We start from the raw sequence: 97,584 nt of genomic DNA, 5'->3' as shown, positions 1-97,584 counted from the left end.
TTTTGGCACGCTGTTGAGTTCTCAAGGAACGGTCGCTTCCTTTGTACTCACCCTCTCGGGCTTTCCTCCGGGCGCTTCCCTTCGGTCTTGCGTTTTCGACTCTATCAGACCTTTTCGATCCGATTTCCTCGGTGCTTTCCAGGTTCCCGCTTCCGCGTTTCCCTTTCCGGCGATTCCGACTTTATCAGAAGTTCTCGGCCGGTCTGACCGGCCACTCATTTCCGAGTTATCGGGAGGATGCTCCTTCGGGAGGTCTCGAGGGACTTCCCGGAAGCGAAGTAGAGCCTAGCGGCCGCCTCCGAACTTGTCCAGTTCTAGGCAACTGTTTAAATCTACCTCCCCACGCCTTCCGTGTCAACGGCTCTTGCGGGGCGAAGAGGAGACTAGCAGCTCACAGGGGCTGGATGCACATCACGCGGCGGTGGGTACGGAGGCGCTGCGCTCCCCCGCTTCGAGGTCGCCCGTTTCGCCGCCGCGCGCCGCGCGGCCGCCCAGGACGTACACGTACGTCAGGAATGCCAGCTCGGCCGTCACCCCCAGGCCGATGCGGGCCCACGTGGGCAGGCCGGAGGGGGTGACGAAGCCTTCGATGGCGCCGGAGACGAAGAGGACCAGGGCGAGACCGATGGCCATGGCGATCGCCGATCGTCCCTCTTCCGCGAGAGCGGTGCGCCTGGTGCGCGGTCCGGGGTCGACCAGCGTCCAGCCCAGGCGCAGGCCCGTCCCGGCGGCGACGAAGACCGCGGTCAGTTCGAGGAGGCCGTGCGGCAGGATCAGGCCCAGGAAGGTGTCGAGGCGGCCGGCCGAGGACATGAGGCCGAAACCGACGCCCAGGTTGAGCATGTTCTCGAAGAGGATGAAGAGGACCGGCAGTCCCAGGAAGACGCCCAGGACCAGGCACATCGCGGCTGCTTGGGCGTTGTTCGTCCACACCTGGGCGGCGAAGGAGGTCGCCGGGTGGCTGGAGTAGTAGGTCTCGTACTCGCCGCCTGGGCGGGTCAGCTCACGCAGCTGGCTGGGGGCCGCGATGGACGACTGCACATCCGGGTGGGTGCCGATCCACCAGCCCAGGAGGATCGCGACGGCTGTGGAGGCGAGTGCGGTGGGTACCCACCAGTGGCGTGCGCGGTAGACGGCGGCGGGGAAGCCCTGGCCCAGGAAGCGAGTGACGTCACGCCATGAAGCGCGGCGGGTTCCGGTGACGGCGCTACGCGCGCGTGCCACGAGTTGGCTCAGCCTTCCGGTCAGCTGTGGGTCCGGAGCGCTGGACTGGACGAGGGAGAGGTGGGTGGCGGTGCGCTGATAGAGGGCGACGAGTTCGTCGGCTTCGGCTCCATTGAGACGGCGCCGACGGCGAAGCAGAGCGTCGAGGCGATCCCATTCGGCACGGTGTATCGAGACGAAGACGTCCAGGTCCATCGGGTCTGCCTGCTCCTCGGCTGGTCGCCGGCTGCTTGTCGTGAATGCTCGTGGATGCTGTCAGCTTGTCGTACTGCGGCGCGATGCGCCCACAGCTTGGCAGACTTGCGGTCCACGGGGTGGGCCAGGGAAGGACGGCGGGCGTGAGTGAGCTGGTGACCGGCGAGGCGGTGGCCCTCGAGCTACAACCGGCGAAGCTGCCGAGCAGGGCGTTGGCGGTGTTGCTCGACCTGGCGGCTGCCATGGTCGGGTACATCCTGGTGACCGTGGTGCTGGTGGCGACGACGTCTTCTTTGGACGAGGCCGCGCAGATGGCGTTGTCGATCGCGGCGTTTCTGCTGGTGCTAGTCGGCGGGCCCATCGCGGTGGAGACGCTCAGTCATGGGCGTTCGCTGGGGAAGCTGGCGTTGGGGCTGCGGGTGGTGCGGGACGACGGTGGGCCGATCCGGTTCCGGCACGCGCTGGTGCGGGGTGCGATCGGTGTCGTCGAGATCCTGATGACGTTCGGGGTGGTGGCCTGCATCGCCTCGCTGATTTCGGCACGCGGGCGGCGGCTCGGAGACGTGTTCGCGGGCACCCTGGTCGTACGCGAGCGGATACCCGTCGGACGGACCGGTTTCGTGCCGCCTCCGCCTCCATGGCTCGCGGGCCGGTTCACCGGGCTGGATCTGTCGGCGGTTCCGGACGGACTGTGGCTTGCCGTCCGGCAGTACCTGACCCGTATGCAGCAGCTCGATCCGCAGGTCTCCGAGGGTATGGCGCAGCGGCTCGCCGACGACCTCGCGGTGTCGACGGGGACGCCGGCGCCGCAGGGGGTTCCTCCAGCCGCTTTCCTGGCGGCCGTGGTGCACGAACGGCAGTCCCGGGAGGCCCGCCAGGCGTTCGGTGCCGGTGCTTTCGCCCCGGTTCAGGACTGGACGCAACAACCCCGGACGGCGTCCCAGGCCCAGGTCCCCGTCGTCCCGTCCGCGCCCCCGGCTCACACCCCGCTCGCACCGTCGGCGGCGCCGGTGCCGCCGGCGGACGAGCCGGCTGCCGGCCGTCCGGCCACCGGATTCGCGCCACCGGCCTAGTAGGCCGCGGTGCTCAGTGCGGGCGCTCGGTCCGTGCGCGCGGCGTTCAGTCGAACCGCGATGGCGGTGACCGGAGGTCTTCCAGCTCGATCCCCGGCGCGGCCAGCACGACGTCGCCGGCGATGTGGACGGAGTGCTGTTCGCCGGTGTCCAGGGCTGTGACCTGGTATTCGTCCACGGTCAACGGGCCGTTGTCAGTGGCGTGTGCTTCGCTGTTCAGCAGAGCCCAGGACTGGTCCACGGTGCGGGGGGCGAGGACCGGATCCGTGAAGGCCACCAGGCGTACGCGGGTCGCGGTCGCAGAGGGGGTGAGGCGCAGGAGACGGGCGGTGGCGACGAGGAAGGCGGGGGACGTGCCGGTGAAGGCGTGGGCGCGCACATTGCCTTCGGTGGCATGGGTTCCGGTGGGGTCGGTGCGGACCCAGGTCACGCCGTCGAGGGCGGCGCCGCGCACCTGCCAGCCTCCCGCGTGAAGTTCGAGGCGTATGGGGCGGCCGAGGTCGTCCAGGGCGAGGTCGACCGAGCCGCGGTGGTCGCCCGCGGGGGTCGTCAGCTGAGAGACGTAGCGCCAGCCGGACGGGCCGGGGGCGCACTGGAAGTGCTCTTCTGCGAGGGGGGTGTGATCGTGCGGATCGTGGAGCGAATAGCGGCCGCGGGGCATGAGGGTCCTGGATCTTGACGGGCTGGTCGGGCCGCAGCGGCCAAAGGGGCAGGCCCCCGGCACGGGGGTGCGGGGGCCTGCCTCGGAGGCACTGCCGCTGAGGAGCGCGTCGGCCGCGCCGACGCGCTCGCCACGGGCTGAGCCGGGCTGCTCAGTAGCGGTAGTGGTCCGGCTTGTACGGGCCGTCGATCTCGACGCCGATGTACGTGGCCTGCTCCGGGCGCAGCTGGGTGAGCTTGACGCCGAGCGCGTCCAGGTGGAGGCGGGCGACCCTCTCGTCGAGGTGCTTGGGCAGCACGTAGACGCCGATCGGGTACTCGTCCGGCTTGGTGTACAGCTCGATCTGGGCCAGGGTCTGGTCCGCGAAGGAGTTGGACATCACGAACGACGGGTGGCCGGTGGCGTTGCCCAGGTTCAGCAGGCGGCCCTCGGACAGCACGATGATCTTCTTGCCGTCCGGGAAGGTCCAGGTGTGGACCTGCGGCTTGACCTCGTCCTTGACGATGCCGGGGATCTTGGCGAGGCCGGCCATGTCGATCTCGTTGTCGAAGTGACCGATGTTGCCGACGATCGCCTGGTGCTTCATCTTCGCCATGTCCGACGCAAGGATGATGTCCTTGTTGCCGGTGGTGGTGATGAAGATGTCGGCGGTCTCGACGACCTCGTCCAGGGTGGTGACCTGGTAGCCGTCCATCGCCGCCTGCAGGGCGCAGATCGGGTCGATCTCGGTGATGATCACGCGGGCGCCCTGGCCGCGCAGGGACTCGGCACAGCCCTTGCCCACGTCGCCGTAGCCGCACACGACGGCGGTCTTGCCGCCGATCAGGACGTCGGTGGCGCGGTTGATGCCGTCGACCAGAGAGTGGCGGCAGCCGTACTTGTTGTCGAACTTCGACTTGGTGACGGCGTCGTTGACGTTGATCGCCGGGAAGAGGAGGGAGCCCTCGCGCTGCATCTCGTACAGGCGGTGGACACCGGTGGTGGTCTCCTCGGTGACGCCACGGATCTCGGAGGCCAGCTGGGTCCACTTCTGGGGGTTCTCGCCCAGGGTGCGGTGGAGCAGCTGGAGGATGACGCTGTGCTCGTCGGACTCGGCGGTCTCCAGGGCGGGGACCTCGCCGGCCTTCTCGTACTCGACGCCCTTGTGGACGAGGAGCGTGGCGTCACCGCCGTCGTCGAGGATCATGTTCGGGCCGCCGGTGGGGCTGTCCGGCCAGGTCAGCGCCTGCTCGGTGCACCACCAGTACTCCTCCAGGGTCTCGCCCTTCCAGGCGAAGACCGGGATGCCCTGCGGGTTGTCGGGGGTGCCGTTCGGGCCGACGGCGATGGCGGCGGCCGCGTGGTCCTGGGTGGAGAAGATGTTGCAGGAGGCCCAGCGGACCTGCGCGCCCAGGGCGACCAGGGTCTCGATGAGGACGGCGGTCTGCACCGTCATGTGCAGGGATCCGGTGACGCGGGCGCCGGCCAGCGGCTGTGCCTCGGCGTACTCCTTGCGGATCGCCATCAGGCCGGGCATCTCGTGCTCGGCGAGGGTGATCTCCTTGCGGCCGAACTCGGCCAGCGAGAGATCGGCGACCTTGAAGTCCTGTCGGTTGTCGACAGTCGTCATTGCGAGCTGCTCCTCGGGATTGGGGCGAGGTGGGTACGGCTGGTCTGCGCGGCGGCGGACACAGGGATGCCCGAGAAGAGGACACTGGCATGCCCGCGTACGCGCAGCGCAGTCCGTCGGAGGCCCTCTCTCCCTCGGCCGGTCCATCGTGGGACCGCCCGACCGCCATCAGCAGCGACGTCTGGCTCCGTCCCAAGCTACACCGGCGGACCCGGTCGTCCCCAGTCCGCCTTCGCATGCTTCGAGCCGTACGAGAGGTGGATTCGAGGAGCGGCGGGAGGGCAGGAGGGGGCACCGGTGGTTGTGCGGAAGCAGTGGAACAGGAGCGGGTCCGGAGCCGGCAGGCCCGTGTGAACTGGGGTTTTGCCTCTTCGGGTCGGCCGCGGGCCCGTACGGCTCCGCACGTGGGGTTCGCGCGGAGCGTTCGCAGAGAGCCGCTATTCTCCGCGCCGCGGATGGGCCGCGTGGGAGGACGGGACATGCCGGGCAAAGGGCGCGGCAGGGGTCTGGGGATCGCGGCGCTCATGGTGGGGCTGCTGGGGTTGGTGCTGGGCCTCGGCGCCTACGGCTACGGGCGCAGCGCGTACGGCATCGGCACCCTGCCGAGCCACAGCATGACGCCCACGTACGAGCCGGGTGACCGGATCGTGTGGGAGCGGGTGGACGGGAGCGAGGTGCGGCGTGGTGACGTCGTGATGTTCTCGGCGCCGGACCGCTACCGGACCGCGGGCGTTTTCATGCAGCGGGTGATCGGGGTGGGCGGCGACCGCGTGGCCTGCTGCACCCTCGTGGGGAGCGACGAGCGGGTCACCGTGAACGGAAAACCGATTGATGAGCCCTACGTCAGCGGGGGCGATGCCGACGGTGTGCACCGGCCGTACGACGTGAAGGTGCCGCAGGGCCGGCTGTTCCTGCTGGGCGACCACCGGGCCGACTCGATGGACTCACGCTTCTTCGCCTCGGACCACGGCGGGACCGTGCCCGTGGCCGCCGTGCGCGGGCGGGTGACGGACGATCGTACGGTCCTGGCCCTGCTGGGTACGGCCCTGCTCGCCGGCGTGGTGATGGTCCTCATCGGCGTGGGGCTGGGGATCGGCGCCCTGGCGGTACGGCGGCGGAAGGCGCCGGTGCCGCCGGCGCCTTGGCCCATGGAGCCGACTCAGGTGTGAGGGCTCGCACCGTACGAAGTCCGCGGTTCGGGCTTCACTGGCCGGCCGCGTGCGGGTTCGGGCCGCCCGGGGTCGCCTCCGGGTCCGGGCCCTTGGCGGCCTCGGTCTCGCTGTAGATGTCCGGCTCCAGGTAGATGACCCTGGCGATGGGGACGGCGGCGCGGATACGGGCCTCGGCGGCGTTGATGGCCTTCGCGACCTCGGCGGCCGTGTCGTCGTGCTCGACGGCGATCTTGGCGGCGACCAGCAGTTCCTCGGGGCCGAGGTGCAGCGTGCGCATGTGGATGACGCCGGTGACCGTGTCGCCGTCGACGATCGCGGACTCGATCCTCTTGACCTCCTCGATGCCGGCGGCCTCGCCGAGCAGCAGCGACTTGGTCTCGGCGGCCAGGACGAGGGCGATGAGGACGAGCAGGACACCGATGCAGACGGTGCCGATGCCGTCCCAGACGCCGTCGCCGGTGAGCAGGGCCAGGCTGACTCCGCCGAGGGCGAGGACCAGACCGATGAGCGCGCCGAAGTCCTCCAGGAGGACGACCGGCAGCTCAGGCGCCTTGGCGCGGCGGATGAACTGCGACCAGGACAGCTTGCCGCGCAGTTCGTTCGACTCCTTGATGGCCGTGCGGAAGGAGAAGCCCTCCGCGATGACCGCGAAGAGGAGGACGCCGATCGGCCAGTACCAGTGCTCCAGTTCGTGCGGGTGGCGGATCTTCTCGTAGCCCTCGTAGATGGCGAACATGCCGCCGACGGAGAACAGGACGATCGAGACGAGGAAGGCGTAGATGTACCGCTCGCGGCCGTAGCCGAAGGGGTGCTGCGCAGTCGCCTCGCGCTGGGCCTTCTTGCCCCCGACGAGCAGCAGGAACTGGTTGCCGGAGTCGGCGAGCGAGTGGACGCCCTCGGCGAGCATCGAGGAGGAGCCGCTGAACGCGAACGCCACGAACTTCGATGCCGCGATCGCGAGGTTGGCGCCGAGTGCCGCCACGATCGCCCTGGTACCGCCTGACGCGCTCATGTTTCCGCGTTGTCCCTTCGCCTCTGGCGACAGTCGCCCTCGTACGTCCACGCCTTCCAGACGTGTGCCCGGCTTTGCCCGGCCTTTGCCGGTGGGTCATTCTTGCAGCCCGGCCGGGCACCGGCTCGTCAGGTATCCACAACCCCGGTCATACGATCACAGTGGCGCGGAAGAGGGTGCCCGTGCCCGAGATCTCCGCCTTCTCACCTGCCGGAACGAACACCGACTGACCAGGGCCCAGCTCGTGTTCGCCCGCCCGGACGGAACCCGCCGTGCAGAGCAGGATCTGCGGGGCGTCCCGGGTGACGTCGTGGGCGCTGCCGCCCTCGGGCAGGACGTACCGGGAGAGCCGGAACTCGTCGATCGGCGTCTCGTAGACCTCCTCGCCGTCCGGGGATGCCTCGGGGCGCAGCACGCCGGGGTCGCTCGCCTCGAAGCGGACGACCCGCAGGAGTTCGGGGACGTCGACGTGCTTGGGCGTCAGACCGCAGCGCAGGACGTTGTCGGAGGTGGCCATGATCTCGACGCCGAGACCGCTGAGGTAGGCGTGCGGGATCCCGGCGCCGAGGAACAGGGCCTCGCCGGGCTGCAGACGGACGTGGTTGAGCAGCATGGCCGCGATGACGCCGGGGTCGCCCGGGTAGTGGTGGGCGATGTCGGCATAGGGCGCGTAGTCGCCGCCGAGGCGCGTGCAGGCGGCGGTCGCCTCGGCCACCGTGTGGGTCACCTCATCCGGGTCGGCGGTGAGGATCGCGGTGAGGACCTCGCGCAGGGCCGCGTCCTCGGGGTGGGCGTGCAGGAGATCGACGTACGGCTTGAGGGAGCCGACGCCGAGGCCGTCGAGCAGGTCGGCGGCCCGGGCCGGGTCACGGAAGCCGCACAGGCCGTCGAACTCGGTGAGGGCGCAGATCAGTTCGGGCTTGTGGTTGGCGTCCTTGTAGTTGCGGTGCGGGGCGTCGATCGGGATGCCGCGGCGCTCCTCGTCGGCGTAACCCTCCTTGGCCTGCTCCAGGTTGGGATGCACCTGGAGAGAGAGGGGCGCGCCGGCGGCGAGGAGCTTGAGCAGGAAGGGCAGGTGGGGGCCGAACCTGGCCACCGCGCGGGCGCCGAGTTCCTGCTCCGGGTCGGCCTCGATGACCTCGACGAGCGTTCCGCGCCTGGCGCGCGAAGGGGCGCCCGGGTGGGCGCCCATCCACATCTCCGCCTGGGGTTCGCCCGTCGGCTCGACGCCGAGGAGGTGCGGGATGGCGGTGGGAGAACCCCAGGCGTAGGGGCGGATGGTGTTGTCGAGGCGGTCCATGAGTCCTCTGTGTCTCCGTGCGTACGCTGCTCAGCCGCCGCCGGGCCTGTCCCGGGGCGCTGTGACTGTTCCTGTACCGGTCGCTGTGCCGGTCCCGTACCGGTCGCTGTGCCGGTCGCGGGCGCGGGTTGTCCGGCCCGGGGCCAAGGTCAGGCCCTGGAAGCGAGCGCCAGGTAAACGGCGGCGAAATCAGTGACGGCGATCAGTTCCGCGAGGGTCTCCAGCTCGCCGCCCTCCTCGGGTTCGAGTTCGCTGATCGGCGTGTCATGGCTGAGGGCCACGTCGCGGGCGGTGGGGGCGGCGGTGAGGCCGCCGATCGGGCGGTCGCGGAGCAGCACTACGCGCGCGTGCAGCGCGGGAGGCTCCTCCACGCGGTCGCGGAAGAAGTCGTCCGGGTCGGCGCTGGCGGCGAGCGGGCCGGCCAGCAGGGCGCTGTGCGCGGCGAGCGCCTCCGGGAGTTCGGCGACGAGCGCGGGGCGGCCGGCGAGTTCGGCGAGGGCGGCGGCGAACCGGCGGCCCGCCGGGCCGGCCGAGATGCCCTCCGTCCAGACCACGGGAAGCGCGTCGGCCAGTTCCGCGGCGAGGGTCTTGGCCGGGTTGCTGTAGGTCGCGATGGCGGGGCCGCAGCGCTCCGCGATGTGGTCCAGGCGGCCGGCGACCTTCTCCAGGACGTCCGGCGGGGCGCTGAGCAGGCCGACGCGGTCCAGGAGCGTCAGGAGCGGGGTCAGCAGGGCCCAGAAGACGCCCGGGGAGGACGCGGCGAGCGGTTCCTCCTGGTCGTACGGCGCCGTCGCCATCGGCAGGAACATGCCGTGCGCGCCGGCGACGGCCTCGGCGAGCGGGGTGCCGGGCGGTGCCACGGCGACGACCGAGCAGCCACGGCGGTAGGCCTGGTCGGCGAGGAGGGACAGGCTGGGTTCGCTGCCGTCCGGGGTGGCGATCAGGAGCAGGTCGACGGAGCCGGCCCAGCCCGGGAGTTCCCAGCGCAGGGCGCCCGCGGCCGGGGCGACGCCGATCGGGGGCAGACGGACCACGGGGCTGCCGGCGCCGGCCAGTGTGCCGAGGAGGTCGGCGGTGTGGGTGGCGGCGGCGCCGGGGCCCGCGATCAGTACGGCGCGGGGGCGGCCGTCGGGCTTGAGGTCGCCGATACCGGCCTCGGTGGCGTGCCGGGCGGCGGTGCGAACGCGGGCGCCGGCCTCCGCCGCGCCGCGCAGCAGGCCTCGGCGGTCGGCCTCGGCGAGGCCCTCCGGGGTGTCGAGCAGCGATTCGTCCAGCATGAGCGGCAGCCTCTTCCGATCGCCGGGGTCCTGGGCGGGGGTGGGGCGCGAGGGGGTGCCTCGTCGCCTACGGGCGGAGTGTCACCGTTGCGAGTGGGTGAAGTGTCACCGTCGCGAGTGGCGGCCCCGCGTCTGCGAAGGGCGGGGCCGTGTCCCGTAGGAGTGGCAGCGCCTCGTCGTCAGGAGGTGAACGGCCTCGTCACTCCGGGCGGCGGGCCTCGTCCACGAGCAGGACCGGGATGCCGTCGCGGACGGGGTAGGCGAGGCCGCAGTCCTGGCCCGTGCAGATCAGCTCGGTGTCCTGCTCCTTCAGGGGGGCGTGACAGGCCGGGCAGGCGAGGATCTCCAGGAGGCCGGCTTCGAGCGGCATGGGGTGTCCCTTCGGAGGCGGGTACGGCTATGTGGATCTGCTGGTCAGCGTACCGCCGGTGGGGCCGGGCCGGTGGGTTCGGCCGGTTTCCCCTGCCCTCCGGGGGGCACGCCCCTGGCCCCTGGGTTCGCTGCCAACCCGCCATCCGGGCCCGTGAGCTGGAAAGCGAGGTGCGCGCCCGACTCGGTGAGCTGGAAAGCGAGGTGCGCGCCCGACTCGGTGAGCTGGAAAGCGAGGCAGGCCTCCGGCCGCTGGGCTGGAGCGCGGGCAGGCGCCCGGCCCGGTTGGCCCGGAAGCGCGGCGGACGGTTCGCTCGGTGGGCCGGGGCGGGCGACGGCAGGCGGCTCGACCGGTGGGGCGGGTCAGGCTCGGATGATCGCGAGGGCCTCGTCCCGGATCTTGGTCATCGTGGCCTCGTCCTTCGCCTCCGCGTTCAGCCGGAGGAGGGGCTCCGTGTTGGAGGGACGGACGTTGAACCACCAGTCGGCCGCGGCGACCGTGAGGCCGTCGAGGTCGTCGAGGGTGACATCGGTGCGCCCCTCGTACGCGGTGCGGATCGCGGTGAGGCGGGCGGCCTGGTCGGCGACCGTGGAGTTGATCTCGCCGGAGCCCGTGTAGCGGTCGTACTGGGCGACGAGGGAGGAGAGCGGGCCCTCCTGGCCGCCGAGGGAGGAGAGGACGTGGAGAGCGGCCAGCATGCCCGTGTCCGCGTTCCAGAAGTCCTTGAAGTAGTAGTGGGCGGAGTGCTCGCCGCCGAAGATCGCGCCGGTGCGGGCCATCTCGGCCTTGATGAAGGAGTGGCCGACGCGGGTGCGGACCGGGGTTCCGCCGTTCTCCCGCACCACCTCCGGAACCGTGCGGGACGTGATCAGGTTGTGGATGATCGCGCCCTTGCCGCCGTTGCGGGCCAGTTCGCGCGCGGCGACCAGGGCGGTGATCGCGGACGGGGAGACCGGGTCGCCGTGCTCGTCCACGACGAAGCAGCGGTCGGCGTCGCCGTCGAAGGCGATACCGAGGTCGGCGCCCTCCGCCGGGACCCGCTTCTGCAGGTCCACGAGGTTGGCCGGGTCGAGCGGGTTGGCCTCGTGGTTCGGGAAGGTGCCGTCCAGTTCGAAGTACATCGGGACGAGGGTCAGGGGCAGGCCGGCGAAGACCGTGGGGACCGTGTGGCCGCCCATGCCGTTGCCGGCGTCGACCACGACCTTCAGCGGGCGGATGGAGGCCAGGTCGACCAGGGAGCGCAGGTGCGCCGCGTAGTCCTCCAACGTCTCGCGGGCGGTGAGGGTTCCCGGCTCGGCGACCGGCTCGGGGGCGCCCGACTCCAGCCACTTCTCGGTCAGTTCGCGGATCTGCGCGAGGCCGGTGTCCTGGCCGACCGGCGCGGCGCCCGCGCGGCACAGCTTGATGCCGTTGTACTGGGCCGGGTTGTGGGAGGCCGTGAACATCGCGCCGGGCAGGTTCAGCGCGCCCGAGGCGTAGTACAGCTGGTCCGTGGAGCACAGGCCGATCTCGGTGACGTCCACGCCGCGGTTCGCCGCGCCGCGCGCGAAGGCCCGGGACAGGCCTGGGGACGAGGGCCGCATGTCATGACCGACGACGATCGCCGCCGCACCCGTCACCTCCGCGAAGGCGGCACCGAAGAGCCCGGCCAGCGCCTCGTCCCACTGGTCCGGCACCACTCCGCGTACGTCGTACGCCTTCACGATCTGCGACAGATCAGCAGCCACGGCCAACCCTCCTGAAAGTCCTATGGGTGCCCACAAACTACCCGCCGGAGGTGAGGGCAGGTGAGCGGACACCTGGTGGACGCACAAGGGTCTCCGAGCCGTGACCGAGGACAGGGCCGGGGTGAGGGGGGTGGCGTGCGGTGGCTCAGTTGTCCGGCGAGCGCAGGACCCGCAGGTGGCCGCGGCGGGCGACCTCCATGGGGTCCACCGTGCGGGTTCCGCCGCCGCCCGCCCCGGCCGCCCGCTCCTGGGGGCGGGCCGCCTCGCGCACGGCGTTGGCAAGCGCTTCCAGATCGTCTCCGCTGGGCCGCGCGGGAGCGGAACCGTCGAGGAGGCGGACGACCTCCCAGCCGCGCGGGGCGGTGAGGCGCTCGGAGTGCTCGGCGCACAGGTCGTAGCAGTGGGGTTCGGCGTAGGTGGCGAGCGGGCCGAGGACCGCGGTCGAGTCGGCGTAGACGTACGTCAGCGTCGCGACGGCGGGTCGGCCGCAGGCGGTGCGCGAACAGCGACGTACAGGGCTCACGACGTTGGACGGTACCGCACTCTTGAGCGGGCCGCGACGACTCTCCCCCAGGTCACTCCACTGTGTCGGACTGTGAAACACCCCACACGCCCCTTCCAACAGGCCGCACTGACCTGCCCGTTCGGGTTCGCGGCGAATCCGGGGCGGTACTGCGTCCGGTCATGAGTCGGCACAAACACTGTCAATTGCCTTGAGTTCGACGGTCTTGGAGGGTTACGGAAACGAGCCAGACCTTGGCCGGAATGGTCAACGTGTGACAGGGGATGTGCCGGTGACCGGTTGCCGCGTGGGGTCGGGCGGGCTGAGCGTGCGGGGACTACGCTTCACCAGTGATGGACAACCGTGTACCGCCCAGTGCCGCCGGCCCCGGGCCCCGTCGCCGTGATCGCCACGGGCGGGGCATGCGGGGGCCGATCGCACCGCCGCAGGTGCCGCTGGCGGCGAGCCGTGCCGAGGTGTTCGCGGATCTGGTGCAGGACTCCGTGGACCGCCTCGAGCGGCGGTGGCCGCAGCTCGCGGAAATCGATTTCGTCGTGCTGGAGGTGCCTCGGCCGGAGGGCCGGGGTGATCAGGCGGGGTGGGGGGACGACGCCGTGCCGCTCGGCGGAACCGTCCCCGCGCGTGACGGGCGGCGGGCGCGGGTGGTCGTGTACCGGCGGCCGGTGGAGATCCGGACCAAGGGGCGGGACGAGCGGGCCGCGCTGGTGCATGAGGTGGTTGTGGAGCAGGTGGCGGAGTTGCTGGGGCTCACGCCGGAGACGGTGGATCCCCGGTACGGGGAGGAGTAGGGCGCCGTGGTGCCGTGGCAGCGGCACGGCTGACCGCGCTGACGGCTCTGGTCGCCCCCACGACCGCGAGCGCAGCCGCGGAGGGCACGGTGCCACTCCCCGCAGCGACTGCGCACCCAGCGTCACCGCCGCGGCTGCCAGGGTGTGATCGCCGTTTCCCGGCGCGGTTACTTCTGCAACACCGACAGGTCCTCATCCGTGTTCGGCACCGCCACCGTTCCCCGGTCGTTCGGGAGGGTCTGGATGGTGAAGCCGGGGATGCCGGCCTCGGTGGCCGAGAGGGTGCGGGAGGCGTAGACCGGGCCGCCGGAGACGGATTCCACGGTCAGGGCGTAGGTGCCCGTCAGGCCGGACGGGCGCGGGGCGTCGATGTTCTGGGTGGTGCCGGACTTGATCGTGTACGACTTCGTCACCGCGGTGCCGCCCTCGCTGCCCGCCGAGGCCGTGACCTTGACCGTGGCGGTGGCGGTGGGCGCCGTGATCGCGAGGGTCGTGCCCTTGGCGCTGTTGTCGGCCGCGGTCGCGCGGGTACCGACGGGGGCCGTGGCCGGGATGTAGGCCGTCTCCTGCTTGTCGCCCTTGCCGCGGACGACACGCAGGGCCGCGACGACCGGGACGGCCTGGTCGGCGGAGGTGAGTATCAGGGAGCCCGCCTCGCCGCGGGTGACGTCGCCGAGGTCGGTCGCGGTGGTCATGCCGGACTTGACGTGCAGGGTCTCGTTCCCGGCCGGGGTGATGGGGCCGTCGGGCGAGGCCAGGCGGACCTTCAGGTCGGCGTCGTCGCCGCCGGGTGTGAAGGCGATCAGGCGGACGTCGGTGGCGTCCTTGGGGATGCCGGGCAGGACCAGGCTGCCGGCCGGGTCGGTGGCCGCGGCCAGCCAGTCGCCGCCGGTCTTGTCGTCCAGGGCCTGCACGGTCGCGCCGACCCGTCCGCTGCGCACGCTGACGTGCACGGTCAGGTCGCCCTGGTGCTCGTCGGTGAGCGTGGAGATCAGGATCGGCTCGCTCGTGTGCGGCTTGATCGTGAGGTTCTCCCCCAGTGGGGATTTGATCGCGCCGTCCTTGCCGTACAGCTCGATGTCGACGACGGCTGCGGAGTCGTCCGGGTTGGTCAGGTGCACGTAGTCGGTGCGGCCGGTGGCCGTACTGGCACCCGGGAACCAGAACTCGGTGTCGGCGGCCGTGCAGGTGACGCCCTGAAGGCCGCGGCCGGTGCCGGCGGCGACCTCGGTGGTCTCCTGGACGGTCCAGCCGGGCGCGAACTTCCCGTCAGCGGTGCCGATCAGGGCGGGCGCGTCCGCACCGGAGGTGTCGCCGGTGACCGGCGTGCCCGGCGCCTTCGGTGTGAGCACCGGCTGGTCCGCCTGCTTCTTGGCGTCCTTGCCCTTCTGGCTCTTCCGGGCGCCGCCCGTGCCGTCCGCCGACTGCTCGCCCGCCGCCTGGAGTTGGGCCTTGCCGCTGTTGGCGGCGCCCTTGGTGACGGGCGTGAACGAGGTGTACGACGTGTCGGCGATGTCCGAGATGCTCGGGGCCGGGCACAGCAGGCTGGTGCGTTCCACGGGCAGTTGGGCGGCCGCCTGGGGGGCGGACGCGCCGGACGCGGGCGGGGTGTCGAACGCGGCGAACGCGGTGACGGCGGCCAGCGCGGTGGTGCAGGCGATCAGGGACAGGGTGGTGCGGTTCACTGCTGGCTCCCGTCGGGGCGCTCGCTGCCGGTGCCGTGGGGGTGCTGGGCCGGGTCGTAACCCTGCTGGGCGGGGTCGTACGCCGGGTCGTAGCCCTGCTGATAGGCCGCCGGATCGTAGGGCGTCCCGTCGGCCGTGCCGCCGTAGGCGTAAGGGTCGTAGGGGGCCGCCTGGTACGGGTCGGGCGGGTATGTCTGCTGGTCGTGGCCGGGGGTCTGGTACTGCTCGCCGCCCTGGTACTGGTCGGCTCCGTAGCCGGTGTACCCGGTGTTCGCGTAGGTGCCCGGGTCCCACTCGTCGTAGGACTGCTGGTGGGGTACGGCGGCCGGGGCCTGCGCCGAGGGCGGCGGGGTGCCGGGCTGCTCCTCGGCGGCCGGTTCCTCGGCCTGGGCGCGCAGGCGGCGGGCGCGGCGGCCCTCGCCGGCGGTGGCCTGGGCGGGCAGCGGCTGCTCCTCGGGGAGGTCGTCGTCGACGTCTCGGCGGCGGCCGGGCAGGGCGAGGACGACCAGGACGACGGCGAGCGCGCCCTGCGCCCACAGCCAGGCGGTGTGGCCCATCGGGTCGTCGTGGACGACGTCCAGCCGGCCGCCGCCGGCGGGCAGCTGGAAGCCCTGGGCCCAGCCGTCGACGGTGGTACGGGTGAGCGTCCTGCCGTCGAGGGTGGCCGTCCAGCCGTCGGAGGCGCTGTCGGCCAGGCGCAGGACACGGCGCCCGGAGCCGGAGGGGATCGTCGTGTGGACCTCCACCGGTCCCGCGGTGATCGGCTGGGCCTTGCCCGAGCCGTCGGCAGCCACGATGGCGGCGCGGGAGACCTCCTGGTCGACGCGCCACAGGGCGCTGCCGTCCTGCTGGCTGAGCCGGCCCAGGCCGGGTGTGGCGTCGAGGACGCGGGTGATCTCGCGGGGTGCGCCCTTGTGGACGAGGACGTAGCGCACGGCGAACCCGCCGAGTTCATCGGCCTGGTCGGCGCCGGAGCCGGCGACGAGGTTGGCGACGACCTTGGCCAGGCGTGCGTTCTCGCCGTCGGCGGCGGCCAGTTCGGCGTCTCCCAGGCGGGCGCCCGCGTCGCGGACCAGCGTGTAGCGCACGCGCGCGGTGGAGTCGCTGTCGAGGACGAGGGTGCGCGCCTGGTCGCCACCGGTGGAGTCCTCGGCGACGAACGCGGGCACCTGGGCCGGGTCGCGGCGCTCCAGGGGGCTGTCGGCGCCGCCGATCATCCAGCCGGCGGCGACGAGCAGCGGGCCGGCGGCGGAGGCGAAGGCGATCAGGGCGGCGACGGGCTGGCGCCAGCCGAAGCTCTGCTCGGCCACGCGGGCGCGTGCGCCGTCGGCGCCGAGGGCGGCGGCGGCCAGCAGGGCGATGCCGTAGACGAGGGTGGCCGGGCCGGCCCAGGTCGACTGGTTGGACAGGACGGCGAAGACGAGGCCCAGCAGCGCTACGGCCCAGGCGGTGCGGATGCCCAGCTGCCGCTCGGAGCGCAGGAGCGCGCCGAGGGCGGCCAGCACGACGCCGATGAGCATCAGGCCGTGCACGGTGCCGGGGCCGCCGGGGCTGGCGCCGAGCAGATCCAGCGCGGAGGCGGTCGAGGGGCCGTACTCCAGGCCCGCTTCCTGGAAGAAGCCGGTCGGGAGCAGGGTCAGCGACCAGGGGGCGAGGACGAGCAGCGGGGTGCCGAGCTGGGCCAGGAAGCGCAGACCGTGGGCGGGGAGGTCACCGCGGCGCAGGACGAGCACGCCGAGGCCGAGGACGAGCGCGAGGGGCCAGACGATCGGCGTGAAGGCGGTGGTGAGGGTCAGCAACAGCGCGTACGCCCAGGTGGCGCGCCAGCTGCCGCGCGCGCCGGAGCGGTTCGCGAGGCCGCTCGCGGCGATGCCCGCGCGCGCGATGAGCGGGAGCAGCACGGCGAGGACGGCGGTGCCGATACGGCCGCCGGCCAGGGCGCCGGTGGTGGCGGGCAGGAAGGCGTAGGCGATGGCCGCCCACGCGCGCAGCAGCCGGGAGGTGACCAGCGGCCGGGAGGCGAAGTAGGCGGTGCATCCGGCGAGCGGTACCGAGCCGACCAGCAGGACGGTGACGGCGAGTCCGGTGGAGCCGAACAGGAGGGAGGCCAGGCCGGCGACGATCACGAGATAGGGCGGTGCGGAGGGGGTGCCGCCGGCGCCGACCGGGTGCCAGGCATCGAGGTAGCGGGACCACAGGTCGCCGGCGTCGGCCGGGGCGGGCAGCAGGGCGCCGCCCGCGAGTGCGCCGCCGCCGAGCAGGGCGCGGCAGGCGACGAGGGAGACCAGGAGCAGGACGAGGAAGAGCACCGGGCCGGGTTTGCGGGCGATCCGCTTGAGCCGGGCGAACTGCTCGACCTCCAGGAACTCGGCGTCGTCGCCGCCGGGCCCGGATTCCACGGCGCCGCCGTGCCGGCCGGCCGAGGAGGTGTCGGTGTCGGAGCCGCTGGTGAAGTTGCCCGCGAACTGCTCGACGGTGGCCCGGACGGTGGCGCCGGGCGGCGGGAAGAGGCGGCGCAGTTCGCCCTTGTCGGCCTGCGCGGGGCCGCGGTGGCGCCGGGCGGCGATGATCCGCTCGGGCCGCAGCAGGATGCTCAGCAGGCCGCGGATCTCGTCGACGGCCTGGCCGGGGACCTTGCCGACGAGGTAGGCGACGGTCCGCAGGAGGGTGCCGAGGACGAGCCGCAGCAGCACCCAGGGCAGGGTGGCGGTACGGGTGTTGGCGAGCAGGGTGTAGACGGCGCCGGCCTTGTCGACCTTGTGGGGGGAGGCGGTGGTGCGGCCCGCGCAGTCGACGGTGCGGCGCTCGCGGGAGGCGGCCTCGGCGTGCCGGACGACCGCCTCGGGGGCCACCAGGACGCGGTGGCCGGCCGTGTGGGCGCGCCAGCACAGGTCGACGTCGTCACGCATCAGGGGCAGCCGGCGGTCGAAGCCGCCGAGCCGCTCGAAGACGTCGCGGCGGATGAGCATGCCGGCGGTGGAGACGGACAGCACGGTGCGGACGTGGTCGTGCTGGCCCTGGTCCTGTTCGCGGCGGTCCAGGCCGGTCCAGCGGCGGCCGGAGTTGGCGATGGAGACGCCGACCTCCAGCAGCTGCCGGCGGTCGTACCAGCCGCGCAGCTTGGGGCCGACGACCGCCACGTCGTCGCGGCCGAGTTCGAGTTCGTTGTCGACGACCCGGAGCAGCTGGGCGAGGGCGTCGGGTTCGGGGGCGCAGTCGTCGTGCAGCAGCCACAGCCACTGGATGGGCTCGCCGTGCGGCAGTTCGGGCAGGTCGTAGGCGTCGTCGCGCCACGAGCGCGTGACCGGGTCCCAGCCGCTCGGGCGCTTGAGGTACGGCAGCTCCTCGGGGGTGAGGACCGGGGCGATGCGGCTCGCCTCCTCCACGGCCTGGCCGAAGCCGGTGCGGCGGGCGAGGTGCAGCACATTGCCGTCGCCGAGGGCGTCGGTGAGCAGCTGGGCGGAGTCGTCCGCGCTGCCGGTGTCGGCGGCGACCGCGTGCTGGACGGGGCGCTCCTGGCCGAGCAGGCCGGCGAGCGCGTGGGGCAGCCAGCGGGCACCGTCGTGGGAGACGAGGACCGCGGTCACCACATGACGCGGGAACTCGGGCGGGCGGGACGGGTCAAACACGGCGGTGGCAGCGTCGTGTTGTGCTGCTGCATGGCTGTGCACGGACATCGAGGTACGGGCCCCGGTTCGATGGACTGCGGTGGACGCCTCTGTCTCCTCGTGCGTCAAGGGGACAGCGGGGCGCCTCGGACGAGCGACCACACTATCGGCTGGCCATGACGACGGCCCGCCGCCTGTGGATAACCCACCGGTGACGGGCCGTTCGTGACGTTTTCGGATGTGTACGCATGTGCGCGTGCACGCGCGAGGGCGCGTGTTCTCAGATGGCGGCCTTCTTGAGTCTGCGGCGTTCGCGCTCGGACAGGCCGCCCCAGATGCCGAAGCGCTCGTCGTTGGCGAGGGCGTACTCGAGGCACTCGGAGCGGACCTCACAGGCGAGGCAGACCTTCTTCGCCTCTCTGGTGGAGCCGCCCTTCTCGGGGAAGAAGGACTCGGGGTCGGTCTGGGCGCACAGCGCGCGCTCCTGCCAGCCGAGTTCCTCGTCCGCGTCGTCGACCAGCAGTTGCTGCACCAGCTCGGTCATGTGCGCCCCTCGTCTGTCTTCAACGTCCCCGTGCGTAGCCGTTACCGATTTCGGCTGAACGACACGAGTGAAATTACAAGTGTGCTGCTCCGGGCGAGTCAAGCCGAGATCTGCTATTGGGCCCGTTATTCACTCTGCGGAACCAAGGCCGTGCGGAAAGTGTTCAAATCGCCATAAACCTTGACACACAAACGAGACCCGAGAGGCGACCGAATCCCGTACAGGTCTCTGTACGTAGGAGGACGCCCCCGTGTTCGATCGCGTTCCGCGAGGCTCGCGCGCTCGGATGTGCCCCATGTGTCCCGGCATCCCGGTGAACAAACCTTTCACCTGACAGATGAACCGGATGAGGTGAAACATGTCCCACATACCGGGCGCCGAGTTGACACTGCGAGTGTGAACCGGTGTCCTAGTGGGCATGCTCGCGAACTTGGCACTCACCTCGACCCGCACCGCCGGGTCCCATGGTGCCGCCCGCGCACGCTGTAGCTGTTGTCGCTGTTCCAGCTGTTGAGCCACGCTCGCTCCGGCTGTTCCCGAGTCCATCCCGACTCGGTCGCGTTTCCCTGTCGGTGATCCCTCATCCAGGGCATCCCGCCCGCCCGTGACCCGGGCGGACCGTACGCGTCACCCCAGCTCCGGCCCCCCACATCTCCCGCCGAGGACCACCGACCGATGAACAGCGACAACGACCTCCAGATCGCCGGCGACATCCTCGAAGTCCCGCACCTGCTCCAGCCGCCGCGCGAGCACCCGGCCACCGTCGCCGAGTTCGCGGGGCTCGCCCGCTCGATCGCCGCCGACCGCTCCCAGTGGGCGCACCTGGTCCGCTACGACGCCACCACCCGCTGGTACCACCGGCTGCGCACCGGCCCCGGCTACGAGGTGTGGTTGCTGTCCTGGGTGCCGGGACAGGGCAGCGGACCGCACGACCACGGCCGCTCCTCCGGTGTCCTCACCGTCCTGGAGGGCACCCTCACCGAGCGCACCGAGCGGGGCACGCGCGCGCTGGCGGCGGACGCACAGCGGGTGTTCGCGCCGGGGTACGTGCACGAGGTGGTGAACGACGCGCTCGAGCCGGCCGTGAGCCTGCACGTCTACTACCCGGGCCTGACCGAGATGCCGATGCACGCCTCACCGCACTGCGAGGCGCGCACCGAGCCGCGTGCGGTGTCGGCCTGACATCTTTCCCGCCTCCGACGCGCCGACTGCCTGACGCGTTGTCGTACCCGCCTGCGAGACTTGGCCCATGCGCATTGTGGTTCTGGCAGGCGGCATCGGTGGTGCCCGTTTCCTGCGCGGTCTGAAGCGGGCCGTGCCGGACGCGGACGTCACCGTGATCGGCAACACCGGCGACGACATCCACCTCTTCGGGCTGAAGGTCTGCCCGGACCTGGACACGGTGATGTACACGCTGGGCGGCGGCATCAACGAGGAGCAGGGCTGGGGGCGGACCGACGAGACCTTCCACCTCAAGGAGGAGCTGGCGGCCTACGGCGTGGGCCCGGACTGGTTCGGGCTCGGCGACCGGGACTTCGCCACGCACATCGTGCGGACGCAGATGCTGGGCGCCGGTTATCCGCTGAGCGCGGTCACCGAGGCTCTGTGCGACCGCTGGAAGCCGGGCGTGAAGCTGATCCCGATGACCGACGACCGCGTGGAGACGCATGTCGCGGTCGAGGCCGACCGTGAGCGCAAGGCCGTCCACTTCCAGGAGTACTGGGTGCGGCTGCGGGCCTCCGTACCCGCCGAGGCCGTGGTCCCGGTCGGCGCCGAGCAGGCCAAGCCCGCGCCGGGCGTCCTGGAGGCCATCGCCGAGGCCGACGTCATCCTCTTCCCGCCGTCCAACCCGGTCGTGTCCATCGGCACGATCCTCGCCGTGCCCGGCATCCGGGAGGCCATCGCGGACGCGGGCGTGCCCGTGGTCGGCCTGTCCCCCATCGTCGGGGACGCGCCCGTGCGCGGGATGGCCGACAAGGTGCTCGCCGCGGTCGGCGTGGAGTCCACGGCCGCCGCGGTCGCCGAGCACTACGGCTCCGGGCTGCTGGACGGCTGGCTGGTGGACACGGTGGACGCGGCCGTGGTCGATCGGGTCGAGGCGGACGGCATCCGCTGCCGGGCCGTACCGCTGATGATGACCGATGTGGACGCGGCCGCGCAGATGGCCCGGGAGGCACTGGCACTGGCCGAGGAGGTGCGGGAGGCGTGAGCGAGGAGCGCCCGGAGTACACGGTCCGGGCCCTGACGGGCATTCCGGAGGTGCAGCCGGGCGACGATCTCGCCAAGCTGATCGCCGCCGCCGGGCCCGGTCTGGCGGACGGAGACGTGCTGCTCGTCACCTCCAAGATCGTCTCCAAGGCCGAGGGCCGGATCGTGCGGGCGGCCGACCGGGAGGCGGCCATCGACGCCGAGACGGTCCGGGTCGTGGCCCGGCGCGGCCCGCTGCGCATCGTGGAGAACCGGCAGGGCCTGGTCATGGCCGCCGCGGGGGTCGACGCCTCCAACACCCCCGCCGGCACCGTGCTCCTGCTGCCTCGGGACCCGGACGCGTCCGCGCGCGCGATCCGCGCCGGCCTGCGCGACGCCCTCGGCGTCAACGTCGGTGTCGTCGTCACCGACACTTTCGGGCGTCCCTGGCGCGCGGGGCTCACGGACGTGGCGATCGGCGCCGCCGGGGTGCGCGTGCTGGACGATCTGCGCGGGAGCACGGACGCGTACGGCAATCCGCTCAGCGCGACCGTCGTGGCCACGGCGGACGAGCTGGCCGCCGCGGGTGACCTGGTCAAGGGCAAGGCGGCCGGGCTGCCGGTCGCCGTGGTGCGCGGACTGCCCCACGTGGTGGACGGCGGGGGTGACGGGGACGAGGGCGGTGAGGGCGCGCGGGCGCTGGTGCGCTCCGCGCGCGACGACATGTTCCGGCTCGGCACCTCCGAGGCGGTCCGGGAGGCCGTCGCCCAGCGGCGCACGGTACGGGCCTTCACCGATGAACCCGTGGACCCCGGCGCGGTACGGCGCGCGGTGGCGGCGGCGGTCACCGCGCCCGCCCCGCACCACACCACACCGTGGCGGTTCGTGCTTCTGGAGTCGGAGGAGTCCCGGACACGGCTGCTGGACGCGATGCGGGACGCCTGGATCGCCGACCTGCGCCGGGACGGCAGGAGCGAGGAGTCCATCACCAAGCGGGTCCGCCGCGGGGACGTCCTGCGCAACGCGCCCTACCTCGTCGTGCCGTGCCTCGTCATGGACGGCTCCCACCGTTACGGGGACGCGCGGCGGGACGGCGCCGAGCGGGAGATGTTCGTCGTCGCGATGGGCGCGGGCGTGCAGAACTTCCTGGTCGCGCTGGCCGGGGAGCGGCTGGGCTCGGCGTGGGTGTCGTCCACGATGTTCTGCCGGGACGTGGTGCGCGAGGTGCTCGGGCTGCCGGCGGAGTGGGACCCCATGGGCGCGGTGGCGGTCGGCCATCCGGCGGAGGAGCCGAGAACGCGGCCGGAGCGGGACGCGGGGGCGTTCGTCGAGGTGCGGTGAGTTCTGCGCGTGGGCGAGTTCGGCGCGTGGGCGCCGCGCGGGTTCCGCGCACTCGTTCCGCTACGACCGCCTAGTCTCGTAGGACAAGCCCCCGCACCCTAGGACCTCACCAGTGGCAGGACGTTTCGCCCCGCGTCCCACGCGTACGACCGTGCGCGGCGGGCAGGCCGGCGTACCCGCGGGGGCGGGCGCCGGGATACCGCGGCAGGCGACGGCACCGGTGCGGGTACGACGGTGGGTGCCGGACGGGCCGCTCGACCTCGGGCTGGTACTCGGGCCGCTCCGGCGCGGGCCCGGCGATCCGACGTTCCGGGCCACGGCGGACGGGTCCGTATGGCGGGCCACCCGTACCCCCGCCGGGCCGGGCACGCTGCGCGTGCGCGCGTACGACGGTGAGGTGCTCGGCGAGGCATGGGGGCCGGGTGCCGAGTGGCTGCTGGACCGGCTGCCCGAGTTGCTCGGCGCGGCCGACGACCCGGACGCGTTCGCGCCCCGGCACCGGGTGGTGGCGCTGGCGCGGCACCGCCGGCCGGGGTTGCGGCTGACGCGGACCGGGCTGGTTCTGGAGTCCTTGATCCCATCGGTGCTGGAGCAGAAGGTCACGGCCGATGAGGCGTACCGGGCGTGGCGGCTGCTCGTACGGAGGTTCGGGGAGCCGGCGCCGGGGCCCGCGGGGGTGAGTGAACGGCCGATGTGGGTGATGCCCGCGCCACGGACCTGGGCGTTGATCCCCTCCTGGGAGTGGCACCGGGCCGGGGTCGACGACAAGCGGGCCTCGACGATTCTGCGGGCCGTGCGGGTCGCTGCGCGGCTGGAGCAGGCCGTGGGGATGCCGGCGGCCGAGGCGCAGGCGCGGCTGGAGGTCGTGCCGGGGATCGGGCCGTGGACGTCGGCGGAGGTCGTGCAGCGCAGCCACGGGGCGCCGGATGCGGTGACGGTGGGGGATCTGCATCTGCCGGGGATCGTGGGGTGGGCGCTCGCGGGGGATCGTCATGCCGACGACGGGGTGATGCTTCGGTTGCTCGAGCCGTACGCCGGGCAGCGGCATCGGGCGGCTCGGCTGATTCTGCTGAGTGGGCATGTGCCGGCTCGGCGGGCGCCGAAGATGCCTCGGGTGGACATCGGGTTGCTGTGAGGCGCCCTGTGCCGGTGCCTTTCTTTCCCGACCGGCGCTTTCGTGGTTGCCCTGTGCCGTTCCCTGTCCTCGCCGACCCGCGCTTTCGTGGTTGACCTGTGCCGGTGCCTTCGGCTCCGCCGACTGTCTCGTGGTGCGCTGTGCTGTGGCTGAGCAGGGCGTCTGGCTGGGCCGTGCCGGTGGGGTGCCCTGCGCCGCGGGCGGCCGGGGGTCGGGTCGCTCACCGGCGCCGGTCGGGTGCCGCTGCGCCCACCCGTGCCGCCCCAGCGGCTCGACTGCCCGCAGCTGACCAGCTGGGCAGTTGGGCAGTTGGGGGGGACGGGTGCGCCGATTCGCGGGCAGCGGCACTGCCGCTCGGCTACTGGTCGGAGGAAAAGCGCACCGCGCCCGCCGGGATGCGGGCGTCGCACCACACCCGTACTCCCTCGCGCAGCTCGTTGTCGGCGCCCACGACCGCGCCGTCGCCGATCACCGTGCCGGTGAGGACGGAGCGTTCGCCGACGCGGGCGCGGGTGCCGATCAGGGAGTCGGTGATGACGGCGCCGGGTTCGATGACGGCACCGGGGAGGATGGTCGAGCCGAAGACGCGGGCGCCCTCCGCCACGAACGCGCCCTCGCCGACCACCGTGCCGCCCGTCAGCTTGGCGTCGGGAGAGACCGTCGCCGTGGGCAGGACGAGCCGGTCGCCGCAGCGGCCGGGGACGGCCGGGGAGGGGGCACGGCCGAGGACCAGGTCGGCCGAGCCGCGCACGAAGGCGGCCGGGGTGCCGAGGTCCAGCCAGTACGTGGAGTCGACCAGGCCCTGGAGGTGGGCGCCGGCGGCGAGGAGGCCGGGGAAGGTCTCCCGTTCCACGGACACCGGGCGCCCCGCCGGGATCGTGTCGATGACCGAGCGGCGGAAGACGTACGCCCCCGCGTTGATCTGGTCGGTGACGATCTCCGCAGGCGTCTGCGGCTTCTCCAGGAAGGCGAGGACGCGGCCGGTCCCGTCCGTCGGGACCAGGCCGTAGGCGCGCGGGTCGGTCACCTTGGTCAGGTGCAGGGAGATGTCCGCTCCCGTCGACTCGTGGGTGTCGACCAGGGCCCTGATGTCCAGGCCCGTCAGGATGTCGCCGTTGAAGATCAGCACCGGGTCGTCGGGACCGGAGTGCAGGCGGGAGGCCACGTTGCGGATGGCGCCGCCCGTGCCGAGGGGCTCGTCCTCGGTGACGTACTCGATGTGCAGGCCGAGGGCGGCGCCGTCGCCGAAGTAGGGCTCGAAGACCTCGGCGAGGTAGCTCGTCGCGAGGACGATGTGCTCGACGCCCGCCGCTCTCGCTCTCGCCAGCTGGTGCGTGAGGAACGGCACCCCGGCGGCCGGGACCATGGGCTTGGGAGTGTGCACCGTGAGCGGGCGCAGCCGGGTGCCTTTGCCGCCGACCAGGAGGATCGCTTCTGTCACCTGTCGTCTCTGCTTCCTGCCGGGACCGGCCGAACTACTCGTCACTACACGTTTCGGCCGGTCAGTGTATGCAGACCGTGCGACGACGCCCCGATGGCCGCGCGGTGTCCCGCGGGATCGGTGTGCGGATTCCCCCGGCCGGACCCGTCCGGCCCAGGCCGACCGCCGGCCATCCCCGTAGCCGCCCCCACCCGTTCCCCGACGGCGGTGAACGCGCTCCCCGGTCTCAGCGCCCCTGGTAGCGCGCCGCGTTGGAACGGGCCGTGCCGAGTTTGGCGTAGAGCGACTTGCCGGGGCACTCGGTGGCGTATCCGTCCCGATGGCCGGAGATCACATTCAGTCGCACGTTCTTCCCCTTGGGGTAGAGATTGCCACTACCCGACGTGAGATATGTCTTTCCGCGTGGATTGGCCCCATAGCCGATGTCCGGCCAGCCCATGCTCTTGACGTGGTAGCGGTGGATACCGCGGATGACGGAGGGGGCGGGAACACCCGCACTTGTCGCCCGAGCCCGTGTGGTGCACGAATGCCGCCTTGATCTTCTTCGTGCAGACGAACCCGCCGTCCGCGCGGTGACTCGTTCGCGCCCCAGCTCCGGCGCGTGATGATCCGCGGGCGCGGCCCGATGTACGGCTTGGCCCCCAACGGGCCCTTGAGCCGGGTGAGTTCCCGCTCGGGTGTGCCACCGGCCCAGCTCGGGGAATGAGCGCGAGGGCCGCGGCACAGGTGGCGCCGACCGAGGAAGCGACGAAGCGACGAGGCACCGATGGGGGAAGGGAGGAATCCACGCACGCCCATGATCTTGGACATAGTCACACAAATCTCCGCAACGGCGAACTGACGGGCCGTCGGGAAACGTTCCGCCGAACCGGTGGCCTCCGCGCTCGGTGCGCGCGCCCGCCCGCGCGTACCCTGTCCCGGGTGAACGCCACCGATCGCACCCCTGCCGACCTGCTGGCTTCCGCGCTCGCCGCGGACCCCGGCCGTCCTCTGGTGACCTTCTACGACGACGCCACGGGCGAACGCGTCGAACTGTCCGTGGCCACCTTCGCCAACTGGGTGGCCAAGACCGCCAACCTCCTTCAGGGTGACCTCTCCGCCGGCCCCGGTGACCGGGTCACGCTGCTGCTGCCCGCCCACTGGCAGACGGCGGTGTGGCTGCTGGCCTGTTCCTCGGTGGGCGCGATCGCGGACGTCGCCGGGGACCCGGCGGCGGCCGACGTGGTGGTCAGCGGGCCGGACTCGCTGGAGGCCGCGCGGGCTTGCCGTGGCGAGCGGGTCGCGCTGGCGCTGCGGCCGCTCGGCGGGCGGTTCCCGCAGCCGCCGGAGGGTTTCCTCGACTACGCCGTGGAAGTGCCGGGCCAGGGTGACCGGTTCACCCCGTTCGCACCGGTGGATCCGGAGGAACCGGCGCTCGTCGTGGCCGGCCGGGAGTTCAGCGGGGCCGAGGTCGTCGAGCTGGCCTCGGCGGGGGCGCCGTCGCTGGACTTGACCGGGCCGGGGTCCCGGATGCTGTCCGCTCTGCCGTACGACACGTGGGAGGGGCTCAGCGCGGGGCTGTACTCGCCGTTGGCCGCCGGGGGGTCCGTGGTGCTGTGCCGTCATCTCGGCCGGCTGGACGAGGAGGCTCTCGCCAAGCGGATCGAGAGCGAGAGGGTGACAGCGGTGCGGCGGTAGGGCCGCCCTCCGGGCGCGGTGCGTCGTGGCTGGTCGTGGCCACCCGGCGGAGCCGCGTATCGATACGGTCAGGTCGGCCGCGGTCCCCCACTCGGAGTAACACAAGGGGCCTTCGCCCACCTCCCCCGCCATCGTCGTAAGAGCAGCACGTGACGCTCGTACGCCATGAGGGGGTGCCCCGGCCGTGACCGACACCGCAGGCAAACCCCTCGGTCCCGGTCTCGGGGCCTCCGCCGCCGGGCAAGGGCTCGTACGGCGGCGTCGGCGGCGGTGGCTGAAAGGGTCGGCGCTGGGCGTCGCCGGACTTCTCGCCGTGGCCGCCGGGACCGGCTGGGCCGTCTACGCCAAGCTCAGTGCAAACATCACCACCGACGACGCGGCCGCCGCCGAGCTGGCCCGGTACGAGCGGGAGCGGCCCACCGCACTGGTGCGGGGCGCGCAGAACATCCTGCTGATCGGGTCCGACACGCGGGCCGGTGAGGGCAACAGCGAGTACGGGCGGGACCTGGGCAGTGAGCGGTCCGACACGACGATCCTGCTGCACCTGGCCGCCGACCGGCACAGCGCCACCGCGGTCTCACTGCCCAGGGACCTGATGGTGGACATCCCCGGCTGCCGGCGGGCGGACGGCAGCCGGAGCGAGCCGGTCTTCGCGATGTTCAACCACGCGTTCCAGGTGGGCGGTTCGGCGTGCACCATCCGTACCGTCGAGAGGCTGACGGACATCCGGGTCGACCATCACATGGTCGTCGACTTCAGCGGGTTCAAGGAGATGGTGGACTCCGTCGACGGGGTGCGGGTGTGCCTGAAGGAGCCCGTCGACGACAAGGCGGCCAAGGTGAAGCTGCCCGCGGGCAAGGTCACCCTCGACGGGGAGCAGGCGCTCGGTTACGTGCGGGCGCGCAAGTCGCTCGGCGACGGCAGCGACACCGAGCGGATGGAGCGGCAGCAGCTCTTCCTCGGCGCGTTCGTCGACAAGGTGCGGAGCAATGACGTCCTGCTGAACCCGGCGAAGCTGTATCCGGTGCTGGACGCGGCGACCTCCTCGCTGACCACCGATCCGGATCTGGCCAGTCTGCGCGGTTTGTACCAGTTGGTGCGCGGGCTGCGTGACATCCCCACCGAACGAGTGCAGTTCCTCACGGTGCCGAGGGAGTCGTACGTATACGACAGCAACCGTGACCAGCTCGTGGAGCCGGAGGCGGAGAAGCTGTTCGCGCGGCTGCGGATGGACCGGCCGGTGGCGGTGACCCCGGATCTTTCACAGGAGACTCCCAGGAAGAGCGGGGAGAAGGACGGCAAGAGCGACCCCTCCCCCGCCCCGACCTTCCGCGGAAAAACGGCCGCCGAGCACAGCTGCGAGTAAGACGATCATCAAGAAGACGAACTTTCGTTCAGAATATGAGGGGGATTGCCCAGTTGTAGGAAGGTCGAATTTGTCACCGGCGTCGCTCGACGCTGAACTGGGCGGATAGTGTGAGCGATCCGGTGCACCTGGCCGCGAGGTCCGTCCTGGGGCCGTGCACTGATTCACCGAGACCCGAGCGCCTGAAGGGGGAAGGCGCCGCGTGGCCCCGACGGAGGATTCGGACAACCGTGGACGCGCAAGGCCGTGGGCGGGCGGACAACATCGACCCCGCAGACCAGTGGGTACTCAATCCGAACACCGGCGAATACGAACTGCGACTGAGCCCTTCCCCAGCGCAGTCACCGGTCCCCGGTCCCCGGAGACCGGCTCAGGGCGGCGGCGGTGCGCCGCGCCGTCGTGACGACTCGGCGCCCGGCGGAACGCGTGAGACGCGCCGGGTACGTCCCGGCGACGTCCCCGCGCCGCGTACCCGGCGCCGGGGCGCCGAGCCGGAGGTGCCGCAGGGGCGGCGCGCGGCCCGGCGGCCGGTGAAGAAGACGTCGAAGGTGAAGAAGGCGCTGCTGTGGACCGGCGGGTCCATGGCCTTCGTGCTGGTCGCCGTGTCGGCCGCCGGATACCTGTACATAAGGCACCTGAACGGCAACATCACGTCCGTCTCCGACGACGGTGCGAGCACGGGCGGCTTCCGCAAGGACGAGGCGATCAACATCCTGCTGATCGGCACGGACAAGCGGACCGGCAAGGGCAACGAGGGCTACGGCGACGCGGGCAGCGTCGGGCACGCGGACACCAACATCCTGCTGCACGTCTCCAAGGACCGGTCCAACGCGACCGCGCTGAGCATCCCGCGTGACCTGATCGTCGACATCCCGGACTGCCCGACACAGCAGGAGGACGGCACCGAGAAGGTCATTCCGGGCTCGGAGGGCGCCCGTTTCAACACGAGCCTCGGGCAGGACGGCCGTACGCCGAGCTGCACCATGCGCACGGTGACCGAGCTGACCGGGATCAAGCCGGACGACTTCATGGTCGCCGACTTCAACGCGGTCAAGACGCTGACCGAGGCGGTGGGCGGTGTCGAGGTCTGCCTGGCCCACGACATCAACGACAAGGACTCGCACCTCAAGCTCTCCAAGGGCACGCACAACATCTCCGGGGAACAGGCGCTGGCGTTCGTGCGCACCCGGCACTCCGTCGGTTTCGGCGGGGACCTGAGCCGGATCGGGCTTCAGCAGCAGTTCCTGAGCGCGCTGATGCGCAAGCTGAAGGGGAACTCCACGCTCACCAGTCCGACGAAGATGCTGGACCTGGCGGAGGCCGGCACCAAGGCGCTGACCGTCGACGACAAGCTGGACAGCATCGGGAAGCTGAAGGACCTGGGGCTGGAGCTGGGCAAGCTCAATCCGAAGAACCTGACGTTCACGACGGTGCCGGTCGTCGACAACCCCGCGGAGAAGGTAAAGGCCACGGTCGTCCTCAACGAGACCAAGGCGCCCGCGGTCTTCGACGCCGTCAGGAACGACGTCTCCTTCACCGCGGTGAAGGAGAAGCAGAAGGCCGCGAAGGACGCCCAGGCCGCCCGGCTCAAGGGCAGCAAGGCGCCCGCCTCCGAGGTGCGGGTGCGCATCCTCAACGGGGGGGCCGTGGCGGGCAGCGCCCAGTCGGTGCTCAACTGGCTGCAGAACGACGAGGGTGTGACCAAGTCGGAGAACGCCGGAAACGCCCCGGCCGCACTGGCCAGGACCACGCTCGAGTACGCGCCCGACCAGGCGGACCAGGCACGCCGGCTGGCCGCCGTCATGGGGCTGTCCGGCTCCGCGCTGAAGCCCGGCAAGAGCGTGACCAACACCCAGGGCGTGCCGGCGATGACGCTGACCCTGGGCAAGGACTTCAAGGAGGCGGGCGTCTCCCTCACTCCCCCGGCGAAAGCACCCAAGGTCGACAAGTCGACGGCGGACAAGGTGCGGTGCGCCTCGTAGACACAGAGCGCCCGAAGGCACGGTCGCATTCACCGAACGAGTGCATTTCATATGAATGCGTATTCTGTGCGATGACCAGCGGATGGGGTGCGCCTCGTAGGTAACCCAATGGGCCCGTCATGCGTCTAACTGGACGCGGGACGGGCCCGTTGCATGGCGCAAGGGTGGGGAGGGCACGGAGTTGGCGCAGAGCGAGGTGCGCGGGGAGGCTCCTGCGGCCGAGGACACGATGTCGCTCACGCCGCAGGCCTCGGATGCGCCGGCGGGTTCCGGAGGGCGCGGCGGCCGGCGGCGGGCCGGCGGGACGAAGACCGACCGGCGCCGGCGCAGACGGCGCGCTCTGCGCTGGTCGGCGAGCGTGCTGGCGGTGGTGATACTCGGCACGGCCGGCGCCGGATACCTGTACTACCAGCACCTCAACGGCAACATCCAGAAGGGCAAGCGCAGCAGCGCCGACGACTCCAAGGCGCACCGGACCGAGCCGAACGCGGCCGGTCAGACACCGCTGAACATCCTTCTGATCGGTTCCGACAGCCGTAACTCCGACGAGAACGTGAAGCTCGGCGGCAGCAGGGACCACCGCGGCGACCCCCCGCTCGCGGACGTGCAGATGCTCATCCATCTCTCCGCGGACCGGCAGAGCGCGGCCATGGTCAGCATCCCGCGCGACACCCGGGTCGACATCCCCGAGTGCACGGACCCGGACACCGGCAAGGTCTACCCGGCGACCAACGACATCATCAACGTCAGCCTGGCCCGGGGCGGAGCCGGCTGCACGCTGGCCACCTGGGAGAACCTCACCGGGGTCTACATCGACCACTGGATGACGATCGACTTCTCGGGCGTGGTGCGGATGGGCAACGCCGTCGGCGGTGTCGACGTCTGCGTGCGGCAGAACGTCTGGGACCACCCGACGCCCAAGGTCCCCGGTGGCTCCGGCCTGAAGATGAGGGCGGGGACGCACAAGGTGAAGGGCGAGCAGGCCCTGCAGTGGCTGCGCACCCGGCACGCCTGGGGCAGCGACCTGATGCGGGCCCGCGCCCAGCACATGTACCTGAACTCGATGATGCGCACGCTCAGGAAGCAGAACGTGTTCACCGACACCGGGCGGCTGATGGACCTGGCGGAGGCGGCCACCAAGTCGCTGAAGGTCTCCGAGGAGATCGGCACGGTCAAGAAGCTCTACGACCTGGGCATGCAGCTGAAGTCGGTGCCGTCGGACCGCATCACGTCGCTGACCATGCCCAACGTGCCTGACCGGCTGGACGAGAACCACGTCGTACCGGACAAGGCCAACGCCGACAAGGTGTGGCAGATGCTCCAGGACGACGTGCCGTTCGACAAGAACGGCGAGAAGTCGGGGACGCGGGCGGCCGCGAGCAAGGAGCCGGCCAGGAAGCCCTCGCTCGACGCGAGCCGGCTCGGCGTGCTGGTGCAGAACGCCACCCGTAGCTCCACCGAGGCCCCGGTGTCGCAGCGGGCGCGGACGATCAGCGAGGCGCTCGTGCAGCAGGGCTACGGCAGGGCGGTCGCCGACACCTCGGGGGCGCTCTCCGAGGACAAGACGGTCGTGCGGTACCCGAGCGCGGACCTGGAGGGTGACGCCCAGGCGGTCGCCAGGACACTCGGCATCCCCATGAGCTCGGTGAAGAAGTCGACCGACGTGTCGGGGGTCACGGTCGTCGTCGGCGCGGACTGGCGCACCGGCACGTCCTACCCCAAGCAGTCCGCCCCGAAGGCCGGCGACCTGCCCGCGGGCAGCGACGCCGTCAACGGCTCGGACAACACGAAGTGCATGGACGTGTACGACGTCTACCGCTGGTAGCGGAGGCCGGCCGCCGGCAACGCTCGGGCCCCCTTCTCGACGGAGGAGGGGGCCCCTGTCGTTCACTCGGGGCTCCTTCGCGCAGGCGGAGGACCCGTGTGCTCAGGCGGCGTCCACGACCGCCGGCCGCCGGGAGGCGATGACCTTCTTCGCCAGGGACCTGGGGCTGGTCAGGAAGCCCCAGCCCCACGACATGTGCATGGTGGCCAGCGCCACCGGGATCTGCAGGCGGGCCTTGAGGGGCAGGCCCCTGCCCGCCGGGACGGAGCCCGCGACGATGGCCGCCAGGTAACCGCCGGGGATCACCAGACCCCACGGGGTCAGCGTCACACCCACCACGAGGCCCGCGGCCAGCGCGCACACCGCCGTCGGCGGGGCGAGGTAGCGCAGGTTGATGGAGCCCGAGTGGTACCGGGCGACGACATGCCGCCAGCGTCCGTAGTCCTTGTACTGCTTGGCCAGCGCCCGCACCGAGGGACGCGGGCGGTACGACACCTTCAGCTCCGGCGAGAACCAGATCAGGCCGCCCGCCTCGCGGATGCGGAAGTTCAGCTCCCAGTCCTGGGCGCGGATGAACTCCTCGTTGTAGCCGCCCTGTTGCTCCAGGGCCTCGCGGCGGAACACACCGAGGTAGACCGTCTCGGCGGGGGCGGCCTGGCCGCCGGTGTGGAAGGCCGCGTTACCGACGCCGATCTTCGAGGTCATCGCGGCGGCGACCGCGTGCTCCCAGTCGTTCTCGCCCTCGGCGTGCATGATGCCGCCGACGTTCTGCGCGCCGGTCTCCTCCAGGAGCCGCACGGCGGTGGCGATGTAGTTCGGGGAGAGCATGCCGTGGCCGTCGACGCGGACCACGATCGGATGCCGGGACGCCTTGATCGCCGCGTTCAGCGCGGCGGGCGTGCGGCCGGTCGGGTTGGGGACGGTGTGCACGCGGGAGTCTTCGGCGACCAGCTCGGCGGCGATCTCGTCCGTGCGGTCCGTGGACGGACCGAGGGCGATCACGACCTCCATCTCGCCGGCGTACTCCTGCGCGAGGATCGCTTGGACGGCCCCGCGCAGATGCCGCTCCTCGTTGAGGACGGGCATGATCACGGAAACAGCGGGGAGCCGCACGTCGGGCTTGGCGTTCATAGGACGCTCACGTTACCGCGAACGGGGGACACCGGTGCGCGCCGCCGGCGCCGGGACGCGGGCTGGAGATCGTATCGGCCTACTGTGCTCACGGATCCCACGTACGGCCTCGTCCGGAGGTGTCCTCCTTGTCCAGCCCGCCTCGGTCCCCCTCGCCCACCGCCGAAAGCGGGGGAGACATCCCCAGGCCACAGCGCCGTCCGCGGCCGCCCCGCCGGGTGCCGCGCCCGCCCGAGCGGCCTGTCAGGTCCGTCCGGCCGCCCAGACGTCCGCGCTGGGCCATGCGGGCGATCACCACGTTGTCCGTGGTGGTGCTCGCCTCCGCCGGCATCGGGCACGCCGTCGTCACCAGCCTGGACGCGGGCATCGCCCGGATCGACGCCTTCAAGGACATGAAGAACCGGCCCCGCGCCGGTCATGGCATGAACGTTCTGCTGGTCGGTACCGACAGCCGCGACAAGATCAGCCAGGAGGAGCGGCGCGCCTACCGGCTCGGCGGCCAGCCCTGCCACTGCACCGACACGATGATGATCGTGCACATCTCGGAGGACCGGGAGCGGGCCACCGTGGTGAGCCTGCCGCGCGACTCCTACGCCGACGCGCCCGCACACGTCGACCAGAACACCGGCCGGCGGCACGGCCCGCACCCGATCAAGCTCAACGCGGCCTATGCCGAGGGCGGCCCCCAGCTGACCATCCGTACGGTCGAGAGCATGACCCATGTGAAGATCGACCACTACCTGGAGGTCGACTTCACCAGCTTCATGCGGACGGTGGACGTGCTCGGCGGGGTGCAGGTCTGCACGCCGACGCCGCTGAAGGACTCGTACGCCGGGCTCGACCTCGCGCCCGGCACGCACACCCTCGGGGGCGGGCAGGCGCTGCAGTACGTGCGGGCCCGGCACCTCGACGGGGCGAGCGACCTGGGCCGGATGAAGCGGCAGCAGCGGTTCCTGGCCGCGCTGATCGAGAAGACCACCTCCTCCGGGGTGCTGCTGAACCCGATCAAGTTCCGGGACGTGACCCGGGCGGTGCTCGGCTCGGTCCGCGCCGACGAGGGCTTCGGCACCGACGAACTGCTCGACCTGGGCCGGGCGATGCGCAACTTCCACCCGTCCTCCTCGGAGTTCACCACTGTTCCCATCGGGCAGATGAACTACCAGGTCAAGGGCATCGGCTCGACCCTGAAGTGGGACCCGGCGAGGACGGACCAGCTCTTCCGGTCGCTGCGCGACGACAAGCCGCTCAGCGTGGACCGCCCGCGCCGCGGACCCACCGCGGCACCGGTGGACGCGGACCCGCGGCAGATCCGGGTCATGGTGGCGAACGGCACCGGCACCATCGGGCTCGCCAAGCGGGTCGACGCCGCGCTCGCGGCGACCGGCTTCGCCACCACCCACCGGCCGGTGACCGCGCCGGCCCACGTGAAGCGCACGGTGATCTCCTACGACACCCGGTGGGACCACTCCGCCCGCTCCCTGGCCGTGGCCCTGCCCGGCAGCGAGCTGCGCGCGGTGCCGGGCCAGGGGCCGCTGATGAAGGTGACCGTCGGTGCCGACTTCAAGGCGGTGCGCAAGGTGCGGTTCGAGAACCCCGGACAGCCGGAGCAGAGCGTGGTGCGGGGCAACGAGGTGGTGTGTTCCGGGAACGACTAGGTGTATCGAGCCGCAGCGTTGTTTACGCGGCTGATGGGTGGGCCGCCGAGTGCGGTGTGGCAGCGGTGGTGGTTGCAGGTGTGCAGCCGGGAAGGGGCGGGGCCGTGCGCCGGACGCGTCATGAGGCGCACTTCACCTGGTCCGCCGTCGTCTTCGGCACGGACGGGGCCGTCGCCGGGCCGGTGAGCGGTACGCCCGCGCCCTTGAAGTCGGCGCCGAGCCTGAGCACCATCGCGGGCAGCCCCTGTGCGTTGGTCTCGCTCTTGCCGGGCTTCAGGGCGGAGGCCGGGAGCCACATGAGGTCGGCCAGTTCGCGGGCCTGGGCGGCCTGGCCGGGCGCGTACTGCAGGGTCGTCTTCTTCTGGGACGCGCCGGCGTTGCCCAGCTGGCTGGACTTGGTCACGCCCTTCTCGGTCTGCAGCCAGGACAGCGTCGTCTGGGCGGAGCCGCCGGGCGCGCCCGCGTTGTAGAGGTCGACCCGGACGTCGCCGGGGGCGGAGCGGGCGCCCCTGAGCTTGGCGGCCTCCTGCGCCTTCTGCTTCTTCTTCACCTCGGTGAAGGAGACGTCGTCCTTGATCATGGAGAAGATCTGCTGCGCGGGCGCCTCGTCCTCGACGACGGTCTTGTGGATCCGGCCGTCGGCGGGGTTGTCCCGGACCGGCAGCGTGAGGAAGGAGATGTTCTTCGCCGGTACCTTCTTCAGCTCCATGGCCACGTCCTTGAGCGTGGTGATGTGGCCGATCCCCTTGTCCACGGTGAGTGCCCTGGTCGCCGTCTCCGCCAGGCCCACGAGCTTGCTGGGACTGGTCAGCGTGTCGTCGGACTTCATCTTGCGGAACAGGGACCCGAGGAACTGCTGCTGGACCTTGATGCGGTCCAGGTCGCCGAAGTTGCCCCAGCTGTACCGGGTGCGGACGAAGGCCAGGGCCTGCTCGCCCTCGATCTTCGACGGCCCCGCGGGCAGGTCCAGGTGCGACTTCTTGTCCTTCACGGCGTGTGTCAGGCAGACGTCGACGCCGCCGACGGCCGTGGTCAGCGTCTTCACGGCGTTGAAGTCGGCCATCATGAAGTGGTCGACCTGGAGTCCCTCGCCGAGCTTCGCCACCGTGCGGACCGTGCAGCCGGGGTCGCGGCCCAGCTGGCCGAGGCTGGTGTTGAACCGTATGCCCTGCGTACCGGGGATGGTCTTGAGCGAGCCGTCCGGCTGCTTGGTGAGGCAGGCGGGTATGTCGGTGATCAGGTCCCGGGGAATGCTGAGCGCGGTGGCATTCGTCCGGTCCTTCGAGACGTGCAACAGGATCGTGGTGTCCGCGTGGCCGACGCTGTTGGCATCGCCGTAGCCGGAGTCGCCCGTGCCCTGGCGCTTGTCGGTGCCGATCACCAGGATGTTGAACGCCTCGTCCTTGCTGAAGGAGTCACTGGTGGCGCCGGCGGTGTCGGTCGTGGTGATGTTGCCGTCGAGGTGTCTGAGGTAGAGGTAGACGCTGCTCGCGCCGGCGACCAGGACGAACGCCAGGGTGCCGCCGGTCCACAGCAGAATCCTTTTGCCCCGGGACTTCTTCCGCGCCTTGCGCTGGTTGCGCCCGGTGGCGCGGCGGCGGCCCGGCACCACGGGTTCCGGTGCCGGATCCCGAGCGGGCTCCGGCGCCGAACGGGGCCCGGGCACGGTGGGCCGCCCGGCGGAGGTGTCCGGCTGCCGCAGCTCGTACTCACCCGTGCGCGGATCGAGCACCCACTGGTCCGCGGGGTCGATGTCGTCACCACTGCCACGGCCCGGTGTGTCCACGCCTCTGCCCCCCGTCGGGGCCACCCGCCGAGTGCCCCGCCCCACTCTCCATCTGTCGGACGGCGAGCGGCCGCACGGCCACCCACCGGATCGCACACACTATCCGCACAGTCCTTCGGCAGGCGACCGCCGTGATACTTCCCACTCCCGTACAACCCCGTTGAACGGGCGGGGATTTGCTAGTCGTCGAAGCCCTCGGCCGCGCGCTTCTCGCGGAGTTCGCGGATCGCCCGGCGGCGGGCCAGGCGGTGGGTGCGGCGGATCTGGGCCTCCTGGTAGCGGCGGCGGTCGCGGTCGGCTTCCGGCACCACCGGCGGTACCCGGCGCGGCTTGCCGTCGGCGTCGACGGCCGCGAAGACCAGATAGGCCGAGCCGACCTGGGTGGCCGGGGCCGACTCGTTCCAGCGCTCGGCGAGGACCCGGACGCCGATCTCCATGGAGGTCCGGCCGGTCCAGTTCACCTGCGCCTTGACATGGACCAGGTCGCCGACGCGGACCGGCTCCAGGAACACCATCTCGTCCATGGACGCGGTGACGGCGGGACCGCCGGAGTGCCGGCCGGCCACCGCGCCCGCCGCGTCGTCGACGAGCTTCATGATCACACCGCCGTGCACCGTCCCCAGCAAGTTGGTGTCGTTGTGGGTCATGATGTGGCTGAGGGTGGTGCGCGAGGCGGACGTGGGCTTGCCCGGGATGCCGGGTTCCATGTCCGTGGCCTGGTCTGTCATGCCCTCCACCTTATGCCGAAGCGACATTCGCGGAATTTGTGTCAGCTTCGCAACAGCGCCGCTCTGATTTTCCGACATCCCTTGTAAGGCACACCGCGCCACACTGCACACTGGGGCGCATGAATGACTGGCCCCAGGGATGGTCCGACGACAACCGCGGCCCGCGCTACGGACGCGGCAGCGCCGGCGCGCGGCCGGAGGGTGCCCGCGTGATGCGTCAGGTGCGGCGCGGCCCGGGGGTGCCCCCGCCCGGGCAGGGCTCCGGGTACGGCGACCCCGGCCCGTCGGCACCGCCGTACGGGGCCGGTGTCCCGCAGCAGCCGTCGTACGTCGACGGCCAGGGGTACGACGAGGGCCCCGGCTACGACAGCGGCTACAACACGGGACAGGTCTACGGCGGCCCCGGCGGCCGCGGGCCGGGCGGACCGGAGGGTGCGCCCACCCGGGCGCCGCGCCCCGCGCCGAACTGGCGGCGCCGGATCAAGTGGACGGCGATCACGCTGGCGACCGTGCTGGTCGTCACATCCGTGGCGACGTACTTCTGGGCCGACTCCAAGCTGCGCCGCGAGGTCGACCTGTCGAAGGTCATCGACCGGCCGGAGGGCGGCGACGGCACGAACTACCTGATCGTCGGCTCGGACAGCCGTGAGGGCATGTCCAAGGACGACGAGAAGAACCTGCACACCGGAGGCGCCGAGGGCAAGCGCACCGACTCGATGATGATCCTGCACGTCGGCGACAACGGCGACACGCTGATCTCGCTGCCGCGCGACTCGGACGTGGTGGTCCCGTCGTACAAGGGCTCGACGTCCGGGAAGGTCTACCCGGCGCAGGGCCGGCACGCGAAGCTGAACGCGACCTACGCCGAGGACGGGCCGACGCTGCTGGTGCGCACGGTCGAGTACAACACCGGCCTGCACATCGACCACTACGTGGAGATCGGCTTCCAGGGCTTCGCGAGCATCGTGGACGCGGTGGGCGGTGTCGAGATCAACATCGACAAGGGCTTCAAGGACAAGTGGTCGGGCGCCGACTTCAAGGCCGGCAAGCAGACGCTGAACGGCCGGCAGGCCCTCGCCTTCGTCCGCACCCGGCACGCGTTCGCCGCCTCGGACCTGCAGCGCACCAAGAACCAGCAGAAGTTCCTGGCCGCCCTGGCCCACCAGGTGGCCACCCCGTCGACGGTCCTGAACCCCTTCAAGTTCTACCCGACCATGGGCGCGGGCCTGGACTCCCTGATCGTCGACAAGGACATGGGCCTGTGGGACCTGGGCTCGATGTTCTGGGCGATGAAGGGCGTCAGCGGCGGTGACGGCACGTCCATGAACATGCCGATCTCCGGTTCCGCGGGCGGCAACCTCGTCTGGGACAAGGCGAAGGTGAAGACCCTCGTGAACGAGCTGAACAACGACCAGAAGGTCACCGTCTCGGGCAACTAGCGGAGCCGAGCAGCGCCACATGGGGAAGGGCCAGCCGCCCTTCCCCATCGGCGTCCCCGCGCGCGAAGGCGACGCACAGCCGCTCGTACTCCCGCCGGATCCGGGCCACGGTCCGCGCGTCCTGAGCGGTGACGACCAGCCCGACGGTGGCCACCGCGCCGACTGCCCCGCCCCACCACTCCTCGACGGTCGTCCGGTGGTCCCAGGCCAGTTCAGCGGCCTCGGCGCCGGCGAAACCGGCCTCGGCGAGCAGCCCGGCCAGCCCCTCGGCGGTCCGGGTGAAGTCCTCGGCGGGGTCCAGCCGCGGCAGGTACGGCGGCGGCACCGCCCCGCCCGCCGCGCACGCGTTGCCGAGCAGGTCCTGCCCTGCCCCTCGGCGGGCGCCCCACAGGGTCAGGGCCAGCCGGCCTCCGGGACGCAGCACGCGCCGCAGTTCGGCGAGGGCGGCCCGCGGCCGGCCCACGTGGTTCAGTACGAAGTTGCCGACCACGGCGTCGAACTCACCGTTCCGGAAAGGCAGTTCGGGCAGTACGGCGGTCTCGGCGGCGACGCCGCGCCGGCCTGCCTCGGCCACCATCCCGGGGTCGGCGTCCACCGCCCGCACCGACGCGCCCCGCTCCCCCGCCGTGAGAGCCGCCGTACCGGTGCCGGTGCCGACGTCGAGCACCCGCGTCCCGGCCGAGACCCGGGCCGCGTCCAGCAGCGCGGGCACCGGGTACGCGCACAGCCGGCCGAAGCTCCCGGCGTACGCCTCGGCCCGGCCCGCCCACATCGACCGCTCGGCGGCGTCGAAGGCCACGGTCGCATCCGTCACGCTCATGGATCCCAGCCTGCCGTACAAAGGATCAAGGGCACCCGTGGGAGTGCCCTTGATCACGGTCGGGCCCCGTGGGTCAGATGCCGGCGCCCGCCATCGCCCGACAGGTGTCCGCGCAGCGGCGACACGCCTCGGCGCAGCGCATCATCTGCTGGTCGTCCGGCATGGACATACACGCCTCGGCGCACATGTCGCAGACCTTCGCGCAGAGCGTGCACATCTCCACGGACATCGGCGAGCGCCGCATCATCATGTCGGCGCACATCCGGGTGGTCTCGGAGCAGTCCATGAGCGCGCGCATGATCTGCATCTGCTCCGGGCCGCCCTTCTGCATGCAGGAGCTCATGGTCTCCTCGCACATGCTGTGGCAGCTCATGCAGGCCTCGATGCAGTCCTGCATCTGCTGCGTGAGGGCAGGCATCATTCGGGACTGGGTCATGGCTCCTCCTCGGAGGCGGGGACCCGGACCGGGTCCCGTGTGCTTCCGTCCTACGTCCCAGGGCGCCGTCCCGCATGTCGGCTTACGGCTTTCGGCGGCTGAACGGCCCCGCTCGCCAGCCGCTGCGCCGCCCGCTCCCCGCGCCGGCCCACGGGCTCGACTCCCCATGCCGCGGCCAGACCGGCCGGCGGCATGTCGATGCGGACCGACTCGTACGAACCGGCCGGGACGATGTACGTCTCGTGCCGGATGCCCACGCCGCCCTTGCTGCTCCGCACGCGGCGGTTGAACGCCGCCCACGCGGGGCGATGCTGCCCGCCCTGGTCGGAGGCGTGGGCGACACCCGCAGTCGGCGGACCGACCTCAGCCGCGCGGACAGAGTCCCGGCCGCGACCCGCCGTCTCGAATCCGCGGGGGCCGCAGCCGGGGTCCGGTCAGGCGGTGGCCAACGCGCACTGGCCTCGGTCGGCCTTCATCGGTCCGGCGGCGCTCGGACGGACCTCGAAGTCGAACATGGCGGTGGGTACGTACAACGAGCAGCAGGCGTTGGGGATGTCGACGATGCCGCTGATACGTCCCTCTATGGGGGAGGAGCCGAGCAGCAGGTAGGCCTGCTCTCCGCTGTAGCCGAACTTCTTGAAGTACTCGACGGCGTTGAGGCAGGCCCGGCGGTAGGCCAGTGTCGCGTCGAGATAGTAGTTCGTGTCCGTGTCGTGGTCGACGGAGATCCCGATGAAGGTGAGGAACTCCGTGTACCTCGGCTCGACGTTGCCCGGAATGAACACGGGGTTGGTGGAGATGCCATACGTCTCCATGCCGCCCTTGATCAGGTCGACGTGGAAGTCGATGTACCCGCCCATCTCGATGGCGCCGCAGAAGGTGATCTCTCCGTCGCCCTGACTGAAGTGCAGGTCGCCTCCGGACAGCTTCGCGTCCTTGACGTGAACGGGGTAGAAGACTCTCGATCCCCGGGTGAAGTTCTTGATGTCGTGGTTGCCTCCGTTCTCGCGCGCCGGCACCGTGCGTGCGCCTTCCGCGGCGATGCGCGTGGCGAGGTCTCCGGTGGCCGTGCCCGCGAGTGCGTTGGTGCTGTCCGGCGGTACGGCGAGGGGCGGGACCCGGTTCGGGTCGGTGTCGATCAGCGCCTGCTCGCGGGCGTTCCAACGGGCGAGCATCTCGGTGGACGGGGCGGTTCCGAACAGCCCGGGGTGGGTGATCCCGGTGAAGCGGATCCCGGGAAGGTGGCGGGAGACGGCCTGCTGTCCGTGGAAGTCCCAAACCGCTTTGTAGGCGTCCGGGAAGTAGTCGGTCAGGAAGCCTCCGCCGTTGGCCTTGGCGAAGATGCCGGTGTAGCCCCAGCCCTGTCCTGCCGCGTCCCCGGTCTGCTGCGGCACGGGGCCGAGGTCGAGGATGTCGACGACGAGCAGGTCGCCGGGTTCGGCGCCCTCCACGCCTATCGGTCCGCTGAGCATGTGCGGGATGGTCAGGTCGATGTCGCGTACGTCGTTGGAGGAGTCGTTGTTGCCGACCTGACAGTCGGTCCAGTCACGGCACTCCATGCGGAACTCCGCTCCTGGCTTCACCATGGCGGCGATGGGGACGTCCGGGTGCCACCTGTTGTGTCCGGGAACGTCCTGCTCTCGCATCGACTTGCTCTGGTCCACTCTGAATACGACTTCAGGCATGACAGCCTCTCACTCTTGATCCGGTCAGGACGTTGTGCCCGTACTTCCGGCCGATCCGGCCGGGGCCGGTCGCCGCGATTTCCTGGTGAGCGGCCACAGTGCCGCGAACACGACGACACCGAAGGCACCGAGGGCGATGGCGATCTCCGTGGTGTGCTTCCAGTAACCGGAGAGCAGAAGCGCCGCGGGAATGACACCCGTGACCCAGCCCTCGATCGCCGTCACCCAGCCCACATAGTCAGACAACTCCGTCTTCTTGAGACCGAGCAGCAGGAAGAACAGGAACCACAGGAAGGACCAGTAGAGCCAAATAACTCCGAACGGGTAGTCCTTGAAGAGGTGGAAGTTCGCGAATGAATACCCCAGGGCCACGATCGCCACGAAGAGGGAGTAGTAGCCGACGCCGCTGCTGTCGATCCCGGCGAGCAGCACAATTCCCACGTACAGGTAGGTGAATCCGAACAGGTAGATTCCTGATGCCGCCAGAATCTTCATGGAATCGTTGCCTGCCGTGAAGATGAGATAGGTCGGCGTCAACACCTGCAGTCCGCCCACGAAGAGGTTGAACACTGCTGCGGACCTGTCATCGACCTTCCTCAGCAGCAACAGCCCGTTCACGTAGAGCACCGCACCGACGAAGAGCAGTCCCACGTTTCCCACAGGGACACACCTCCCAATCCGCATGGGGGGGCGGAATCGCGTCGCGCCCGGGGGTCACCGACGAGCTGCCGAGGAGGCGGCTCGGCTCCCGGCCCGCGTCGCGTGATTCCGCGTTCCGCGCACCGCTACGGGAACGACGTCGTGTCCGATGCCGAAACCCGCATGAGACGCTCTGCCTTTTCGACCACCGCCCTCAGGGACGGGGCAGCCGCGAAAGCGCGGGGTGCGGGTGGTGTGGCACCCTCCTGTGTGGCGGCACTTCAGAGACTACCGCCGGGGCCTCACGCGCCTGTTCCTCCCGTACATGGAGGGCGGCGACCGCGTTCGGGGTCAGCGAAAGGCCGGGCGCCGAATACACACGTTTCGCAGCGCCTGCGCACACAGGGCAGTCATAAACTCGGGGCGCCGTCCCGATTTCCAACTTCACATCGAAGGGCCCACAGCGGCTGCATAGATATTCATAGGTTGCCATCAGCAGCCTCCGGATCCGGTGGACGCTGGCCAACCCGAGCGCGTGCGACGCACCCGGACAAGCGCACGCCCCACCATGTTTCCTTGTTTCAAGGAGACGTCTTGTAAAACGACGTGTCAAGTCCGGACGGACGAGCCTGCCCTTTCTCAGAACGACCCGATGGCGAGCCCTGCCGCTGCCGCCGAGAGACCCGCGGCGAGGCTCGAAGCGCCGTACAGCAGGGACTTTCCTACCTGCTTCGTCTCGCGCAGGTGGACCAACTCGTAACTGAATGTGGAGAACGTCGTATAGGCACCGCAGAAACCGACACCGGCAATGACCACGACCTGCTCCGGCAGTGCGTGCCGTGCGCCGAGGCCCACCAGCAGCCCCAGCACGAACGAGCCGGTCACGTTGATCAGCCAGGTGCCGCGCGGGAACGCGCCCGGGCTCCGGTACTGCACGTACTGGTCGAGTACGTAACGCGCAACTGCCCCGACGGCGGCCGCCGCACCGACGGCGAGCAGGGTGATCACCGTATCCACCAGCCGTACCGGCGGGCGCGCCCGCGCCGCGCGTCGAGCCGAATGCGCCGGGCCGATGTCAGCCTGCCGATGACCAGGCCCAGAACGGTGGCGGCCAAGCCGGCGAAGAGGCTCCCGAAAATATTCAACGCCGCGGCCGCGTAGTGGCCGTGGCCCAGCAGGCGATCGGTATCGACCATCCAGGTCGAGAAGGTGGTGAAGGCGCCGAGGAAGCCGACGGCGGCGAACGGCCGCACGTACCGGGTCGGCGGCCAGATCTCCAACACATACACGAGCAGCAGTGCCAGCACGAACGCCCCGGACACGTTGACGGCGAACGTCGCCCACGGGAACCCCACCCCCGGGGCGGGGAAGGCCAGCACCAGTGCATACCGGGCCGTCCCGCCCAGCAGACCGCCGAGCGCGACCGCCGCCAGGACGCCCCCGCGCAGACGTACGCGGAACGGCTCCCGAGCCACTGCCAAAAGCCTCATCGAATAGTCGCATCCCTATCCGCCGGAAGACCTCCCCATTATCCCAGGGGATTGCAGTGCCGACGCACACTCGACTAAAATTCAAGATCATCGGTGTTCGACCGGCTTGCCGGTGCCCCACCCGTTCACAGGAGCAGTGGCCCCACCGATGGAGGACGGCCATGGCAAAAATCCTTGCGGTGCTCTATCCGGACCCCGTGGGCGGTTATCCCCCCGACTACGCCCGCGACGAGATCCCCACCATCAGCGGCTACCCGGGCGGTCAGACCGCGCCGACCCCGCAGGCCATCGATTTCACCCCGGGGCACCTCCTCGGCTGCGTCTCAGGAGAACTGGGGCTGCGCCGGTTCCTGGAGGACCGGGGTCACACTCTCGTCGTCACAAGCGACAAGGAAGGGGCGGACTCCACCCTGGACCGCGAGCTTCCCGAGACCGACGTGGTCATCTCGCAGCCGTTCTGGCCCGCCTATCTGACCCCCGAACGCATCGCCGCGGCTTCCCGGCTCAAACTCGCGATCACCGCGGGGATCGGGTCGGACCACATCGACCTGCCGACCGCCATCGCCCACGGCATGACCGTGGCCGAGGTGACTTTCAGCAACAGCATCAGCGTGTCGGAGCACGCCCTGATGCAGATTCTCACCCTGGTGCACAACTACATGCCGGCTCACGAGTGGGTGACCACCAAGAAGGGCTGGAACATCGCCGACAGCGTCTCGCGCGCCTACGACCTCGAAGGCATGGACGTCGGCGTCCTCGGCTCCGGCCGAATCGGCCAGGCGGTACTGCGCCGCCTCAAGCCGTTCGACGTCACGCTGCACTACTGCGACGTGCACCGGCTGGACAAGGAGATCGAGGAGGAGCTGGAGCTGACCTGGCATCCCGACGCCCGTTCGCTGGCCTCCTCCGTCGATGTGCTCTCGATCCACACTCCGCTGCATCCACAGACACTGAACCTCTTCAACGACGAGCTGATCGGGGCCATGAAGCGCGGTTCGTACATCGTCAACACCGCGCGGGCGCTCATCGTCAACCGGGATTCCGTGGTGCTGGCCCTCAACAGCGGACAACTGGCCGGTTACGCCGGTGACGTCTGGTATCCGCAGCCGCCACCGCCCGACCACCCCTGGCGCACCATGCCCTACGAGGCGATGACGCCCCACGTTTCCGGGTCGACCCTCTCGGCGCAGGCACGCTACGCGGCCGGTACGCGGGAGATCCTGGAGTGCTGGCTGGACGGTCGTCCCATCCGCCCGGAGTACCTGATCGTCGAAGGCGGTGGGCTGGCCGGGACGGGAGCGAGCTCCTACACGGTCGCCGGTTGACCGACACGGGCGGGGTACATCCGACGGACAGGAAATCAGCTGCAGATTGAATAGAAGATCCACCACCCCGGCTGTGAGCCGATTCACCCACGATTTAGTGGACGGGCCCGGGCGAAACCTTTAGCGTCCATAAATAGATTGTTTTTCATTGCGCCGGGATACCGGCGCCGCGGGTGATCTCTCGTAAGAAAACCAGGCCAACGCCGGGAAGGTGGATCAGTGAGCACGGATGCAGTGTGGGTTCGGGGCGTGACCGGAATTCAGATGCACCACGTGACCGACCTTCAGGATGCCGGCAGGTTTTTGGGCAACGCAGCGATGGCACTGCGGGCCGCGCACGTAAGGACCGGCGCCGACCGGTACTCCGGCATCGCCGCCGAGCTCAAGGCTCTGGTGGAACGAGTGCGTGAGCTGGAGGACGAGGCGCGGTCGAGCATGCACGAACTGCACTCCGCCGACCCCGAGCGGTTCAGCCGCTGCCGGGACGGCCACGAGCCGTGGCCCGGCGAGATCCCGGCAGGATTCATCCCGCGCCACACCTGCCAGGACGAGTGCCTCTACCACGACCGCGAGGTCCTCGAGGCCATCATGCAGTGCACCTGTGGCCGGCCGCCGTGCCAGGCCTGTGAGATCGGCGGGAAGCTTTGACGAGCTCCTGGGCTCCCGCGACCGAGCCGCAACGAACCGCCATCTGATCACGTACGGTCACGGCATCCCACCCGCGGTCATCCGGACTGTCTGTCACCAGAACGAGGCCGGCCCTCGGGTCCGCCGCGTGGTGGGGGCTGCGGATCCCGTGGCTGCTGGTGCTCGGCCTCGTCCTGGCCGGCGTCGTGTCCGCGCTCCGGCCCCTGGAACGCGGCCTGGCCGTGCTGTACGAACGGACCACTCCCGACGTCGGCCTGGGGCATGCCTGGCCGCTGTGGCTCGGCCTGGCCATGGACATCGCCGCTCTGACCCGCTTTGCCGTGCGGGGCTTCGCGCCCGACGGCCGGCTCCCCGTACTGCCCACCACGGGCCTGGCGTTGGGCACCGCGCTGGTGATGCTGACACGGTGGACGACGGCACGCCGACTCGACCAGCCGAGGGTGGCCCGGGTTCCGGGCCGGGTGTGAGAGCAGCGGCCGGACGGATACCGCGATCGCCGGGAGACTCTGCGAAACCCCGGCGCGCGGCTCGCTGTTCCCCGGCCGGCTGCGGCTCTCCGTATGTACGACAACAGCCCCCGGCGTCGCGCCGGGGGCTGTGTTGTTGTGCAGGTCAATGGCTGTTTTCGGTGTCCCTCTGGACCTTCGAAACAGCTTCTGGCCTGCAAAAACCCTGCTAGGGAAGGTTCCTCGCTATCACGATCCGCTGCACTTGGTTCGTGCCTTCGTAAATCTGGGTGATCTTGGCGTCGCGCATCATGCGCTCCACCGGGTAGTCGCGGGTGTAGCCGTAGCCGCCGAGGAGCTGGACGGCGTCCGTGGTGACCTCCATGGCGACGTCCGAGGCGAAGCACTTGGCGGCCGCGCCCTGGAAGGTGAGGTCGCTGTCGCCGCGCTCGGAGGCCGCCGCGGCCTGGTACGTCAGGGCGCGGGCGGCGGCGACCTTCATGGCCATGTCGGCGAGCATGAACTGGATGCCCTGGAAGTCGGCGATCGGCTTACCGAACTGCTTGCGCTCCTGGACGTAGCCCTTGGCGTAGTCGAGGGCGCCCTGGGCGACGCCGAGCGCCTGGGCGGCGATGGTGATGCGGGTGTGGTCCAGGGTCTGCATCGCGGTGGCGAAGCCGGTGCCCTCCGCGCCGATCATGCGGTCGGCGGGGATGCGGACGTTGTCGAAGTAGACCTCGCGGGTCGGCGAACCCTTGATGCCGAGCTTCTTCTCGGGGGCGCCGAAGGAGACGCCCTCGTCCGACTTCTCGACCACGAACGCCGAGATGCCCTTCGAGCGCTTCGACGGGTCCGTCACGGCCATCACCGTGTAGTACTCCGACACGCCCGCATTGGTGATCCAGCGCTTCACGCCGTTGAGGACCCAGTGGTCGCCGTCGCGGACCGCCTTGGTCTTCATGCCGGCCGCGTCCGAGCCCGCCTCCGGCTCGGACAGGCAGTACGAGAACATCGCGTCGCCCTTGGCGAGCGGGGCCAGGTACCTCTTCTTCAGGTCCTCGGAGCCGGAGAGGATGACCGGCAGCGAGCCGAGCTTGTTCACGGCCGGGATCAGAGAGGAGGAGACGCAGGCGCGGGCCACCTCCTCGATCACGATCACCGTGGCGAGCGCGTCGGCACCGGCGCCGCCGTACTCCTCGGGGACGTGCACGGCGTGCAGGTCGTTGGCCACGAGGGCGTCGAGCGCCTCCTGGGGGAAGCGAGCCTCCTCGTCCACCGCCGCGGCGTACGGCGCGATCTTCGCCTCGACCAGCGAGCGGACGGCGTCCCTGAGCATGTCGTGCTCCTCGGACGGGCGGTACAGGTCGAAGTCAGCCGATCCGGCCAAGGTCTCTCACGCTCCAAAGACGCAGTGATACTGACGCTAATTACCGTTAAGTAACTCAAATTTTAGAGCTCTGCTCCGAACACGCCTACGTGACCTTGGCGACAGCGGGAAAATCGCCCGGCGAAGAGCCCGACTATGCTCAGGCCCGCACGAGAGAGTCCCCGAGCTGGAGCGCACCCATGAGCCTGAAGATCACCGTGATCGGCACCGGCTACCTCGGCGCCACACACGCCGCGGCCCTGGCCGAGCTCGGCTTCGAGGTGCTGGGGCTCGACGTCGTACCCGAGAAGATCGCCCTGCTGGAGCGCGGCGAGACCCCGATGTTCGAGCCGGGGCTCGAGGAGCTGCTGCGCCGGCACGTGGCCGGGATCGAGGGCGCCTCGGGCCGGTTGCGGTTCACCACGGACTGGGCCGAGGTCGGCGCCTTCGGCGATGTGCACTTCGTCTGCGTGAACACCCCGCAGAAGCACGGCGAGTACGCCTGCGACATGTCGTACGTCGACTCGGCCATCGCCTCTCTCGCCCCGCATCTGCACGGCCCGGCCCTGGTCGTCGGCAAGTCCACGGTGCCGGTGGGCTCGGCCGACCGGCTGGCCGCCTACCTCGCCGAGCACGCGCCGGCCGGCGCGGACGCCGAGCTGGCGTGGAACCCGGAGTTCCTGCGCGAGGGCTTCGCCGTCCAGGACACCCTGCACCCGGACCGGATCGTGGCCGGGGTGCGCGGTGAGCGGGCCGAGAAGCTGCTGCGCGAGGTGTACGCCACCCCGATCGGCGAGGGCACACCGTTCGTCGTGACCGACTTCCCGACCGCGGAGCTGGTGAAGACCGCCGCGAACTCCTTCCTCGCGACCAAGATCTCCTTCATCAACGCGATGGCGGAGGTGTGCGAGGCCGGGGGCGGTGACGTGGCGAAGCTGGCGGAGGCCATCGGGTACGACGACCGGATCGGGAGGAAGTTCCTGCGCGCCGGGATCGGTTTCGGCGGTGGCTGTCTGCCGAAGGACATCCGGGCGTTCATGGCCCGGGCGGGCGAGCTGGGCGCGGACCAGGCGCTGACCTTCCTGCGGGAGATCGACTCCATCAACATGCGCCGGCGCGGCCAGATGGTCGAGATGACCCGGGAGGCGCTCGGCGGCGGCTCCTTCCTCGGCAAGCGGGTCGCGGTGCTCGGCGCCACCTTCAAGCCCGACTCGGACGACGTCCGTGACTCGCCCGCGCTGAACGTGGCCGGCCAGATCCATCTCCAGGGCGGCCAGGTCACCGTCTACGACCCGAAGGGCATGGACAACGCGCGCAAGGTCTTCCCGACCCTGGGCTACGCCGACTCGGCGCTGGAGGCCGCCCGGGGCGCCGACATCGTGCTGCACCTGACGGAGTGGCGGGAGTTCCGCGAGCTGGACCCGGCGGCGCTCGGCGATGCCGTGGCGGCCCGGGTGATCATGGACGGGCGCAACGCCCTCGACCCGGAGCTGTGGCGGCGGGCGGGCTGGACGTACCGGGCGATGGGGCGCCCCACCGCGTAGGGGCACGGACCGGCGACGCCGGTTCGGCCGAGGCTCAGTCGGCCGAACCGGCGTCTGTCCGCATTCTGCACCACGGCGCCGGGCGTCACGGCCCCTTCGCCCGGTACCGGCGCATCTTGGCGCGGGCCCCGCACACCTGCATCGAGCACCAGCGGCCGCGTCCGGCGGGGCTGCGGTCGTAGTACGCCCACAGGCAGGTGTCGGCCTCGCAGGCCTTCAGCCGGGTCCAGGTGCCCGCGACCAGTGCCTCGGCGACGGCGGCGGCGACCTGGGGGAGCAGCGGGCCCTCGCCGGCGGGGGTGAGGCTCGCGGAGCCGTCGCGGTCGTCGACGCGGACGTACAGCGGGGCGCGGGCCAGCAGGGTGCCGAGCGGGGTGACCGTGCGGTGCGGCGGGTGCCCGGCGTGGGCGAGGAGCGCGGCCCGCAGCGACTCCCGCAGTTCCCGGGCGTCGTCCAGTCCGGCCTCCGTGATCCCGAAGCGGCCGCGGCCCTCGGGGGAGTCCAGCGAGTCGGCGCCCGTCTCGATGTCCAGCGTGTTCACCAGGGACTCGATCAGGGCCAGGCCGCCGGGAGCGGCCGATCTCTCGCTCATGCTTGCGACGTTACCGCCTATGCGGGAGCATGCAGTAACCGTTACTGGTTACCCGCTCCTACGGGTAACACGAGGAGGTAGGTCATGGCTCTCGCCAAGCTCGGTGTCGTGGTCCTGGACTGTCCCGATCCTGGTGCGCTGGCCGGCTTCTACGCCGGGGTGCTGGGCGGCACGGTGGAGGGCGAAGGGGAGTGGGTGGACCTGAAGGTGCCCGGCGGGCCCGCGCTGGCGTTCCAGCAGGCGCCGGGGTTCGTGCCGCCGAAGTGGCCCGCCCCCGACAACTCCCAGCAGTTCCACCTTGACCTGGTGGTGGAGGACCTGGACGCGGCCGAGAAGGGGGTGCTGGACCTGGGTGCGCGCCCCCTCGACGCCGCGGACCGCGAGCGCACTTTCCGTGTCTACGCCGACCCGGCGGGGCACCCGTTCTGCCTCTGTGCCTGCTGAACCGTCCCGAAGGAGGACACCATGGCGTCCGTCGCCCGTCTGCGTTCCGTCGTGCTCGACTGCCCCGATCCGTCCGCGCTGGCCGCCTTCTACGCGGCGGTGGCCGGCGGATCTCCGCAGGCCGAGGACGACGACTGGGTGGTGCTGCAGGTTCCGGACGGGCCGCGGCTGGCCTTCCAGCGGGCCGAGGGGTACACCCCGCCGCAGTGGCCGCGGGCGGACCGCGACGGCCAGCAGTTCCACCTGGACTTCGACGCGGGGCGGACCTGGGCGGAGGTCGACGCGGCGCACGAGCGGGTGCTGGCGCTGGGTGCCCGCCCGCTGGACCTGGAGGACCGCGAGAAGAAGGACTTCCAGGTGTACGCCGACCCGGCCGGGCACCCGTTCTGCCTGTGCCGGATCGACCACCCGTGACAACGCTCCGGCTCAGCCGTCGAGTTCGGTGATCCGTACCGTCGACGCCTCCCGGCGCTGCTGTGCGGCCCGGGCCGTGAAGTCCGCGGTGCGCAGCACCCGCTGCACATTGCCCCAGGTCAGCAGGGCCAGCTCGGTCTCGGCCCAGCCGCGCCGGAGCAGTTCGGCGATCAGGTGCGGATAGCGGGAGGCGTCGGCGAGGTCGCTGGGGTGGGCGGCGCCGGAGTCGTAGGTGCCGGACAGGCCGACGCACTCCGGGCCGGCCACCTCGCGGACGTGGTCGAGGTGGTCGGCTACGTCCTGGACGGTCGGGCCGGTCTGCTCGGCGGTCAGCGGCACCATGCACAGGCCCTTGGCCGCGCCCAGCCCGGCGAGCAGGTCGTCGGGCAGGTTGGCGGGGTGCGAGCGCAGGGCGCGGGCGGCGGAGCGGCTGCACAGCACCGGTGTCCTGGACAGGGTGACGGCCCGTTCGACGGTGGCGGCGGAGGCGCCGGAGACGTCGGCGAGCACGCCGAGCCGGTTCATCTCCCGGACGACCTCCTCCCCGAACCGGGTCAGCCCCCGCTCGCCCGCCCAGGCGGTGCCGGACAGGGTGAGCACACGCAGCCCGAGGGTGTGCAGGATGCGCAGGATTCCGAGGGAGTCGTCGAGCGCGGCACCGTGCGCGGGGCCGAGGACCACGGCGACCCGGCCGCAGTTGCGGGCGTCGATGATCTGCCCGGCGGTGCGCGCCAGGCGCAGGCCCCCGGGGTGGGTCTCGATCACCGTGCGCACCTGGTCGAGCTGTTCCAGGGTGGCGGCCGCCGCCCGGTCGCCCCCGGGTCCTCCGGGCAGGTGCAAGGACCAGAACAGGACGGCCACATGGCCCTCGCGCATCCGGGGCACGTCCGTGTCGATGGCCGCCTCGCCCAACTCCAGGTCGTACCAGGGCAGATGGCGCAGGGCCCACGGCAGGCCGCTGTAGCCGTCGGCGACCGGGTGCGCGGCGAGCAGGGCGTGCGCCCGCGCCAGGGTCTCGCCGTCCGGGGGGTACGGCTGCCCGGTCCGGCAGTGGAGCCCCGGCTCGGTGGAAGCGGGGAGTTGCGGAGGGTCGTCCCGCAGGCCGCCGTCCTCGCCGACCTCGGTCGTGGTGGGGATGTCGTCCTGGAGGTCGGCCATGGGCGGGCTCCGTACGTCGTGGGCTACGTCGGTCGTGAGCTACGTCGTGATGGGGATGGCGTATCGCCACGGTCGCACGGAGGGCCGGGAGACTTCCCGGTGAGTGGGGCGTTCGGGGGTACGCCGGTCAGGCCTCACGGGCCGTCCGGATCACCTCGTCCAGGGTCTCCCGGGACCGCTCGAGGTCGGCGATCATGCGGTCGATCCGGTCGCGTTCGGCGGTGAGGTCGGCGACCAGCCTGGGGGTGGCGACGGCGGAGGGCCCACCGTCGCGGTCGCGCATACAGGGGAGCAGCAGCCGGATCTTCTCGCTGTGCAGCCCGGCCGCGTACAGTTCCTGGATCCGGATGACCCGGTCGACGGCCGCCTCCGGATAGTCCCGGTGTCCGCCGGGGGTGCGCTCGGCCGCCAGGAGTCCCTGGGTCTCGTAGTAGCGCAGCGACCGCTCGCTCACGCCCGTGCGCCGGGCCAGTTCACCGATCCGCATGCCGGCCTCCGTCGTGCGGCTTGAACCTGACATCAGTGTGAGGTTCTACGGTACCCGGCATGACGCAGACAACGGACTTCCTGGCCCCGGCCCGGCTCGGCCGGCTGGCGCTCCCGAATCACCTCGTGATGGCCCCGCTGACCCGCAACCGCGCGGAGGCCGACGGCACCCCGACCCCGCTCATGGTCACCCACTACGCCCAGCGCGCCTCGGCCGGTCTGATCATCGCCGAGGGCTCGACGCCCAACCCGGTCGGGCAGACGTACCCGGAGATCACCGCGATCCACACCGACCGGCACGTGACCGGCTGGCGGCAGGTCACCGACGCGGTGCGGGCGGCCGGCGGACGGATGTTCCTGCAGCTCCAGCACGGCGGCCGGGTCAGCCATCCGGCGACCACGGGGCTGACGCCGCTCTCGCCCTCCCCGATCCCGCTGCCGGAGACGATCTTCACGCACGGCGGTCACCGGCCGGCCGTCGTCCCCCGGGAGATGACGGCGGACGACATCCGCGCCACGATCGCCGACTTCGCCTCCGCCGCGCGCCGGGCGGTCGAGGCGGGCTTCGAGGGCGTCGAGGTGCACTCGGCCAACGGAATGCTGCTGCACCAGTTCCTGGCCGGCAACACCAACCGCCGCACGGACGCCTACGGCGGCTCCGTCGAGCGGCGGGTGCGGTTCGCGGTCGAGGTGACCGAGGCGGTGGCCGACGCGATCGGTGCCGGCCGGGTGGGCATACGGATCTCCCCCGGCGGCACCGTCAACGGAGTCCTGGAGGAGGACACCGACGCCCTGTATCCGGCGCTCGTGGCCCGTCTGAAGGACCTGGACCTCGCCTATCTGCACCTCGTGCGCGCCGATCCGGCGACCGGGTGGTACCGGCGGATCCGCGCCGACTGGCCCGGCCCGCTCATCGGCAACCCGGTACTGCCCGACCTCACCACCGAGGCCGTCACCCGGGCCTCGCGCGAGATGCTGGCCGCAGGGGCCGACCTGGTCGCGCTCGGCCGGCCGTTCCTCGCCAACCCGGACCTGGTCACCCGGCTGCGCCTCGGCGCCCCGCTCAACCCGGTGCGGGACCGGTATCTGATGTACGTGGGCGGGGCGGACGGCTACACCGACTACCCCACCCTGGCGGATCAGGCGGCGCCGCTGTCGAGCGACTCGATCGTGGCGTTGGACGGGGCGCGCGTGGCCTGAAGGTCACGGGCCACGTCTTCCGCCGCACCCAGGACCCGTACCGCGTTCTGCCAGGTCAGCTTGGCCAGGTCGGCCGTAGACCAGCTGCGGTCCAGCAGCTCGGCGAGCAGGTTCGGGTAGCCGGAGACGTCGTCCAGGCCGTCCGGGGTGAACGCGGTGCCGTCGTAGTCGCCGCCGATGCCCAGGTGGTCGATGCCGGCCGCCTCGCGCATGTGGTCCAGATGGTCCGCGACCGTGGCCACCGTGGCGACCGGACGCGGGTTGCGCTCCTCGAAGGCGCGGTGGATCTTCATCGCCTCGGGGCTGGTGTCCAGGTGGTGCAGGCCGTGGGCGCGCATGTTCTCGTCGGCCGCGGCCGTCCAGTCCACGGCCGCCTGGAGCACGAACTTCGGCACGAACGTCACCATCGCCATGCCGCCGTTGGCGGGCAGGCGCTCCAGGACGTCGTCGGGGATGTTGCGCGGGTGGTCGCAGACCGCCCGCGAGGAGGAGTGCGAGAAGATCACCGGCGCGGACGTGGCGTCCAGCGCGTCCCGCATCGTCGTCGCCGCCACGTGCGAGAGGTCGACGAGCATGCCGAGCCGGTTCATCTCCCGCACGACCTCGCGGCCGAAGGCGGAGAGACCGCCCACGTTCGGCTCGTCGGTCGCGGAGTCCGCCCAGTCCACGTTGTCGTTGTGGGTGAGCGTCAGGTAGCGCACGCCGAGCGCGTACAGACCACGCAGCGTGCCGAGGGAGTTGGCGATGGAGTGGCCGCCCTCGGCACCCATCAGGGAGGCGATACGGCCGTCCCGGCGCGCCGACTCCATGTCCGCGGCCGTCAGCGCGGCCCGCAGCTCCCCGGGGTGCCGCTCGATCAGCTGCCGTACGCAGTCGATCTGCTCCAGCGTGGCCGGCACCGCGTCCGGCAGGTCCGAGCGCACGTACACCGACCAGTACTGCGCTCCGACGCCGCCCGCACGCAGCCGCGGGATGTCGGTGTGCAGATGGGCGTCCTGGCGTACGGCGATGTCCCGGGCGTCGAGGTCGTAGCGGACCTGTGCGCGCAGCGCCCACGGCAGGTCGTTGTGGCCGTCGACGACCGGGAACTCGCGCAGCAGCGCGTGGGCCGCGTCCAGCGAGGCCGACGAGGTCATCCGCGTCACTTCGCGAAGCCGAAGCCGCTCGCGCCCTCCACCTTGGAGCGCAGCCGCTTGCCCTTCTCGGTGGCCTGGTCGTTGAGGTCGTGCTGGAAGTCGCGCATCTTCTGCAGCAGCTCCTCGTCGTGCGCGGCGAGCATGCGGGCCGCGAGCAGGCCGGCGTTGCGGGCACCGGCGACGGAGACCGTGGCGACCGGGACGCCGGCCGGCATCTGCACGATCGACAGCAGGGAGTCCATGCCGTCCAGGTACTTCAGCGGGACCGGGACGCCGATGACCGGCAGCGGGGTCACGGAGGCGAGCATGCCCGGCAGGTGGGCGGCGCCACCCGCACCGGCGATGATCACCTTCAGGCCGCGGTCGGCGGCCTGCTCACCGTACGTGATCATCTCGCGCGGCATGCGGTGCGCGGAGACGACGTCGACCTCGTAGGCGATCTCGAACTCGTCGAGGGCCTTGGCGGCGGCCTCCATGACGGGCCAGTCGGAGTCCGACCCCATGACAATGCCTACGACCGGGCTCATTCGGTGATCGTCCCTCTCAGGTAGCCGGCTGCGTGACGGGCGCGCTCCAGCACGTCGTCCAGGTCGTCGCCGTAGGTGTTGACGTGGCCGACCTTGCGGCCGGGTTTCACGTCCTTGCCGTACATGTGGATCTTGAGCTTGGGGTCGCGGGCCATGCAGTGCAAGTACGCGGAGTACATGTCCGGGTAGTCGCCGCCCAGGACGTTGACCATGACCGTCCACCTGGCGCGCGGACGCGGGTCGCCGAGCGGCAGGTCGAGGACCGCGCGGACATGGTTGGCGAACTGGGAGGTGATCGCGCCGTCCATGCTCCAGTGGCCGGAGTTGTGCGGGCGCATCGCCAGCTCGTTGACGAGGATGCGGCCGTCGCGGGTCTGGAACAGCTCGACCGCGAGGTGCCCGACGACGCCGAGTTCCTTGGCGATGTTGAGGGCCATCTCCTCGGCCCTGAGGGCGAGGTCCTCGGCCAGGTCGGGGGCGGGGGCTATGACGGTGTCGCAGACACCGCCCACCTGCTGCGATTCCACCACCGGGTAGGCGACGGCCTGGCCGTGCGGGGAGCGCACGACGTTGGCGGCCAGCTCGCGGACGTAGTCGACCTTCTCCTCGGCGAGGACCGGCACACCCGCCTTGAACGGGTCGGCGGCCTCCTCGACGGATCCGACGACCCACACGCCCTTGCCGTCGTAGCCGCCGCGGACGGTCTTGAGGACGACCGGGAAGCCGTCGCCCCCGGCGCCTTCGGGGAGACCCTCGCGCGCGAAGGCGGCCACGTCCTGCGGGTCGCTCACGATCCGGTGCCGTGGGCACGGGATGCCGATCGCGTCGAGCCTGGCGCGCATCACCCCCTTGTCCTGGGCGTGCACCAGCGCGTCGGGCCCGGGGCGCACGGGGATGCCGTCCGCCTCCAGGGCCCTGAGGTGCTCGGTGGGTACATGTTCGTGATCGAAGGTGATCACATCGCAACCGCGCGCGAACTCACGCAGCGTGTCCAGATCGCGATAGTCGCCGATGACGACATCGCTCACGACCTGCGCCGCGGAATCCTGAGGGGTGTCACTGAGGAGCTTGAACCTGATGCCCAACGGGATGCCCGCTTCGTGCGTCATACGCGCGAGCTGCCCCCCGCCGACCATGCCGACTACCGGGAACGTCACACCCCTAGCGTATCGGCCACGGCGGGGAGGGCCGGATCGCATCCCTCTCACGGCCTCTTACCCCCTGCTTTCCCGTCTCTTTCCGACCCGTTTCCCTGCGTTGGCCGGGTCCGCGGGCGTCGGCGGCTCGGGCTGGATAGCATGGCGGGGTTGACGAAACCTACCGACGGGAGCTGCACAGCCATGGAACCTCGTTCCTCGAGGCTGCAACGGCTCGTACGCGAGGCGGCCAAGTTCGGCGCCGTCGGCGGCGCCGGCGTCCTTGTCAACCTCGGCGTGTTCAACCTGGTCCGGCACGTCTCCGACCTGCCGGTGGTGCGCGCGAGCGTCATCGCGACCATAGTCGCGATCGCCTTCAACTACGTCGGCTTCCGTTACTGGACGTACCGGGACCGCGAGAAGGGCGGCCGCACCAAGGAACTCACGCTGTTCCTGCTGTTCAGCGCGGTCGGTCTGGTGATCGAGAACGGCCTGCTGTACCTGGCGACCTACGGCTTCGGCTGGGACAGCCCGCTGCAGAGCAACGTCTTCAAGTTCGTCGGCATCGGCGTCGCGACCCTGTTCCGCTTCTGGTCGTACCGCACCTGGGTGTTCCGGGCCCTGCCGGCCCAGGAGGCCGAGTCGATCCTGGCGGCCGAGGCGCACAAGCCGGCGCCGAAGAAGCCCACACCCAAGCAGCGCGTCCCGTAGGGACATCCTGACGGAAGCGCCGGCCGCCCGGGCCTAGCGGACCGTCGGCCGGCCCTCGTCCGGCTTGCGGGCCGGGGGTGTGCGCGAGAGGAACAGACCGAACACCGGGGGCTGTGCCTGCAGCAGCTCCAGGCGCCCGCCGTCGGCCTCCGCGAGGTCACGGGCGACGGCGAGACCGATCCCCGTGGAGTTCCGCCCGCTGATCGTGCGTTCGAAGATCCGCGCGCCGAGGTCGGCCGGCACGCCGGGACCCTCGTCGGTGATCTCGATCACGGCCTGGTTGCCGGTGACCCGGGTGCGCAGTGCGACGGTCCCGCCACCGTGCATCAGCGAGTTCTCGATCAGTGCGGCCAGCACCTGGGCGACCGCGCCCGGCGTGCCGACGGCCCGCAGGTGCCGCTTGCCCGAGCTGACGATGGCCCGGCCGACGCCGCGGTAGGCGGGCTGCCACTCGGCGAGCTGCTGCTGGATGACCTCGTCCAGGTCGAAGGAGACCGCGGAGCCGGTGCGCGGGTCGCGTGAGTTGGTCAGCAGCCGTTCCACCACGTCCGTCAGCCGCTCGACCTGGGTCAGCGCGATGGTCGCCTCCTCCTTCACCGTGTCCGGGTCGTCGGTGAGGGTGATCTCCTCGAGCCGCATGGACAAGGCGGTCAGCGGGGTACGGAGCTGATGGGAGGCGTCCGCCGCGAGGCGCCGTTCGGCGGTCAGCATGCGCCCGATCCGCTCGGCCGAGGAGTCCAGCACATCGGCGACCCGGTCCAGCTCGGGGACGCCGTAGCGCTTGTGCCGGGGGCGCGGGTCACCGGAGCCGAGGCGTTCGGCGGTCTCGGCGAGGTCGGTCAGCGGGGAGGCGAGCCGGTTGGCCTGCCGTACGGCGAGCAGTACGGCCGCGACCACCGCGAGCAGCGCGACCAGCCCGATGATCAGCAGGGTCCGGCCGACCTCACGGGTCACCGAGGAGCGGGGCTCCTGCACGGTGACCGTCTCCCCCTCCTCGCCGTGCTGGGTGGAGTGGATGACATCACCCTGCGGCTTGGTACCGATCTCGATCGGCGCCTTGCCGGGCATGCGGATCAGGACGTACTGGTCCTTGCCGACCGGGTTGCGCAGCACCTTCGCGTTGACGTTCTCCGCGGCGAGGACCCGGCTGTCCACGATGCTGGCCAGCCGCACGGCTTCGGACTCCACCCGCTCCTGGGCGCTGTTGCTGATCGTCCGTGTCTCTACGATCACCAGGGAGACGCCGAAGACCGCGATCACCACCAGCACGACGGCAAGGGTGGACTGGATGAGACGGCGACGCACAGTGTCCTCCGGGGGTTTGTTTCAGGACACCAGTGTGGCAACACCCCCCAAACACCCCCAGGGGGCGGGGACCTAGCTCTTCTCGAACCGGAAGCCGACCCCGCGCACCGTGGCGATGTAGCGGGGGTTCGCCGCGTCGTCGCCCAGCTTCTTGCGCAGCCAGGAGATGTGCATGTCGAGGGTCTTGGTCGACGACCACCACGTGGTGTCCCAGACCTCGCGCATCAGCTGGTCCCGTGTCACGACCCGGCCGGCGTCCCGCACGAGGACCCTCAGCAGATCGAACTCCTTCGCCGTGAGCTGCAGTTCCTCGTCGCCCATCCACGCCCGGTGCGACTCGACGTCGATCCGCACGCCGTGCGTGGCAGGGGGCTGCTGCGGCTCGGCGGCGCCGCGCCGGAGCAGGGCCCGCACCCGGGCGAGCAGTTCGGCGAGCCGGAAGGGCTTGGTGACGTAGTCGTCGGCACCGGCGTCGAGGCCGACGACGGTGTCCACCTCGTCGGCCCGCGCGGTCAGGATGAGGATCGGCACGGTGTGGCCGTCGGCGCGCAGCCGGCGGGCGACCTCCAGGCCGTCCATGCCGGGCAGGCCCAGGTCCAGCACGACCAGGTCGACGCCGCCCTGCATTCCGGCGTCGAGCGCGGCCGGTCCGTCCTCGCGCACCTCGACCTCGTAACCTTCCCGGCGCAGGGCGCGGGCCAGCGGTTCCGAGATGGACGCGTCGTCCTCGGCGAGCAGTACACGGGTCATGAGGTGATGGTAGACCGCCCGCGTGTGCTGCTGAGGTGTGATCGGTTCCAGGGATTCTTACCTTCGCCGCTCGCTGGTACGAACCATTGACCTGGGGATGCGATCGTAGGAAAGACCTTAGAAACGGGTCTTGCGGTTCCCCCGACACCTGTGATCCGCGTCTCAAGTCCTTCCATATCCGGCACTGTCCTGTCGTATGGTGACCTGAACGCCTGTAGCACACCGGGGACCTTTGGCGGGCATTCGACGCTGAAGGTCTTATTTGCGTGCGGGCTGGTCCAGACCAGCCTTGAAAGGAATGACCTCTGGCCGGGCTCCGGACGCAGCGACGCGTCGTGGGGCGTGGATCCCGGTGGTCGCCGTCCGCCACTCCGCGATCCGGAGCGGCCTCCTCCTGGGCGTGGGGGTGGACGGCCGACCCTGCCGGTGCCGGCCGACACCCCCACCGGGCGCGCAACGCTCCACCGCGCGTCCCGATCAGCAAGGAACGACCATGGCGTCCAGCCTGACGAAGGACTCGGTCCGCCCGGGCACCCCCGGTTCCGAGAAGACCTTCTTCGGCCACCCCCGCGGACTGGCCACTCTCTTCATGACCGAGATGTGGGAGCGCTTCAGCTTCTACGGCATGAGGGCCCTGCTCGTCGTGTACCTGCTCTCCGGCGGCCCCGACGCCAAGAAGGGCAGCATGGGCGGCGGTCTGGGCATGGACCTGGCCACCACCACGGCGATCTACTCGGTGTACCTGTCGATGGTGTACCTGCTCGCCATGCCCGGCGGCTGGCTGGGCGACCGCGTCTGGGGCCCCCGCAAGACCGTCGCCATCGCGGCCCTCACGATCATGGCCGGTCACGTGGTGCTGGCGCTGCCCGGCGGGCAGGCGCCCTTCTTCGCCGGTCTGGCACTGGTGGCGCTCGGCTCCGGTCTGCTGAAGGCCAACATCTCCACCATGGTCGGCCACCTGTACGACGGTCCGGACGACCCGCGCCGTGACGGTGGCTTCACGATCTTCTACATGGGCATCAACATGGGTGCCTTCTTCGCGCCGCTGATCATCGGCACGGTCGGCCAGGAGGTCAACTGGCACCTCGGCTTCGGCCTCGCCGCGGTCGGCATGGCCATCGGTCTCGCCGCGTTCCTGCTCGGCACCCGCAACCTGAGCCCGCGGAGCAACGTCGTCCCGAAGCCGCTGGCGGCCGAGGAGCGTGCCGTCTGGCTGCGCAAGGGACTGACCTGGCTGGCCGTCGCCGCCGTCTTCTACGGCATCGTCGGTTTCACCGGCCACTTCACCCTGAACTGGGCGATGATCCCGCTGACCGTGATCGGTCTGGTCATCCCGGCCGGTGTGCTGCTGCGCATCAAGCGTGACAAGGACCTGTCGTCCGTCGAGCAGTCCAAGATGACGGGCTACATCTGGTTCTTCGTGGCCGCCGCCGCCTTCTGGATGATCTACGACCAGGGTGGCTCCACCGTCCAGGCGTTCGGTGAGAACAAGGCCGCCGATTCGCTGTTCGGCCTCGGCTTCCCGTCCTCGTGGTACCAGTCGCTGAACCCGGTGTTCATCATGGCGCTGGCTCCGGTCTTCGCCTGGTTCTGGCTGTGGCTGAGCCGCAAGGGCAAGGAGCCGAGCACGGTCGCGAAGTTCGCCGCCGCCCTGTTCTTCATCGGCGTCTCGTTCTTCTTCTTCCTGCTGCCGCTGGGCATGGCGTCCGACGGCACGAAGGTCAGCCCGATGTGGCTGGTCGGCATCTACCTGATCCAGACCGTCGGCGAGCTGTGCCTGTCGCCGGTCGGCCTGTCGGTGACCACCAAGACGGCCCCGGCCAAGTACGCCAGCCAGATGATGGGTGTCTGGTTCCTCGCGGTCACCGCGGGTGACTCGATCACCAGCCTGCTGTCCAACCCGGCCGTGGCGGGCGTCGACCTCAGCGGGTCCGGCGCGGTCCTGGTGGAGGCGGTCCTCGCCGCCGTCGCCGGTGTCGCGGTCTACATGTACCGCCGCAACGTGAAGTCCCTGATGGGCGACGTGCACTGACCTGATCCCAGGTTCCGGGAGGGCCACCGCATCATGGGATGCGGTGGTCCTCTTCGCGCGCGTACGGAGCTACCGGGTCCGGCGCCCCGGCAGGAACGTGAACACCGCGCCGCCCAGCAGGATGGCGGTGCCCGCGACCAGGCCCAGGGCCTTGAGCCCGCCGTGGTCGCTCGCGCCGGTCTCGGCGAGGCCGCCGGAACCGCTGCCGCCGCTGTCGCTGCCGCCGCCGCTGCCTCCGGACGAGGACGATCCGCCGGAGGCCGAGGTGCCGCCCGCGGCTCCGCCCGGCTGCTGGGTGGTGTCGAGGGTGAGCGAGACCTCGGTCCTCGTCGGCGTGCAGGTCGTCGTCGTACCGAGCGCCCTGACCGTCAGGACGCCCGGGGACAGGGTCGAGGTGCCGCTCGCGCCGGGCTTGTAGGTGCCGGTGAGATCGGGGATCTCGATCGGGTCGCCGGACTTGATGGGAGCCGCGTTCGTCGGGCCCTCCACCTGCACCGTGCCTTTGTCGGCGCCGCCCAGCACCACCTCCATGGACGGTTTCACGGAGTCCTTGGGGATCTCGGCGGGACTGTTCATGACCGACTTCTCGAACCGCACGGTGAGGTCGTAGCCGCCGCCGGCCTTCTTGGCGTCGATCCGCACCGGTGAGGTCGCGTTCCTGTCGCCGATCGGGGTCTTGCAGGCGTACGGGATCCGCACCTCCTTGCCGGTGAAGTCGGTCTGGCCGGTGCCGCCGGTCGCCGTGGCGGTGGCGGTGGCGGTGGCTGTCGGGGTGGTCGACCCGGTCGGTGTCGTCGACCGGGTCGGTGTCGCACTGGACGTACCGCCGCTGCCCGCCGTCACCTGGATCGTGGCCGCCTTCCGCACGGCCTCCTTCGGCGCGCACTTGGTGTCGGTGGACATCGCGTTGACGGTGTACGCGTCAGGCGTCAGCGTCACCTCGCCGGCCGCGGTCAGCTTCAGGGTGCCCTTCATGTCGGAGAGCACCATGTCGCCGCCCTTGGGGATCGCGGGGTTCTGCCGCGGCCCCCGCATCGCGATGTCGGCTGTCTGCGCGCCGGCCGCCTTGAGGACGCCGGACGGCTGGACCGAGTTCGCGGGCAGATCGATGATGTCGGGATTCCTGGAAGCGGCCTGGACGAACTTCCACACGATGTCCACCGTGTCGCCGACCTTCGCCGTGGCGGGCGCGGTGATCTCGGCCTTCGTGGTGCCGTCGACGGGATCGATGCCCGCGGGCGGCACGCAGTGGGTGGCGAACGACACCTGCGCCGCCTGGGCGGGCACCGCGGCCAGGCCCAGCAGGACGCCCGCACCGCTCAGCACCAGCGCGGCGCCGGCCGCGGTCAGCCGGTGCGCGCCGGCCGGTACGCCTCTCCTTCGCATGCTCACGTGGGTCCTTTCGGGGTGGGAGTCGTGGGACTCGTCGGGCTGTCGTCGTGCGGTGCGGAGAGCCGGCCGGCCGGGCCGCCCGGAGCGGTGTCCGGGCCGAACCACGGCAGGATCGGCGTCGTGGGGGACGGGGGCTCCTGGGTCCGGGAGCGCGGTGGGCGCAGTGCGGGCCGGGGCAGGCGCGGACGGCCCCCACCGTCCGGACGGGGCCGGGACAGGCGCGGACGGCTCCCACCGTCCGGACGGGACCGGCGCGGGCGCCGACGGTTCACACCGCCCGGACGGCGCGGCCGCACCCGGTCCACCACGGCCATGCCGACGCGGAACAGGGCGGCCGGCACGACCAGGCAGAGCAGCAGCCAGAACAGCGTCACGCCCCACGGGCGGCCCACGCGCCACGGCTGCTCGGCGAGGACCCGGCCGTGGTACCTCAGGGACACGGTGTACTCGCCGTGCGCCCCGGCCGACAGCTCGACCGGCAGTTGGATCCGCGCCTTCTTCCCCGGCGCGAGGGTGCCGTGCCACCGCCGGTCGTCCCACTGCGGGGCGAAGACGCCGTGCGCGGTGCCGACCTGGAAGACCGGGTCCTCGACCGGGCTGGTGCCGGTGTTGCCGACCGTCAGGACGAGGGTCCGGCCGGGTGGGGCGCCGAACCAGGTGAGCAGCCCGCTGGAGCCGGTCAGCCGGATGTCGGACAGCACCGCCAGCCGGCTGCCGGAGCGCTCGGCGGGCAGTGGGGCGACGGGATGCCCGGCGACCTGGAGGACGGCGTCCGTCTCGGCCCCGGCGCCGGTGACGGTGGCCACGTGCACCACGCAGGGGCAGGGCACGGGCGGTTCGGCGACCGGGAGGGCGCGACTGAAGGCACCCCGGGCGTCGGTCGTCACGGCCCGGCCGTCGCCGTTGGCGCAGGAGTTGGTGCCGCCGATGACACCCCGGGCCGGCGTGGCCCGTCCGCAGACCAGCATCATCAGCAGGGTGTGCGGCCGCCATCCGGTGCCGCTGACGGTGACCGAACCGCCGGTGCCGGCCTGCGTCGCGGACAACCGCACGGCCGGCCCGTCCGCCGCGGCCGCCGGGCCCGCGAGGGTGAGCAGGAGCAACGCGAGCACCGCCGCCCACGCGGGCAACCGCAGAATCCGTACGGTGCCGCTCACTTCACCGCCCCTCCCGTCGACTCGCGCCTCGGGCGGCAGGGGGGCTCGCCGGCAGCAGCCCCGCTGCCGCCGTCCGCCGGGCCGCCATCGGCCCCCGGACCACCGTCGACCGCGGGCCGCCGTACGCCGTACGGCTCCCCCGCCGTCGTACGGCGAGCACCGTGACCGCCCCCGCGCCCACCGCGCCGGCCGCGCCCGCCGGGCCGCCCCATGGCACGAACCGCGCGGACACGGTCGCCGTGTCGTGTGCTCCGCCCGGCGCCGTGACCGTCAGCCGTACGTCGACCGCGTCCAGCGCCGGCCGGTCCCGCCAGGGCTCGGTGAGCGCCAGGCGGGCGCCCGGGCGCAGATGGAGGGGGAGGACGCGCGGCGGGCGGTCCAGGACCCGGCCGAGGACACCGTCCGCGCGCACCGCGAGCCTCGGCACGAGGACGGTGGTACCGCGGTTGACCAGCTCGTAGGTGAGCCGGTCGGCGTGTACGGACAGGTGCTCGACGGTCAGCGCGGCGAGCGCCGGGCCGGTGACGCGCAGCCGCAGCCGCACGGTCGACGTCCGGCCGTCGGCATCGCGCGCGACGATGGCGCCGGAACGGCCGCCGGGCTCGGCCCCGTCCGGGACGGTCACCGTGAACGGCACGTCGGCGCGCGTGCGGGCGGGGACGCGCAGGCCCTTGTCGGCGAAGGTGATCCGGACGCCGGTGCCGGACAGCCGTACGACGACCGGCGTCCGCCCGGGGTTGGTGACGGACACCGTGTCCTGCAGGACCGCTCCGGGCGGACCCTCGGCGTAGAGGGACGGGCGGCCACCGCCCGAGGGCGCGACGGACCAGCCTCCGGCGACGACGGCCCGGGGCGCCGCACTCAACAGGGCGACCAGAGCGACCAGGCACACGGATGCGGGCACGGCGGCGACCGCGGGCAGGCGCCGTCGGCGGCGCGGCACAGGGGCGGCGAACGGCATGGGCGGCTCCAACGGTCGTGGGCCGGGGCGGGCTTGGCAGCTTGGGGCGTGGGCCTGGGCGGGGCGTGGACCGGAGGCGGTCGTAGGGCGGAGCGGTCGGAGGCCGGAGGCAGTCGGAGGGGGTCGGAGGCCGGAGGAGGTCGGAGGCCGGAGGAGGTCGGAGGCCGGAGGCAGTCGGAGGGGGTCGGAGGCCGGAGGCGGTCGGAGGCCGGAGGCGGTCGGAGGCCGGAGGCGGTCGAAGGCTGGAGGCGGTCGGAGGCCGGAGCGGCCGGAGGCGGTCGGAGGCCGGAGCGGCCGGAGGCGGTCGGAGGCCGGAGGCGGTGTACGGGAGACGGTCGTAGGGCCGGGGCGGTCGTGCGCCTGGGGCGGTCGTATGGGAGGGCGGCCCGGCCCGGGGCGGTCGTGGGACGGGGATTCAGTGGCGTGCGGCCTGGCCGCGCCGGGTCAGCCACAGTGCGCCCGCCGCGCCGGTCAGCAGGACCGTGCCGCCGAGCGTGCCGAGGGCGACAGCCGAGTCCTCGGGGCCGGTCTGCGGAAGCTGCCCGCCGGAGGACGAGCCGCCCGAGGACGACGAGGCGGCACCACTGGAGGACGAGCCACCGGCCGCCGTCACGTCCAGGGTCAGGGACGGCCTGGGGCTGTTGGTCGGCGTGCAGGTCGTCGTCGTGCCGAGCGCCTTGATGGTGAGCGTGGCCGCCGTGAAGGTGACCTTGCCGGTCTTCTTCGGCGTGTAGGTGCCGCTCAAGTCACTGATCTTTATGGGGGTGTCGGCCGGGATGGCGGCCGCGTTGGCGGGCCCGCCGACCGCGAGCGTGCCGCTGTCGGCGCCGCCCAGTTCGATGGTGGCGCTCGGGGTCATCGCCCCCTTGCCCAGTTCGACCGGGCTGGCGGAGACGCCCTTCTGCCAGGACATGGTGATCTTGTAACCGCGGCCGCTCCCGACGCCCTTGATGTCGATGGGCGAGACGGCACTCTTGACGCCGATCGGCGTCCGGCAGCGGTAGTTGACGTCGACGACGTCGGCTTGCGCGGGCGGTGCGGTCAGCAGCACGACCGAGCCGGCCAGGGCCGCGGCGGACGCGAGCGCGGCGGTTCGCTTCGGGTACGACACGATCGGTCCACCCCATTCGGTCACGATTCGTCCATGACGAGGTACCTGACGGCGTATCAGATTCGGCCGTCAAGGTACGCCGGGGGCCGTGAGGAAGGAAGACGCGTCACACGCCGGAGTTGTGGCGATCCGGAGGTGCGGGCGGGCGGACGGGCCCGGGTGGCGATCCAGGAACCGAGCCACACCCGAGCCCTCGGGCCGGCTTTCCCTCGGGGCCTCGCCTCGGTCAGCGCGCCGCCACCACGGCAGGGAGTGCCGCACCTGGCCGAAAAGGGAATCGCCACCGCACCTTGGGCCCGGACTCGTGTCCGGAGTCGCACACCGCGCGACTACGCGGGAGCGCCCAACTCCGCCCACACCGTCTTGCCCGGACGGCCGGCGGCGCGGACGACGCCCCAGTCCAGGCACAACCGCTGCACGATGAACATGCCGTGGCCGCCGGGGCGGCCGGCGCGGTGCGGGGTACGCGGGGTCGGCTGCCCGCTGCCGCGGTCGGAGACCTCCACCCGGATCACCTTGTTGTCACAGGCGAGGACGAGTTCGTCGGGGCCCTCGGCGTGCAGGCAGGCGTTGGTGACCAGTTCGGACACGACGAGCAGGACGTCCTCGGCGGCGGCCCGCTGGTCGGCGGAGGCGGCGGGCAGCCAGTCCCACGCGTACAACGCCTGGCGGGTGAAGTCGCGGGCGAGCGGGACGACCCCGCTCTCACCTTCCAGCCCGAGGCGGCGGACCTGCCGGCCGCGCGCCCCTGGAGTGCCTCCGGACGGCCCGGACGGTCCGGACGGCGCGGCTGCCCCCGTGGCTGCGCCGACGGCCGGCGCCTCCCCCTCGGACGCCCCGGAAGCGCCGCTGGGCTCCGGGCCGCGGTCGCCCGGCGAGTAAGGCCGGGTGGTGCTCATCAGCGCTTCACCTCACCGATTCACCAGTTCACGATTCATAAGCCCGGCACCGTTCGGTGCCGGCCGCTCCGTACGTCGTCCGCCCGCGGTCCGCGTGGGGACATTTGCTCGCCCGCCCGTCGCACACCCGTCCCACCCAGGTCGCCGTCCACGTGGCTCACCGGCACCGGGACGATCCGGCGGGGGCGGTCGACAGGATGGCTCCTGCCTCCTCCTGCCCTCTCCTGCCCGACGGATCCGGCAAAACACCCCCGTGTTCGGCGCGGTGGACGCAGCGCCGAGCGGGGCCGGGGCGCGGGAGGAACACGGGCTCAGTCGGCGCCGTCGGCCAGGGCCGCCTCCACGGAGTCATGGACGGTGAAGACCGCCTCTGCCCCAGTGATCTCGAACACGCGGGCGACCACCGGCAGCATGCCTGCCAGATGTACGCCGCCGCCGGCGGCCTCCGCCTTCAACCGCGCCCCGAGCAGAACGTTCAGGCCCGTGGAGTCACAGAACTCCAGGCGTGAGCAGTCCACCACGAGCCGCGCGAAGCCCTTGGCCAGGAGGTCGTCGAGGGGCTCACGCAAAAGATCGGCGGTGTGGTGGTCGAGTTCACCCGCCGGTGTCACTACGGCGCTGGAGCCCTCTTCCCGCACCTCCACCAGAAGCCGGCCCGACTGTGCGCTGCCGACCGTCCCGTGGTCCATGCCGTCTCTCTCCCGAGGTCGTGGCTGCTGATGCCCTCGAACATTACGCCTTCCATGCGCACTTCGACACCCGAACAACCGCACACAATCGGACATACCGCAACAGAACGCACTTGCGACCCGCTCGGTTCAGCGGGTAGGGCTAGTAAAGACACACATCCCTACACGCCGGCTTCGGAGGCGCCGCACACCGCAGTGCACGCACTGGCTTCGGCAGCCATATGCCGAGAACGATGGAGGACACCCATGTCACCCCGGCTCGACGCATCGCCTACCCCGCTCGCGACGTCGACACCCCCACCGGAACAACTGGATCATCCCATCGATCCCCTCGACCCCTTCGAGGGGCTCCCGGAGATCCCCCCGTACGACCAGATCGGCCCGGTCGACGCGCGGGCCCTGTCCAAGACCCTCTTCGAGCGGCTGGAGTCGCTGGAGGAAGGGACGCACGAGTACTCGTACGTCCGCAACACGCTGGTCGAGCTCAACCTCGCCCTGGTCAAGTTCGCCGCCTCCCGCTTCCGCTCCCGCAGTGAGCCGATGGAGGACATCATCCAGGTCGGCACCATCGGCCTGATCAAGGCGATCGACCGCTTCGAACTCGCCCGCAGTGTGGAGTTCCCCACTTTCGCGATGCCGACCATCATCGGCGAGATCAAGCGTTTCTTCCGTGACACCTCGTGGTCCGTGCGCGTCCCGCGCCGGCTGCAGGAGCTGCGGCTCGACCTCGCCAAGGCCGGGGACGAACTCGCCCAGCGGCTGGACCGCGCCCCCACGGTCACGGAACTCGCCGAGCGGCTCGGCCTGTCGAAGGACGAGGTCGTCGAGGGCATGGCCGCCTCGAACGCCTACACGGCCTCCTCGCTGGACGCCCAGCCCGAGGAGGACGAGACCGAGGGCGCCCTCGCGGACCGCATCGGGTACGAGGACCACGGGCTGGAGGGCATCGAGTACATCGAGTCGCTCAAGCCCCTGATCGCCGAACTCACGTCCCGGGACCGGAAGATCCTTTCCCTGCGGTTCGTGGCGAACATGACCCAGTCGGAGATCGGCGAGGAACTCGGCATCTCCCAGATGCACGTGTCCCGGCTGCTGTCGCGCACGCTGGTGCGGCTGCGCAAGGGACTGACCGTGGAGGAGTGACCCGCGGGTCCGTTCCCGGCCACCGAAGCCTTGGAAGCGGCCCGGCCCTCGCCGCCGGGCCGCTTCGGCGCACCCGCCGTCGCCCACCCCTCCGGCTGGCCGGTACCCAGGCTCCCAACCGTTATGCCGTTACCGCCGGAAACCTCTTTCCACGATCCGCCCCCTCCACCACTATGGGCCCCCGACTGGCTGGTATGCCTGACCGGGGCCGCAAGGGCGCGGCCACGCGCTGTCGCGAGGAGGCTGGACGATGGCTCAGGGGGACGGGGCCGAGGCGGGCGGGGACCGGGAGGACGTGCCGGAGGCACGGTTGACCGAACTGCTGCGCTCCCCCACGCCGACGGCGTACCCCGCGCTGCAGGAGCTGCGCAGACGGCACCACCCGGCGGTCCTGGCCTACGCCCGGCTGTGCGCCGCGAGCGAGTCCGCGGCCCGCCGGCTGGCGGCGGAGGCCTTCACCACGGCGGCCCGGGAGACGGCCCGCGGGGTCGAACCGGCCCTCCCCCTGCGCCACCGGCTCCTGCTGCTCATCGCCCAGTCGGCGGCCGCCTGGGCGCGCGACGAGCGCTCCGCGGGCGTCGACCCGGGCCTGTTGCTGGTGCTGAACACGGCCGGCCTGCCCGACTGCCCGACCCCGCCCCTGCTGCCGGCGTTCCAGTCGCTGCCGTCCCGCACCCAGGGGCTGGTCTGGTACGGCGTCGTTGAGGAGGAACCGCAGGAGCGCACCGCCGCCTTCCTCGGGCTGACCCGCGCGGACGTGGCCTACGGCACCCCGCAGGCCCTCAAGGCCCTGGCCCAGGCCTGCCTCAGACACCGCCTGGCCGCCTCGGACGACCCGCGCTGCGGTGACTTCCGCCGGCTGATCGAGGAGGCGGTACGGCCGGACGGCCCGCGCCGCAGCGCCGACCTGGACACCCACATGGCCCGCTGCCCGCACTGCGCGGCCGCCTTCGAGGACCTGCTTGCCCTGCGGGACGCCCCGCGGCAGACGCTCGCGGAGGGGCTGTTGCCATGGGGCGCGGCGGCGTACCTCCGCGCGGAGGACCCACCGGCGGCCTCGGCCCCGGCTCCCGCACCGGCGAGTCGGCCGCCCCATCGCCGGGTCCTGCTGACCTCGGCGGCCCTGGGCGTGGCCCTGGCCCCGCTCCTGGTGTTCCTGCTCTCCCCGGCGGACCACCCGGGACGGCAGCGGACGGCGGCGACACCCGCGCCTCCCCCGGTGACGGTGACGGCCACGGTCTCCGTCACCCCCTCCGCCCCAGCCTCCCCGTCACCCTCGGCCACCTCCAGGTCCCCCTCCGCCACCCCGACCTCGCGCCGTCCGACCACACCGCCGCCGCGGAGGACACCCAGGCCCACGCCCCCGCCCCCGCCCTCGCCTCCGGGCGCGTCCTACGCCCAGGTGGTGAACCTCGCCACGGGCCGCTGCCTGGACATCCGCGACGGCGACCTGGACCGGGGCAACGACGTCGTCACCGCCCCCTGCTCCTCCTCCCCGACCCAGCGCTGGCGCGTGGACACCTACCTGGGCGTGCTCCGCTCGGCCGCCGACGACGACTTCTGCCTGGACAGCCGGGGCTCGGTCGACCGGGGGGTGGGCATCTGGGACTGCGACTCGGTTTACGGCGGCAACGGGGAGAACCTCCGCTTCACCGTCGACCCCGACGGCACCATCCGCCCGGCGATCGCCATCGAGACGGCGGTGACACCGGACGGCGGCGACGGGGTGGTGCTGGAGTCGCTGAACGGGGGGCCGGCGCAGCGGTGGCGGGCCGGGCGGGCGGCGTAGGCCGCACGGCCGGGCAGGAACTTCCGTGACCGGCCGGGCGAAGACACGGGCGACCGGCTGGGCCAAGACCCCGGCGACCGGCCGGGCCAAGACCCCGGTGACCGGCCGGGCCAAGACCCCGGTGACCGGCTGGTCGAAGACCTCGGTGACCGGACGTCCGGGTCCGGACATGGCCGGGCGCGGCCGGTGGAAATCATTGTCCGGGGCCGTGCCGGGGCAGAAGTCTGATCCCCGTGACCACAACAGATGCTGCGAAGACCGCACCGTCCCCTCTCGTCCGCTCCTTCGGCCAGCTCGCCGGCCTGGACCCCGACCGGCCGGTCGTGACCCTGTTCAGCGGCGGGCTGGACAGCTCCTACCTGCTGCTCCGCCTGCGCCGGATGGGGCTGCGCGAGGTGCACGCCGTCAGCGTGGACATCGGTGAGGACGAGTCCGGGCCGTACAAGCGCAAGGTGGCCGAGGCGCTCGGCGCGCGGCTGCATCTGTTCGACCGGCGCGAGGAGTTCGCCGACCGCTTCGTCGCCCCGGCGATCGCCGCGCAGGCCGAGTACCTCGGCATCCACCCGGTCAGCTCCACGCTCAGCCGCCCGCTCATCGCGGAATCCGCCGTGCGGCTGGCCCGCTCGCTGGGCGCACAGGCCGTCCTGCACACCGCCAACCGCTCGCAGAACACCCTCCGCCGGCTCAACGGGGCGCTGGCGCTGCTGGGTTACGAGGGCGCGTACGGCAGCCCGTACGACCTCGATCCCGTCACCCGCGAGGACAAGCTGATCGCCCTGCGCGCCGCCGGCGTCGACCTGCTCGCCGGACGGATCGTGAGCGGCGACTCCAACCTGTGGTGCCGGGAGTTCGAGTCCGGGATCCTCGACGATCCCGAACGGCACGAGGTGCCGGAGGAGATGTACCGGTGGAGCCGGCCCACCGCCGCGCCGGACGCCACCGAACTGCTCACCGTCACCGTCGAGGACGGCCGGCCGGTCGCGCTGGACGGTGTCCGGCTGCCCCTCACCGAGTTGATCGAGCTGCTCAATCAGCGTGTGGGCGCCTACGGGCTGGGCCGTTACTCGGGTCTGGAGCACCTGGACAACGGCGAGAAGGTCCTGGAGATCCGGGAGATGCCGGCCGCGTGGCTGCTGCTGCGCACCTACCGGCACATCGAGAGCGCGTGCCTGGAAGCGGAACTCGTCCGCGAGAAGCGGCACCTGGAGCAGCTCTGGGTGCGGGAGGCACTGGAAGGCCGGTGGTTCGGCGAACTGCGGCTGGCCACGCAGTCCTTCGTCGACGCCTGCGCGTCCCGGACCAGCGGCAGCGTCACCTGGCGGCTGCGCACGGGAGGCGCTGACACCCGCTCCATCACCGCCGGCCGGCCGCTGTACCTGCGGGACCGGGAGGAGTGGGAGGAGCGGGCGATCGCCGCCGAGTCGGCCCCGTTCGGCGTGCCCGCCACCCCCGAGCTGCTGCCCGCGGCCGCGTGACCGCCGCCCGACCCCACCCGCCCACGAGAATCACGGAGTCGCACATGACCACCGCCCTGGCCCACCCCGCCGCCCTCGACGCCGTCACCGCCCTGTCCGGCCCCGGCGGGCATCTGATGCCCTCGGCCGCGCTGTCCTCGCTGCTCGGCGTCGACGCCGGTGACTGGGCGCGGTTCGCCGCGCACTGGGACGAGCTGACCCTGGACACGTACATGGCCGACGGGGGCACGTACCGCTTCCGCCGTTACGGCCAGTTCGACCTGGATCCGGTCACCGGTGAACCGGCGCTGCTGCCGCACGAGCCGTACCGGCAGGAGACCGACGTCAACCCGCTCAACGGAGGTATCGAGCGGGACTTCGACCCGCTGACGGAGTCGTTCGCCGGTGACCCGCTGCTGCGCTCGGTGCTGGTCGCGCTCGGCCGGATCTTCACCGAGGTGGACGGCACGCGGCGGTGGAACGTGAAGCTGCACCCGTACCGGATCAGCGCCTCCGCCGAGCAGGACGGCCAGCCCGCGCCCGAGGGCCGGCACCGCGACGGGGTCACCTTCATCACCTCGCTGCTGATCGGCCGCAGCAACGTCAGCGGTGGCGAGAGCGGCGTGTACGCCGACTCGGGCGCCCACCTGCTCACGACTACGCTGTCCGAGCCCGGCGACCTGCTGCTGGGTGACGACCGCCGCACCCTGCACTCGGTGACCCCGGTGCACCCGGTGGACCCCGCGCTGCCCGCCCACCGTGACGTCCTGGTGATCGCGTACACGGCGCGCTGAGCGCCTGCCCCCGCCCTTCGCCCCGCCCTTCCGTACGTCCCCAGAGGAGTGCCCATGAGCGTCACCGCGGCCCGCAGCGGCCGGCTGACCGATCTTCCCGTCCTGCTGGTCGCGGTGGTGTGGGGCTCCAGCTATCTGGCCGCCAAGGGCGTCACCACGGAGCGGACCGTGCTGGCCGTGCTGGTGCTGCGGTTCGCCGTGGCGCTGCCGGTGCTGGTCGCCACGGGATGGCGGCGGCTGCGGGCGCTGAGCGCCGTCCAGATACGCGGCGCCGGGCTGCTGGGGCTGATCCTCGCCGGGATCTTCCTGCTGGAGACGTACGGCGTGGTGCACACCTCGGCGACGAACGCGGGGCTGATCATCAGCCTCACCATGGTGTTCACACCGCTGGCGGAGAGCCGGGTGCGCGGCACCCGGCTGCCGGGTGCCTTCCTGGCGGCCGCCGGTCTGTCGGTGCTCGGCGTGGCGCTGCTCACCCAGGGCACCGGGTTCAGCGCCCCGACCGGGGGCGACCTGCTGATGCTGGGGGCCGCCGTCGTTCGTACGGTGCACGTCCTCGCCATGTCCCGTATGGAGTCGGTGCGCGGTGCGGACGCACTGTCGCTGACCACCGTCCAGCTGGGCGGGGCGGTCGTCGTCTTCGCCGTGCTGGCGGCGGTGCCGGGCACCGGTGCCTCGCCCTGGGCGGCGGCGGCCGGCTTCGACGCCGGGGACTGGCTGGGGCTGCTGTACCTGTCCGCGTTCTGCACGCTGTTCGCGTTCTTCGTGCAGATGTGGGCGGTCCGCCGCACCTCCCCCTCCCGGGTGAGCCTGCTGCTCGGCACGGAGCCGGTGTGGGCGGCGGCGGTGGGCATCGCCGTGGGCGGGGACCGGCCGGGGTTGCTGGGCCTGTTCGGTGCGGTGCTGGTGCTGGCCGGTACGGCCTGGGGACGGTCGGTGGCGGACCGGGAACGGGGTGCGGGTGAGCGGAAGGCCGCGGTGGTGGACGGCACGGCCGTCCCTGAGAGCGCGGCGACGTCCTGAGCGGCAGCGGCCCCCTGAGGGGCAGTCCCCCTTCCCGGAGCGGCGGCGCCCCCTGACCCGGCAGCGGGTGCGGGGCCGGCGACTCCGGCGGTACGGCGAATACCTGAAGGTGCTGCGACCGGGTGTGTCGGGAAAGCGGGCGGGGTGACGCGGACCCCGGGCGGCGCCGGCGGTCGTACGCTCCCGGTCAGCCGTCCAGCCAGCCCAGCCGTACGGCGCAGGCGCCGGCCTGGAACCGGCTGGCGGCGCCCAGGCGTTCGGTCAGCTCGGAGACGAGACGGCGGACCGTGCGCTCGGAGACACCGAGCTTGCGGGCCATGGCCTCGTCGGTGAGTCCGCCCGCGAGCATCCGCAGCAGCTCGAGGTGCCGTCCCTCGGGACGCCACGCCCCGTCCGGCCCGGCCGTCGCGTCGCTCAGCACGTTCGCCGCCGCCCAGCAGTGCTCGAAGATCTCCCGGAACACCCCGACCAGCTGCTCGCCCCGAAGGATCACCGCCGTGATCTCGCCCTCGGCCGACGGCGGCGCCGGCACCAGCGCGGTCGAGCTGTCCACGACGATCAGCCGCAGCGGCAGCGTGTGCGCGGTGCGTACCTGCGCCCCGGCCGCGCTCAGCCGGCGCAGGTAGGACGCCATGTGCGGGACGGCCGCCGCGGAGCCCAGGTGGATCGTGCGCACGCGCACGCCGCGCCCGGTCACCGCCAGGTCCCGCTCCAGACCCGCCTCCACCATCTGTGCGGGCAGCGCGCGTCCGGGGTGCAGCGACAGCACCTCCTCCTCCACGCGCCGCGACACGTCCTCCAGGGCCGCCGACACGTTCGCGGCGCCGGTCACGACTTCCATCCGCACCGGGAGCAACTCCCGTGCGTGCACGGGCTGGAAGTCGGCGAGGATCCGCGTCAGTGCGGAACGCGTGCGCTGCACGGAGGTGAGCAACGATGCCGTGTGCTGCTCCTCCTCCACGAGGAGGTTGCGCAGCGCCGTGTCGGGCGACAGCGCCGTCCACCCGTTCCCCGTATCCGGTGCGGGCACGAACAGCCTTAGCCTGGTGAGGAGTTGGAGGGCATCGGCGAACTCCGCGTCGCTCCAGCCACGCCTGCCGATCACGCTCTCGGGGTGCCAGGCCGCGTCCTCGAGTGCGATGCGGTAGAGCTCCTGGGCACGCTCTTTCACATCCATCGGTCCCCCCGATCAGTCGTCCCCCGGTGCGCCCACCCGCGAGCGGGCACCGGGCGGATCTTAGGAACGGCCCTCCTGACCTGGCCAGACAAGGTCCGGCATATGGACGCGGCGGGGCCCGGCCGAGGCGTCCGGGCCTGGCCATGGCCGGTCCCGGAACCCCGGGGCGCGTAGCCGTGGGTGACCGTCCGGGCACATGCTGACGACACACCGCGCAGTGGCGCACCGCACAGCCCGCACACGCCGCACGCCCGATCCCGGAGGTTCCGCCATGCCCGCCCCGTCCGTCACCGCCCCGTCCGCCGTCCCGTCCACCGTCTCCTCCGCGTCCGTCGCGTCCGCCGGACGCCGTGTCCAGCGTGTCGCCGGCGCGGTCGCGCTCACCGCCCTCCTGGCGGTCGGCGCGGCGGTCGCCGGTGCCCCGGTGGGTGGGACGGCACCGAGCGTCGCCTCCCCCGGCGGCGACTCCCTCATCTGGGGCTGACCGCCGTGCCGGGACCGGCCGTCGCCGTCGTCGCTCCGCTCACCGGGCCGCATACGGCCGTGGGCACCGTCCTCCTCGCCGAGGTGAACCGGATCCGTGGCGTCGCCCCGGGGGTGGCCGACTGGCAGGTGCTTCACGAGGCACCCGGCGCCGCGCGTGCCGTGGCCGCCGGGAACTACGCGGCGGTCGTCGGGCACGCCGACCCGTCGATCGCCGACGACGCGCTGGAGATCTACCGGAATGCCGCGCTCCCCTGCCTGCTTCCGCTGCTGCCGGGCCGCGCGCCCGCGGTGAGCTGGGCGCCCGACGACACCCGTCTCGCCCGCACGCTGGCCGACGGCGCGCTCGCGCTCGGCGCCACGGCGATGACGGTGGCGTACGGCGACGACCCCGGCAGCGCCGAACTGGCCGGGCTGCTCACCACGCGGGCACATGCGGCGGGGCTGGCCGTGGAGACACATGGCACGGGGACGGGCGGTGGACCGCCGCGGTCGCCGCTGTTCGCCTCGCCCCTGTTCCCCTCGCCGCTGTTCCCGTCCGCGCCGTCGCCGTCGCCGTCACCGGGCCCGGACCGTGCCCCGGCCGGGGGCGGAGCGGGCGCGGTCCTCGCCCTGCTCGCCCCGCAGCACCGGCTGCCCACCCTCCTGCGCGCCCTCGGCAGTGCGGCCGGAGAGGACGCGAGTCCGTACCGGGCCGTGCTGGTGGTGGCGGACTGCGGGCTGCCGTCCTACGACGCGCTCGTGGAGGCGGCGCGGCGGCTGCCGGTGTGGGCCGTCCATCCGGAGCTGTGCCTGGTCCGCCGTACCCGGGCGGCCGTGGCCTCACTGGCCGCCGCGCTGGCCGAGGACCCCTCGCTGCGGGGCGCGCGGCTCACCGCGCGGGTCGTGTCGCGGTCGGCGCTGCTGCTCGGCGCGGGCGACGGTGTGCTCGGCGAGGGACGACGCGTGTCACGGCTGTCCGCCGTGTGCCCGATCAGGGCCGCGGTCCAGGAGGCCCGGGAGGGCGCCGGGCCCGGACTTGCCTCCCAGACCGTCTGACACCGGCTCAGACGACGCGTACGCCGCCGCGCCACACCCCGCTGACCAGTGGTACGCCCGGACGGTAGGCCAGGTGGACGTGGCTGGGCGCGTCCAGGAGGGTCAGGTCGGCCCGGGCGCCGGGGGTGAGGCGGCCGATGTCCGTGCGGCGCAGGGCCGCCGCGCCGCCCGCCGTGGCCGACCAGACCGCCTCGTCGGGGGTCATCCGCATGTCGCGGACCGCCAGGGCGATGCAGAAGGGCACGGAGGAGGTGAAGGACGAGCCCGGGTTGCAGTCCGTGGACAGGGCGACCGTGACGCCCGCGTCCAGCAGACGGCGCGCGTCCGGCCACTCGGCGCGGGTGGAGAACTCGGCGCCGGGCAGCAGGGTGGCGACCGTGTCGCCGTGGGCCAGCGCGTCGACGTCCGCGTCGGTGAGGTGGGTGCAGTGGTCGGCGCTGGCCGCGTCCAGCTCGACGGCGAGCTGGACGCCGGGGCCGTAGGAGAGCTGGTTGGCGTGGACGCGCGGGTGCAGGCCCTTCGCCTTGCCGGCGGTGAGGATCGCGCGGGCCTGGTCGCCGTCGAAGGCGCCCTTCTCGCAGAACACGTCGATCCAGCGGGCGTGCGGCGCGCAGGCGTCCAGCATCTCGCCGGTGACCAGGGCGACATAGGCCGCCGGGTCGTCGGCGTAGTCGGGGGAGACGATGTGGGCGCCGAGGTACGTCACCTCGTCGGTGTGCCCGGCCGCGATGCGCAGGGCACGGGACTCGTCCTCGACGGTGAGGCCGTAGCCCGACTTGGTCTCGAAGGTGGTGGTGCCCTGGCGGAGCGCCTCCGCCAGGTAGTGGGTGAGGTTCGCCTCCAGTTCCGCGTCGGTCGCGGCGCGCGTGGCCGCGACCGTGGTGCGGATGCCGCCCGCCGTGTAGGAGCGGCCGGACATGCGGGCGTTGAACTCCTGGGTGCGGTCACCGGCGAAGACCAGGTGCGAGTGGGAGTCCACGAAGCCGGGCAGCACCGCCCGGCCGCCCGCGTCGACCCGGTTGTCAGTGGCGGGTGCTTTGCTGGATTCACCGGTCCACGCGATGCGGTCGCCGTCGATGACGACGGCCGCGTCCTGGATCAGACCGAGGGGGGAACCGTCACCCAGGGAGGGGTCGTTGGTGACCAGCGTGGCGATGTTGCTGATGACGGTGCTGCTGCTCATGGTGTCCTCAGGGGTGGCCGGGTCGGGGTCGGCGGGGTTCAGCCGCGGAGGGCTTCGATCGCGTCGGCCAGTGCCGACGGCACGTCGGGTACGAGCGTGTGCGCGCCGTCCCGTACGACATGCCGGCCGCCCACGACCGTGTGGCGTACGTCCGCGGCGGACGCGGCGAATACGGCGGTCTCGGCACCGAGTCGCGGCACCGGTCCCGCTGTCCTGACGGAGTCGAGGGCGATGGTCGTGAAGTCGGCGAGCGCCCCCGTTTCCAGGGTGCCCGCGTCCTGCCAGCCCAGGGCCGCGTGACCGTCCGCCGAAGCCGCGCGCAGCAGCGCCGCGGCCGTCCAGTGGCCCCGGGTGCGGGTGCGCAGCCGCTCGTTCAGCTCCATCGCACGCGCCTCTTCGAGCAGGTCGACGACGGCGTGGCTGTCGGAGCCGAGGGAGAGCGGGGAGCCCGCCCGCTGCAGGGCTACGGCCGGGCCGATGCCGTCGGCCAGGTCGCGCTCGGTCGTCGGGCACATGCAGGTGCCGGTGCCCGAGCCGCCGAGCAGGGCGATGTCCTCGTCGGTGAGGTGGGTGCTGTGCACGCCCGTGGTGCGCGGCCCGAGGACGCCGTGGTCGGCGAGCAGCCGGGTGGGCGTGCGTCCGTGCGCGGCGAGGCACGCGTCGTTCTCCGCGGTCTGCTCGGACAGGTGTACGTGCAGCGGGGCCCGCCGCCCCTGCGCCCACTCCGCCACGGTGCCGAGCTGCCCCGCGGGCACTGCCCGTACGGAGTGGATCGCCGCCCCGATCCGTGCGTGATCCCGCTCCTTGAGAACTGCACAGCGTTCGGCCCAGGCCTCCGCGCTGCCGTCGGAGAACCGCAGCTGGTGGCGGTTGGGCGGCTCACCGAAGCCGGCGGAGAGGTAGCAGGTGTCGAGGAGGGTGATCCGGATGCCGGCCTCGGCGGCGGCCGCGATCAGCGCCTCGCCCATGGCGTTGGGGTCGGCGTAGGGGGTGCCGCCGGGCGCGTGGTGCACGTAGTGGAACTCGCCGACGCAGGTGACGCCGGCCAGCGCCATCTCGGCGTACACCGCGCGGGCGAGCGCGTGGTAGGTGTCCGGGGTCAGGTGGTCGGCGACGGAGTACATCACCTCGCGCCAGGTCCAGAAGGTCCCGGAGCCGACCTGGACGGTGCCGCGCAGCGCCCGGTGGAAGGCGTGGCTGTGGGCGTTCGCCAGGCCGGGGAGGGTGAGCCCGCGCAGGACCTCGGCACCGGGCGGCGGGGTGGGTACACCGGTGCGGACAGCGGCGATCCGGCCGTCCTCGCCCGCGGGGGAGCCGCCGGCCGACACCGTGACGGCCACGCCCGGCTCGACGTTCGTGCCGAGCCAGGCGTGCTCCAACCAGTAGGTCCGCGTGATCACCTGCAGGCCAGCCCTTCCAGTACGTCGGCGAGCGCGCTCACCCCGGCGACGCAGTCGTCCTCGGCCGCGAACTCGGCCGGGGAGTGCGAGACACCGCTGGGGTTGCGCACGAACAGCATGGCGGTCGGGATGCTCCCGGAGAGTATTCCGGCGTCGTGTCCGGCGCCCGTGCCGAGGACGGGCACCTTCAGGCCGGTGTCCTTGCCCAGGATGCGGCCGAGTTCGTCACGCAGGGCGTGGTCGAACTCCACCACCGGGGTGAAGGACTCCCGGACCACGTCCAGGTCGATGCCGTGGGCGTCCGCGTACTCCCGGGCCGCCTTCTCGATGCCGCCGACCACCGTGTCAAGGGTCGTCTGGTCGGCGGCGCGGGAGTCGAGCCAGCCACGCACCAGCGAGGGGATCGCGTTCACCCCGTTGGGCTCGACCGCGATCTTGCCGAAGGTGGCGACGGCACCGGCGAGTTCGGCCTCGCGGCGGGCGGCGAGGACGGTCTCGGCGTACGACGGCATCGGGTCGCGGCGGTCGGCCAGCCGGGTGGTGCCGGCGTGGTTGGCCTCGCCCCGGAAGTCGAACCGCCAGCGGCCGTGCGGCCAGATGGCGCTGGCGAGGCCGACCCGGTCGCCGGACAGGTCCAGCGCGCGGCCCTGCTCGACGTGCAGTTCCACGAAGGCGCCGATCCGGCCCAGCCGCTCGGGGTCGGGCCCGATGGCGTCGGGGTCGTACCCGGCGGCCGCCATGGCCTGCGGCAGGCTGACGCCGTCGCCGTCGGTGAGCCGGTGGGCCTGCTCGACGGTCAGGTGCCCGGCGGTGAGCCGGGAGCCGACACAGGCGAGCCCGAACCGGGCACCTTCCTCGTCGCCGAAGTTGACGATCGCCAGGGGCCTGGTGAGCCGCGCGTTCCTGCTGCGCAGTTCGTCCAGGGCGGCGAAGGAGGACACGACACCGAGGGGCCCGTCGAAGGCGCCACCGTCCGGCACCGAGTCCAGATGGGACCCGGTGACGACGGCGTCCCCGGCGGCCGGGTCCCCGAGCCAGGCCCACTGGTTCCCGTTCCGGTCCACCTCGTAGGTCAGCCCGCGTGCCCCGGCCTGATCCTTGAACCAGGCCCGGCACTCGGCGTCGGCGCCGGTCCAGGCATAGCGCCGGTAGCCGCCGGAGGCGGAGCTGCGGCCGATCGGCAGCAGCTCCGCCCACATGCTGTGGAAGCTCACGCCTCGCCGCCCTCGCGCATGGGCACCCGCACGCCCCGCTCCCCGGCCACCGACTCCGCGATGTCGTATCCCGCGTCCACGTGCCGGATGACACCCATGCCGGGGTCGTTGGTCAGCACCCGGCGGATCTTCTCCCCGCCCAGCTTCGTACCGTCGGCCACCGTCACCTGGCCGGCGTGGATGGACCGCCCCATGCCCACACCGCCGCCGTGGTGGATGGACACCCAGGACGCGCCCGAGGCCACGTTGACCATGGCGTTCAGCAGCGGCCAGTCGGCGATCGCGTCGGAGCCGTCGAGCATGGCCTCGGTCTCGCGGTACGGGGAGGCGACGGAGCCGCAGTCCAGGTGGTCGCGGCCGATGGCCAGCGGTGCCGCCAGCTCACCGGAGGCGACCATGTCGTTGAAGCGCTCGCCGGCCTTGTCGCGCTCGCCGTAGCCGAGCCAGCAGATGCGCGCGGGCAGGCCCTGGAAGTGGACGCGCTCACCGGCCAGCTTGATCCAGCGGGCCAGGGACTCGTTCTGGGGGAACAGCTCCAGCATCGCCTTGTCGGTCTTGGCGATGTCGGCGGGGTCGCCGGACAGGGCCGCCCAGCGGAACGGGCCCTTGCCCTCGCAGAAGAGGGGGCGGATGTACGCGGGGACGAAGCCGGGGAAGGCGAACGCGCGCGTGTAGCCGGCCAGTTGTGCCTCGCCACGGATCGAGTTGCCGTAGTCGAAGACCTCCGCGCCGGCGTCCAGGAAGCCGACCATGGCCTCCACGTGCTTCGCCATGGACTCACGCGCGCGTGTGGTGAAGCCGGCCGGGTCCTTGGCGGCGGCGTCGGCCATGTCCTCGAAGGCGATGCCGACGGGCAGGTAGGACAGCGGGTCGTGGGCGGAGGTCTGGTCGGTGACGATGTCGATCGGCGCGTTCATCGCCAGCAGCTGCGGGACCAGCTCGGCCGCGTTGCCGAGGACGCCGATGGACAGCGGCTTGCGCTGATCGCGGGCCTCGACGGCCAGCTGAAGGGCGTGGTCGAGGGAGTCGGCCTTGACGTCCAGGTACCGGTGCTCGATGCGGCGCTCGATGGCGCGCGGGTCACAGTCGATGCAGAGGGCGACGCCGTCGTTCATGGTGACCGCGAGGGGCTGGGCGCCGCCCATGCCACCGAGACCGGCGGTGAGGGTGATCGTCCCGGCCAGGGTGCCGTTGAACTTCTTCGCGGCGACGGCGGCGAAGGTCTCGTAGGTGCCCTGCAGGATGCCCTGGGTGCCGATGTAGATCCAGGAGCCGGCGGTCATCTGGCCGTACATGGTCAGCCCGAGGGCCTCCAGGCGGCGGAACTCCTCCCAGTTGGCCCAGTCGCCGACCAGATTGGAGTTGGCGATGAGGACGCGCGGGGCCCATTCGTGGGTCTGCATCACGCCGACCGGACGACCCGACTGGACCAGCATGGTCTCGTCCTGCTTGAGGGTCCTGAGCGTGCGGACCATCGCGTCGAAGGAGCGCCAGTCGCGGGCGGCCTTGCCGGTGCCGCCGTAGACGACGAGCTTGTCGGGGTGCTCGGCGACCTCGGGGTCGAGGTTGTTCTGCAGCATCCGCAGGGCGGCTTCCTGCTGCCATCCCAGGGCGCTCAGTTCCGTGCCGCGCGGTGCTCGTACGGGGCGGGGTCCCGACATCGTCTGCCTCCTTCTGTTATTGCGTCTATTCACATCCTGTCTTTCTGAATAGAGCTAGTCAATACGCCGGGGCGCCCGCGTCCGCGCGCGGTCGGTGTTTGGCTGGAAGCACCGGTGGCCTGGACAGGACGGGGAAGCCGTAGCACCGGTGGCCGAGACAGGACGGGGAAGCCGTGGAGCAGGACATCGAGCGTGAGGCCCGGGCACGCGCCGGGCGGCGGGACGAGGCGGTACGGGCGGCGGTCGAGCAGGGGCTGCTGGGGCCGGACGCGGCCGTGGTGGGACTGCTGGACGTCACCGGCATCCAGGAGTCGGCGGTGGCCCTGCGGGCGGCGTTCGACGCGGTCACCGCACCGGGGACGCCGGTCCTGCACGCCTTCGCGGTGAAGGCGGCCCCACTGGTGCCGGTGCTGCGGCTGCTGCACGAGGCGGGCATCGGCGCGGAGGTGGCGAGCCCCGGGGAACTGGCACTGGCCCGGGCGGCCGGGGTGCCGGCCACCCGGACGGTGCTGGACTCGCCCGCCAAGACGCCGCCGGAGCTGCGCGAGGCACTGGCGCTGGGCATCGCCGTGAACGCCGACAATCCGCAGGAGCTGGACCGGCTGGACGCCCTGGTGCGCTCCGCGCCCAGCAGGTCGCCGCTCGGGGTCCGGATCAACCCGCAGGTCGGCGGTGGCACGATCGGGGCGACCTCCACGGCGACGGAGACGTCGAAGTTCGGGGTGGCGCTGCGCGACGAGGGGGCCCACGAGTGGGTCGTGCGGGCGTACCTGGAGCGGCCGTGGCTGACCCGGCTGCACGCGCACACCGGCTCGCAGGGCATCCCGCTGTCGCTGATGGCGCGGGGCGTGGCGGAGACGTTCGCGCTGGCGGAGGAGATCAACGCGCGCGCGGAACGGCACCAGATCGACACCCTCGACATCGGCGGCGGGCTGCCGGTGAACTTCGCCTCCGAGGGGACGACACCGACGTACGCGCAGTTCGCGCGGCTGCTGGCGGAGGAGGTGCCGGGACTGTTCGACGGGCGGTACGGGCTGGTGACCGAGTTCGGGCGGTCGCTGCTGGCCAAGCACGGGACGGTGGTGGCCCGGGTGGAGTACGCCAAGAGCGCGGGCGGGCGGCGGATCGCGGTGACGCACGCGGGCGTGCAGGTGGCGACGCGGACGGTGTACGCGCCGGGGGCGTGGCCGCTGAGGATCGCCGCGTACGACGCCGAGGGGCGCCCCAAGGCGGGCCCGGAGGCCGTGCAGGACGTGGCCGGACCGGCCTGTTTCTCGGGCGACCTGCTGGCCGAGGGCCGCGCGCTGCCCCTCCTGGAGCAGGGTGACTACGCGGCGGCGCTCGACACGGGCGCGTACTACTTCGCGCACCACTACGCCTACAACTCCCTCGCCCGCCCCGGCATCCACGGCTTCGCACCGGATGGCTCGGGGGGCGTGGCCTTCGCGACCGTACGGGAGCCGCAGACGATCGCGGAGGTCGTGGCGGAGTCCGGCGGGGCGCACGCGTCGGCGCTCACCACCCTGCGCGCCCCCGGAAGCCGTTGACGCACGCCGGACCCCCTCGAACGAATGGATCAACCGGCTTGGGACGAACGTCAGTTGACCAACACTAGTACTCCAGACGCATGTTCCACCGGAAAATGCCAAAGGCCTCACCTCCCGCACACACGTTGCGTAGTGTCTCTGTCACTCAGCCGGAGTCCCAGGCGGGAGGGGAGCCACGGTGCCCGGAATCGACGAGTGCCTGCTGGAAGCGATGCGGTTACCGGGTGCCCGGGGAGCCGCACTGGTGGACTGGACGAGCGGACTGGCCCTCGGCACGGTCGGGGAGGCTCCCGGCGGCGATCACGAGACGACCGCCGCCGAGGCCGCCGAACTGGCCCGGATGGCCGCCGAGCACGGCGCCTTCGCGGCCCACGGGGATGAGCACCCACCGATCGAGGACGTGATCGTCAGCAACCACGACAGCTACCACCTGCTGCGGTTCGTGGACACGTCCTTCGACAGCAGCGTGTTCCTGCACCTGTGGCTCGGCCGCGAAGAGGGCAACCTCGCGCTCGCCCGCATCCGGCTCGGCGAGATGGCCTCCCGGCTGGTGCTGGGATGACCATGGTCCGGACACCTCCACCGCCCCTGCCCGTGCGGGACAAGGCGGCCACCCGCGCCCTGTCCCCGATGCTGACCCGGCTCGCCGAGGAGCGGGCCACCGGTGTCCTGCTCCGCGAGCACGGCACCCTGTACCTCGCCGAGGGCCGGGTGGTGCACGCCGAGAGCCCCCTCGCTCCCGGCCTCGACGTGCTCCTCACGGCCCACGGAACCCTCGCGACCGCCGCCTGGCAGCGGGCCGCCGCCCGTACCGGGGGCCCGCTGCAGGCCGCCGAACTCCTGCTGGACTCCGGGCTGCTGCCCGCGGGCGCGCTGGAGCTGTGCCACCTGGACGCGCTGTACGACGCGGGGTACTTCGCGCTGGCGCCGAGCAGTACCCCGGGCCGGTTCCGTTACGACAACACGCCCCGGATCGGCCCGCTGCCCTCGGTCCCGGTCGTCGCGCTGGAACGCGAGACGCTGCGCCGCCGACTGCTGCTGCACCGGCTGTGGCCCGACCCGGCCGCCGACGGGACCCCGCTGATCCGCGCGGACCCGGCGACGGCCGCGCCGGTCACGCCCCGGCAGCGGGCGGTCCTGGACCGCGTGGACGGTGTCCGCACGGCCGTCGAGATCGCCCGGAACCTGGGCCGGCAGGCCTTCCACACGCTCGTCGACGTGCGCCGGCTCGCGGCGGCCGGTCATGTCGCCCCGGTGACACCAGTGTTCCGGGGCACCGCCCCGCCGCCCCCACCCCCGGTCACCGACCCCGACATCGCGCTGCTGAAGAGGCTCAGGGATGCGCTGGAGGCGCTTTGAACGGCACCGCCCCGCCGAGAGGAGAGAGCTGATGGTGTCCGAGGAGGACCGGCAGGCCGTCCTGGACGAGCTGCACCGGCTGCGCAGCCGGGTGCCCCAGCTCACCGGCGCCCTCGCGGCCGGCGTCGACGGTCTCGTCGTCGCCCACGACACCCCCGGGGTCGACCCGGACGGCCTGTCGGCGCTCACCGCCGCCTCGCTCGGCGTCGCCGTGCGGGTCGCCGACGCCACCGGACACGGCGGCTTCCGCGAGCTGCTGGTGCGCGGCGAACGCGGCTATGTCGCCACCTACGCGGCCGGCCGGACCGCCGTACTGACCCTGCTCGCCCAGGACCGGGTCAACGTCGGCCGGCTCCATCTGGAGGGCCGCCGGGCCGGCGCGCGCGTCGGGGAACTGCTCGACGCCGCCGAGGCCGCGGCCCGGGCCGTCCGCTCGGCCGCGAGGCCGCTGGGCGCCGTCAGCACCGTGCCCCCGACCCGTACCCGTACGACCCGCACCACGAGCGCCGAAGCGCGCACCGCAACCGACAGCTGAGAGGACCACCATGGCCAACACCGAGACCGCACTCAAGGAAGCCCTCACCTCCATCGAGGGCGCCACCGGCGTCGCGCTGGTCGACTACACCAGCGGGATGGCGCTGGGCACGATGGGCGGCAGCAAGACCTTCGACCTCAACGTGGCCGCCGCCGGCAACACCGACGTCATCCGCGCCAAGATGCGCACGATGGAAATGCTGGGCCTCAAGACCGGCATCGAGGACATCCTCATCACCCTGTCGGACCAGTACCACCTGATCCGCCTGCTCAACAGCCGCGGCGGCAACGGCCTGTTCCTCTACCTGGTCCTCGACTCGAGCCGGGCCAACCTGGCGATGGCCCGGCACCAGCTGAAGAAGATCGAGGAAGAGCTGGAGGTCTAGTCAGACCGGCGCCGCGGTACGGCGGCGGGCCCCACCCGGGGCCGCGTCGCCGGCCGCGATGCCCGTACCGCGCAGGCCTTTCACGGCCTTGCCCGCCGGGCGCCCGCCGCGCTTGTCGAGCCAGTCGACGCGCACCCACAGCAGCGACTCCCCGGCCCGCTCGCGCCGGCCGAGCCAGGCGGCCTTCAGCCGGAGCCCGGTGCCGAGCCCGGCGAGCAGCATGCCGCCGGCCGCGGGCACCGCGAAGGAGCCGCCGAGCGCGGCCAGGAACGCCAGCAGCAGCCACCAGCGGTGTCCCCGGCGCCAGTTGCGCAGGGTCACCGCCCGGTCCTGCAGGACGTCGTACCTGCCCGCGCGGACCGCCCCGCGGGCGAGGGCGGCGTACCGGCCCCGGCGCACCAGCGCCACGACCGCCGCTCCGACGAGGAACAGCGCGGTCCCGGCCAGCACCCCGATCCGGCGCCCGGTCACCCCGGGCACGAGCACACCGATTCCCGCAGCGAACACCCCGAGCCACCACAGCGGCGCGGCCCCCGCCCGTACGACGACGGCCACCCGGGCCAGCCCCTGTCCTCCGCGCGTCACGTCAGCCTCCCGTGTCACGTCTCCACAAAGCGCCTGTGTTTCGTAGGGAAGCTAATAGCAGAACGTGAGACGAATCTGAGAGCGGCGGGTCACTCCACGAACAGACCCCGCGCGGCCGCATGCGCGTCGAACTCCTCCAGCCTGGCCTGCGCGTCCGGCAGGTCGTCGCACAGCGCCTCCAGCAGGACCCGGCCGAGCAGCATCGGCGCGCACGCGGTGTCGAAGGCGAGCCCGGTGCCGACGGCGGCGGGCAGCAGCAGATCGGAGTGCTTGGCGACCGGCGCGAAGGCGGAGTCGGCGACCGTGACGGTGGTCAGGCCCGCGTCCCTGGCATAGGCGAGGGTGTCGACGACCTCGCGCGGATGCCGGGGCAGCGCGAAGCACAGCAGGGCCGTGGCGCCCGCGCGGACGGCCGCGTCGATGCGGTCGTGGATCATCGTGCCGCCCTCGTTGAGCAGCCGGACGTCCGGGTGGACCTTGGCGGCGAAGTACGCGAAGCCGTACGCCTGCGAGGCGGCGGCCCGCAGCCCGAGCACCGGCAGCGGCCGGGAGGCGGCCAGGATCCGGCCGGCCTTCTGCACCGGGCGGGGGTCGGCGAGCAGTTCGGCGAGGTGCTTGAGGTTCTCGATCTCGGCCTCGACGGCCTGCTGGTACTCGTTGTACGAGCCCGCGTCGGCGGCCGGTTCGGCGGGCACGACCTCACGCAGGTGCTTGCGCAGGGCGGGGTAGCCGTCGAAGCCGAGCGCGACCGCGAACCGGGTCACCGAGGGCTGGCTGACCCCCGCCAGCTCGGCCAGCTCCACGCTGGACAGGAAGGGCACCTCGGCGGCCCGCCGCACCATGCTGTGCGCGATGCGGCGCTGGGTCGGCGTGAGCCGGTGGCCCTCGAAGAGGGCCTGCAACCGGGTGGCCGGGCTGTCCGCCGCACCGGACGGACCATCGGGCGGCCCACCGGACAGCCCACCGGACGTGATCCCGGGCGTCGCCCCGGTACTCCTGTCCACGCTCATGACGTGCTCCCCCTCCAGATTCCGCGGTCACCGGTTACCTATTCACACGCCAAGAACTCTGCATGACCCTATGCAGACGGGCAAGGGCCGTCTCATGATCTCGCGCCACGGTGAGGGCGGAAGGTTCAAATTAGAGTGTGAACCCCAACGTGATAGTGCACTTGATAGCGTGTACCCCTACATGAGAGTGACCTAGATCACTTTCTGGGGGTGGGATCGGTGCTGCAACGGCGATTAGCGCTGGTCACAGCCCCCTGTGCGGGGAAGCCTTCGGGTCGTGGGTGGACCGGATGGCGCGGCTGAACCGCTGCCCGCCAGCGGAAGTGGCGGATCTGCTGAGTCTGCAGCTGCGCTTGATACGCGCTGTAACCTGCCGCACCAGGCAGCCCCAATGCCTGCAACGCCGCCGCACGCGACAGCCCCAACGTCACGCCAATCGTGTCCACCCAGCTGACGAACGATTCACCGGCGAACGGAGCCGGAACGACGCCCAGCCTCCGGACTCGCTCTTGCTCAACCACGGCTCACCGAGCCTCCGCTCGTTCCAACAGCCGCGTCATCCACAACCGGACGCGCGGGATCCTCACCCTGCCTCGGCAGCCACGCCGCACGGAAGTCCGGATGTGTCACGTACGGCAGAAGCAGGCACCGCGCGGCATACAGCAGGGACTTGGCCGCGGCACTGCGATGGTCGGCGGCTTCGTAGGCGTCCAGAATCAGCCGTTGGGCCTCGATCCACTGCCGCGACAAATCGCCGTCATCCTCGCCCAGGCACCGTTCCTCTTCACTGAGCCGTTCATCGAGAAACCGGACCCGTGAATCGGCGCATGTGATGGGACCGGACCGTTTCCGGGAACGTGCCCGAACCGTGAGCTCATCCGGCCTCGGTACTGGTGGGCTCGCGTATTCAACTGTCGCGAGTACTGCTGCCCAAGCGTCGTTGCAGTCACTGTGTGTGCTGGGAGCGTCGCAGGGGGATGGTCTGTGCTGTGCAGCAACTCCCGGTCTGGCCGTCGATGGCTAGCCTGCTCTCATGCCGGAGAAGATGCCCAAGCAGGAGCCCGCACCGCAGCCCACGAGCGAGGTGAACTACCCCCCGGTCGAGAACGGTGTCGACTACCTGGACAGCGTCGCCGACCCCCTTCGCCTCGGGCACCCGAGCCCGCGCAACCTGAAGTATGCGGTTCTGCATCTGCAGGCCGCCGTCGAAGTCCTCCTCAAGGCCCGCCTGCAGCAGGACCACTGGAGTCTTGTCGTCAAGGACCCCGGCACCGCCAAGCATGTCCCGCCGGTCTCTCTGATGAGGCGGCTGGTGGTCTTGTCGTGGTAGCCGAGGCGTCCGCGACGACAGGGCCGGGTAGTTCGAGGAGTTGCTGTCGGATGCACCGCGGGCAGCGGCGGCCGGAACTCCGACCTCGTTCAGGAGCATGGACAGGTGGTCGGAACGAAACGGCAGGCCCGCCCGGCGTCCGGGGAAGAGCCAGCAGGATGCAGGGTTGGTAGCAGTATTCATGTTGTCGCGGCTTGCGATGTGATCCAGCAGCAGCGCGGCGACCGGTGCAGGAACGGGCGAGGCTGGCTCGCCGAGCCGTAGAAGCACGGTGTCGCCCTCGCGGATCACGTCGTCGACGCTGAGCCGGACGATACGGCTCACGGGCTGTGCGTAAAGGAGGACGGTGACTCCGGCGGCTCGGAGACGCATGAGTATCTCCGCATCGGTCAGCAGCCGGCCATGGGCATCGAGGCGCTCGTCCTCGCTCAGCGCGGCCCGCTGGGAGATCCTGTCCGGGCGTTACTCAAGCGTGCCGGAGATGCGGGCGGCGAGCTGCTCGGCGCCGTCGGCGGCGGTCTCCTCATCCATGGCGGTGGGGAAACGCGAGCAGGATGCGGGCGCGGGCTGGTCCTCCTCGTAGACGTTGACGCCGTACGGGCTCGGCTGGAGGCCGTCCGCGCCGAGGGCCACGGCCCACTCGGAGGTGTCCGCGCCCTTGGCGAGGTGCTCGTTCACCGCCTGACGGGCGGCCTGCCTCTCCTCGGAGGCGAGTTCGTCCCACCGGCTGCCCAGCTCGGTGGTGAGCTCCAGGTCCTCCCACGTGGATTCGATGTACGCGCCGGCCATGAGGTCGCCCACCTGCGCCTCGTCCGGCATGTGGTGGGCGAGTAGGCCGCGGTGCAGGCGGGCGGCCTCATGGCGTACGTCGCCGCCGGTGAAGGGTGGGGTGGTGGTCATGGCGCTGCTCCGGTGGACGGCGAGAACCCCTGTTCAGGAGGCGGGGTGCGGGTGGCGGCGGCGATGAGCTGCGTCTCCGGGCCTGGGCGGCGCGTGGCGGGACCCGGAGGTCTGACCGGTTCGGTGAGATGGCCCAGAACCGCCGTGAACAGGACACCCGGCGGATCTCGCTGTGTCTGGTGTGATCACGGCGTCGAAGCCGTCCTGGACAGCCGCGGTGTGACGCACCCGTGTCCAGGATTCGGGGTCAAGGCCCGGGAGCCGATGACGGGAAGAGGCGGACTGTTTTCCTCACGACGTCCCGCACTTGTGGTGCCGTTCGATTCCTTCCGCCGCTTCCGTCAGCACCTGGCTGACCCGAGGGACCAGAACTGCGGACTTCCAGTTGTAGTGCTTGCGGACCTGGATCGTGGTGGTGAGGATCAGGTCTACCTGGCCTGTACCGTCGCGGTGCAGCGCGTAGGCACACGGATGCGAAAGACGGATCCGGCCCTCGGCCTGGGTGGCCCAGCCCCCACGGCTGCCCGGCACACGCTCGGCTCCCTTGGGTGGGGTGACGCTGCCCTGCATTCCGTCGCGCAACGTCAGCACGAACTGGACATCCCGGTCGCCGTCGCCGGTTCTGACCTCACACGTCGCTTCCTGCGCGTCTGTGGCTGATTCCGTGGCGGTGGCGGGTTTCTCTGTGCCGAGCAGGGGTTTGGCCTGTGCCGGGGAGAGCGCGCCCCAGCACAGGGCGTCCGCACCGGTGGCCTTGTCCCGGGGCCACCACTTGATCCCGGCGAGCACTGCCACGACAGCGATGAGTGCCGAGCCGACGACCAGCGCATTGCGCATTCCCTTCGGCCGGGGCGGGGACGCCGGGGTGTCGTCGGGCACGGGAGGAGATGGGGAACTGGGCTGTGTCATGTTACCGCTCACCCATGGCCTGGTCTGCTCCCTTGACGCCGTGGTTGTACCAGGACTCCTTGAGAGCTTGCAGGTTGTCCTCGTACTCGCCAGGGGAGCGGTCGAGGTCGGCTCGGTTCATGCCTGTGTCCACGGCCCGTTGCTCCAGCATCGCGTCCATCTGACGTCGGCCGTTGGAGAAGTGGTCGGCCATGTTCTCGCGGGTCTCCTTGTCCACGTGGGCATTGAGGTCGTTCATGTACTCGGCCGTGCCCACATCGACCAGACGCTGCATGGTGTCACCGACGAGCGGGATACCGGTGATGGGGGCGCCGATGACGTGGTAGTTCATCATCTTGTTCCAGCCGTTGGTGTCCTTCTGCGCCTGTCCCATGTCGTAGATGACGTCGCCTCGTACGCCGTCCATGTAGCCCAGGACCGACGAGGACTGCTTGACCCAGGCCCGAAGCTCGGGGTCGGGGTGCTCGAAAGAGTCTTTCCCGAAGTGCTGGAGGCCTTCGGCGATCACGGCGCTCTGCGACTGGTGCATCGCCTGGAAGGCTTTGGGGTCCTCGGCCGCGCCGCGCATGACGCGCGTCAGCGCCTCCCGGTCGATGTCGAGGTGGTTGAACTCGGAGGAGCCGTTGAGGTCCTTGCCCAGGATCTGGTGCACGTCCGACGCGTAGTCGCCGACCATGTCCCCCATGGAGTGCCGCAGCGCGGCGGGCAATGCGTCCTGCTGGCCCTTGGATTGCTCGCCGTAGTAGTTGACGGTCTGCTCGAAGATGTCCGCCTGTGCGGCGCTGTGAATGGCGGGGATCTCCTTGTGCAAGGGGGTGCCGGGCAGGCGGCCGGTCGCGGCGGCTTCCAGGGCGTCGCCGAAGTCAGCTCGTGCCGAGGTCTTGACGAGATCGTCGGGCATTTCGCTTTCCACGTTGGCGCCGGGCCAGTCGCGCTCCTTGAGGAAGTAGTTGAGGTTGTCGTTCCGGTTCGGGTCGAAGTAGGACTCGGCCGCCTCCGGGTTGCGGCTCATGGCCTTCATGAGGCCACCCATGGGATCTTCCTGGGTGCCCTTCCAGTTGTCGCCGATGCCCGGGTACGGATCCTTGGTGTGTGTTTCGTAGTCGCGGATCTCGTCGCCGGTGGCCGTCAGCAGGCTGCCGTCGTAGACGGCGTCCCCGGAGCCCATGAGCTTGGTGAGGATTCCCAGGCCCGTGGCCCCGCCGCTCATGGAGCCGGGCGCCTGCTGGGGCAGGTCGTTGCCTTCCCGTGCCGTCTTCAGGAGCTTCTCGGACCACTCCGAGGGCGTTCCGCCGCTAGGGCCGAGGGGGGAGTCGGGGCGGGTTGCGGTGGCGAGGTTGGCCGACAGGGCGTTGCGCAGCCGGCGTTCGCTGTCCGACATCTGGCCGTCGCGGCCACCGCCCTCCAGGTTCTGGGCGAGCAGGAGAAGACCTTCCTGGCCGTCGCGGCCGCGGAAGTTCAGGTCCTTCATCAGCTCGCTCGCGAAGACCGGCGACTTCTTCCCGTTCTCGGTCAGCTGGAGGAGTCGCTTCGTCTCCGCGTCGCTGAGGCCGTCGAGCCGGGAGTACAGGTTCGCGGCCTCCTTGGCGTCCTTCTTGTCCTGCGCGGCCTTCTTCTCCGCGGCAACCGCCTCGTCGCGGTCACCGTAGGCCGAGTCGGCGAAGCCCTGCTTGACACTGTCCACGAGGGACTTGAGGGCCTTCGCCGCAGTGCTGTCGCTCTCGGTGGCCTTGGTGAGGATCCGCTGCACCTCGTCGCGGATCAGCTCCGCGTCGGTCTCGGTGTGCTCGGGCACCGTCGTGCCCTTCGCGGCACGATCGGGATGGACGATCATCTGGACGTGGAACATGCCACAGCCGTCGTCCACGACCGTCAGATTCTTCTTCCGCGCGTTCTCTATGACTTCCTGGAGATGCCCGCGGTAGGTGACCAGCTCCTCGCGGGTGTCGCGGAGAATATTGGCGATGCTCTGCGCCTGCGTGTGCGCGTCCGAGAACTCGTCCGCCGTCTTCGCCACGAACTCGCGCGTGACCGTCGCGTTGATTCCCGCCCAGTGAGCCTTGTCGGCCTTGGCCTTGAGGTTGTCCCGCGCGTCCCGCTCGAGGCTCTCCAGCCTCTTCGTCAGGGAATCCCAGTCGGTTATCGCCTGGCCGAGTTCCGCGAAGTTGCCGTGCAGCAGCTTGTCGAGGTCCATCAGTACCCCCGGTGCCCGTCGAAGCCCTTGTCCAGGGTGGAGATGCTACTGAGCGTCGCGTAGACACGCTCGTCGTCGCCCTTGTGGACCGCCTGCGTGAAGTCGAGGTGCGTGTAGATGTGGACGCACGCGTCGAGCAGGTTCTGCACCTGGTCCACCCACCGCACCGCCACGTGGTCGAGGGCCTCACCGAGGAGGAAGCCCTGATCCGTCAGCCCACCGGCGGCCTTCATGGACGAGACACGCGCGAGATCGTTCCACTGGTCGAAGTCGACGTACAACGAGTGGGCGGCATCCCCGACGGCCTTCAGATCCTTCTCGCACACGGTCAGGTCGCCATGCGGTGCCGCGCCGCCGCCCCCTCCCGGGTCTGCGACATGGTTCAGCTGCATACGGTTCGCACCGCGCTTCTGCGCATCAGCTTTGAGCTGTTCCCACTCGTCCCACGCCATGTGGGCCCTCCCCCGCGACTCGGCCCTTGCTCTGCTTTGACCTTAGTAAAGGTGCTGTGTGTGACTGAAGGGGATTCCAGCAGCTTCACAGCGTCCATACGCCCGGGACATGCAGGTGCCTACGCCAGCCTTCGGCTTCACCGGCCTGACGTCCGAACGCGAGGAACAGACTGGGTCCGGGCATCGTCGCCCACCGCCGTCCTCGCCTCAATTCTGCTGGCAACCGACCGCCTCGGCTCGGGCGAGGGGCTGCTGGAGCGCATCCTCGGATTCGAGCAGGCGGCCCAGCGGCGGGTTGAGGACCTGCGACTTCAGCTGACCAGGGCGGAGGAGTTCGCGGCCGCGCTGGCGGAGCGGCTCACGCGGACTCCCGCGCACTGACGCAGCCCATTCGTGCCCTTACGACAGGACTCTCCAAATACGGCGACGCGCGTCGTGCCCCACTGCCGCCCTTGAGGCGACTGCGCGCCGGAGCCGCTGAGTCGGTGCCCCGCAGGGAGAACGGACTGTGCACCAGTGGTGACTGCACCGGCTACCGCTGTGGTGGTGGCGGGCGGTCAGACGAGTTCGGCAATGGCCCTCGCGGCCTCACCCGATGGCGCAGCGCGCCAAGCCTCAATCACCCAGTTGTGCGGTCAGCCAGAGCCGTCGCGTCAGACGGGGACTCCTCCAACTCGTCGAGGGCGTCAAGGAGGCTCTCGATCGTCTTCGCGCCGCTGATGGCCCTGGCAGCCGTCGCCGGAAGGTCCAGGGTGGAGCGGAGGTGGTCGACGACCGCGGCCTCGTTGTAGTGCAACGTGAAGTCCCTGCCGGTCTTCCGGTAGCCGATGACGACCTCGAACTCGGGGCTCCTCATGGCCTTCGGGCCGAGCTCCTCCTCGATGACCTTCATCTCGGTGTCGTCGAAGCGGAACGTCGCCCGGACCACGGGAATCCTCTGGTCGGCCGGGAGCCGCTTACGCTCCCGCGTCTTGCGGGCAGGGAAATCAACCACCTCGTCGAAGCCGGCGGGCTCCACGGGGTTGACCCGGAAGAGCGCCTGGAGAAGGGTCGTCTTGCCCGACTCGTTCTTGCCCACGAGGCAGGTGATGTCCTTCTCTACGTCGAATATGTCGGAGTCCTCGACGGACCGATAGTCGGTGATGTGAGCTCTGACCAGTTGCACTTTGCCTGGGGGTCCTTTCTCGGTTTTCCGTGAGGAGCCCCGGCGTGCCGTGTCGAGAGGCGATGATCACAACAGGATGACACTGGGTGCCTTCGGCGTTGCGTTCGAGGTATGTTCCAGACGCCAATCAGGAGCGACCCCGGTGCCGTCGACCTCGACGTCGCCGGGGTCCTCATTTGAGCCAAATCTGAGGGTAGCGCCCCCCACTGACAACCCCTCACCAATTCCCTCAGTGCTCGCACGGCGCTGGTGGTCGCGGCCGGATGGGCACCACACGGGCGTCGCTCACGAATGATCGTCCGTATCGATGCGTCGGCTGCGGTAACGATGGAGGCGACGTCCGACGGTGTTCGAAGTGAGGCCGAGAAGCGCTGCGACCTCTGGGGTCGTGTAGCCGCGTGCAGAGATCACCGCTACCGCGACTCGATGAGCGCAGGTCATCGCCACTCTCATTTTCAGTGTCCCGAACCCAGGCTATTTCGATGACCATCTAAGTGATAGTGAGCAGGTCAGACGCCTCGTCAACCCTCATTTTCAGCGGCGGCCCTCACCACCGGGCGCGAAGAGGGGGGTTGTCCCCAGTGCCAAGGACCTGAGCGCTCCCTAGGGTGGGGCGCATGAGCGCACTGGACCCGCGGAACGCCGGCCTCGAACAGGACCTGGACCTGAGGAAGGACCTCGACGCCACCGTACGGGCACGCAGGGAACTGGGCGAGGAGTACGACTCCGCGCTCGTGGACTCCTTCCTGGAGAAGGTCGATCAGCGGATCGACGACGTGGTGGACCGCCGGGTGCGGCGGCACCTGGCCGAGCAGCAGACGGCGGCGGCCCGCGGGGCCCGGCGGCCGAAGCCGGCCGACTCCTGGGCCGAGCGCTACGGCTTCGCCCTGATCACGCTGGTCCTGGCGATCCCGCTGTCCGCGATCGCCGGTGCCCTCGCCGGGATGGCCGGGATGGTGGCCACCTGGGTCGGCATCGTCGGCGTCAACGCGGTACAGGCCGTGCGGCTCAATCCGGAGCTCTTCACCGGCCGGCGCGGCCGGGACCGGTCCGCCCAGGACGACTGACCGGGCGGGCGGCCGCCGTCGGCACCCCGGCTCCGCCCGGCCGCCGCCTCACGCCTGCCGGGTCGGCAGCACGATGATCTGACGGAGGTTGACGTGCCGGGGCCGGCTGGCGGCGTAGGCGACGACATCCGCGACCTCCGCCGCCGTGAGCGCTCCGATCGCCTCCACCATGCCGTCCAGCTGCCCGGACAGCTCGGCACTGTCGACATGTGTCTTCAGCTCGGTCTCGGTCAGTCCCGGCTCGATGTTGGTGACCCGCACGTCGCGCGGCCCGAACTCGGTGCGCAGGGACTGCGACAGATAGGTGACCGCCGCCTTGGTCGCCCCGTACACCGCGTAGTTGGGGAAGGGGACGTGGGCGCCGATGGAGGAGACGTTCACCAGGTCGGCGGTGCGGCCCTCGGCGCCGGCGGCCACCAGGTCGGCGGTGAAGGCGCGGATGATCCGCAGCACCCCCGCGACATTGGTGTCGAGCATCCGCTGCCATTCGTCGAGCCGTCCGTCGCCGATCGGGTTCGGCAGCATGACACCGGCGTTGTTGACGACGAGGTCGACGGCTCCGAACGTCTCGTGGACCAGGTCACGGGCGGTCTCGACGGATGCGTCGTCGGTGACGTCGGCGGCCACGGCGAGCGCCTGGCCCCCGCCGGCCCGGATCTTCTCCACCAGCGCCTGCAGCCGGTCCGCGCGCCGGGCGAGCAGCGCCACGCGGCTGCCCTCGGCGGCGAGTTGCAGGGCGACGGCCTCGCCGATGCCGCTGGCTGCTCCGGTGACGACGGCGGTACGGCCGGACAGGTTCTCGTACGACATGGGTGTTCCCCCTGGGTTCACTGCCCCGCCGAGGCGTCTCCCCGGCGGCCGTCACCACCCTCGCCGCATCCGGCGGCCGTACCCAGGGATGCGCTTTTCCTGGGTCTGCCAGTACCAGGTTGGCGCGCCGCCACTGCCCTACGATCGGAGGCATGAACGGGGAATGGCGGGATGGAGAGGTGGGCGACTTCCTGCGCTCGCGCCGCGCCCGCATCCGGCCCGAGGAGGTGGGGCTGCCCGCGCACGGGCGGCGCCGCGTGCCGGGCCTGCGCCGCGAGGAGGTGGCCCAGCTCGCCGGGGTGAGCGTGGACTACTACATCCGGCTGGAGCAGGGCCGGGGGACGAGCGTCAGCGACGCCGTGCTGGACGCGATCGCGCGGGTGCTGCGGCTGGACGAGACCGAGCACGCCTACCTGCGGACGGTCGCCCGCCCGCCCCGCCGGCCAGGAAAGCGGCAGGCGCCCGCGCCGCGCGTCCGCCCCGGCATCCAGACACTGCTGGACGGCATGGAGCGCAGCCCGGCGTTCGTCCTGGGCCGCCGCATGGACGTCCTGGCGTGGAACGCGCTCGGCGACGCGGTGAACGGCTTCAGCCGTATGGCCCCGGCCGACAGGAACGTCCCCCGGCAGGTCTTCCTCGACCCGGCGGGCCGGGACCTCTATCCCGAGTGGGCCGCGGTGGCCGCCCAGACGGTGGCCCATCTGCGCCTGAGCGCGGGGCGGTACGCCGACGACACCGAGCTGTGCGCGCTGGTGGGCGAACTGTCGCTGAAGAGCGAGGACTTCCGCCGGCTGTGGGCGGACCACGAGGTCAAGGAGTGCGCGTACGGCGTGAAGAAGGTACGGCACCCGGTGGCCGGCCTGCTGACCCTGCCGTACGAGACGCTGACCGTCCCGGCGGACCCGGAACAGACGATCGTGGTGTACACGCCGGAGCCGGGCTCGGAGACCGCGGAACGCCTCGCCCTGCTGGGCAGTTGGGAGTCGAGCACCGCCCGCTGAGCGGTACCCGGCCAAGCCGCACCAACAGCACTCCGCCCACACCGGCGGACCACCGGCCACCCGGGCCAGCGGGCCACCAGCTCAGCGCGCCCACCGTTCGCCCGGCTGCCCGGCCCACCACGCAGCGTGCCCACCGGTCCACCGGCCACCCGGCCCACCGGCCACCCGGCCCACGAGCCCACCGGTCCCCCGGCCACCCGGCCCACCGGCCACCCGGCCCACGAGCCCACCGGTCCACCGGCCACCCGGCCCACGAGCCCACCGGTCCCCCGGCCACCCGGCCACCCGGCCCAGCGCACCCACCAGCCCAGCGTGCCCGCCACCCGGCCCAGCGCACCCACCAGCCCAGCGTGCCCGCCGGCCGCCCAGCAGCCCGCCAGGCCACCAGGCCACCAGGCCATCAGGCCACCAGGCCACCAGGCCACCAGGCCAGCGTGCCCACCGGCCACCCGGCCCAGCCGCACCCACCAGCCCGCCGGCGCCGCCTCACTCCACCGTCACGGACTTCGCCAGGTTGCGCGGCTGGTCCACCTCGTTGCCACGGGCGGTGGCCAGTTCGCAGGCGAAGACCTGCAACGGCACCGTGGCCACCAGCGGCTGCAGCAGCGTCGGCGTCGCGGGGACGCGGATCAGATGGTCGGCATACGGGACCACCGCCTCGTCCCCCTCCTCCGCGATCACGATGGTCCGTGCCCCCCGCGCCCGGATCTCCTGGATGTTGGAGACGATCTTGTCGTGCAGCACGGACCGGCCACGCGGTGACGGTACGACCACCACCACCGGCAGGTCCTCCTCGATCAGCGCGATCGGCCCGTGCTTCAGCTCGCCCGCCGCGAAACCCTCGGCGTGCATGTAGGCCAGTTCCTTGAGCTTCAGGGCGCCTTCGAGGGCGACCGGGTAGCCCACGTGCCGGCCCAGGAACAGCACGGTGTTCTTGGTGGCCAGGGTGCGGGCCAGGGCCCGTACCGGCTCCATCGTCTCCAGGACCCGCTCGACCTCCTCCGAGATCCGGGACA

General features: G+C 71.5%; 90 protein-coding genes and 2 pseudogenes (1 of these 92 cut by a window edge). 37 read left to right on the top strand and 55 right to left on the bottom strand.

Going from position 1 to position 97,584, the window contains the following annotated elements:
• Nucleotides 1–411: 411 nt before the first annotated feature.
• Entirely contained in the window at nt 412–1,419 is a 1,008-nt protein-coding gene (locus AC07C1_RS12970; RefSeq protein ID WP_478938727.1) for a stage II sporulation protein M, read from the bottom strand.
• 143 nt (nt 1,420–1,562) lie between these two features.
• Between AC07C1_RS12970 and AC07C1_RS12965 the strand changes: the two genes are divergently transcribed.
• Complete coding sequence (locus AC07C1_RS12965) at nt 1,563–2,492, top strand: RDD family protein (RefSeq protein ID WP_478938726.1); 930 nt, start codon at nt 1,563–1,565, stop codon at nt 2,490–2,492.
• A 46-nt stretch (nt 2,493–2,538) separates the two neighbouring features.
• Here AC07C1_RS12965 and AC07C1_RS12960 read toward each other — a convergent pair whose 3' ends face one another.
• Nucleotides 2,539–3,153 carry a hypothetical protein gene (locus AC07C1_RS12960; protein ID WP_478938725.1) on the bottom strand — a complete coding sequence of 205 codons (615 nt, stop codon included), beginning with the start codon at nt 3,151–3,153 and terminating at the stop codon, nt 2,539–2,541.
• A 151-nt stretch (nt 3,154–3,304) separates the two neighbouring features.
• Nucleotides 3,305–4,762, bottom strand: a complete 1,458-nt coding sequence (ahcY, locus tag AC07C1_RS12955; RefSeq protein WP_478938724.1) for an adenosylhomocysteinase — start codon at nt 4,760–4,762, stop codon at nt 3,305–3,307.
• A 479-nt stretch (nt 4,763–5,241) separates the two neighbouring features.
• Between ahcY and lepB the strand changes: the two genes are divergently transcribed.
• Complete coding sequence (gene lepB / locus AC07C1_RS12950; protein WP_478938723.1) at nt 5,242–5,931, top strand: signal peptidase I; 690 nt, start codon at nt 5,242–5,244, stop codon at nt 5,929–5,931.
• A 34-nt stretch (nt 5,932–5,965) separates the two neighbouring features.
• On the opposite strand, the gene AC07C1_RS12945 is transcribed toward lepB, so the two are convergent.
• The 6 genes from AC07C1_RS12945 to AC07C1_RS12920 all read right to left on the bottom strand — a co-directional run bounded on the left by AC07C1_RS12945 (nt 5,966) and on the right by AC07C1_RS12920 (nt 12,143).
• Nucleotides 5,966–6,946 carry a cation diffusion facilitator family transporter gene (locus tag AC07C1_RS12945; protein WP_478938722.1) on the bottom strand — a complete coding sequence of 327 codons (981 nt, stop codon included), beginning with the start codon at nt 6,944–6,946 and terminating at the stop codon, nt 5,966–5,968.
• 148 nt (nt 6,947–7,094) lie between these two features.
• Nucleotides 7,095–8,246 carry a mannose-6-phosphate isomerase, class I gene (manA, locus tag AC07C1_RS12940; protein ID WP_478938721.1) on the bottom strand — a complete coding sequence of 384 codons (1,152 nt, stop codon included), beginning with the start codon at nt 8,244–8,246 and terminating at the stop codon, nt 7,095–7,097.
• Between the two features lie 149 nt (nt 8,247–8,395).
• Nucleotides 8,396–9,523, bottom strand: coding sequence for an SIS domain-containing protein (locus tag AC07C1_RS12935; protein ID WP_478938720.1), 1,128 nt, complete (start codon nt 9,521–9,523; stop codon nt 8,396–8,398).
• A gap of 199 nt (nt 9,524–9,722) precedes the next feature.
• Nucleotides 9,723–9,893 carry a Trm112 family protein gene (locus AC07C1_RS12930; RefSeq protein ID WP_014673093.1) on the bottom strand — a complete coding sequence of 57 codons (171 nt, stop codon included), beginning with the start codon at nt 9,891–9,893 and terminating at the stop codon, nt 9,723–9,725.
• Nucleotides 9,894–10,255: 362 nt separating this feature from the next.
• The gene (locus AC07C1_RS12925; protein ID WP_478938719.1) at nt 10,256–11,620 is read right to left on the bottom strand and encodes a phosphomannomutase/phosphoglucomutase; all 1,365 of its coding nucleotides are present in this window, start codon (nt 11,618–11,620) and stop codon (nt 10,256–10,258) included.
• A gap of 145 nt (nt 11,621–11,765) precedes the next feature.
• Nucleotides 11,766–12,143 (bottom strand): DUF3499 domain-containing protein, encoded by a 378-nt coding sequence (locus AC07C1_RS12920; RefSeq protein WP_478938718.1) that lies wholly within the window; start codon nt 12,141–12,143, stop codon nt 11,766–11,768.
• A 332-nt stretch (nt 12,144–12,475) separates the two neighbouring features.
• On the opposite strand from AC07C1_RS12920, the gene AC07C1_RS12915 reads away from it, so the two are divergent.
• Nucleotides 12,476–12,931: a metallopeptidase family protein gene (locus tag AC07C1_RS12915; protein ID WP_478938737.1), complete on the top strand. Its 456-nt coding sequence runs from the start codon at nt 12,476–12,478 to the stop codon at nt 12,929–12,931.
• Between the two features lie 167 nt (nt 12,932–13,098).
• Here AC07C1_RS12915 and AC07C1_RS12910 read toward each other — a convergent pair whose 3' ends face one another.
• The 3 genes from AC07C1_RS12910 to AC07C1_RS12900 all read right to left on the bottom strand — a co-directional run bounded on the left by AC07C1_RS12910 (nt 13,099) and on the right by AC07C1_RS12900 (nt 18,768).
• Nucleotides 13,099–14,616, bottom strand: coding sequence for a DUF5719 family protein (locus AC07C1_RS12910; protein ID WP_478938717.1), 1,518 nt, complete (start codon nt 14,614–14,616; stop codon nt 13,099–13,101).
• Nucleotides 14,613–18,293, bottom strand: coding sequence for a glycosyltransferase (locus AC07C1_RS12905; RefSeq protein ID WP_478938716.1), 3,681 nt, complete (start codon nt 18,291–18,293; stop codon nt 14,613–14,615). Before AC07C1_RS12905 ends, AC07C1_RS12910 begins: the two co-directional genes overlap by 4 nt.
• A gap of 211 nt (nt 18,294–18,504) precedes the next feature.
• Nucleotides 18,505–18,768, bottom strand: coding sequence for a WhiB family transcriptional regulator (locus AC07C1_RS12900; RefSeq protein ID WP_010986447.1), 264 nt, complete (start codon nt 18,766–18,768; stop codon nt 18,505–18,507).
• A gap of 675 nt (nt 18,769–19,443) precedes the next feature.
• Between AC07C1_RS12900 and AC07C1_RS12895 the strand changes: the two genes are divergently transcribed.
• The 4 genes from AC07C1_RS12895 to AC07C1_RS12880 all read left to right on the top strand — a co-directional run bounded on the left by AC07C1_RS12895 (nt 19,444) and on the right by AC07C1_RS12880 (nt 23,431).
• The gene (locus AC07C1_RS12895; RefSeq protein ID WP_478938715.1) at nt 19,444–19,950 is read left to right on the top strand and encodes a cysteine dioxygenase; all 507 of its coding nucleotides are present in this window, start codon (nt 19,444–19,446) and stop codon (nt 19,948–19,950) included.
• A 67-nt stretch (nt 19,951–20,017) separates the two neighbouring features.
• Nucleotides 20,018–20,977, top strand: a complete 960-nt coding sequence (gene cofD, locus AC07C1_RS12890; RefSeq protein WP_478938714.1) for a 2-phospho-L-lactate transferase — start codon at nt 20,018–20,020, stop codon at nt 20,975–20,977.
• The gene (locus tag AC07C1_RS12885; protein WP_478938713.1) at nt 20,974–22,296 is read left to right on the top strand and encodes a coenzyme F420-0:L-glutamate ligase; all 1,323 of its coding nucleotides are present in this window, start codon (nt 20,974–20,976) and stop codon (nt 22,294–22,296) included. The genes cofD and AC07C1_RS12885 overlap by 4 nt, the downstream gene beginning before the upstream one ends.
• A gap of 112 nt (nt 22,297–22,408) precedes the next feature.
• On the top strand, nt 22,409–23,431 hold the full coding sequence (locus tag AC07C1_RS12880) for a DNA-3-methyladenine glycosylase family protein (RefSeq protein ID WP_478938712.1): 1,023 nt from the start codon (nt 22,409–22,411) through the stop codon (nt 23,429–23,431).
• A gap of 358 nt (nt 23,432–23,789) precedes the next feature.
• On the opposite strand, the gene manB is transcribed toward AC07C1_RS12880, so the two are convergent.
• Nucleotides 23,790–24,872, bottom strand: coding sequence for a mannose-1-phosphate guanylyltransferase (manB, locus tag AC07C1_RS12875; protein ID WP_478938711.1), 1,083 nt, complete (start codon nt 24,870–24,872; stop codon nt 23,790–23,792).
• Nucleotides 24,873–25,098: 226 nt separating this feature from the next.
• Nucleotides 25,099–25,547, bottom strand: a pseudogene (locus AC07C1_RS12870) (peptidoglycan recognition protein family protein); the annotation flags it as partial.
• A gap of 246 nt (nt 25,548–25,793) precedes the next feature.
• Here AC07C1_RS12870 and AC07C1_RS12865 point away from each other — a divergent pair.
• From AC07C1_RS12865 to AC07C1_RS12850, 4 genes are all read left to right on the top strand, one after another.
• Entirely contained in the window at nt 25,794–26,549 is a 756-nt protein-coding gene (locus tag AC07C1_RS12865) for a TIGR03089 family protein (protein WP_478938710.1), read from the top strand.
• 184 nt (nt 26,550–26,733) lie between these two features.
• Nucleotides 26,734–27,915: an LCP family protein gene (locus AC07C1_RS12860; RefSeq protein WP_478938709.1), complete on the top strand. Its 1,182-nt coding sequence runs from the start codon at nt 26,734–26,736 to the stop codon at nt 27,913–27,915.
• A gap of 230 nt (nt 27,916–28,145) precedes the next feature.
• Nucleotides 28,146–29,897, top strand: coding sequence for an LCP family protein (locus AC07C1_RS12855; protein ID WP_478938708.1), 1,752 nt, complete (start codon nt 28,146–28,148; stop codon nt 29,895–29,897).
• Nucleotides 29,898–30,126: 229 nt separating this feature from the next.
• Complete coding sequence (locus tag AC07C1_RS12850; protein WP_478938736.1) at nt 30,127–31,722, top strand: LCP family protein; 1,596 nt, start codon at nt 30,127–30,129, stop codon at nt 31,720–31,722.
• Nucleotides 31,723–31,824: 102 nt separating this feature from the next.
• Here AC07C1_RS12850 and AC07C1_RS12845 read toward each other — a convergent pair whose 3' ends face one another.
• Nucleotides 31,825–32,853, bottom strand: coding sequence for a glycosyltransferase family 2 protein (locus AC07C1_RS12845; RefSeq protein ID WP_478938707.1), 1,029 nt, complete (start codon nt 32,851–32,853; stop codon nt 31,825–31,827).
• Between the two features lie 128 nt (nt 32,854–32,981).
• On the opposite strand from AC07C1_RS12845, the gene AC07C1_RS12840 reads away from it, so the two are divergent.
• Entirely contained in the window at nt 32,982–34,508 is a 1,527-nt protein-coding gene (locus tag AC07C1_RS12840) for an LCP family protein (RefSeq protein WP_478938706.1), read from the top strand.
• A gap of 118 nt (nt 34,509–34,626) precedes the next feature.
• Here AC07C1_RS12840 and AC07C1_RS12835 read toward each other — a convergent pair whose 3' ends face one another.
• Both AC07C1_RS12835 and AC07C1_RS12830 read right to left on the bottom strand, forming a co-directional pair.
• The gene (locus AC07C1_RS12835) at nt 34,627–36,294 is read right to left on the bottom strand and encodes an LCP family protein (protein WP_478938705.1); all 1,668 of its coding nucleotides are present in this window, start codon (nt 36,292–36,294) and stop codon (nt 34,627–34,629) included.
• A gap of 179 nt (nt 36,295–36,473) precedes the next feature.
• Nucleotides 36,474–37,049, bottom strand: coding sequence for an acyl-CoA thioesterase (locus AC07C1_RS12830; protein WP_478938704.1), 576 nt, complete (start codon nt 37,047–37,049; stop codon nt 36,474–36,476).
• A 92-nt stretch (nt 37,050–37,141) separates the two neighbouring features.
• On the opposite strand from AC07C1_RS12830, the gene AC07C1_RS12825 reads away from it, so the two are divergent.
• Complete coding sequence (locus AC07C1_RS12825; protein ID WP_478938703.1) at nt 37,142–38,461, top strand: LCP family protein; 1,320 nt, start codon at nt 37,142–37,144, stop codon at nt 38,459–38,461.
• Here the strand turns inward: AC07C1_RS12825 and AC07C1_RS12820 are convergent.
• The 8 genes and pseudogenes from AC07C1_RS12820 to AC07C1_RS12785 all read right to left on the bottom strand — a co-directional run bounded on the left by AC07C1_RS12820 (nt 38,442) and on the right by AC07C1_RS12785 (nt 43,531).
• Nucleotides 38,442–39,281: a class I SAM-dependent methyltransferase gene (locus tag AC07C1_RS12820; protein ID WP_478938702.1), complete on the bottom strand. Its 840-nt coding sequence runs from the start codon at nt 39,279–39,281 to the stop codon at nt 38,442–38,444. The genes AC07C1_RS12825 and AC07C1_RS12820 overlap by 20 nt on opposite strands.
• Before the next feature lie 73 nt (nt 39,282–39,354).
• Nucleotides 39,355–39,717: a four-helix bundle copper-binding protein gene (locus tag AC07C1_RS12815; protein ID WP_478938701.1), complete on the bottom strand. Its 363-nt coding sequence runs from the start codon at nt 39,715–39,717 to the stop codon at nt 39,355–39,357.
• Nucleotides 39,718–39,767: 50 nt separating this feature from the next.
• Nucleotides 39,768–40,055, bottom strand: a pseudogene (locus AC07C1_RS12810) (monooxygenase family protein); the annotation flags it as partial.
• Between the two features lie 96 nt (nt 40,056–40,151).
• Nucleotides 40,152–41,402 carry a formamidase gene (gene fmdA / locus AC07C1_RS12805; protein ID WP_478938700.1) on the bottom strand — a complete coding sequence of 417 codons (1,251 nt, stop codon included), beginning with the start codon at nt 41,400–41,402 and terminating at the stop codon, nt 40,152–40,154.
• A gap of 24 nt (nt 41,403–41,426) precedes the next feature.
• The gene (locus AC07C1_RS12800) at nt 41,427–42,062 is read right to left on the bottom strand and encodes an AmiS/UreI family transporter (protein WP_478938699.1); all 636 of its coding nucleotides are present in this window, start codon (nt 42,060–42,062) and stop codon (nt 41,427–41,429) included.
• Nucleotides 42,063–42,255: 193 nt separating this feature from the next.
• Nucleotides 42,256–42,534 (bottom strand): FmdB family zinc ribbon protein, encoded by a 279-nt coding sequence (locus tag AC07C1_RS12795; protein WP_478938698.1) that lies wholly within the window; start codon nt 42,532–42,534, stop codon nt 42,256–42,258.
• A 146-nt stretch (nt 42,535–42,680) separates the two neighbouring features.
• Nucleotides 42,681–43,058, bottom strand: a complete 378-nt coding sequence (crcB, locus tag AC07C1_RS12790) for a fluoride efflux transporter CrcB (RefSeq protein ID WP_478938697.1) — start codon at nt 43,056–43,058, stop codon at nt 42,681–42,683.
• The gene (locus AC07C1_RS12785) at nt 43,046–43,531 is read right to left on the bottom strand and encodes a fluoride efflux transporter FluC (protein ID WP_478938696.1); all 486 of its coding nucleotides are present in this window, start codon (nt 43,529–43,531) and stop codon (nt 43,046–43,048) included. Before AC07C1_RS12785 ends, crcB begins: the two co-directional genes overlap by 13 nt.
• A 161-nt stretch (nt 43,532–43,692) precedes the next feature.
• Between AC07C1_RS12785 and AC07C1_RS12780 the strand changes: the two genes are divergently transcribed.
• From AC07C1_RS12780 to AC07C1_RS12770, 3 genes are all read left to right on the top strand, one after another.
• A complete protein-coding gene (locus AC07C1_RS12780) occupies nt 43,693–44,856 on the top strand; it encodes an NAD-dependent formate dehydrogenase (protein WP_478938695.1) in 1,164 nt (387 codons plus the stop codon).
• Nucleotides 44,857–45,120: 264 nt separating this feature from the next.
• Nucleotides 45,121–45,504 (top strand): hypothetical protein, encoded by a 384-nt coding sequence (locus AC07C1_RS12775; protein ID WP_478938735.1) that lies wholly within the window; start codon nt 45,121–45,123, stop codon nt 45,502–45,504.
• 158 nt (nt 45,505–45,662) lie between these two features.
• Nucleotides 45,663–45,971, top strand: coding sequence for a hypothetical protein (locus AC07C1_RS12770; RefSeq protein ID WP_478938694.1), 309 nt, complete (start codon nt 45,663–45,665; stop codon nt 45,969–45,971).
• 208 nt (nt 45,972–46,179) lie between these two features.
• Here the strand turns inward: AC07C1_RS12770 and AC07C1_RS12765 are convergent, their stop codons facing one another.
• Complete coding sequence (locus AC07C1_RS12765; protein WP_478938693.1) at nt 46,180–47,337, bottom strand: acyl-CoA dehydrogenase; 1,158 nt, start codon at nt 47,335–47,337, stop codon at nt 46,180–46,182.
• A gap of 179 nt (nt 47,338–47,516) precedes the next feature.
• Here AC07C1_RS12765 and AC07C1_RS12760 point away from each other — a divergent pair, with 179 nt between their 5' ends.
• A complete protein-coding gene (locus AC07C1_RS12760) occupies nt 47,517–48,860 on the top strand; it encodes a UDP-glucose dehydrogenase family protein (RefSeq protein WP_478938692.1) in 1,344 nt (447 codons plus the stop codon).
• Nucleotides 48,861–48,945: 85 nt separating this feature from the next.
• Here AC07C1_RS12760 and AC07C1_RS12755 read toward each other — a convergent pair whose 3' ends face one another.
• Nucleotides 48,946–49,452: a CGNR zinc finger domain-containing protein gene (locus AC07C1_RS12755; protein WP_478938691.1), complete on the bottom strand. Its 507-nt coding sequence runs from the start codon at nt 49,450–49,452 to the stop codon at nt 48,946–48,948.
• An 84-nt stretch (nt 49,453–49,536) separates the two neighbouring features.
• Between AC07C1_RS12755 and AC07C1_RS12750 the strand changes: the two genes are divergently transcribed.
• The gene (locus AC07C1_RS12750; RefSeq protein WP_478938690.1) at nt 49,537–49,896 is read left to right on the top strand and encodes a VOC family protein; all 360 of its coding nucleotides are present in this window, start codon (nt 49,537–49,539) and stop codon (nt 49,894–49,896) included.
• A 21-nt stretch (nt 49,897–49,917) separates the two neighbouring features.
• The gene (locus AC07C1_RS12745) at nt 49,918–50,310 is read left to right on the top strand and encodes a VOC family protein (RefSeq protein ID WP_478938689.1); all 393 of its coding nucleotides are present in this window, start codon (nt 49,918–49,920) and stop codon (nt 50,308–50,310) included.
• Nucleotides 50,311–50,322: 12 nt separating this feature from the next.
• Here AC07C1_RS12745 and AC07C1_RS12740 read toward each other — a convergent pair whose 3' ends face one another.
• Nucleotides 50,323–51,468 (bottom strand): dipeptidase, encoded by a 1,146-nt coding sequence (locus tag AC07C1_RS12740; RefSeq protein WP_478938688.1) that lies wholly within the window; start codon nt 51,466–51,468, stop codon nt 50,323–50,325.
• Nucleotides 51,469–51,595: 127 nt separating this feature from the next.
• Nucleotides 51,596–51,955: a MerR family transcriptional regulator gene (locus tag AC07C1_RS12735; RefSeq protein ID WP_478938734.1), complete on the bottom strand. Its 360-nt coding sequence runs from the start codon at nt 51,953–51,955 to the stop codon at nt 51,596–51,598.
• A gap of 59 nt (nt 51,956–52,014) precedes the next feature.
• Here AC07C1_RS12735 and AC07C1_RS12730 point away from each other — a divergent pair, with 59 nt between their 5' ends.
• Complete coding sequence (locus AC07C1_RS12730; protein WP_478938687.1) at nt 52,015–53,154, top strand: alkene reductase; 1,140 nt, start codon at nt 52,015–52,017, stop codon at nt 53,152–53,154.
• On the opposite strand, the gene AC07C1_RS12725 is transcribed toward AC07C1_RS12730, so the two are convergent.
• From AC07C1_RS12725 to AC07C1_RS12715, 3 genes are read right to left on the bottom strand one after another with little or no spacing between them, the layout of a single operon-like run.
• Nucleotides 53,094–54,290: a dipeptidase gene (locus AC07C1_RS12725; protein ID WP_478938686.1), complete on the bottom strand. Its 1,197-nt coding sequence runs from the start codon at nt 54,288–54,290 to the stop codon at nt 53,094–53,096. The two genes, AC07C1_RS12730 and AC07C1_RS12725, sit on opposite strands and share 61 nt — an antisense overlap.
• 5 nt (nt 54,291–54,295) lie before the next feature.
• Nucleotides 54,296–54,817 (bottom strand): 5-(carboxyamino)imidazole ribonucleotide mutase, encoded by a 522-nt coding sequence (gene purE, locus AC07C1_RS12720; RefSeq protein WP_478938685.1) that lies wholly within the window; start codon nt 54,815–54,817, stop codon nt 54,296–54,298.
• Nucleotides 54,814–55,974 (bottom strand): 5-(carboxyamino)imidazole ribonucleotide synthase, encoded by a 1,161-nt coding sequence (locus AC07C1_RS12715; RefSeq protein WP_478938684.1) that lies wholly within the window; start codon nt 55,972–55,974, stop codon nt 54,814–54,816. Before AC07C1_RS12715 ends, purE begins: the two co-directional genes overlap by 4 nt.
• Before the next feature lie 183 nt (nt 55,975–56,157).
• Here AC07C1_RS12715 and AC07C1_RS12710 point away from each other — a divergent pair, with 183 nt between their 5' ends.
• Complete coding sequence (locus AC07C1_RS12710; RefSeq protein ID WP_478938683.1) at nt 56,158–56,664, top strand: GtrA family protein; 507 nt, start codon at nt 56,158–56,160, stop codon at nt 56,662–56,664.
• A 33-nt stretch (nt 56,665–56,697) separates the two neighbouring features.
• Here AC07C1_RS12710 and AC07C1_RS12705 read toward each other — a convergent pair whose 3' ends face one another.
• Both AC07C1_RS12705 and AC07C1_RS12700 read right to left on the bottom strand, forming a co-directional pair.
• Nucleotides 56,698–57,969: an ATP-binding protein gene (locus AC07C1_RS12705; protein WP_478938682.1), complete on the bottom strand. Its 1,272-nt coding sequence runs from the start codon at nt 57,967–57,969 to the stop codon at nt 56,698–56,700.
• Nucleotides 57,970–58,041: 72 nt separating this feature from the next.
• Nucleotides 58,042–58,719: a response regulator transcription factor gene (locus AC07C1_RS12700; RefSeq protein WP_030653180.1), complete on the bottom strand. Its 678-nt coding sequence runs from the start codon at nt 58,717–58,719 to the stop codon at nt 58,042–58,044.
• Between the two features lie 493 nt (nt 58,720–59,212).
• Here AC07C1_RS12700 and AC07C1_RS12695 point away from each other — a divergent pair, with 493 nt between their 5' ends.
• Nucleotides 59,213–60,751 (top strand): peptide MFS transporter, encoded by a 1,539-nt coding sequence (locus AC07C1_RS12695; protein ID WP_478938681.1) that lies wholly within the window; start codon nt 59,213–59,215, stop codon nt 60,749–60,751.
• Nucleotides 60,752–60,820: 69 nt separating this feature from the next.
• On the opposite strand, the gene AC07C1_RS12690 is transcribed toward AC07C1_RS12695, so the two are convergent.
• The 6 genes from AC07C1_RS12690 to AC07C1_RS12665 form a co-directional block, all read right to left on the bottom strand.
• Complete coding sequence (locus AC07C1_RS12690) at nt 60,821–62,137, bottom strand: hypothetical protein (RefSeq protein WP_478938680.1); 1,317 nt, start codon at nt 62,135–62,137, stop codon at nt 60,821–60,823.
• 2 nt (nt 62,138–62,139) lie between these two features.
• The gene (locus tag AC07C1_RS12685) at nt 62,140–63,300 is read right to left on the bottom strand and encodes a hypothetical protein (protein WP_478938679.1); all 1,161 of its coding nucleotides are present in this window, start codon (nt 63,298–63,300) and stop codon (nt 62,140–62,142) included.
• A 1-nt stretch (nt 63,301) separates the two neighbouring features.
• On the bottom strand, nt 63,302–64,261 hold the full coding sequence (locus tag AC07C1_RS12680) for a COG1470 family protein (RefSeq protein WP_478938678.1): 960 nt from the start codon (nt 64,259–64,261) through the stop codon (nt 63,302–63,304).
• A gap of 415 nt (nt 64,262–64,676) precedes the next feature.
• A complete protein-coding gene (locus tag AC07C1_RS12675) occupies nt 64,677–65,372 on the bottom strand; it encodes an LPXTG cell wall anchor domain-containing protein (protein WP_478938677.1) in 696 nt (231 codons plus the stop codon).
• A 329-nt stretch (nt 65,373–65,701) separates the two neighbouring features.
• Complete coding sequence (locus AC07C1_RS12670; RefSeq protein ID WP_478938676.1) at nt 65,702–66,271, bottom strand: ATP-binding protein; 570 nt, start codon at nt 66,269–66,271, stop codon at nt 65,702–65,704.
• A 311-nt stretch (nt 66,272–66,582) separates the two neighbouring features.
• On the bottom strand, nt 66,583–66,960 hold the full coding sequence (locus tag AC07C1_RS12665) for an STAS domain-containing protein (protein WP_356337500.1): 378 nt from the start codon (nt 66,958–66,960) through the stop codon (nt 66,583–66,585).
• A gap of 246 nt (nt 66,961–67,206) precedes the next feature.
• Between AC07C1_RS12665 and AC07C1_RS12660 the strand changes: the two genes are divergently transcribed.
• The 5 genes from AC07C1_RS12660 (at nt 67,207) to AC07C1_RS12640 (ending at nt 73,163) form a co-directional block, all read left to right on the top strand.
• Nucleotides 67,207–68,103: an RNA polymerase sigma factor SigF gene (locus AC07C1_RS12660; protein WP_478938675.1), complete on the top strand. Its 897-nt coding sequence runs from the start codon at nt 67,207–67,209 to the stop codon at nt 68,101–68,103.
• 250 nt (nt 68,104–68,353) lie between these two features.
• Nucleotides 68,354–69,892, top strand: a complete 1,539-nt coding sequence (locus AC07C1_RS12655) for a ricin-type beta-trefoil lectin domain protein (protein WP_478938674.1) — start codon at nt 68,354–68,356, stop codon at nt 69,890–69,892.
• Nucleotides 69,893–70,125: 233 nt separating this feature from the next.
• Nucleotides 70,126–71,367 carry an argininosuccinate synthase-related protein gene (locus tag AC07C1_RS12650; RefSeq protein ID WP_478938673.1) on the top strand — a complete coding sequence of 414 codons (1,242 nt, stop codon included), beginning with the start codon at nt 70,126–70,128 and terminating at the stop codon, nt 71,365–71,367.
• Nucleotides 71,368–71,411: 44 nt separating this feature from the next.
• Nucleotides 71,412–72,140, top strand: coding sequence for a 2OG-Fe dioxygenase family protein (locus AC07C1_RS12645; protein WP_478938672.1), 729 nt, complete (start codon nt 71,412–71,414; stop codon nt 72,138–72,140).
• Between the two features lie 54 nt (nt 72,141–72,194).
• Nucleotides 72,195–73,163: a DMT family transporter gene (locus AC07C1_RS12640; RefSeq protein ID WP_478938671.1), complete on the top strand. Its 969-nt coding sequence runs from the start codon at nt 72,195–72,197 to the stop codon at nt 73,161–73,163.
• A 187-nt stretch (nt 73,164–73,350) separates the two neighbouring features.
• On the opposite strand, the gene AC07C1_RS12635 is transcribed toward AC07C1_RS12640, so the two are convergent.
• Entirely contained in the window at nt 73,351–74,340 is a 990-nt protein-coding gene (locus AC07C1_RS12635) for a helix-turn-helix transcriptional regulator (RefSeq protein WP_478938670.1), read from the bottom strand.
• 271 nt (nt 74,341–74,611) lie between these two features.
• Here AC07C1_RS12635 and AC07C1_RS12630 point away from each other — a divergent pair, with 271 nt between their 5' ends.
• Together AC07C1_RS12630 and AC07C1_RS12625 are read left to right on the top strand one after the other, a co-directional pair.
• Nucleotides 74,612–74,824, top strand: coding sequence for a hypothetical protein (locus AC07C1_RS12630; RefSeq protein WP_478938669.1), 213 nt, complete (start codon nt 74,612–74,614; stop codon nt 74,822–74,824).
• Nucleotides 74,825–74,829: 5 nt separating this feature from the next.
• Nucleotides 74,830–75,861 carry a hypothetical protein gene (locus AC07C1_RS12625; protein ID WP_478938668.1) on the top strand — a complete coding sequence of 344 codons (1,032 nt, stop codon included), beginning with the start codon at nt 74,830–74,832 and terminating at the stop codon, nt 75,859–75,861.
• A 7-nt stretch (nt 75,862–75,868) separates the two neighbouring features.
• Here AC07C1_RS12625 and hutI read toward each other — a convergent pair whose 3' ends face one another.
• Genes hutI through hutU form a run of 4 tightly spaced genes read right to left on the bottom strand, consistent with a single transcriptional unit; the run spans nt 75,869 to nt 81,319 of the window.
• Nucleotides 75,869–77,044: an imidazolonepropionase gene (hutI, locus tag AC07C1_RS12620; RefSeq protein ID WP_478938667.1), complete on the bottom strand. Its 1,176-nt coding sequence runs from the start codon at nt 77,042–77,044 to the stop codon at nt 75,869–75,871.
• A gap of 38 nt (nt 77,045–77,082) precedes the next feature.
• Nucleotides 77,083–78,444, bottom strand: a complete 1,362-nt coding sequence (locus AC07C1_RS12615; protein ID WP_478938666.1) for a formimidoylglutamate deiminase — start codon at nt 78,442–78,444, stop codon at nt 77,083–77,085.
• A complete protein-coding gene (locus AC07C1_RS12610; RefSeq protein WP_478938665.1) occupies nt 78,441–79,658 on the bottom strand; it encodes an allantoate amidohydrolase in 1,218 nt (405 codons plus the stop codon). The genes AC07C1_RS12615 and AC07C1_RS12610 overlap by 4 nt, the downstream gene beginning before the upstream one ends.
• Nucleotides 79,655–81,319, bottom strand: coding sequence for a urocanate hydratase (hutU, locus tag AC07C1_RS12605; RefSeq protein WP_478938664.1), 1,665 nt, complete (start codon nt 81,317–81,319; stop codon nt 79,655–79,657). The genes AC07C1_RS12610 and hutU overlap by 4 nt, the downstream gene beginning before the upstream one ends.
• A gap of 173 nt (nt 81,320–81,492) precedes the next feature.
• Here hutU and AC07C1_RS12600 point away from each other — a divergent pair, with 173 nt between their 5' ends.
• The 5 genes from AC07C1_RS12600 to AC07C1_RS12580 all read left to right on the top strand — a co-directional run bounded on the left by AC07C1_RS12600 (nt 81,493) and on the right by AC07C1_RS12580 (nt 85,145).
• Complete coding sequence (locus AC07C1_RS12600) at nt 81,493–82,866, top strand: type III PLP-dependent enzyme domain-containing protein (RefSeq protein WP_478938663.1); 1,374 nt, start codon at nt 81,493–81,495, stop codon at nt 82,864–82,866.
• 178 nt (nt 82,867–83,044) lie between these two features.
• Nucleotides 83,045–83,428: a hypothetical protein gene (locus AC07C1_RS12595; protein WP_478938662.1), complete on the top strand. Its 384-nt coding sequence runs from the start codon at nt 83,045–83,047 to the stop codon at nt 83,426–83,428.
• A complete protein-coding gene (locus AC07C1_RS12590; protein ID WP_478938661.1) occupies nt 83,425–84,225 on the top strand; it encodes a transcriptional regulator in 801 nt (266 codons plus the stop codon). Before AC07C1_RS12595 ends, AC07C1_RS12590 begins: the two co-directional genes overlap by 4 nt.
• 31 nt (nt 84,226–84,256) lie before the next feature.
• Entirely contained in the window at nt 84,257–84,760 is a 504-nt protein-coding gene (locus AC07C1_RS12585; RefSeq protein WP_478938660.1) for a roadblock/LC7 domain-containing protein, read from the top strand.
• Nucleotides 84,761–84,770: 10 nt separating this feature from the next.
• Complete coding sequence (locus tag AC07C1_RS12580) at nt 84,771–85,145, top strand: roadblock/LC7 domain-containing protein (RefSeq protein ID WP_478938659.1); 375 nt, start codon at nt 84,771–84,773, stop codon at nt 85,143–85,145.
• Here the strand turns inward: AC07C1_RS12580 and AC07C1_RS12575 are convergent, their stop codons facing one another.
• Both AC07C1_RS12575 and AC07C1_RS12570 read right to left on the bottom strand, forming a co-directional pair.
• On the bottom strand, nt 85,146–85,730 hold the full coding sequence (locus AC07C1_RS12575) for a hypothetical protein (protein WP_478938658.1): 585 nt from the start codon (nt 85,728–85,730) through the stop codon (nt 85,146–85,148).
• A gap of 89 nt (nt 85,731–85,819) precedes the next feature.
• The gene (locus tag AC07C1_RS12570) at nt 85,820–86,740 is read right to left on the bottom strand and encodes a MurR/RpiR family transcriptional regulator (protein WP_478938657.1); all 921 of its coding nucleotides are present in this window, start codon (nt 86,738–86,740) and stop codon (nt 85,820–85,822) included.
• 1,033 nt (nt 86,741–87,773) lie between these two features.
• Between AC07C1_RS12570 and AC07C1_RS12565 the strand changes: the two genes are divergently transcribed.
• Nucleotides 87,774–88,070: a hypothetical protein gene (locus AC07C1_RS12565; protein ID WP_478938656.1), complete on the top strand. Its 297-nt coding sequence runs from the start codon at nt 87,774–87,776 to the stop codon at nt 88,068–88,070.
• Nucleotides 88,071–88,532: 462 nt separating this feature from the next.
• Here the strand turns inward: AC07C1_RS12565 and AC07C1_RS12560 are convergent, their stop codons facing one another.
• The 6 genes from AC07C1_RS12560 to AC07C1_RS12535 form a co-directional block, all read right to left on the bottom strand.
• Nucleotides 88,533–88,970 (bottom strand): hypothetical protein, encoded by a 438-nt coding sequence (locus AC07C1_RS12560; protein ID WP_478938655.1) that lies wholly within the window; start codon nt 88,968–88,970, stop codon nt 88,533–88,535.
• 291 nt (nt 88,971–89,261) lie between these two features.
• A complete protein-coding gene (locus tag AC07C1_RS12555; protein WP_478938654.1) occupies nt 89,262–89,849 on the bottom strand; it encodes a hypothetical protein in 588 nt (195 codons plus the stop codon).
• Between the two features lie 31 nt (nt 89,850–89,880).
• Nucleotides 89,881–92,073: a DUF6571 family protein gene (locus AC07C1_RS12550; protein ID WP_478938653.1), complete on the bottom strand. Its 2,193-nt coding sequence runs from the start codon at nt 92,071–92,073 to the stop codon at nt 89,881–89,883.
• Complete coding sequence (locus tag AC07C1_RS12545) at nt 92,073–92,525, bottom strand: hypothetical protein (protein ID WP_478938652.1); 453 nt, start codon at nt 92,523–92,525, stop codon at nt 92,073–92,075. The genes AC07C1_RS12550 and AC07C1_RS12545 overlap by 1 nt, the downstream gene beginning before the upstream one ends.
• A 619-nt stretch (nt 92,526–93,144) precedes the next feature.
• Complete coding sequence (locus AC07C1_RS12540; RefSeq protein WP_478938651.1) at nt 93,145–93,690, bottom strand: AAA family ATPase; 546 nt, start codon at nt 93,688–93,690, stop codon at nt 93,145–93,147.
• 285 nt (nt 93,691–93,975) lie between these two features.
• Entirely contained in the window at nt 93,976–94,131 is a 156-nt protein-coding gene (locus tag AC07C1_RS12535) for a helix-turn-helix domain-containing protein (RefSeq protein ID WP_478938650.1), read from the bottom strand.
• A gap of 176 nt (nt 94,132–94,307) precedes the next feature.
• Between AC07C1_RS12535 and AC07C1_RS12530 the strand changes: the two genes are divergently transcribed.
• On the top strand, nt 94,308–94,757 hold the full coding sequence (locus tag AC07C1_RS12530; protein WP_478938649.1) for a hypothetical protein: 450 nt from the start codon (nt 94,308–94,310) through the stop codon (nt 94,755–94,757).
• 48 nt (nt 94,758–94,805) lie between these two features.
• On the opposite strand, the gene AC07C1_RS12525 is transcribed toward AC07C1_RS12530, so the two are convergent.
• Entirely contained in the window at nt 94,806–95,567 is a 762-nt protein-coding gene (locus AC07C1_RS12525) for an SDR family oxidoreductase (protein WP_478938648.1), read from the bottom strand.
• 152 nt (nt 95,568–95,719) lie between these two features.
• Here AC07C1_RS12525 and AC07C1_RS12520 point away from each other — a divergent pair, with 152 nt between their 5' ends.
• Entirely contained in the window at nt 95,720–96,568 is an 849-nt protein-coding gene (locus AC07C1_RS12520; protein ID WP_478938647.1) for a helix-turn-helix transcriptional regulator, read from the top strand.
• A gap of 486 nt (nt 96,569–97,054) precedes the next feature.
• Here AC07C1_RS12520 and glmS read toward each other — a convergent pair whose 3' ends face one another.
• A protein-coding gene (gene glmS / locus AC07C1_RS12515; RefSeq protein ID WP_478938646.1) for a glutamine--fructose-6-phosphate transaminase (isomerizing) crosses the window boundary here: on the bottom strand, nt 97,055–97,584 show its 3' portion. Its footprint extends 1,318 nt past the window's final position; the window shows 530 of its 1,848 coding nt (coding positions 1,319–1,848); the start codon falls outside the window, past its right edge; the stop codon is at nt 97,055–97,057.

The sequence above is a fragment of the Streptomyces sp. NPDC045022 genome, from assembly GCF_056432605.1.
This window is presented reverse-complemented; position numbering and strand designations above follow the sequence as displayed.

What these genes read in the sequence shown, in the direction of transcription:
- AC07C1_RS12570 (WP_478938657.1), bottom strand. Translation starts at nt 86,740, where the DNA reads ATGAGCGTGGACAGGAGTACCGGGGCGACGCCCGGGATCACGTCCGGT.
- AC07C1_RS12640 (WP_478938671.1), top strand. Translation starts at nt 72,195, where the DNA reads ATGAGCGTCACCGCGGCCCGCAGCGGCCGGCTGACCGATCTTCCCGTC.
- AC07C1_RS12945 (WP_478938722.1), bottom strand. Translation starts at nt 6,946, where the DNA reads ATGAGCGCGTCAGGCGGTACCAGGGCGATCGTGGCGGCACTCGGCGCC.
- AC07C1_RS12755 (WP_478938691.1), bottom strand. Translation starts at nt 49,452, where the DNA reads ATGAGCGAGAGATCGGCCGCTCCCGGCGGCCTGGCCCTGATCGAGTCC.
- AC07C1_RS12630 (WP_478938669.1), top strand. Translation starts at nt 74,612, where the DNA reads ATGCCCGCCCCGTCCGTCACCGCCCCGTCCGCCGTCCCGTCCACCGTC.
- AC07C1_RS12795 (WP_478938698.1), bottom strand. Translation starts at nt 42,534, where the DNA reads ATGGCAACCTATGAATATCTATGCAGCCGCTGTGGGCCCTTCGATGTG.
- AC07C1_RS12745 (WP_478938689.1), top strand. Translation starts at nt 49,918, where the DNA reads ATGGCGTCCGTCGCCCGTCTGCGTTCCGTCGTGCTCGACTGCCCCGAT.
- AC07C1_RS12635 (WP_478938670.1), bottom strand. Translation starts at nt 74,340, where the DNA reads ATGGATGTGAAAGAGCGTGCCCAGGAGCTCTACCGCATCGCACTCGAG.
- AC07C1_RS12665 (WP_356337500.1), bottom strand. Translation starts at nt 66,960, where the DNA reads ATGGACCACGGGACGGTCGGCAGCGCACAGTCGGGCCGGCTTCTGGTG.
- AC07C1_RS12585 (WP_478938660.1), top strand. Translation starts at nt 84,257, where the DNA reads ATGGTGTCCGAGGAGGACCGGCAGGCCGTCCTGGACGAGCTGCACCGG.
- AC07C1_RS12970 (WP_478938727.1), bottom strand. Translation starts at nt 1,419, where the DNA reads ATGGACCTGGACGTCTTCGTCTCGATACACCGTGCCGAATGGGATCGC.
- AC07C1_RS12760 (WP_478938692.1), top strand. Translation starts at nt 47,517, where the DNA reads ATGAGCCTGAAGATCACCGTGATCGGCACCGGCTACCTCGGCGCCACA.
- AC07C1_RS12670 (WP_478938676.1), bottom strand. Translation starts at nt 66,271, where the DNA reads ATGAGCACCACCCGGCCTTACTCGCCGGGCGACCGCGGCCCGGAGCCC.
- AC07C1_RS12820 (WP_478938702.1), bottom strand. Translation starts at nt 39,281, where the DNA reads ATGAGCGTGACGGATGCGACCGTGGCCTTCGACGCCGCCGAGCGGTCG.
- AC07C1_RS12550 (WP_478938653.1), bottom strand. Translation starts at nt 92,073, where the DNA reads ATGGACCTCGACAAGCTGCTGCACGGCAACTTCGCGGAACTCGGCCAG.
- AC07C1_RS12525 (WP_478938648.1), bottom strand. Translation starts at nt 95,567, where the DNA reads ATGTCGTACGAGAACCTGTCCGGCCGTACCGCCGTCGTCACCGGAGCA.
- AC07C1_RS12905 (WP_478938716.1), bottom strand. Translation starts at nt 18,293, where the DNA reads ATGTCCGTGCACAGCCATGCAGCAGCACAACACGACGCTGCCACCGCC.
- AC07C1_RS12780 (WP_478938695.1), top strand. Translation starts at nt 43,693, where the DNA reads ATGGCAAAAATCCTTGCGGTGCTCTATCCGGACCCCGTGGGCGGTTAT.
- AC07C1_RS12740 (WP_478938688.1), bottom strand. Translation starts at nt 51,468, where the DNA reads ATGGCCGACCTCCAGGACGACATCCCCACCACGACCGAGGTCGGCGAG.
- AC07C1_RS12545 (WP_478938652.1), bottom strand. Translation starts at nt 92,525, where the DNA reads ATGGCGTGGGACGAGTGGGAACAGCTCAAAGCTGATGCGCAGAAGCGC.
- AC07C1_RS12725 (WP_478938686.1), bottom strand. Translation starts at nt 54,290, where the DNA reads ATGACCTCGTCGGCCTCGCTGGACGCGGCCCACGCGCTGCTGCGCGAG.
- cofD (WP_478938714.1), top strand. Translation starts at nt 20,018, where the DNA reads ATGCGCATTGTGGTTCTGGCAGGCGGCATCGGTGGTGCCCGTTTCCTG.
- AC07C1_RS12895 (WP_478938715.1), top strand. Translation starts at nt 19,444, where the DNA reads ATGAACAGCGACAACGACCTCCAGATCGCCGGCGACATCCTCGAAGTC.
- manA (WP_478938721.1), bottom strand. Translation starts at nt 8,246, where the DNA reads ATGGACCGCCTCGACAACACCATCCGCCCCTACGCCTGGGGTTCTCCC.
- AC07C1_RS12590 (WP_478938661.1), top strand. Translation starts at nt 83,425, where the DNA reads ATGACCATGGTCCGGACACCTCCACCGCCCCTGCCCGTGCGGGACAAG.
- AC07C1_RS12935 (WP_478938720.1), bottom strand. Translation starts at nt 9,523, where the DNA reads ATGCTGGACGAATCGCTGCTCGACACCCCGGAGGGCCTCGCCGAGGCC.
- ahcY (WP_478938724.1), bottom strand. Translation starts at nt 4,762, where the DNA reads ATGACGACTGTCGACAACCGACAGGACTTCAAGGTCGCCGATCTCTCG.
- AC07C1_RS12830 (WP_478938704.1), bottom strand. Translation starts at nt 37,049, where the DNA reads ATGTCGCTTCGGCATAAGGTGGAGGGCATGACAGACCAGGCCACGGAC.
- AC07C1_RS12580 (WP_478938659.1), top strand. Translation starts at nt 84,771, where the DNA reads ATGGCCAACACCGAGACCGCACTCAAGGAAGCCCTCACCTCCATCGAG.
- AC07C1_RS12775 (WP_478938735.1), top strand. Translation starts at nt 45,121, where the DNA reads ATGCACCACGTGACCGACCTTCAGGATGCCGGCAGGTTTTTGGGCAAC.
- AC07C1_RS12825 (WP_478938703.1), top strand. Translation starts at nt 37,142, where the DNA reads ATGAATGACTGGCCCCAGGGATGGTCCGACGACAACCGCGGCCCGCGC.
- AC07C1_RS12690 (WP_478938680.1), bottom strand. Translation starts at nt 62,137, where the DNA reads ATGCGAAGGAGAGGCGTACCGGCCGGCGCGCACCGGCTGACCGCGGCC.
- AC07C1_RS12850 (WP_478938736.1), top strand. Translation starts at nt 30,127, where the DNA reads ATGTCGCTCACGCCGCAGGCCTCGGATGCGCCGGCGGGTTCCGGAGGG.
- AC07C1_RS12695 (WP_478938681.1), top strand. Translation starts at nt 59,213, where the DNA reads ATGGCGTCCAGCCTGACGAAGGACTCGGTCCGCCCGGGCACCCCCGGT.
- AC07C1_RS12845 (WP_478938707.1), bottom strand. Translation starts at nt 32,853, where the DNA reads ATGAACGCCAAGCCCGACGTGCGGCTCCCCGCTGTTTCCGTGATCATG.
- AC07C1_RS12815 (WP_478938701.1), bottom strand. Translation starts at nt 39,717, where the DNA reads ATGACCCAGTCCCGAATGATGCCTGCCCTCACGCAGCAGATGCAGGAC.
- AC07C1_RS12735 (WP_478938734.1), bottom strand. Translation starts at nt 51,955, where the DNA reads ATGCGGATCGGTGAACTGGCCCGGCGCACGGGCGTGAGCGAGCGGTCG.
- AC07C1_RS12565 (WP_478938656.1), top strand. Translation starts at nt 87,774, where the DNA reads ATGCCGGAGAAGATGCCCAAGCAGGAGCCCGCACCGCAGCCCACGAGC.
- AC07C1_RS12960 (WP_478938725.1), bottom strand. Translation starts at nt 3,153, where the DNA reads ATGCCCCGCGGCCGCTATTCGCTCCACGATCCGCACGATCACACCCCC.
- AC07C1_RS12560 (WP_478938655.1), bottom strand. Translation starts at nt 88,970, where the DNA reads ATGACCACCACCCCACCCTTCACCGGCGGCGACGTACGCCATGAGGCC.
- AC07C1_RS12915 (WP_478938737.1), top strand. Translation starts at nt 12,476, where the DNA reads ATGGACAACCGTGTACCGCCCAGTGCCGCCGGCCCCGGGCCCCGTCGC.
- AC07C1_RS12655 (WP_478938674.1), top strand. Translation starts at nt 68,354, where the DNA reads ATGGCTCAGGGGGACGGGGCCGAGGCGGGCGGGGACCGGGAGGACGTG.
- AC07C1_RS12930 (WP_014673093.1), bottom strand. Translation starts at nt 9,893, where the DNA reads ATGCCGCTCGAAGCCGGCCTCCTGGAGATCCTCGCCTGCCCGGCCTGT.
- AC07C1_RS12645 (WP_478938672.1), top strand. Translation starts at nt 71,412, where the DNA reads ATGACCACCGCCCTGGCCCACCCCGCCGCCCTCGACGCCGTCACCGCC.
- AC07C1_RS12700 (WP_030653180.1), bottom strand. Translation starts at nt 58,719, where the DNA reads ATGACCCGTGTACTGCTCGCCGAGGACGACGCGTCCATCTCGGAACCG.
- AC07C1_RS12750 (WP_478938690.1), top strand. Translation starts at nt 49,537, where the DNA reads ATGGCTCTCGCCAAGCTCGGTGTCGTGGTCCTGGACTGTCCCGATCCT.
- AC07C1_RS12680 (WP_478938678.1), bottom strand. Translation starts at nt 64,261, where the DNA reads ATGCCGTTCGCCGCCCCTGTGCCGCGCCGCCGACGGCGCCTGCCCGCG.
- hutU (WP_478938664.1), bottom strand. Translation starts at nt 81,319, where the DNA reads ATGTCGGGACCCCGCCCCGTACGAGCACCGCGCGGCACGGAACTGAGC.
- AC07C1_RS12530 (WP_478938649.1), top strand. Translation starts at nt 94,308, where the DNA reads ATGAGCGCACTGGACCCGCGGAACGCCGGCCTCGAACAGGACCTGGAC.
- hutI (WP_478938667.1), bottom strand. Translation starts at nt 77,044, where the DNA reads ATGAGCAGCAGCACCGTCATCAGCAACATCGCCACGCTGGTCACCAAC.
- AC07C1_RS12520 (WP_478938647.1), top strand. Translation starts at nt 95,720, where the DNA reads ATGAACGGGGAATGGCGGGATGGAGAGGTGGGCGACTTCCTGCGCTCG.
- purE (WP_478938685.1), bottom strand. Translation starts at nt 54,817, where the DNA reads ATGAGCCCGGTCGTAGGCATTGTCATGGGGTCGGACTCCGACTGGCCC.
- AC07C1_RS12730 (WP_478938687.1), top strand. Translation starts at nt 52,015, where the DNA reads ATGACGCAGACAACGGACTTCCTGGCCCCGGCCCGGCTCGGCCGGCTG.
- lepB (WP_478938723.1), top strand. Translation starts at nt 5,242, where the DNA reads ATGCCGGGCAAAGGGCGCGGCAGGGGTCTGGGGATCGCGGCGCTCATG.
- AC07C1_RS12710 (WP_478938683.1), top strand. Translation starts at nt 56,158, where the DNA reads ATGGAACCTCGTTCCTCGAGGCTGCAACGGCTCGTACGCGAGGCGGCC.
- fmdA (WP_478938700.1), bottom strand. Translation starts at nt 41,402, where the DNA reads ATGCCTGAAGTCGTATTCAGAGTGGACCAGAGCAAGTCGATGCGAGAG.
- AC07C1_RS12535 (WP_478938650.1), bottom strand. Translation starts at nt 94,131, where the DNA reads ATGACCTGCGCTCATCGAGTCGCGGTAGCGGTGATCTCTGCACGCGGC.
- AC07C1_RS12900 (WP_010986447.1), bottom strand. Translation starts at nt 18,768, where the DNA reads ATGACCGAGCTGGTGCAGCAACTGCTGGTCGACGACGCGGACGAGGAA.
- AC07C1_RS12660 (WP_478938675.1), top strand. Translation starts at nt 67,207, where the DNA reads ATGTCACCCCGGCTCGACGCATCGCCTACCCCGCTCGCGACGTCGACA.
- AC07C1_RS12785 (WP_478938696.1), bottom strand. Translation starts at nt 43,531, where the DNA reads ATGAGGCTTTTGGCAGTGGCTCGGGAGCCGTTCCGCGTACGTCTGCGC.